This is a genomic window from Pseudovibrio exalbescens DSM 16456 (genome assembly GCF_000422785.1).
Taxonomy (GTDB): Bacteria; Pseudomonadota; Alphaproteobacteria; order Rhizobiales; family Stappiaceae; genus Pseudovibrio; species Pseudovibrio exalbescens.
On the sequence record NZ_AUGS01000001.1, the window covers coordinates 230,687 to 346,029 of the forward strand.

Sequence of the window (115,343 nt, forward strand, 5' to 3'; positions counted from 1 at the left end):
GAGGATGTCGATCCGTCAATCCGAGTGGAGTTGGTGAAATCGTTCAATAGCAACGCAATCGCCGTGTCTCTGGATACAGGCCATGCCTATTACGCTCATGGCTCCACCGGTGCCCCGCCTGTCGATTACTATGTGAAGGCCGCCGGGCCATTGTTGCAGCATGTGCATTTGCAAGATGCAGATGGCTATGCGGATCGCCACTGGGCTATTGGAGACGGGACCTTACAGTGGCCCGCGTTGTTCAACGCGTTGCAAAAGTACACGAACCATCCGCGCCTCATTCTTGAGCTTGCCAACAATGCCAATCTGCCGAAATCGATGCGTTACCTGTCGGAACAGGGTCTGGCCCAGTAGGCCAGATCCATTGGGTTGAAGGCCAGCTCAATCCGTCCGTGCCATGCTGCTCTGGATGCCGCATCAAGTGCGGCATGACATTCGGTGGTTGGGCAAGGTGCGGAAGGTTTCTCTGCCATGTTTCAATCAAAGTGCGTGAAACTAAAGACCCTCACAGCACACTCCACCGTCACCCCGGCCTCCGAGCCGGGGTCCAGTCGGACCGTTGTTGCATCTGGCGGGCTATGTGGTTTTGGCTGCCGCATCAAGTGCGACATGACGCCGGTGTGGTGGGGAGCGCGCAGGTCGTGCTGGATCCCGGATCTGCGCTGCGCTAGTCCGGGATGACGACAGTAGGGGTGAGAGGGTTGAGCCGCTCGTACAGTTCAGGAGCCTACAGGCCTTGAGGTATTTGCGTTCACTCGCTGTCGAAAGTGCATGAGACTGCGCCATTCCTATCAGCCATTTTATGCCTCTAGCAGTCGTGATGCCCGGTAACACGGCCTACCGTGCCTCCGTCACCCCGGCCTCCGAGCCGGGGTCCAGTCGGACCGTTGTTGCACCTGGCGGGCTATGTGGGTTTGGATACCGCATCAAGTGCGGTATGACATCCGGTGTGGGGGGAGCGCCCTGGTTCGCCGGGCCTACGACTAGTATTCCGACAGCATCTCAACTTAAGCGAGAATTCATCCGAGTGTGAGCGAGTCGAGTGAGGTCAATTCAATAAGCACAGGCCGTCGTTCTCCACGATGGCCTTTTTTGTTGGGGAGACACGGGAAAACATCCCACCCTTCGAAACGGTCGTGGACGGACCTGCCTGCAACACCGCGCTTCGTGTTCTGTTTTAATGATTTTTAAGGTTATTTCGCATTAACCATAGTGGTTGATAACCGGCTGTTTTGTGGGGTTTCGGGGCGGGTGTCAGCCCATGTGGTGCGTTGACGTCCCGTGCTGTCCCATGCTATCCCAGATTATCCCGGAAATGACCAGATTGAGGCGTCTGGTCCCAGATGGGAGCGCGCTCGGGCGATAGATGAGCAAACTTCGGTACTTCACGAGTTGAGTAGCACCTGGTCGGCGCCCATTGGGCCGGTCATGAGGCAAGGGGAAAAATGTCAGGCTTCGTTTCGCACTTCACCAATCGGGTGGATGCCAAGGGTCGTGTCTCGATCCCGGCACCCTTCCGTGCGGCTTTGGCGAAAGACGGCTTTGAGGGCCTGTATTGCTTCCCGTCTCCGTTTCAGAACGCGGTTGATGCGGGCGGAAATGGGCTTGTGGCCGAAATCCAGAAGAAGCTGGAAGGCTTTTCTACCTTGTCACTGGAGTATGATGCGTTGTCCACGGCTCTTTATGGTGCCAGTGAAACGCTCAAGGTGGATCGGGACGGGCGCGTGATGTTGTCGGACATGGTGCGCCACCACACTGGCATTAGCGACGAAGTGACCTTTGTCGGGCAGGGGTTCAAGTTCCAGATTTGGGAACCAACGAAATTCCGCGAGCATCGCGAAGAGGCAATGAAGCGGGCGCTGGCGGTATTGGCGGGCGGCGGAAATTCCGCTGCTCCATTGGAAGGGGCGGTATGATGACGGGTCGCGACGTAAAAAAAGAGGTCGCTGGCGGACTGACCCGTCACATACCCGTTCTTCTGGAGCGGGTCATGCAGGCCATGAATCCCCAGGAAGGCGAGGTCATCATTGACGGCACATTTGGTGCAGGCGGGTACTCTCGTGCCTTTCTTGAAGCCGGTGCTACCGTCATTGGGGTAGATCGAGATCCGGACGCCATAGCAGGTGCGGCGGATTTGGTGGCGGCTTATCCCGACCGGCTGCTCATGGTTCATGGCCAGTTTGTCGATATTGATAGTCACGCGCGCGAGTTGGGCTTCGATGCGGTGGACGGTGTCGTCATGGACCTTGGCGTTTCCTCCATGCAGCTGGATCAGGCCGAGCGGGGTTTTTCCTTTCGTAACGACGGACCGCTGGACATGCGCATGGAACAGGATGGCCCCAGCGCGGCGGATGTGGTCAACACACTCCAGCAAAAGGACCTGACCCGGATCATCGGATTGCTTGGTGAAGAAAAAAAGGCGTCTTCGGTCGCTCATGCCATTTGCCGAGCCCGGGATGAAAAGCCGTTCGAGCGCACGTCGGAACTGGCTCATGTGGTTGAGAAAGTCGTTGGCCGGAACCCCAAGAAGCCGGGTATTCATCCGGCAACCCGTACGTTTCAGGCCCTGCGCATTTATGTGAATGGCGAACTGCATCAGGCGGCCGGCGCGTTGGCTGCGGCGGAGCGTATTCTCAAGCCGGGTGGTCGGCTGGTAGTGGTGACGTTCCATAGCCTTGAGGATCGGATTGTTAAGCGGTTCCTTGCGGATCGCTGCAAGACACGGGCGGGCGGATCCCGGCACTTGCCGGAGCAGGATGTGCCACCAGCTACATTCGAATTTGTTGTGAAGGGTAATCAGGACGCGAGCGAGGCCGAGGTGGCGGCAAACCCTCGTGCGCGCTCAGCGCGCTTGCGGGCCGGCCGCCGGTTGGCCGCGCCGGCTCGCGAGCTTGATATCCATGAGGCCGGTGTACCCCGGCTGTTTGAATTCAGAGGACTTGGGGGCTGATACGATGTTGAAGATCGTAAACTTGTTGTTTCTGATCCTCGTGGTGGTTGGGGCCGCTGCAGTCTATGACATGAAGATGTCAACTGAGCACCTGACCGAGCGTGTGGCCGAACTGCAGCGCCAGATCGAGAAGGAAAAGGAAGATATTCGTTGGTATAAGGCCAAGTGGAGTGCCTTGAACCAGCCGTCGCGTTTGCAAGGTGTCGTGGACCGCTACAATGCCTATCTTCAGCTTGAGCCTCTGGGCGCAGACCAGATCACGACGGTGGATGCGCTTCCGGTCAAGCCTGTGAACCTTCAGCCTGTTTCCGGTGACCCCATGGGCGGTTATGCCAGCCGTCTTCCTGCTGTTCAGTAGGAGGCGAGGCGTGTCAGGGCAGAAAAGTTCCTTTCTCAAAACACCAGTTCCACCACGGCGCAGCGCCATTGCGACCACTGTGCGTGAACCTGCGCGCTCGCGTGTCTATATTGCCATGCTGGCGTTTTTTCTGGTTTTCGGCGCGATTGGTGGGCGCCTGGTTGCGCTTGGCCTGCATCAGGAAGAGGATGGATCCTCCTACGTTGCTGCCAATAAAAAGATTATGGCGCGGCCTGACATTCTGGACCGCAACGGCGAAATTCTGGCCACAGACATCAAAAGCTGGTCGCTCTATGCCGAACCGCGAAAGATCCCTGATCCGGATGAGGTGTTCGAAGGGTTGATTTCCGTTCTGCCGGAACTGAACAAGCCGCTGATCGAGAAACGGCTGCGTAGCGATGCGGGCTTTATCTGGTTGAAGCGCGAGATCTCGAGCGTTCAAAAAGAACAGATCCACAGCCTCGGCCTACCCGGCGTCGACTTCATGGATGAAACGCAGCGTTTTTACCCGGGCGGCAATACGGTGAGCCACGTGCTGGGCACCGTCAACGTGGACGGTCGCGGCATTTCCGGGATTGAAAAATACATTGATGAAGCATGGCTTAATGATCTGCGTGATCTCGGCTTTTCAAGCAAGGAAGGCCTTGAGCCGGTCAAGCTGTCCATTGACCTGCGCGCCCAATACGCTGTTCGCGATGAATTGAAGCGGGCGATGGAGCATTACAAGGCTCAGGCTGCTGTCGGCATTGTTCTCAAGGTGGATACGGGCGAAGTGGTGGCCATGACATCACTGCCGGACTTTGATCCAAATGACCGCAGTGAGGCGTTGAAGCCGGATCGCCTCAACCGCGCTACCGCCGGCGTTTTCGAAATGGGGTCGGTTTTCAAGGGCATTACCGTGGCTATGGCGCTGGACAGTGGCAAGGTCTCCATTGATGACAGCTTTGATGCGCGTAACCCCATCAGGGCCTCCGGCAAGACCATCAGCGATTTTCATGGCAAACGGCGGATCTTGTCGGTGCCGGAGATTTTCATCTACTCATCCAATATCGGTACGGCCAAGATGATGTTGGCTGCAGGAATCGAGCAGCAGAAAAGCTTCCTGAAGCATTTGGGGCTTACCGAACGCTTGGGGGGCGAATTGCCCGAGCGGGCGATGCCCTTGTTGCCGCCACGGTGGAACGAACTGGCCGCGATGACCATTTCCTTCGGTCACGGGTTGTCTGTAACTCCGCTGCATACTGCCGTGGCTGCTGCTACGCTGGTCAATGGCGGCAAGCTGATCGAGCCCACCTTCCTGCCGCGTAGCAAGGAAGAGGCCGATAAGATAGCGAAGCAGGTTATCTCCAAGGAAACCAGTGACGCGGTGCGCTATCTGAACCGTCTGAACGTGCTTGAGGGATCGGGACGTCGGGCGGCTGTGCCTGGCTACGATGTTGGTGGCAAGACCGGTACGGCGCAGAAGATCAAGAACGGCCAGTATCTGGAAGGCGTTTATCTGAACTCATTCCTTGCCTCGTTCCCCATGTATGACCCGCAGTATGTGGTGTTGCTCATGCTGGACGAGCCGCAAAAGCTGGAAGGCCAATATTATGCGACGGCGGGCTGGAATGTTGTGCCAACAACTGCTGCCGTTATCCGCCGTATTGCACCCATGCTGGGGGTGAAGCCGAATTTTACCGGGGATGATGAAACCATTCCCGTTCGATACTAGGATATTTTGGAAAATCGTGTGGCTGGAGGCCCTTCAAATCCAGCTACGCCACAATGACGACTCATAGTCCGGTGATATCAACGTCATGTTGCTTGAAAACCTTGTATATATCGCTGAATTGCCCGAAGGGGCAGCTTCTCTTGATGTGACCGGACTGACGGCGGACAGCCGTGCGGTCAAGCCTGGATATCTGTTTGCGGCGCTCCCCGGCGCGAAGGCCGACGGGCTGACATTTGCTGCGCAAGCTGCTGAAAAGGGCGCTGTTGCCATTCTCGTGAATGGCGAGCGGCTGGCCGAGGCGCGCGCATTGGTGCCGGAAGGAACGCTGGTGATAGGGGCGCCGGACGCCCGCCGCGAACTGGCGCTGATGGCGGCTGCCTTTTTTGCGTCCCAGCCTGACACCATGGTTGCCGTTACCGGGACCAGCGGCAAGACATCCGTGTCCGAGTTTGTGCGCCAGATTTATGCTCATTGCGGGATGAAAGCGGCGAGCCTTGGCACTTTGGGTGTAGTGACGTCAGACGGTCAGAATTATGGTGGTCTGACCACGCCTGATCCGATCAAGCTCCATGAAACACTGGCTCAGTTGGCCAAGGATGGTGTAACACACGCTGCCATGGAAGCGTCGAGCCACGGTTTGGATCAGCACCGGCTGGACGGTGTATGGCTGATGGCCGCTGGTTTTACCAATCTTGGCCGAGACCACATGGACTACCACGAGAGCGTGGAAGACTACCTGCAGGCCAAGTTGCGCCTGTTCCGCGACGTTCTGCCTGATGGTGGTGTCGTGGTGGTGGACCCGAACGCGCCATTTGCAGATCGTGTTGTGGCTGAGGCGCAGGCGCGTGACCTTCCGTTGTTTACCGTTGGCGAACGAGGAGAGGACCTGAAGCTGGTCTCAGCGACGCCGGATGGCTTCAAGCAGCAGCTTGAGCTGGTGTGGGAAGGCCAGACGCATTCCGTAAGTTTGCCTTTGACCGGAGAGTTTCAGGTGTCCAATGCGCTGGTTGCTGCTGGGTTGGCCATCGCCTCTGGCATGGACGGCGCCGATGTGATCGAGGCGCTTGGTGGGCTCAAGGGAGCCCCGGGTCGCTTGGAGCATGTGGGGACCAAGGACAATGGCGGTCTGGTGTTCGTGGATTATGCTCACAAACCGGATGCGCTTGAGAATGTGTTGACTGCCTTGCGTCCATTTACAAAAGGGCGTTTGATTTGCGTTTTTGGGTGCGGTGGTGATCGTGACAAGGGCAAGCGCCCATTGATGGGCGAAATCTCCGGCCGTCTGGCGGACTTGACCATTGTCACGGACGACAACCCGCGGACCGAGCAGCCCGCCTTAATCCGTCAGGAAATTCTGGATGCGTGCCCGGCAGCCATGGAAATTGGCGACCGTGCTGCGGCAATCCAAAAGGGGATCGAGCTCCTCGGCGAGGGCGACATTCTGTGCGTCGCGGGCAAAGGGCACGAAACGGGGCAGATCGTTGGGGCTGAGGTTCTGCCGTTTTCAGATCACGAAACCATTCAGACTGCACTTGTGGCTGTGCAGCCCGCCCCAACTGCCGAAGGTGAGCCGGAAGAGGCAGAAGACCTGTTCGACGATGCTCCGCTCTGGGCGCGTGATGCCTTTGTTGCGGCTTTGAGTGGGCAAGTGCGAGGGAAAGCGCCGGCTGACATTACCGGAATTTCCATTGATACCCGCAGTTTGCAGGAAGGGGATGCCTTCTTTGCTCTGCAAGGTCCGAAGTTCGATGGTCATACATTTGTTGAAGCGGCGCTCGAAGCCGGCGCATCCGTTGCTGTTGTCGAGCGTGCGAAGGTGCCGGATCTGCCGCCAGAAGGCCGCTATGTTGTGGTTGAGGATACGCTGAAAGCCCTTCAGGATTTGGGGATCGCGGCGCGTGCTCGAACCAAGGCCCGCATTATCGCCGTTACAGGATCTGTCGGAAAAACTAGTACCAAGGAAGCGTTGAAGCTGGCCTTGGCTCGGTCGGGGCGGACCCACGCCTCGGCAGCGTCCCACAATAACCATTGGGGTGTGCCGCTGACTCTGGCGCGCATGCCGGCCAATACCGAATTCGGTGTATTTGAGATTGGCATGAACCACGCGGGTGAGATTACCCCACTTGTCAAAATGGTGCGCCCTCATGTGGCCATGATCACGACCGTAGAGGCGGTGCATCTTGAGTTTTTCGAAAGCGTGGAAGGCATTGCCCGCGCCAAGGCAGAGATCTTTCAGGGTCTTGAGCCTGGCGGAACGGCCATTTTGAACCGTGATAACCGGCAATATGATCTGCTGCGCTATTTGGCCAGCATAGCCGGTGTGAAAAACATCGTGACATTCGGCCAACGCAAAGGCGCGCAGGCCGTGTCGGAGAAAATCGTGCCGCGTGCGGATTGCACGACCATGACGGCGAATATTCTCGGCAACTCGATCACCTACAAGATCGGCTCGCCCGGTGCGCATCACATCAACAACTCACTGGCAGTTCTGGCCGGCGTATCCGAGTTGGGTGCTGATATCGCCTTGGCCGGGCTTGCTCTGGGCGAAATGAAGCCTCCCAAGGGGCGGGGTGAACAAACCCTTCTGACAATCAACGGCAGGACCGCCCATCTTATCGACGAAAGCTACAACGCCAACCCGGCAAGCATGAAGGCGGCGCTGGAGTTGTTGGGAACGCTGCCCATTGAGGGGCGCGGTCGGCGCATTGCGGTCGTTGGCGACATGCTCGAACTTGGTCCGGATTCCGAGCAGTTTCACGCTCGGATTGCAGGTATCGTAGAGAGTGCAGGCATTGATCTGGTTTATTGTGTGGGAACCGAGATGAAGGCCCTTTGGGACGCCTTGCCCGGTGACCGGCGTGTTGCTTATTCAAAAGATTCGAAAGGTATGGTGGAGCGTGTTGTGAACGATCTCTCGCCAGCCGACATCATCATGATCAAAGGTTCTCTGGGGACGCGCATGGGGTTGATCGTTGATGCCGTGAAGTCGCGATATGCGGAGCCAGTGGAAGGCTGAGGACAATTAATGCTGTATTTTCTAGGAGAGCTTGCTGACCAGTTTTCGGCTCTCAACGTATTCCGATATATTACCTTCAGAACGGGCGGTGCCATCATGACCGCCCTCTTGTTTGTCTTCCTGTTTGGTCCGAAAATCATCTCCGCTCTTCGGTTGCGTCAGGGCAAAGGGCAGCCCATCCGTGAGGATGGGCCTGAAAGTCATCTGCTGACGAAAAAAGGCACGCCCACAATGGGCGGCTTGATGATCATGTCCGGCATGATCGTGGCGACGTTGCTCTGGGCCAATCTTGCAAACCCTTACACCTGGATTGTGCTCGGCGTTACGGTCGGTTTTGGCCTTATCGGGTTTTATGATGACTATCAGAAGGTCTCTCAAGCGTCTCACAAGGGGTTCAGCGGAAAAATACGTTTGGCGCTGGAATTCCTGATTGCAGGGCTGGCAGCCTTTGCCGTAACAATGCTGGATACCGCGCCGTTTTCCACCTCCATCGGCTTTCCGTTTTTCAAGGAACTGACCATCAATCTGGGTGTGTTCTTTATCCCGTTTGCCGCGTTTGTGATGGTTGGCGCGGGCAATGCCGTAAACCTGACCGATGGTCTTGATGGCTTGGCCATTGTGCCGGTCATGATTGCGGCTGCCTCTTTCGCCTTGATTGCCTATCTGACAGGTAATGCCGTGTTCTCCGAATACCTCCAGATCCACCACGTACCCGGCACGGGAGAACTGGCGGTGTTATGCGGTGCTGTGATTGGAGCTGGCTTGGGGTTCTTGTGGTTCAATGCACCACCAGCGGCCATTTTCATGGGCGATACCGGGTCTCTGGCGCTCGGTGGCATGCTTGGCGCCATTGCCGTGGCTGCAAAGCATGAAATCGTTCTGGCGATCATTGGTGGGCTTTTTGTGCTGGAAGCCGTGTCAGTGATCGTTCAGGTTGCCTCGTTTCGCCTTACGGGCAAGCGCGTCTTCAAGATGGCACCGATCCACCACCATTTTGAACATCTGGGCTGGACTGAGTCACAGGTCGTGATCCGGTTCTGGATTATCGCTGTTGTGCTGGCCTTGGTCGGACTGGCCACCTTGAAGCTGCGCTAACAGGAGCGATGCCATGATTCCGGTTACAACATTCAAGGACAGACATGTCGCGCTATTCGGGTTGGGCGGGTCCGGCCTGTTGACCGCCAAGGCCCTTATGGCTGGCGGGGCGCGCGTTGATGCCTGGGATGATAACGAAAGCCGGGTTGAAATGGCGTTGGATGAGGGCATTGATGCACTGGATCTGCGCGACGCCGACTTCGAACGCTACGCTGCTTTGATCTTGGCGCCTGGTGTACCGCTGACGCATCCTGAACCGCATTGGACGGTCCAGATGGCTCAGGCGGCTGGCATTGAGATCATTGGCGATGTGGAGTTGTTTGTTCGCCAACGGGAGGCCTCGTGCCCCGAAGCCCCGTTCGTTGCGATTACGGGTACGAACGGAAAGTCCACGACAACCGCATTGACGGCGCACGTTTTGCGCCAAGCGGGTTTTGACGTGCAAATGGGCGGCAACATCGGTCGCCCGGTTCTAGATTTGGACGAATTTGATCCGGATCGCGTCTATGTAGTCGAGTGTTCCAGCTACCAGATTGATCTGGCACCCAGCCTCGCGCCCGATGTCGGGCTTATGTTGAACCTGTCGCCGGATCATCTCGACCGTCATGGAACCATGGACAACTACAGCGCGATCAAGGAACGTCTTGTGCGCGCCAGTCGCCTTGCGATCATAGGTGTTGATGATGAGCCAAGCCGTGCCATGGCAAAGCGACTTGAGGCTGCGGGCGTACCGGTGGAACGCATTTCCAGCAAGGGGCCACTGGTCGATGGCCCCGGAATATTTGCTGAGGGCGGTCGTCTCATTGAACTGTTTGATGATGAGCGTGCTGACCTGGTTGATCTTTTGGGGCACATGAGCTTGCGCGGCGCGCACAACGCCCAGAACGCGGCGGCTGCTTGTGCGGCGGCACTGGCTCTTGGGTTGTCAATCGAAGAGCTTCAGGAAGGCATGGATACGTTCCCCGGTCTGGAACACCGTCTTCAGCCAGTTGCCCGGGCTGGTGAGGTGGTTTTCATCAATGACAGCAAGGGAACGAATGCAGAGGCAACCGGCAACGCGCTAGCCAGTTTTGAGCGCATATTCTGGATCGCCGGTGGACGAGAGAAAGCGGGCGGCATCACATCGCTCAAAAGTTACTTCCCACGGATTGCAAAAGCATATCTGATCGGCGAAGCTTCTTCGAGCTTTGCATCGACACTGCAAGAAAATCAGGTTGCCTTTGAAGAGTGCGGTAATCTGGAAACCGCCGTGCAGGCAGCCGCTCGAGATGCAATAGCGGCCTCGGCCGGAGAGCGGGTTGTGCTGTTGTCTCCGGCATGCGCGTCTTTTGATCAGTTTCCGAGTTTTGAAGTACGTGGGCAGCGTTTCACTGAACTAGCTGCTGTTGCGGCGAACAACCTGTCTGAGCAGGGGGGAAGCTGATGGTTTCAAGAACCGATAGAAGCCCGTTTGCAGAGTGGCTTTGGACAATCGACCGCTACATTCTGGCGGGGATCGTCATTCTCATGGTGTCTGGCGTGGTGCTGTCATTTGCAGCCAGCCCGCCTGTTGCAGAGCGTATTGGACTGGAGCCCTATCACTTCATCAAGCGGCAAGCTGTCTTTCTGCTGCCGAGCATCGTGTTGTTGCTTGGTGTTTCGGCACTGAGCCCCCGTATGGTGCGGCGCGTGGCGCTGTTCGTGTTGCTGGGGTCTGTGCTCCTGATGATTGCCACGTTATTCACTGGAGCGGAGATCAAGGGCGCTCGGCGATGGGTGCACTTGTTCGGGTTCACCATTCAGCCGTCGGAGTTTGTGAAACCGGCGCTGGTGATTGTCATGGCGTTTCTCATGTCGGAAGCGCGGAAACGCCCAGAGATACCGGGCGGACTTTTTTCCATCATGCTCTACGTCATCGTGGTGGCGCTGTTGGTTGCTCAACCGGACTTCGGTCAGGCGATGTTGTTGACCATGGTGCTGGCCGCCTTGTTCTTTCTGAACGGGTTGTCTTGGTTTGCTATTGTGCCGCTTGGCGTAGCGGGCATTGGCGGCATGATAGCGGGCTATGTGTATCTGCCGCACGTGCGTGGGCGCGTGGAGCGCTTTCTCAATCCTGAGTCCGGGGATACCTATCAAATCGACCGCGCCATTGACTCGTTCCTTGCTGGTGGCTGGTTCGGCCGCGGGGTTGGGGAAGGTACCGTGAAACGAATTCTCCCCGATAGCCATACGGACTTCATCTTTGCCGTGGTGGCTGAAGAATACGGCATCTTGCTGTGCCTTTTTCTTGTCAGTGTATTTGCCTTCGTTGTTTTGAGAGGACTGTCTGCGGCCTCCAAAGATCAGGATCCCTTCGGACGGCTGGCCACATCCGGCCTTATTGTTCTGTTCGGTCTGCAGAGCTGCATCAACATGGCCGTGAACCTGAACCTGATGCCCGCAAAGGGCATGACTCTTCCCTTTATTTCCTATGGCGGGTCGTCATTGGTGGCATTGGCGTTGTCCATGGGATTTGTGCTGGCCCTGACGCGGCGCCGGCCACGACCTACGCGGATTTCCGGAGTTACTGTTACCCGTGTGTCCGCTTCGTCCGTTGTTTGAACGCCTTTGGCTACTGCTGTTGGAGAATAAAGAAGAATGAAACCGACAATCATGCTCACAGCCGGCGGAACAGGGGGGCATCTCTTCCCCGCTGAAGCGCTGGCTGGAGAGCTGAGCCGACGCGGTTATCGAGTGGAGTTGATGACGGATGAGCGCGCCGACAAGTACGGCAGTGCTTTTCCGGCAGATGAGGTGCATCTCATCCAAAGCGATACGTTGCGGGGGCGCAATCCGTTCCGACTGATGAAAACCGTGCTGAAACTTGGATTGGGCACCTTGCAGGCGCGCAAGATCCTGAAACAAAAGCAGCCATTGGCCATGGTTGGTTTCGGCGGATACCCAACCTTCCCGCCCATGTTTGCGGCAGCGCTTGCCGGGGTGCCGACCATTTTGCATGAAGCAAACGCGGTGATGGGCCGGGCAAACAGATTGCTGGCTGCACGTGCAACCAAGGTTGCGGTCAGCCTGCCGGTTCGAAACTTGCCCTCAACTCTGGCGGACAAGGTGGTGATGACAGGTAACCCGCTCCGCGACAATGTTTTGGCAGTGAGCGAAACACCTTTCCACGCGCCAGAGGTTGGTGAACCATTCCACTTGTTGGTGTTCGGGGGGAGTCAGGGCGCCCGGTTTTTCTCCTCTATCCTGCCAGAGGCGCTTGCCCTGCTGACGACGGAAGAACGGGCGCGGCTGGCCATTGTCCAACAGTGTCGGAGTGAGGATCTTGCCACGGTAGAGCAGGCCTATCAGAAACTGGGGATCGCAGCGCAGTTGGAGACGTTCTTCAAGGATCTGCCGCAGCGCATGGCCTCGGCACACCTGGTCATTTCCCGTGCGGGCGCAGGTACTTTGTGCGAGCTGGCAGCTATCGGGCGACCGGCCATTCTTGTGCCGTATCCCGGTGCTGTGGAGGATGATCAGGGCAATAATGCCAAGTTCCTCGAGGATGCAGGGGCTGCGTGGCCTGTGCGCCAAAAAGAGCTGAGTGCCGACCGCTTGGCCGATATGCTGCGCGATCTCATGACAACACCGGCCAAGTTGCGGGATGCCGCTACGGCTGCCAAGCGGGAGGGGCGCCCGGATGCAGTGCAGCGCCTTGCCGATCTTGTGGAACAAACAACAGGCCGGGCGGCACACGTTCGGGAATATGAAGAGGTGACATCATGAAAATGCCCGGTGACATCGGCCCGGTTCACTTTGTCGGGATTGGCGGCATTGGCATGAGCGGTATCGCAGAGGTGCTGTTGAAGCTGGGCTATACGGTACAGGGCTCCGATATGTCGGAGAATGCCAATGTGCAGCGCTTGCGCGCCATGGGCATCACCGTTCATGTAGGACATAGCGCCGACAACCTCGATGGCGCCGAAGTGCTTGTTATTTCATCGGCTATCAAGAACGACAATGTGGAACTGATCGCAGCACGGGAACGGTCCTTGCCCGTTGTACGCCGGGCGGAAATGCTTGCGGAACTGATGCGGTTCAAACAGGCGATCGCCATTGGGGGTACGCACGGAAAGACGACCACCACGTCAATGGTCGCGGCGCTTTTGGACGCGGGCGGGATGGATCCGACCGTGATCAACGGCGGCATCATCAATGCGTACGGGACAAACGCACGCATGGGCGAAGGCAACTGGATGGTTGTCGAAGCTGATGAATCCGATGGGACATTCATCAAGCTGCCCGCCGACATTGCGGTTGTGACCAATATCGATCCGGAACACCTTGATCATTATGGCGACTTCGACGGTGTACGGGCGGCGTTTCGACAATTCGTTGAAAATGTACCGTTCTATGGGTTTGCCGTCATGTGTCTGGACCATCCCGAAGTACAGACCTTGGTTGGGCAAATCGAAGATCGCAAGATCATCACTTACGGGTCCACCCTTCAGGCCGATGTGCGGTTCACCGACGTTGAGATGGGTGGCGGCAAGTCGACCTTCTCGGTTGTAATCCACGACCGGCGCGGCGGTGAGCCGGTTGAACTGAAAGATCTCGTTCTGCCGATGCCGGGCTTGCACAACGTTTCCAATGCCACGGCGGCGATTGCTCTGGCAACTCAACTGGGTCTGTCTGGCGATGATATCCGCACCGGGCTTGCCTCCTTTGGTGGCGTGAAGCGACGTTTCACCCATACCGGCTCTTGGCAAGGCGTAGAGATTTACGACGACTACGGCCACCATCCGGTAGAAATAAAGGCTGTGCTGCATGCGGCGCGGGAATCCACCAAGGGCAAGGTTGTCGCGGTGGTTCAGCCCCACAGATACAGCCGGTTGCAGAGCCTTTTTGAAGATTTTTGCTCTTGTTTCAACGATGCCGATACCGTGATTGTGGCCCCTGTTTATGCGGCGGGCGAGCAACCGATTGAAGGATTTGATCAGGCCGACCTGGTCGCAGGACTGAAGGCGGGTGGTCACCGGTCCGTCCATCTTCTCGATGGGCCGGAAAATCTGGCGGAACTGGTCAGTCAGGTTGCCGAAGAGGGGGACTATGTTCTTTGTCTGGGCGCGGGCACGATTACCCAGTGGGCCCACAAGTTGCCAGGTGATCTGGCCGCCTTGCATCCGAACGAGGGAGAAGGCTGATGGCAGAAGACATCGTTTCGCGTCTTGGCTCGGTTGCCGAGGAAATTCGCGGCCGACTGGTGCCCAATCAGCTGCTGTCAGCTGTAACGTGGCTGCGGGTTGGCGGACCGGCAGAGCTACTGTTTCAGCCAGCCGATGAACTCGATCTGTCCACGTTCCTCAAGGCGTTGCCAGAGGATGTACCGGTAACGGTGATTGGCCTTGGGTCCAACCTTCTTGTGCGCGATGGCGGTCTGAAGGGAGTGGTCATTCGCTTGCCCATGAAGGGATTTGGACAGGTGAACTATCTGGGTGATCACAAGCTGCGGGCAGGAGCCTGCGTTCCGGATAAGAAACTGGCTGAAGAAGCAGCCAAGACCGGGACCGGAGGGTTTGCTTTTTATGCTGGTATTCCGGGAGCCGTTGGTGGTGCGCTGCGAATGAACGCCGGCGCGCACGGAACGGAGACAAATGAACGGGTCGTTAACGTTAATGCCGTAAAAAGAAATGGGGAAATCATAACGTTGAGCAACGAGGAGATGGGCTACGCCTATCGCCATTCCTCTGCTCCTGAGGATCTGATTTTCACCAGTGCGGTGTTTCAGGGCATTGCGCAGCCGGAAGAGGCGATCCGTGCGGAAATGGCGGCTGTGATTGAGCACCGTGAGAAAGCGCAGCCAATCCGTGAGAAGACCGGGGGCTCGACTTTCAAAAACCCACCGGGATCCAGCGCATGGCGTGTTGTGGATCAGGCAGGGTGTCGCGGTCTGCAGGTTGGCGGCGCGCAGATGTCGGAGATGCATTGCAACTTCATGCTGAATACGGGTGACGCCAGCGCTTACGATTTGGAACTTCTGGGTGAAACGGTTCGGGCCAGAGCGTTGGAAAAGACCGGTATTCACCTTGACTGGGAGATCAAACGACTGGGGAGCTTTGAAGAGGGGCAGGAAATAGCGCCGTTTCTGGGCAACGTTTAATTGACGCGCGCACGACCAAAGCAAGGACGCAAGAAATAAATGACGAAGCATGTTGCCGTATTGATGGGCGGTTGGGCCGCCGAACGCCCCGTATCCCTGAGCTCGGGGAACGCCTGCGCAGATGCGTTGGAGGAAGCGGGTTACACGGTTTCGCGCGTCGATGTGGATCGCAATGTTGTTGAAATTCTCAAGGAGTTGAAGCCGGACGTGGCCTTCAATGCGCTGCATGGACCATTTGGTGAAGACGGTTGCATTCAAGGCGTTCTGGAGCTCCTGGAAATTCCCTACACTCATTCCGGAGTGATGTCTTCGGCTTTGGCCATGCATAAGGTGAAAGCCAAGGCCGTGATGAAGGTGGCGGGTGTGCCCGTGGCCGAAGAGCGGGTAGTCCATCGTCTGGAAGCGGCAAAACAGCATGTCATGGCGCCGCCCTATGTGATCAAGCCGATCAATGAGGGGTCAAGTTTTGGTGTCGTGATCGTGAAAGAGGATCAGGAACATCCTCCACAGGAGTTAACACGTGACGACTGGCCCTATCCGGATGTGGTGATGGCTGAAAAGTTCGTCGCAGGGCGTGAATTGACCTGCGCGGTCATGGGTGATGTGGCGCTGGGTGTACTGGAAATTGTGCCAATGGGGCACAACTTCTATGATTATGACGCAAAATACGTTCCTGGTGGTTCACAACATATACTTCCGGCAAAAATTTTACCTCCTGTTTACCAAGAAATACAAAAACTGAGTTTGAAAGCGCATCAGGCCCTCGGCTGTCGTGGTGTCTCCAGAGCGGACTTCCGACTGGATGACAGTTCGACTGGAACTGGCGAGTTGGTGTGCTTGGAAGTGAACACTCAACCCGGCATGACGCCAACCTCTCTGGTTCCCGAAATCGCCGCCGAAGCTGGCCATGATTTCAAAGAGTTGGTGAGTTGGATCGTGGAGGACGCAAGTTGCGGCAGATAACTGCAAAATTGATGGCATGGCGCAGAGCGTTGACGAACGGGGGCTACGGCTCTTCCCGTCGCGGCGTCTCGCGTCTGCACCAACGACCCGCTTGGAGCGTCGTTGGCTTTTTTGCTGTACTGCCTCGTTGGGCGCCAACCGCATGCGCGCTGGGTTTTCTGGCTACCTCCGCAACCTACGGTATCGTTTTGGGGGGGCATGGGCGCACGGTCGTGGAAAACGTGACATCTGCAACCGGTTTCGCCATCGACCAGATCGAGATGGATGGCCTCCAGAGGGTTGCCGAATTTCAGATTTTGGAAGCGCTTGAGCTTCACGATCATCCATCACTGGTGATGTTTGATGCAGAAGCCGCGCGGGAACGGATTGATGAAATCGCCTGGGTGGATACGGCTTCAATTCAGAAACTGTATCCCGGCACGTTGAAGATCAAAATCGCTGAACAGGTGCCTTATGCCTTGTGGCAGCGTGGTGATGTGATCTCCGTGATTACCGAGGACGGCGAGGTGATAACGGATGAGGTGGATGGGCGTTATGCCAATCTGCTGCGAGTGGTCAACCATGGCGCGCAGCGGCGTGCCGGTGAGATCATGAAAGAATTGAACAAGATCCCTGCACTGCGCGCGCGGGTACGGGCTGCGAGCCTGATTTCCGAGCGGCGCTGGGATTTGAATCTTGAAAATGGAGTGGTTGTTCGGTTGCCGGAAGTGGGCATCTCCAAAGCCCTTGCCGACCTCGTTCGCATGGACGCGGAGAGCGGACTTCTGAGCAGAGATATCGTAGCCGTGGATATGCGGCTGGAGGATAGGGTGGTAGTGCGCTTGTCCGAAGAAGCAGCGTTGCGGCGCAAGGCCGCTATCAAGGCGCGTCCGCGCCGCGGTGTAGGGGGAGCTGACACATGAGTACCAGCAAGAAGGTCATCTATCTCCCTCGGAAACGGCCGTTGCCTTCCAGGCGGGCCGCAGTTGTTTCGGTTCTGGATGTCGGATCCTCCAAGATCTGTTGTCTGATCGCCAAGTTGACCCCGAATGAAGACGGCGAGTTGTTGCCGGGCCGCACCCATAGTGTGGAGCTTCTCGGGTATGGCCATCAGCGCTCGCGTGGCATCAAGTCAGGCGTTGTGGTGGATCTGGACCAGGCTGAGCAGGCTATTCGCAGGGCGGTGGATTCCGCTGAACGAATGTCGGGCGTGATGGTTGAATCGCTGTTGGCGACCGTTACCTGCGGGCGTCTGCAAAGCGAAATTTTTTCGGCCAGTGTGCCGCTGAGCTCGGAGAGTGTGACCGAAGCCGATATTCAGCGTGTTCTGACGGCCGGGTCTACGCACACGGCAACCGATGGCCGTGCCGTCATGCATGCATTGCCGATTTCTTACGGCCTTGATGGCAATCGTGGCATTCGGGATCCGCGCGGCATGATGGGCCGCAAGTTGGGTGTGGACATGCAGGTGGTGACGGCGGAAGTGCCGCCAGTTCGAAACCTCGAGCTGTGCATCAACCGTGGTCACCTGAATGTCGAAAACCTTGTTGCTACGCCGTATGCCTCGGGCTTGTCCACGCTGGTGGGCGACGAAACCGAGCTGGGTGTGGCGTGCATCGACATGGGCGGTGGCACCACCACGATCTCCATCTTCGTTGACGGACAGATGGTGCATCTCGATGCCATCGCTGTGGGCGGCAACCATGTCACCATGGATATCGCCCGTGCATTGTCCACCCGCATGCAGGATGCGGAACGGATCAAGACACTTCACGGCTCGGCTTTGCCGAGCGCTGTAGACGACCGGGATTTCATCAGTGTGCCCCCTGTTGACCAGGAGGGCGATCTGCCGACGCAGATCCCGCGGGCGATGCTGACACGGGTCATCCGCCCGCGTGTTGAAGAGATTCTGGAGCTTATTCAGGACCGTCTGGTCGCTTCCGGCTTTGCCGGACGCGTGGGCAAGCGGGTGGTTCTGACGGGTGGGGCGAGCCAGCTGACCGGGTTGAGTGAAACGGCTCGGCGCATTCTTGGACGCAATGTGCGTCTCGGGCGGCCGCTCGGTATTGCCAATATGCCGGACGTGGCCAAAGGGCCCGCCTTCAGTGCTGCTTGTGGTCTGCTGATCTATCCGCAGGTGGCGCAAATTGAACAGTTCGAGCCGCGAGCGCAACGCGGTAAGTGGCTTGGCACGGGGAACTATTTTGCTCGTGTCGGGCAGTGGTTGAGAGAGAGTTTTTGATCCCGAGGGATCAGTGAACAGTTTCGCCATTTTGGTGAACGCATGAGAGGAAGAGTGATCTGCCCGCTGGGCGGCGGACAGATCTAGGGTCGCGAGGAACTTATGACTATCAACTTGCAAATGCCTGATATTCAGGAATTGAAGCCACGGATCACAGTTTTTGGCGTTGGCGGTGGCGGCGGCAACGCCGTGAACAACATGGTCACCAGCGGTCTTCAAGGCTGCGATTTTGTTGTTGCCAACACCGACGCACAGGCTTTGGCCCTTTGTAAGGCCGAGCGCGTCATCCAGATGGGTGTTGCTGTTACCGAAGGACTGGGCGCCGGTTCTCAGCCCGAAGTTGGCTGCGCAGCTGCCGAGGAAGTGATCGACGAAATAAATGATCACCTGTCCGGTTCTCACATGGTGTTCATCACGGCCGGTATGGGCGGTGGAACGGGCACTGGCGCGGCTCCTGTGATTGCACGGGCGGCTCGTGAACAGGGAATACTTACGGTAGGTGTGGTTACCAAACCGTTCCAGTTCGAAGGCTCACGCCGGATGCGTGTTGCCGAAGCGGGCATCGAAGAGCTGCAGCGCAACGTTGACACGCTCATTGTTATTCCGAACCAAAATCTCTTCCGCATTGCAAATGCACAGACCACCTTTGCTGATGCGTTTGCCATGGCTGACCAGGTTCTTTACTCGGGCGTGGCTAATGTCACCGACCTGATGGTGAAGGAAGGCCTGATCAACCTCGACTTTGCTGACGTGCGTTCGATCATGCGCGGCATGGGCAAGGCGATGATGGGTACCGGTGAATCCTCAGGTGAGAACCGCGCTATCCAAGCTGCTGAAGCAGCCATTGCGAACCCACTTCTGGACGAGACTTCCATGAAGGGCGCGCGTGGCCTGTTGATCTCCATCAACGGTGGCAACGATCTTACGTTGTTTGAAGTTGATGAAGCGGCAACCCGTATTCGTGAAGAAGTCGATCCGGATGCCAACATTATTCTTGGCGCAACGTTTGATGAAGAACTGGAAGGGCGCATTCGCGTTTCCGTCGTTGCCACCGGAATTGATCAGGATGGCCGCGACGACGTCTCTCCTGCTGAAGTGCGCATGGCCGAGTTGACCGAGCGCCTGCAATCTGCCGGAGTATCGGAGGGAAACGCACCCAAGGCTGAGGCCCCGGTATCTGTTGCGACGCAGCAGCCTGCCGCACCACGGCCCCAGCCTGTGAAGCCAGCTGCCGTCGCTTCTTCTTCTGATCCTGAAGTGGAAATCGCGCCTTATCAACCGAGTGCGTATGACCAGACTCCGTCCTATGAGGATATGGAGGATGAAACGCCAGCTGCTGTAGATAATACGCCACCGGCACCACAGCCTTACATTCCGCCGCAGGCCGAGCAGGTTCAGCCAACCGCGCGCATGCCGCGCGTGGAAGACTTCCCGCCGATTGCACAGCGTGAATACCGGGCTCGCGCGCCGCAGCCTCAGCAGCAGCAACAGGCAGCTCCAGCTCCGGCGCCTCAGCAGGCCGCTCCCCAGCCTCAGGCTCCGGAACATCACGAGATGCACCACGGTCATCACGATGATGAAGAGCGTCGTCCGATGGGATTGTTGCGTCGTCTGGCTGGTGGTCTTGGTCGCCGTGAGGATGAAGAGCATCACGAGCCTGCCATGGACGAAGGTTTCGTGCCGGCTGCGCCGCAGGAAGCTCCCATGGCTCCGGCACCACGTGCACAAAGCGACCACGGCGCAGCTGGTCATCTTGACCAGACCGGTCGTGCCGCTCCACAGAATCGCCCATCTGTGGATGACGACCAGCTGGAAATTCCAGCATTCCTGCGTCGTCAGGCCAACTAAAAGACCAACACTCGCGCCTCTCGGCAGCAATCCAGATTTTTCTGGATTGCTGCAGCGCGTTGATGCTCGTTTATACGTGAAAACTCTCAGGTTTTCAGATCGTTACAAAGCGTAACAAAGCTTTATTTTATTCCTCCCTGAAAAATAGATAATGTCCAGCTTGACCGGTGGGGCGGTTCACGAACTTTCGGCTTGAGTGAAACAAAAACGACCCAAGCCCAATCAGATAAGGCTGGAATGACGATGACAACGCGTGTCGAAAAACAGACAACGCTCGCTGATAGCGTGACGCTCAATGGAATCGGCGTTCACTCAGGCGGACCTGCCTCCGTCACTTTGCATCCAGCAGACGCGAATACCGGAATTCTCTTTCAGCGTTCGACGCCGGATGGCGATGTCGAGATTGTCGGAACATGGCAATCTGTTTCCGCCACGGCCTTGTGCACTGTTCTTGGTGATCCTTCTCATGGTGGCGTCTCCACCGTTGAGCATTTGATGGCTGCATTCCGTGGTCTGGGTGTTGATAACGCGATTGTCGAAATCGACGGCCCGGAAATGCCGATCATGGATGGCAGTGCTTCCGCGTTTGTTGAAGCAATCGATGCAACCGGTCTTGTGTCTTTGAATGCTGGCCGCCGCTATATCCGGATCAAAAAGCCGGTACGGGTTGTCCAAGGTGACCAGTGGAGTGAATTGCGTCCCTACGATGGTCAGCGATTCAACATTACGATCGATTTTGACATTGCATTGATCGGCGTGCAGAAACTCGACATTGAGCTTACCCCGGATGCGTTCCGCAACGAGATTGCTCGGGCGCGTACGTTTGGCTCGGTTCAGGATGTTGAGAAACTCTGGAAGCTTGGTTTTCAGATGGGGTCTTCTCTGGAAAACTCCGTGGCTCTGGATGGTGATCGTGTATTGAATCCTGAAGGCACGCGTTGGCCGGATGAGTTCGTACGCCACAAGGCGCTGGATGCCGTTGGTGATCTGGCCTTGGCCGGACTGCCGATCATGGGTGAATACCGTTCTTACAAAGGCGGTCACCGCATGAACCACAACGTCTTGGTAGAGCTGTTCAAGAACCCGGATGCCTTTGAAATCGTGGAGGCAAGCGAAGTGGCAAAGCGCTCTCGCGTTTCGGAAAAAGGCCACGCTGAATTGATCGGTGGTCTGCAGGCTGCTGCGTTCGGACCGGAAGTTTCTTAGTCCCCGGCGCTTTATTCAAGACTTTCGCCCCAACTCCGACATAAATTCGCGGCAAATGGCTTGCGCACGGGTGACGAAGTCGGTTCATTCGGTTAGAAGCGTCTGACGGGGTGGGGTGTGCCCCGAATCCTGATGAGACTATAAGGAGTCGGAAACATTGCTGCATAGGGGTGGTGCTCAAGGACTGGCAGGCCGTCGAGGCTTGGGCAAGACAGTTCGTTTTCTCTCATTTGCCGTGGCGCTGGCTGTGGCTGGATGTGCCTCTCAGGAAGCAGCGGACGAGTTCGCGCTGGATGATACGCCAGCTGAGCTGATGTTCAATCAGGGCCTTGCGTTGCGTGCGGAAGGCAAGCTCAAGGATGCCGAAGCCAAGTTCAGTGAACTTGACCGGGTCTATCCGTACTCCGAGTTCGCGCGCAAATCGCTGATCAATATCGCCTATCTTAATTTCACCATGGGCAATTATGCCGAGGCAGTAGCGGCGGCCGACCGGTTCGTGACGTTGTATCCAGGTAATGATGATGCGGCCTATGCTCTCTTCCTCATCGGCGAATCCTACTATCGGCAGATCCCGGATGTGGGGCGTGACCAGGCTGCAACGCAGCGGGCACTGAAAGCCTTTGATGAAGTCGTGCAGCGCTTCCCGGACTCCGAATACGCCGAACAGGCACGGCAGCGCGTGCGCGTTGCACACGATCAGTTGGCCGGTAAGGAAATGGAAGTTGGCCGCTATTATTTGCAGCGCCGCCAGTATCTAGCTGCGATCAACCGCTTCAAGGTGGTTGTGACCAATTATCAAACCACCCGTCACATCGAGGAAGCTCTGTTCCGGTTAACAGAAAGCTACTATGCCCTTGGTGTGGTCAATGAAGCGCAGACTGCTGCCGCTGTGCTAGGTCACAATTTCCCGGAGAGCCAGTGGTATCGTGACGCCCATTCTCTGCTGCAAAAGGGTGGCTATGAACCGAGTGAGACGGAAAGCAGCTGGATTTCACGGGCGTTTAAAGATATCAAGTTGCTCTGATCTCTTCGTCATTCGCTTGCTGATTGGGCCTTATGCTTTCAACGCTATCAATTCGGGATATCGTTCTCATTGATAAGCTCGACCTGCAGTTTACTGCGGGTATGAGCGTGCTGACCGGGGAAACCGGTGCCGGTAAATCCATCCTGCTGGATTCGCTTTCGCTCGCACTGGGCGGGCGCGGTGACGCCGGACTGGTTCGCCATGGGCAGAAGCAAGGTCAGGTAACGGCGGCGTTTGATGTTCCCATGAGCCACCCGGTTCGTGCTCTTCTCAAGGAAAATGATCTGGAACACGATGCGGATATCATCCTGCGCCGTGTTCAATCGCAGGATGGGCGAACCCGAGCGTTCGTCAATGATGCGCCGGTGAGCGCAGGGTTGATGCGTCAAGTCGGGACCCTGCTCGTGGAAGTTCATGGCCAGCATGATGACCGTGCCTTGGTGGATCCGGAAAGCCACCGTCAGATTCTGGACAGTTTTGGGGGGCTCGAAGAGCTCGCGAGCGAGGTGCGGAGCGCGTCTCGGGCTGTGCGAAACGCCGAAAAGGCCTTGAAGGATCATGTGGCGCGCATTGAAGAGGCTCGGAAAGAAGCTGATTATCTGCGCGACAGTGTAGATGAACTGAACACGCTGGATCCGCAGCCGGGGGAAGAGGAAACTCTTGCGCTGCGCCGTCAGGACATGATGCAGGTGGAGAAGATCGCGGGAGATCTTCAGGAAGCCTATGATACCCTTGATGGCACGGCATCGCCCATTCCCGAGCTTGCCAGTCTGTTGCGCCGTCTGGAGCGCAAAGTTGATCAAGCTCCGGCCTATCTGACCAGCGTTGTGGAGTCGCTTGGGTCTGCTTTGGATCATCTGGAAGATGGCCGCAGCGGGCTTGAGACGGCGCTCAGAGATACCAATTTCGATCGCGGTGAGTTGGAGCAGACCGAAGAGCGGCTGTTTGCGCTTCGGGCGGCAGCGCGAAAATACTCTCGCCCGGTGGACGATTTGGGAGCCCTGCGTGACCAAATGGCGTCTGATCTTGCGGATCTGGATGCAGGAGAGGACAAGCTTCAGGCGTTGGAGCAGGCTGTAAAGGATGCGCGCGCGGCCTATGATAGTCTCGCCAAGGACTTGTCGGATCAGCGCGCAGCTACTGCGAGGGCTTTGGAGGACGCTGTGCACGCAGAACTTCCGGCGCTGAAACTCGAACGCGCCCGTTTCATCATCCAACAGGATGTTGATCCGGAGCGCCGCGGCAGCGATGGTATCGACGCCATAGAGTTCTGGGCCCAGACGAACCCAGGAACCCGTCCCGGACCCATGTTCAAGGTTGCATCTGGCGGCGAGCTGTCGCGCTTCCTGTTGGCCTTGAAGGTGTCGTTGGCTGACAAGGGCTCGGCTCCGACGCTCGTGTTTGATGAAATCGATACTGGGGTGGGCGGCGCTGTTGCTGAAGCCATTGGGGTGCGCTTGGCGCGTCTTGCGGAGCAGGTTCAGGTGCTCACGGTCACCCACGCGCCACAGGTGGCTGCCCGCGCAGAGGGGCATTTCCTGATTGAAAAAGGTGATGTTGATGGCGAACGTGTGGCTACACGCGTGACCCATATTGCCGACGAAGACCGCCGCGAAGAAGTAGCTCGCATGCTGGCGGGCTCAACCATCACCGAAGAAGCGCGAATGGCGGCCGACAGACTTCTGCATGGCACACTGGTGTAGGGCTTGAAGCTTCCCGGATTTAAGAAGTACCTCAGTGGGTTGATGTAGGTCCGAGCGCTCGGTATCCCCTAAAACCCATTGGGTGAACCCGACAAGGTTTAGACTTTTCAATAATTTAACCGCGTTTTGGCATTCTGACGGTACCCCGTGCGTAACCGGAGTTTGCCTCATGAATGCGTTTCCTCGTCTGAAGGCCTATTTTCACATTGCCATTGCGCTGATCGTTATCGGCTATCCCATGTATCTGTGGGCGCTTTGGGATCCAATGGATTATGGCTTCACCGCGCTCAGGTTTGGCGGGGACTTTTTCGCCTACTATGAGGCTGCCGTTCTGGCGCTTCGGGGCTATGTAACTCTGGTGATGGATTTCGCCGAGTTTCGATTGACCGCGCTGGAGTATGCGCCGGGGGCCCATCCGTTTTACGAGTGGGTGATGTCGCCGGGCCTGCTGTTGTTTCTTCTTCCGCTGGCGAGCTTGCCTTTCATGTTGGCCTATGGATTGGTGGCTGGTGTTGGTGTGGCTGCACTGGTTTGGTGTTGTCGTGGAGAGTACCGCTCCTTCGATACACTCGACTTTGTGTGTTTGGCACCGGCAACCCTGTTGTGTGTGCTTTATGGTCAGCCAGTCTTGTTTGTTGCCGCTTTGCTGTGTCTGACGCTGCGCCGTCTTGAGGTGAAACCGGTTCTTGCCGGGTTGATGTTGGGGCTCAGCGTGGTGGAGCCCGTGGTATTTGTATTCGGTGTGTTGGCACTGTTGGCCTCGCGGAACATGATCGCGCTCAGTGCAGCGGTTTGCAGTAGCGCCGGTGTGGTTTTTCTTTCAACCGTCCTGTTTGGTGCAGAGAGCTGGTATCTTTATTGGGACAATGCGGTTCGGATCCAGTTCGCAGCACTGCTTTCTGCACCCTCTGACGTTCTTGCGATGAGCCTGTCGGTAAGTGGAGCCCTTGTTGCTGCCAATCTCAATGCGGAAAGCGTTATGCTGGTTCAGGCGCTTGTCACTTTGCTGTGTGCTTTTGCAACGCTGTGGCTTTTCTGGAAGCCAAGGGATCCGGAAGCAAGGAACCTGTGTTTTGCCGTGTTGGCTGTGCTCGCCAGTCCGTTTGCGCAGGTCTGGGACCTCGTGGTGGTGGTTCCCTTGCTGTATTACTACGCGATCAAGCATGAGGTGTTCGCGCCTTCGGACTTCGATAGTTCGATCCTCGAACCCATTTGTTTTACAATGCTGTATCTCTTGCCATTCGCAGCGATTGCCTTGACCTCTCATTTCATACCGGTGGCCCCTTTGGTGTTGTTGGTTGCGCTTCTGGCGGTCCTGCCGCGTCTGTTGCAACCCGTTTCGGACCAGCGTGACACCAGCAATCGCGATGCTGGGCTTGCCGCCTGATATTCAGACTTGCAGATGTGGGGAGCGGGTGCGCGCAATGCTTGCCGTGGTCCCCATGCTGTGCCAAATGATAGGCGACAACTCAGTTCATTTCAGGAAGCCTATCCGTGTCTGCCTCACAACAATCGCAAACACTCTCCGAAAAACCTGTTCATGATTTGACGCGCGACGAAGCCGCGCAGGAACTGGAACGGCTCGCCGAGCTTTTGCAAAAACACGATGAGGCCTATCACACAAAAGACGCACCCATCATAACCGATGCGGAATATGACAGCCTCAAATATCGCAATAGTGAACTGGAACAGCTGTTCCCCGACCTGATCCGTCCGGATAGTCCTTCCAATCGAGTTGGGGGCGAGCTGGCAGAAGGGTTCGGAAAGATTACTCACACCGTGCCCATGCTGTCGCTGGATAACGCGTTTAGTGACGAGGATGTGCAAGAGTTTCTGGGCCGCGTACGTCGGTTCTTGAGGTATGATCCCCTCATGGGGGAACTGGCGGTAACGGCTGAACCCAAGATTGATGGCTTGTCACTGGCCCTGCGCTACGAAAAGGGGCGGTTGGTCCATGCTGTAACCCGAGGGGATGGTACAACCGGCGAAAACGTCACTGCAAATGCCCTTACGATAGAAGACATCCCCAAAACCCTGCCTTCAGAGGCACCTGAGGTAGTGGAAGTGCGCGGTGAAGTGTATATGGCGCATGCGGACTTTGAGGCTTTGAACGCACGAATGGAGGCCAATGGGGGCAAGGTATTCGCCAATCCGCGCAACGCTGCTGCCGGGTCCTTGCGTCAGTTGAACTCGGAAGTCACCAAATCACGCCCGCTGAAGTATTTCGCTTATGCGTGGGGTGATATGAGCGCCATGCCCGCAGATACACAAATGGAGATGGTGAAGACCTTCGAGACTTGGGGGTTTCGGGTTAATCCCCTCATGACACGCTGTTGTAGTGCTGAAGAGCTGTTGAAAGTCTACCACCGGATTGAAGAGGATCGGGCTACGCTTGGCTATGATATCGATGGTGTGGTCTACAAGGTTGATAGTCTCGAACTGCAACGTCGCCTTGGCTATATTTCCCGCTCACCCAGATGGGCGATTGCCCATAAGTTCCCTGCGGAAAAAGCCTTTACCATTCTACGCGAAATCGAGATCCAGGTCGGCCGCACCGGGGCACTGACCCCCGTTGCCAAACTAGAGCCGGTAACGGTTGGTGGTGTGGTGGTCTCCAATGCGACTTTGCACAATGAGGACTACATCAAGGGAATTGGTCCGAAGGGCGAACCGATCCGCAGTGGTAAGGATATTCGCGTCGGCGATACGGTTGTGATTCAGCGTGCGGGCGATGTTATCCCTCAGGTATTGGACGTCGATCTGGACCGCCGACCGTCAGACAGTGTGCCCTTCGAGTTTCCCGAGTATTGCCCGGCATGTGGTTCTCAGGCTGATCGTGAACTGAATCCGAAGACTGGCCGCCCGGACGCGGTCCGCCGGTGCTCCGGCGGATTGATTTGCCCTGCGCAGGCGGTGGAAAAGCTGAAACATTTCGTGTCACGAAACGCTTTCGATATCGAGGGGCTTGGGTCCAAGCAGGTGGAAAGTTTCTATCAGTTTGATATGGACAAAGGCGGCATTCGCACCCCCTCAGATATTTTTACTCTGCGCGAACGTGATCAACAGTCCCTAACAAAACTCCGTAGCCGGGATGGATGGGGCGCCGTATCAGCCCGGAAACTCTTCGATGCAATTGATGAGCGGCGGCAGATTGATCTGAATCGCTTCATCTTTGCGCTCGGTATTCGTCATGTGGGCGAAGGAAATGCCAAACTGTTAGCACGCGCTTATGGGTCGTGGTCAACGTTTTATACTGCTATGAAAGAAGCGGCAGACCAGACTTCCGAGGCCTATCGAGACTTGACCAACATTGATGGCATCGGTGAGACGGTGGCTGTAGCGTTGGCCCAGTTTTTTGGTGAAGAGCACAACCGTGATGAACTGGAACGCTTGCTAGAGCAGGTTACACCCAAGGACATGCCGGTAGAAGATACATCCGGCTCGCCTGTTGCTGGAAAAACTCTTGTTTTTACAGGGAGCTTGCAGCGGTTGAGCCGGGATGAAGCAAAGTCTCAGGCCGAGGCGTTGGGTGCCAAGGTTTCAGGCTCCGTTTCGAAGAAAACGGACATGGTCATTGCCGGTCCGGGCGCAGGCTCCAAGCTCAAGAAGGCTGAGGAACTTGGTGTTGAAGTGATCTCCGAAGATGATTGGTTCGAACTGATCGGTGCTTCGTAACGCTTTTGCGTTTCATGCCCTCTCATGCGGAGAGTCCACAGGTGATGGGCTCGAAACATGGATTATGTTGCTATAATGTTCTAGGTATCTGCGTTAGGAATCTTTTAACCACGCGCGTCAGGCGCTTTAACCGAGAAGCGATTGAGCCCAATGTCGAACTCCTCCAACTGGCCGGTGCCCGGTACCTCTGCTGATGTGACCCCGGCCTCGGGATCTCATCAACCCAGAGCAGGTGGCATCGCCGCTCGCGCGATGGCGGCGCGCCAGCCGGCCCAACCGGACTACATGGAGGGGATGAACGACGAGCAACGGCGGGCCGTGGAAACTATAGACGGGCCGGTTCTGGTGCTTGCCGGAGCTGGTACCGGAAAGACACGTGTGTTGACCACGCGTATTGCGCATATTTTGGCAACTGGCCACGCAACACCCGGACAAATTTTGGCCGTCACGTTCACGAACAAAGCTGCGCGTGAGATGAAAGAGCGTATCGGTGCTTTTATCGGTGGCAATGTGGAGGGTATGGCGTGGCTGGGTACGTTTCATGCCATCTGTGTCAAGATCCTCCGCCGACATGCAGAGTTGGTCGGACTTAAGTCCTCGTTCTCCATTCTGGATACCGATGACCAGCTGCGCCTGATCAAGCAGATCATCGAGGCCGAGGGGTTGGATGCCAAGCGCTGGACAGCCAAGACGTTCGCCGGGATGCTGGACAGCTGGAAAAACCGAGGACTGACGCCGGAACAAATTCCGGCCGGCGAAGCGCAAAGTTTCGGCAACGGCAAGGGCAGGCAGTTGTACGAGCTGTATCAGGAACGCCTGTCGATCTTGAATGCTTGCGATTTCGGGGACCTTCTGCTGCATTGCATTACGATCTTCCGCAATCACTCAGATGTTTTGAAAAGCTTTCAGAACCGCTTCCGCTACATGCTTGTGGACGAGTATCAAGACACGAACATCGCACAGTATCTTTGGCTTCGCCTGCTGGCACAAGGCAACCACAATGTTTGTTGCGTGGGGGATGATGACCAGTCCATTTATGGGTGGCGCGGAGCGGAAGTAGATAACATTCTGCGTTTCGAGCATGACTTTCCCGGTGCCGCCGTTATCCGGCTTGAGCGCAATTATCGATCAACCAGTCACATTCTGTCAGCGGCCTCCCATTTGATTGCCCATAACAAGGGGCGTCTGGGTAAGACCCTGTTTACAGATGCGGTGGATCCGGAAGCAGAGCTGGTGACGGTCGCTTCTGCATGGGATTCTCAGGAGGAAGCCCGTGCCATCGGCGATGAGATCGAGGCACTTCAGACCAAGGGTCATGCCTTGAACGAAATGGCAATCTTGGTTCGTGCCTCGTTTCAGATGCGTGAGTTTGAAGATCGGTTCATAACGCTGGGTCTGAACTACCGGGTGATCGGTGGCCCTCGCTTTTACGAGCGTATGGAAATTCGTGATGCACTGGCCTATTTCCGCTGTGTCATGCAGCCAACGGATGATCTTGCTTTTGAGCGGATCGTCAACACGCCAAAGCGCGGCCTTGGTGAAGCGTCTCTCAAGATCGTGCATGAATATGCGCGCAGTGAACGCATTCCATTGATGCAAGCGGCAGCGGAGTTGGTGCATACGGAAGAACTGCGCCCCAAGGCGCGCAAGGCGCTGGGGGACCTGCTGGCTCAGTTCGAAGGATGGCGCCTGCAACTGGACAGCATGAGCCACACAGAGTTGGCTGAAGTCATTCTGGATGAAAGCGGCTATACCGCGATGTGGCGGCAGGATCGCTCGGCAGAAGCCCCAGGACGTCTGGACAACCTTAAAGAACTCATCCGATCCATGGAAGAATTTGAAAGCCTTGCAGGCTTCCTTGAACACATCTCGCTGGTGATGGATCGCGATGGGGGCAGTGACGAAGATGCGGTGTCGATCATGACACTGCACTCGGCCAAGGGGCTTGAATTCGACACGGTCTTTCTGCCCGGATGGGAAGAAGGGGTATTTCCGAACCAACGTGCGCTGGATGAGACAGGACAGGCCGGACTGGAAGAAGAGCGTCGGCTGGCCTATGTCGGCCTTACGCGCGGGCGTCAACGGGTGAAGATCTGGTTTGCCTCGAACCGGCGGATTCATGGGTCGTGGCAGTCGTCCATTCCATCGCGGTTTCTGGATGAGCTTCCTGCCGAGAATGTTGAGGTGCTGGAGCAAGGTACCTCCTACGGTGGTTATGGAGCCATGGGTGCCGGCGGTGGCTATGGTGCCAGTCGGTTCGACGCACAGGATCCATTTCAAAGCACGTACTCAACGCCGGGCTGGCAACGGGCCAAACAGGCCAAGGCCGCTGGTTACGGGCAAGGCCGAATGCACGGTGGAACGCAAACCAGACGCCAACAACGAGCGGGTCCCAAGACCATTGAGGGTGAGTTGGTTGCCAAGTCTGTTGATGAGGGCGGTTCCGGCTTCATGGTTGGCGAGCGCATATTCCACCTGAAATTCGGATATGGGCGGATTGCGTCTGTCGAGGGCAACAAGTTGACCGTCGACTTTGAGAAGGCGGGTCGCAAGAAGGTGCTTGATGGCTTTGTAGAGCGCCCTTGAGAGGCATCAAGGGAATTTGGACGTGTTACACGGGACTGGTATTTGCGTGCCGGGCCGAGTATAGCCAAGAACACCAAAACAACTCATAGGAATGATAAATGGCGACGATCCGTGTGCGCATTCCGCGTCCTGAAGCGGAAGCCAAGGCCCTGTCTGAAGCCATGGAGGCTGTTTTCGAGGAAGAAGGCTTTCCGGTTGCGGTTTTTGAAAGCTCGGCCGATGGAAAAACCTGGACCGCTGAAGTGCTCATTCTGGACAGCTCAGTGAATGACGCGCGGTTGATGGCAGAGGAGCGGTTGGCGCCGTATTTGGATGGGGGCGTTCTGCCACAAAATGTGGAGCTGGACGAGCTGCCGGAAATCAATTGGGTTGCCAAATCTTTGGAGGGCTTGAAGCCGGTTCGGGCTGGGCGCTTCATCGTCCACGGTGCGCACGATCGAGACGTGGTTTCCAAGCATGACATTGGTCTGGAAATCGAGGCTGCTCTTGCGTTTGGAACGGGTCACCATGGCACAACCGCCGGCTGCCTGTTGGAATTGCAGCGTTTGCTGCAACGTCGGCGATATCATCGCATGCTGGATCTTGGAACAGGAACCGGTGTGTTGGCGATCGCATTGGCCAAGCTGACCCATCAACGCGTTTGGGCAACTGATATCGACCCGATTGCGACGGAAACCGCGCTGGGCAATGCCGAGTTGAACGGTGTTGGTCCTTTGGTCAAAGGGTTTACGGCAGCGGGTGTGGATGATCGCCGGTTTGCAGAAATCGGCCCTTTTGATTTGGCGGTAGCCAACATTCTGGCCAAGCCCCTTGTGAAGATGTCTGCGCACTTTGCAGCGGTGATGGCCCGTAAGTCTGTCTTGGTTTTGTCTGGACTGCGCATTGAAGATGGACCGCGGATCCTGTCGGCCTACGCACAGCAGGGCTATCGCCTTGAACGGCGTCGTGAAATTGATGGGTGGTTGACCCTTACCCTGGTGCGAGGAAACTGGCAGCCCTGACGAGGTGTCAAATAGGCACGACAAAGGCGGCTTCGGTCGCCTTTTTTATTGGCTTCGGAGGCGTGAGAAAAACGAGCACGTTGGGTTCAGATAATAAAAAACCCCCGCTTCCGGTAGCCGATTGGGAGGAGATCGGCCTGTGGGAAGCAGGGGTTTAATAATCACCGGATGCGTGGGAGGAACGACACCCGGTTAAGATATATCGGAGGATTGGGAGGGATCATCCGATATAGCGCCAAACTTGGGGGAGGAAGCCAAGTCCAGCTTGGGTGCCAAGCGTATGGGAGGAGCTACGCTCGGCTGGGAGATCTTTTGCCTTTCGGCGAAACCTTAGTACGCGGAAGCGCCTTTCAGCAGCACGTCGCGGTCATATCCGGCAGCTGCGAGCGTTTCGTCGTCCAGCTTGTCCAAATACTGCTCAACCAGGCGATCAACTTCAGCCTGACGAGCGTTGAAAATGCGGTCCATAAAACGGGCGAACCAAGACTTCTTTTCGCCGTCAAAGGTACCCAAATCAAACTGTGATGTTGTCACGAAAACCATTTTTGGGTTCCTTCTATCTCTCTCGTACATACATGCTGCGGTGCAGCGTTCGTTACAGCCTCTATATGCCTGACAGACCCTACGAAATGAAGAGACAAGTTCGCATGTCCGTTATGCGTTGCGGGCATGACCTACCGATAATTGGCAATAAGATATCACGTTTTTGCATGAAATGGTGCAATGCACTATAAGCATGGGAGATATGCGTAATACTAATGGCTTGCGTGTTTCTTTCTAAAAAACAAGGCGGAAACAGAAATAAGTTGCCGCCCAGAATGGCTGGATATAGCTTCTCGGCATGTTTCAGAGTTTCGATACAGTCAATGACAAAACCCGCGGGCCAGCGCGTCTTGCTGCTCTACGGGGTGAGCTGGCCTCAAGAGGCCTTGATGGATTTCTGGTGCCGCGCGAAGATGCGCATCAGGGCGAATATGTGCCCGCTTCCGAGTGTCGGCTGGAATGGCTGACAGGATTCAGCGGCTCGGCCGGTGTAGCCGCCGTTGTTGGTGAGGCGGCTGCAATTTTCGTGGACGGCCGATATACCATTCAGGTTCGCGAGCAGGTAGACCTGAGCGTATTCAAATATCGCCATCTGCATGAACAGCCCCTCACGTCCTGGTTGGCGGAGGTTCTCAAACCCGGCATGAAAGTTGGCTATGATGCCATGCTTCATCCGGTGTCGCAGGTTCGAAAGCTGAAATCAGTTTGTGATGAAGCCGGAGCGGAGTTGGTTGCGGTTGAAAGCAACCTGGTTGACAGTGTGTGGGACGATCGTCCGGAACCTCCACTGGGTGCAGTTCACCTGCATCCACTTGAGTTTGCGGGTGAAGAGGCAATCACGAAGATCGCTCGTATTGGGAAGATCATTGGGGAGAAAAAGGCAGAAGCGGCTGTTTTGACCCAGCCGGATTCGATTGCTTGGCTCTTCAACATCCGTGGTTCAGACGTAATGCATACGCCACTGCCTCTGGCCTTTGCGATTGTCCCTGCAGAGGGCAAACCCACCTTGTTTATTGATGGGCGCAAGTTGGCCAGCGAAGTTCGCGAAGCACTATCGGTTCTTGCCTACATAAAAGAGCCGTCGGACCTGATGGCGACGTTGACCATTCTTGGCAAAGACAAGAAGTCGGTGCTGCTGGATTGTTCGCTTGCAGGACAGGCGCTTCATGATGCGATCGTTGGGGCTGGCGGTACTGTTGTGGAAGGTGCGGAACCGGTTCTGCTTCCAAAAGCCATCAAGAATGCGGCCGAGATCGAAGGTGCGCGCAACGCGCATATTCGCGACGGAGCCGCCTATGCACGCTTTCTTGCGTGGTTTGATAATGCGGCCCCAAGCGGCGACCTTACGGAAGTTTCTGTTGTCGAGAAGTTGGAAGAGTTCCGGCGCGATACCGGAATGCTCAAGGATATTTCCTTCGACAGCATTTCTGGTGTTGGTCCCCATGGGGCGATCTGTCATTACCGTGTCAGCTATGAAAGCGATCTGCCGATCAAGCCAAATACATTGTACCTGATTGATTCAGGTGCTCAGTATGAGGATGGCACGACCGACATAACCCGCACATTGGCGGTCGGCGAGCCGACACAGGAGCAACGTCGCAACTTCACTCTGGTTCTGAAGTCTCACATTGCACTCGCGACCGCGCGCTTCCCGGTAGGTACCTGCGGTGCGCAGTTGGACACTCTAGCCCGAATCGAGTTGTGGAAAGCAGGTTTGGACTTCGACCATGGCACCGGACACGGTGTGGGATCCTATCTCGGTGTTCATGAGGGGCCTGCGCGCATAGCCAAGAACAATAATCAGGTGAAGCTGGAACCGGGTATGATCCTGTCCAATGAACCGGGCTACTACAAGGACGGGGAGTATGGGATACGCATCGAAAATCTGGAACTGGTGACACCGGCGACAGAGATTGACGGCGGCGAACGCCCGATGTTGGGTTTCCAGTCGCTCACGCTCGCTCCAATCGACCTGCGTCTGGTCGATACGTCTTTGCTGACGGGCGTAGAACTTGAGTGGTTGAACACCTACCACAAGCGGGTTTTCGATAGTTTGGCACCACTTGTTGATGACGACACGAAGAGTTGGTTGAAACAGGCCACACGCACAGTCTGATTGCGGGGTGCACCCTGAATTCAGGTAGTTTTTGCGGGCACGCTTTTGACCTAGCCTAAGACGGTAAGGTGGGAGGTGTGCTCGTGAATGCTTTGGATGTTCTGCGCTATCCCCTTTGGTTTGTTGAGTTGCTCGCCGGGGGAAAGTCCTTCAAAAACAATGGAATAATCGGCAGCCGTGCATTGAATGCGCGTGGGTTGCACGTTCGGCGTATGGAACTGGCCGAGCGCATGGCTGATTTTCGTCGTTCACGACTCGCCCATTTGCTGGATGCGGAAGATAGAGCGTTCTTTTCACGCAACGGATATGTATTGAAAAACAACGTCTTGCCAGATCAGGTTTTCGAGCGTGTTCAGGAGGAAATTGAAACGACCCGTTTTCGATCGCGGGAGATGAAGCAGGGAGGAACCGTTACCCGTTTTATTCCTCTGCCACCGTCTGTGTTGAAGGAAGTCCCCGGATTGAGGCAGGCGGTGAATTTGCCGGCGTTTCAAGGGGGACTGCGCTATGTTGCCGGGGTTAATGCAGATCCGATTGTTTTTCTCCACTGCGTTTTGACCAATCCGGCGGATGACAAACGTGACCCTCAAACATTTTTCCATTCTGATACTTTTCAGCCAACCGCGAAGGCGTGGCTATTCTTGAAGGACGTGTCCCTAGAAGATGGGCCGTTCAACTACGTGCCGGGCTCGCATCGCCTGACCCGCGCGCGGCGAGAATGGGAATATAAGCAAAGCCTGGTCGCTGCCAGTCATCCAAACAAACTGCATGCGGCGGGGTCATTTCGGGCCACTATTGAGGACCTCGACAAGATGGGGCTGCCTGAGCCCGTGGCATTGGCCGTGCCAGCCAATACGCTGGTGGTTGCGGATACGCATGGGTTTCATGCGCGGGGGCGAAGTCAAAGACCGAGCAGCCGTTTGGGCCTTTACGGTTCCTTGCGGAAATCCGCCTACATGCCATTCAGCGTGCCGGATCCGTTAATGTTGCCGGGCCTCAAAGGGCGTCAAGCTGAATTATATGTGGCACTAGAAGATCTCAAGGCAAGACGCCAGGGCAAGCCGCCGGCGCTGATGGATATTGGTGAGGTGAAAGCTCTTGATCCGGCGGTGCGCTAGCTTACAGCACCATGCGCAGCATCGCGCAACTGAAGACGCCTACACATATGGAAGGCAACATGGAAAAACGCATGGCGACAACCGCGGTAATGGCAGCAGCCAGTGTTTCAGCTACTCCCGACATAAAGGCGACTGGCGCGATAATGGACATGAAAATGGCCGGGGGGACAGCTTTCAGTGTTTCCTCCATCAAGCCGCCGAGGCTGAGATAGCGCAAAACCAGTAGCCCCGCCACACGTGTGACATAGGTGCTGAGCCCCATCAGAAAAATGGTCCAGAAGGACGTGATTTCGATGGCGTACCATTCAGTCATCGGGCGGCCTCCTGTGTGATGCGGTCCGATTCCAGTCCAAAGACTTTCGCGCAGATGGCTGCTGTGATCATGCCCGCCGCAGTACCTGCTACAATGTACCAAGGACCGGAAACACTGGCGTAAACAATGGTGGCCGCCAGACCACTCGCCGCCAATACAGCCCCTGTGCGTTTTCCTCTCCAGAAACTCATCACGAGAAAGACGAAGAGAGCGGTGAAGGCGAAATCCAGCCCGATGGCCTCAGGGTTGGTGAAGGCCGCGCCAACAAAGGCGCCGACAAAGGAGCTGAGAACCCACATCAAATAAAACGGGACAACCAAACCCATGTAATAGGCGAAGCTCAGTTGAACTCGTGCCGCTTTTTGTTCCGAAAGTGCCCAGACTTCATCAGCTAGAAAGAGAAATCCGACCAGCTTCTGTGTGCGGGTGAACGTGGTGGTGCTGGGCCCCAATGACATACTCATCAGGACATGGCGCATGTTGACCAAAAATGTTGACAGGGCGATGGTTAGCCATGGCAGTGGGGTGGTCCACATATCGAGAGCAACGAACTGAGACCCGCCTGCAAAGACGAATGCGCTCATGAGTAGAATTTCGAGAGCGCTCAACCCCTTTTGTGCCGCCAGGGCGCCGAACAGCAAACCAACGGGCCCCGCAGCCACGAGCAAAGGCGCAATGGTGCGCATACCAAGCAGGTAGTCATCAGTGGCGCTGGAAATGGCAGGGCGCGCATCAGTCGGGGCGTGTGTCATGTCGGAAGTCTCGGCTCATGTGCTGATTGTTGATATCTAACCGATGTGGATCGGCATTCAAAGAGGCGCTTCCATGACGTTTTTTGAAGCTCTCATCTCCAAATTCGATGAGCCATGATGGGCTAGTTCCGCGACGTTTTGATTACCCGAAGGTCAGTTTGTAGTTGATATATCGTGCTTACCTACATGCAGGTCGCCGGCGCTGGCAGAGCGCGTAAGTTGGGGAGTGTCTGCTCAACTGAATGACTGAGAAAATGGCAAGCATTTTGCGGGTTCAAAGAAAGGTCGGCGTGGGTGCGCGGAAGTAGGTTGGTCTTGTAAGTACTAAACGCAAGTGTCCATGTGCTAGTAAATTAATCGATTTTAGCCCTTGATTTTCGAAGTTGATAGGTTCAGGACAGGGGAACCCAGCCGAGATTGGACCAACTTTACTTGCCAGCCGCATCCCATGGCGCTGCCTGGCCCGACTCGACTGCTGTGCTTCAACTCCTGACCGAAAAACGGAAACAGGCACTCATGTCTACAACCGAGAATATAGAACCCTCATCACCACAGGCGAAGTCGGAGGAGGGGACCAACGAATCCCGACTCGTTTCGCTACCCGTTTTATGTCTGTTCGCGCTTGCAATTGGTGTTGTAGCCGCTGCGGGGGCTGTGATCTTTCGCTATTTGATCGCGATAGTTCACAACCTCTTTTTCTATGGCACATTCTCTTTGCATTTTGACGCCAACCAATTTGGTGACCCAAGCCCGTTCGGGGCCTGGATTATCCTGGCACCGGTCATTGGCGGTTTGATCGTCGTGTTTCTGGTCCGGACCTTCGCACCAGAGGCCAAAGGCCACGGTGTGCCCGAGGTCATGTATGCCATCTATCACAAGAAGGGTGATGTGCGTGGCATTGTTGCCCTCATCAAATCGCTTGCTTCCGCGATCTCTATCGGCAGTGGTGCATCGGTGGGCCGTGAAGGGCCGATCATTCAAATCGGTGCATCCTTCGGCTCCAGTATCGCGCGTTCATTCGACCTGGTGCGTTGGCAAAAGATCACCCTTCTGGCCGCCGGCGCTGGCGCCGGCATTGCAGCAACCTTCAACACGCCGTTTGGCGGTGTTCTTTTTGCTGTCGAGATTTTGCTCCCCGAGTTCAGTAGCCGCACCTTCTTGCCGGTGGTGGTTGCCACTGTAACCGCAACCTATGTAGCTCATATCGCCATCGGTCTGGAGCCTGCGTTTCTGGTGCCCATCGCAAGTGTGTCACAGAGCGGGATCATAGATCCCTTGCAACTGCTGGCCTACGCTGTGCTTGGTGTGCTGGCTGGTGTCGTTGGATGGGCGTTTATCCGTTGCCTTGAAAAATGCGAGGACTGGTTTCCCATGCTGCCAGTCAACGAGTATGTCCAGAACATGATCGGCATGCTCATCGTTGGTGGCATGACCTACGCGTTCTTTGTCGCTACCGGCAATTATCACACAGCTGGTGTCGGCTATGCGACCATTCAGGACATCCTGAACAGCAACCCCCAGACCTTAGTTCTTTTGGCGTGTTTGTTGATTGCCAAGATACTTGCGACTTCCATCAGCCTTGGCTCAGGCGCATCCGGAGGTGTCTTCGCACCGTCCCTGTTCATGGGTGCCTGCATCGGCGGTTTGGTCGGCTTGGCTGGCGATTACCTATTCCCGGGGTCCGGCTTTGTGGTTGCCGAATTCGCGCTTGTCGGCATGGGAGCCGTGGTTGGCGGTGCAACCGGTGCCTCAATGACAGCAATCATGATGATCTTCGAGATGACGAGAGATTACAACGTGATGGTGCCGCTTGTTCTGGCGGTCGCGATTGCTGTCGGTATTCGCCGCTCCCTGGTGACCGCGAATATCTACACCATCAAGCTGCGCAACCGCGGACGGCCAATTCCAGTCAACCGCTTCACCAACATGTATCTGGTGCAACAGTCCCACGACTTGATGGCGAAGAATTTCCTTATTCTGTCCAGTTCCATGAGCGTTACGGATGCCATTTCCAAGATGACCCAATCTGACGCCTCTCATGTGATTGTTGCGGATGGAGACCATATTCTGGGGTATGTACGTTTCGGCACTGTCTTGTACCGAGCGGATACACTGGAAGCGCAAACCCTTCACGATGTAGTGCAGCACGACTTCCTGGTGGCTCCGGAGACGACACTTCTCAATACCGTGATTTCACGTATGAACAAGCGTAGTCGTGGCTACTGCATTGTTGTTCAAAATGCCAAGGGCATTCCGCGCGTTGAAGATGTTGTGGGCGTTATTGACCGTACCGAAATTGCGGATGCGGTCATTGCGAACCATTACGCCTAAAAGGCGCTGCGTTAACACGATCAAAGTGAAAGCCGTGCGATTGATGCGCACGGCTTTTTCATGCCTTCTTTGCATATCGTAGGGCTTGCCAAGACAAATCCGTTAAGACTGACTGCGCTTCATAAGCACAAATGCGTGTGGGTGAGTCGCCGCAGGACGTCGAGCCCATGCGCTTTAATGGGAGGAATACATGTCGCTGGCAGCCCTTCAGGTCCCGGTTCAAAGAAACGACGCGGGCCTTGCAGCCGTGATGCCGAAGCTCAGTGAGCTTTTCGGTGATCGGTTTCAAACCTCGCAGGCCATTCGTGAACAACATGGACACACCACCAGTTGGTTGCCCAACCAGTTGCCCGATGGCGTTGTTTTCGCGCTCTCGACAGATGATGTGGCGTCAGCCGTACGTCTTTGCCATGAACACCGCGTGCCAATTATTCCCTTCGGAACAGGATCTTCCCTGGAAGGGCATGTGAATGCGCCGGGGGGAGGCATCAGCGTTGATCTTTCCCAGATGAACCAGATAGTGGCTGTGCATCCGGAAGACTTGGATTGTGTCGTTCAGGCTGGCGTCACACGCAAGCAACTGAATGATTATATCCGTGACACCGGACTCTTTTTCCCTATCGATCCCGGGGCGGATGCAAGCCTTGGCGGTATGGCTGCAACGCGGGCTTCTGGTACGAATGCGGTACGTTATGGCACTATGAAGGACGCCGTTCTCGCGCTTACGGTGGTCATGCCAGATGGGTCTGTTATCAAGACCGGCGGCCGAGCAAAGAAATCCTCAGCGGGATACGATCTAACCCGGTTGATGGTTGGATCGGAAGGTACTCTGGGAATCATTACAGAGCTGACTTTAAAGCTTTTTGGTGTACCGGAAGCCGTTTCGGCAGCGATTTGCCACTATCCGGATGTTGCCAGCGCGTGCAATACGGTGATCAATGCCATTCAGTGTGGCATCCCGGTTGCCCGTATCGAGCTATTGGACGAACTGCAAGTAAAGGCCGTCAACAGCTACTCGAAGCTGAGCTTGAAGGAGGCTCCAACCTTGCTGGTGGAGTTCCATGGCTCTGAAAGCTCGGTGAAGGAGCAAGTGGAACTGTTTGCCTCTATCTCCGAGGAGTTTGGCGGTAGTGATTTTGAGTGGGCAACGCGGCCTGAAGACCGCACTCGGTTGTGGGCGGCGCGTCATGATGCTTATTGGGCGGGTCAAAGTTTGCAGCCGGGCAAACGCAGCTTGTCGACGGATGTTTGTGTGCCCATTTCACGCCTCGCTGATTGTGTGGTCGCGACGCAGGAAGATATTAAAACAACAGGCCTGACCGCCCCGATCGTGGGCCACGTGGGTGATGGCAACTTTCACGTGCTGGTGCTTGCAGACGATACCGATGCCGACGAGCTTGAACGTGTTGAGGCGTTCATAGAACGACTGAACTATCGTGCGATCGAAATGGGCGGCACGTGTACAGGCGAACATGGTGTTGGACAGGGCAAGATGAAGTACATGGCTCGTGAGCATGGGCCCGCATTAGCGGTAATGGCCAGTATCAAGCGCAGCCTTGATCCTTTGAATATCATGAACCCCGGCAAAATCGTTCGCATTGACGAATAAGTGAGGTGGATACGGGCAGGTGAATGGGAAAACCGCGCTCTTCCCATTGCCAAGGCCCGTTGCCGGATGCACCATACTGCTGTAATCCATTCGTAATACTTAAATATTTGGGCGGTTGACCTGTCGAACCGCGCAGGTGTTGCGAAGTGAAGGAGCTGTACGTTGAATTCGGCCTATATCACGATCGGCACAGCCTTGATTGTGGCGCTGGTGGCGGCGCTTGTCGCCCCCATGTTCATCGATTGGTCCGCTTACCGCGCGACCTTCGAGCGCTACGGCGAGACGATATTGGGTCATAACGTTGCCGTGCTCGGGGACGCGGATGTCAGTTTGCTGCCCACGCCTTCGATTAGTTTTACCGATGTTCGGGTGGGTGAAGTCGAAGACCCTCTGCTTGTTGTTTCCCGGTTTTCCGGCCGTATCGAGTTGCCGGCGCTTCTGCGTGGCGAGATTCGTGTTCTGGATATGCGGCTGGAGCAGCCGGATTTGCGCATGTCACTGGATGAGCAAGGCAATCTCGACCTGTTGCGCGGGACACCTCACGATTCAGTGATGGAGTTTCTGGAACCGAGTTCCGTTGTATTTGACAGTATTGAAATCGTGGATGGGTCGTTTTCGCTGATTGATGCCCGGACCGGCGACAGTTTGCGCGGCGTGAATGGCAATTTCATTGCCAGCGCTCGCAGTCTGGAAGGCCCGTTCAAGCTCGATGGGGCCATTTCCATGGAAGGCGTGCCGTACACCCTCCGGATCGGAACAGGCCGCCGGACCGCCGACAAGCGCTTGCGCGTAAAAGCGCAGGTTTCTCCAGCTTCCATGCCCGCGCAGCTTACGCTGGACGGCGAACTTTGGGAAGAAAACGGACACCCTTTTTATGAGGGCACAGCCAGCGCCCACTCGGTTCTGCATGAGGAAAGTGAGCGGAGCGAATGGGATTTTGAAGGCGCCTATCGTCTGGATCCGTCCGGGCTGGACATATCCGAATACACGATGCGTTTCGGATCAGAAGACCGCCCTATCACTGCCGAGGGTGCTGCTCATCTGACCTATGCCGTTGAACCTGCTCTTGATATTTCGGCGCGTTTCAAGCAGGTGGATCTGGATCGCTTGTTGGGCGGGGGGCCTCAGGAGCCTGTGGCGGTGGCAGCTTTTCCGGCTGAGATCGCTGCAATCCTGAACGACCTGCCATTGGCCAGCATGGACACAACGCTTGCTGCAGAAATGCCTAGTGTGGTGCTCGGGGGCAGTGTGTTGTCCGAAGTCAGTCTGAAGGTGGCATCCGGGCCGACCGGGTGGGCCGTAAAACGGTTTTCCGCAAAGCTGCCTGGACGCAGTGTGGTGCAATCTGACGGTTATCTGGAACTGCGCACAGCGCGCGAATATCGAGGCACAATTGAACTGGAATCGGTGCAGCCTCAAAAACTGGCTAGTTGGTGGCATGGCACGCCCGATGTGGCAACGGCTCGTGTTGAACCCTTTTCACTGAAAAGCTCCCTCGCTGTCGGCCCCGGGTTGTTTTCACTCGCGGATTTGAGGGTGGACATTGATGGTGCCCGAACGGTGGGAGCGATTTCCTACAAGTGGCCCATGGACCAGCCATCCCAGCTATTCGTTGATATCGACAGTGATCGGCTGGAGTTGGGGCAACTTGAGACCGTTGCAACGGCGCTGAGTGGCGGAGCGGTGAGCAGCCGCGGCTTGAACATGGCCCTGCGTCTTTATGCGGATGAGTTCGTGGCTCGTGGGGTGGACGCCAAAAGCCTGATTTTGCAGGCATCTTTGGAAGACGATACCCTGTCCATTGACCAACTCAAGGTGCGCGACTTCGCGGGGGCGTATGTGGATGCCAGTGGTCGTGTGGAGCGGGTCTCTACCACGCCTTCGGGCACCATGAATGGCACATTGCGCGCAACATCGCTCGTTGGTGCTATTTCTGCTTTGGAGCAGTATTTGCCTGATAGCCCCGTGGTAAGACGTCTTAAACGGGCGGCGCCGGCGCTTGCGCCCGTGTCCATGACAAGCAAGCTGGAGGCATCCGCTGTTGATGGTCAGACGCAAATGTCCTTGAGCCTGCTCGGTGATGTTGGTGTGAGCGAGTTGGACTTTCATGGCACGTTTGAAGGCCGAATGGATGATGTCCAAAGTGGCGACATCCGGGCTGAACTGTTTCTTGGCGGTTCGGATGGTGTGACGTTATTGAAGCAGTTGGGTATTGAAGCTCTGCCGCTGGATAACGTTCAAAGCGCGAATGTTCAGTTGACGGTGGATGGCGTACCCCGCAGCAAGATGGATTTCGTTTTTGCTGGTGAGCTTGGTGACGTTGCACTCAATTCCCAAGGCACGGTTCGCATGGTGGACGGCGGGGCGGCTGAGTGGGAAGCCGATGCGTCCTTGCGCACGGCGGATATTGGTCCGGCAGCTCTTGTGTTGGGTACAATGCTGCCAAATCCACAGGCGGCGCTGCCGCTTGACGTTTCCCTTAGTGTCTCTGGTGAGGGCCGTGCCTTCTCGGTGCCTTCGATTGCGGGCGTAGTGGTGGACTCCAATTTTCAAGGGTCGCTTGACGGTGAGTTTACCAAAACTGCCGGCGTGAAGGCACAAGGAGCATTGGCAGTTTCCTCGCTGGATTTGCGTACCCTTTCTGAATTGGTGCTTGGTGGTGGTGCTTGGACGGCCGATCTGGACAGCCGGGAAAGCGTCTGGCCCTCCACGGCTCTAGGCCCTTCCATTTTGCAGGGCCTGGACCTGTCTCTTGATGTACGTACTGATGCCGTTACCTTTAGCGATGCCATGACGGCAAACGCGGCTACGGCCCGTCTGCGGCTCAGAGATGGAGTGATGGCAATTGATGAGGGGGCTGCCCAGTTTGCAGGCGGTGAGTTGAGTGGGGCGCTGCAACTGACACGTACTGGTGATCAGGCTTCTCTGGAAGGTCGTTTCCGTCTGGATGATGCTATTCTTGAGGAAATCATCTGGAGCCGGAGCGGGCGTGCTGTCGCAACAGGAAAACTCAGGGCAATTGCAGAGTTTGAAGGCATTGGGCGCACGGTTTCCGGCTTGGTGTCTGGTTTGTCCGGCGGCGGAACCTTTACGGTCGAAAACGGTGAAATCAGGGGTCTCAATCCTGATGCGTTTGACCTTGTCATTGAGGCGGCAGACAAGGGATTGGAGCTGAACGAGGACAAGGTGAGGGACGTTTTCTCCAGTCATCTTGATCTTGGCAGCATTACATTTGACCAGATCAATGGGACACTTGCTCTGTCCTCTGGGCGGATGCGTGCACGCAATGTTAGTGTCGATACTCCGGAGGCAACCATGTTCGGGTCGGGCCAGATCGACCTGCAACGATGGCGCGCAGAAGGTGATGTGTCCATCAAGGTTGCGGGAGGAGACTATGAGGTCAGTGGTGCCGATCCGCAGGTGGCATTGGTGTTCAATGGTCCTGTAGGAACCCCCGCTCGGCGCATCGATGTGACCCCATTCCTGTCCTATCTCAACATACGGGCGATAGAGCAAAACGTTCAACGTATTGAGAAAGAGCAAGCGGCCATTGCTGAACAGGAACGGTTGCTGCGTGAACTGCAACGCCAGCAAGAGGAAGAAGAGGCGCGCCAACAGGCCGAACAGGAAGCCGAGATCCAACGGCAGGCCGATGAACAGGCGCGGCGCGAAGCCGAGGAGCAAGCAGCACGGGAGCGTGCTTATCGCGAAAGACAGGCACGGGAGCGTGCGGCTGAGGAGCGGCAACGGCAGCTTGAACAACAGCGGCAACAACAGCTACAGAACAACACATCTGCCAGTGGTGTCACAGAACCTCGTGATAGCTCTCAGGGAGCAACCGACTTCTTGCGGAAAGTGCAATCTGCCCTGACACGCAGCCGGGAGAACGGCGAGAACACAAGCGGGCAAGGTACATCCGGGCTTCCAGCACTGGATCCGCCGCGCGTGATCGGCGGGATTGATGAAGCTGCAGTGCCTTCCGGTCAGGGTGTGCCGGGTACCGGCCTTTCAGCGTCAGATCCGTCGGGCATCCTTGTGGCCCCGGGACAAGATGATGCGGCTGGATTGACAATGCCGCCACCATTGCCAGAACCAAAGGCAGATGGGCCGCGGTTTCGGCGACTACCTGGCGGCCGTCTTTTAGAAATCAGGTAGGGATTTGAGCCTTGTAATGCTCCAGTACAGCAAGGCGCACGCAACTGGAGAGCCCTGCATCCGGGTCGCGTGAATCGTCGATTTGCGCAACAATGGCAGCTAGGCTGCTGTTTTTACTGCGCGCCAAGGCTTCCAGCCCCTCCCAAAAAGCGGGCTCAAGAGCGATGCTGGTTCGATGACCGTGGAGTGTAATGGATCGCTTGACGAGGCTCACGTGTCCTCCTGATCCTTCGTCTTCTTCAAGTTTCCAAGTTTTTCGGAGTTGATTTGAGCGCCATCCAGTTGCCGGTTGAAACGCTCGCGCTCCAGCGAAGAGAGCTGTCTCTGGGCTTTGCTGCGGCCAAAGCTGCGGCGGTTTTCTTCTGCCTGCTTTTCTTTGGCCGCGCGTTTTTTGTGCTTACGCGCCTGTCTCAAGTTCACGATATCTGCGGACATGGTCTTAACATCCTCATGGGACTGGAAAAGACTCAGAACGGGTCAGGTCTTTTTTCTGAACGCGTCCAAGGAAACAACTGTACTGTCGTCTCCATCCTGCTTGTCGTCGCTCTCGTCTTCGGCATCCTCAGAGTTGGCATTTTCCGGTACTGAGGCCAGATCCTGCTTGTCCGCAGTGTTCTGATTCTTGGCCATTGCGCCGGTGAGTTCAGAGCGTTCCAGTTCGTTATGTAGCTCTTCGACCGCTGCCAAATCCGCTTCAGAAATGCGGAACTCTTCCGGCAGGTCCTCCGCAGTTTTACCCGGTTCGAACTCAAGGGCAAACTGGACTGAAGGATCAAAGAAACCTTTGATCGCCGAGAAAGGAACATACAGCCGCTCTGGGACACCGCCGAAAGACAAACCGACCTCGAACGCATGTTCCGTGATTTGAAGATCCCAAAACTGGTGCTGAAGAACGATGGTCATCTCTTTGGGATAACGCTCTTTCAGGCGCGTGGATATCTTCACGCCGGGCGCGGTCGTTTCAAAGGCAATGTAGAAATGGTGCTCGCCGGGCAGGCCTGCGCGATTCACCTCAGTCAGGATCTTGCGCACTGCGCCCCGCAATGCGTCCTGGATAATAATATCGTAGCGGATCAAGTCTTCGGCCATCTGTGGCACCGCTCACCCTTTGCGTTCTTATTCGGCCCAACTATAACGTAGAGGCAAAGAAAAGGCCTGTGGTTTTTTCGCCTCCTGCACACTTGCGCGGGCTATAACACACAGGCTCCATAAATCCTAGTGGAGGCTTCTGTTGCCAGGTGCCTCCGAACCCCGCCTAAAGAGCTAAACCTCTAGGACTTTGCGGACTACCGGTGCTGCATTACGCAGCAACAGCGTTGTCCATAGCATAGTTGTCATTTGCAACTATTAAGATGGCCCGATGTCGGTGGTACCATGCCGAGCAAAAGTCCAGCCTTTACGCCCTCGTCGATCCTATTTCGCCCCCGCCGAAACCCGCAGAGATCCTGCGGGCTTGGGTGGAGGCGCCGGGTACCGCCCCCGGGTCCGATAGGTTTATTGCGCTGACCATTTATTGCCATAGCCGGATAACCGGCAGCCGGAATATAGGAGTTCAACTGCTGAAATGGAAGAGGAAGCGCGCACAGAACCGTCAAACTGTTGACAATCGATGGGAATCGCAGCGGCTTAAGCTATAGTCTGGCAAACAAGACCGCAGACGGTCATGCGCTTGCTTTGGCGCCAGACATAAAACAACAAGCCAATAACAATGGCGAAGACGAAAGGACGACTCCGTGCAGCAATATCTGGACCTGATGCAGCGTATACTGGAGGAAGGTGTAGACAAGGCCGACCGAACCGGTACAGGTACACGCTCCATATTTGGCCATCAGATGCGCTTTGATCTGTCCAAAGGTTTTCCGGTTGTGACGACCAAGAAGCTGCATTTGAAGTCCATAATTCATGAACTTCTGTGGTTTTTGAGCGGCGACACCAACATTCGGTATCTCAAGGAAAACGGCGTCCGAATCTGGGATGAATGGGCCGATGACAACGGTAACCTTGGGCCGGTCTACGGCTACCAGTGGCGCTCCTGGCCTGCGCCAGATGGCCGCTCCATTGACCAGATCAGTCAGCTGGTTGAGCAGATCCAGACCAATCCCGACAGTCGGCGGCACATTGTTTCGGCTTGGAACCCGGCTCTGGTAGACGATATGGCTCTGCCGCCGTGTCACACGCTTTTTCAGTTTTATGTTGCCAATGGAAAGCTGTCTTGCCAGCTCTATCAGCGGTCGGCAGATGTTTTCCTTGGCGTGCCCTTCAACATTGCGTCCTATGCTCTTTTGACGATGATGATGGCTCAGGTTTGTGATCTGGAGCCAGGAGATTTTGTTCATTCCTTTGGGGACGCACATTTGTATTCCAACCATTTTGATCAGGCGCAACTGCAGCTCACACGCGACCCCCGCCCGTTGCCAACAATGGTCATCAACCCGGATGTAAAGGACCTGTTTGCATTCAAGTTCGAGGACTTTCGATTGGAAGGATACGATCCGCATCCGCGCATCAAGGCGGAAGTGTCTGTTTGATATGCTGCGATTGAGGATGATTTGATGAAGGCTCTGATTACAGTTCCGGCGCGTATTGGCTCGACACGATTTCCCAAAAAGCCGCTGCATCTCATTAATGGCCGCAGTTTGCTGGCTCGTGTCGTACAGGTTGCCACGGTTGCCGCCAAGCAAACCGGGGCTGAGTGTGTGGTTGCAGTGGACCATTCAGAAGTAGCTGAGCACTGTGAGCAGATTGGGGTGCGTTGGGTCATGACGGACCCGGATTTGCCTTCTGGTACGGATCGGGCCTTGGCTGCGGCACGGGCCTTTGGTGGTGAATGGGATTTTGTGCTTAACCTTCAAGGAGACGCTCCATTCACTCCGGCCGAGCACGTCTCCGTACTGATCGAGGCAGCCAAGGCCGCTCCTCAGGCCGATGTGTTCACTCCGGTGATCCGGCTGGATTGGGACGCGCTGGATCAGTTGAGGGCCCACAAGGTTGATCACCCATTCTCCGGCACGACTTGTGTGCGAGCCGATGATGGGCGAGCCTTCTGGTTCTCCAAAAACATACTTCCGGCAATCCGTGGTGAGGAGAGACTACGCGGTGAGGGGGCACTCTCGCCTGTTTTCCGGCACATCGGACTTTACGGCTATCGCATGCGTGCCTTGGAGGCTTTTTGCAGTGCGCCGGTTGGTACCTATGAAAAGCTCGAAGGGCTTGAACAACTGCGTTTTCTTGAAAACGGGATGCACGTGCATGCGGCCGAAGTGGCTGTGCCGAAGCTTTCAATGTCCGGTGTTGATACGCCAGCCGATGCAGCCTTGGCTGAAGAATTGATTGCCCGTCACGGGGACCCTTATCTTGATTTGGAGAAGCTGTTATGACCCGAATTTATATCACTCGCCATGGCAACACCTTCGACAAGGGCGATGTGGTCACACGGGTTGGCGGACGAACCGATCTGCCGCTCAGCTCCTCGGGCCTTGCGCAGGCTGAAGCGCTACGAGATCATTTCGAGCAAAACGGGATTGCGTTTGATCGGGCGTTTTGTTCGCCGCTTCAACGCACCAAGAAAACTGCCGAAGTTGTCCTTGCAAGTCAGGTTGGCGATATCGAACTCAAGGTGCTGCCTTTTCTGGTTGAGATTGATTATGGCCCGGATGAAAACAAGCCGGAGGCAGACGTTGTAAACCGCATAGGCGAGGCGGCGCTCAAGGCATGGGAAGAAGAAGCTGTTCCCCCTGCGGGTTGGCGAGTTGAGCCTGCTGCCGTGATCGGTCGTTGGGAAGAGTTTTTCGCCAATGCCCGAAAGAAACACGGAAATGAAACGATTTTGCTGGTGACCAGCAATGGGATTGCCCGCTTCGCGTTGAACGCCCTGACAAGTGGTAGAGGTGACCACACTCTCAAGCTGAAGACAGGGGCCTACGGCGTTGTGGATGTGGACGATGAGGGCGGTGTGCATCTGGTTTCGTGGAATGTGCGCCCCTGACAACATAAGAATGCAAGCGGACGGTTACTTAGGAGGGCTTGGATCATGACGGCAATTTCCATGATTGCTGCGGTTGCGGAGAATGGGGTTATTGGCGCGAATAACAGCATGCCGTGGTCCATCTCCACCGACCTCAAGTTTTTCCGTCGCACCACAATGGGCAAGCCCATGATAATGGGGCGCCGCACCTTGCTTTCTATCGGGCGTCCTTTGCCCGGGCGAACAAGCATTGTAGTAACGCGGGATCCGGGCTTTGCTTTTGAGGGGGTGGTGGTTGCTCATTCGGTGGACGCGGCTATCGAGGCCGCTTTGAGCGAAGCTGCAGCGAAAAACCTTGATGAAATCATGATTATTGGCGGCGGCGAGGTCTACCGGGAGGCAATGCCCCGAGCGACACGATTGTACATAACCCGCGTTCATGATCGGCCGGAGGGCGATACCTTTTTTCCTTCCCTAAATGAGGGCGATTGGGAGTTGGTTGAACGCCAACCTTTTGAACGGGGCGAAAAGGACAGTGCAGCCACCTCGCTGGAAGTGTTCGAGCGCAAAATCCGATAAATGGATTTTCCTTAGCCATGGTCGTTTCTGTTTCTCAGTTTGATTAGAGAGTGTTGATGTCAATCGCGAAGCCCTGTTCCGGAGAAGTCGTGGCGTTTGAAGAGCTCGGGATTCGAGATCTGCATGATCTGCTGCGCCTGAGGTGTGAAGTTTTTGTTGTGGAACAAGCTTGTGCCTATCCGGATGTTGATGGGGAAGATCCGGTTGCATTGCATCTGCTGCACAGAGATGGGTCGGGTAAACTGGCTGGATACCTGAGGATATTTACTCCCAAAGGAGGGGGCAGCCATTGGAAAATTGGTCGGGTCGTCGTCGATCCTGCATTTCGTAAGGCTGGTGTTGCGCGTGGCCTCATGTCTCAAGCCATCGAGTATTGTCGCGCGCAAGACCCCGGCTGCCGGATTGATCTGCAGGCGCAAGTCTATCTCAGATCATTTTATGAGAGCCTCGGTTTTACAGCTGTGTCGAATGAGTATCTCGAGGACGGCATTCCGCATATCGATATGGTAAACGATAACCTACTCTAGGCAGAGTGGTTAGTTTTGGTCCGGCCAATTATTCAATGCGGGGCGTGGCAGTGTGCCTGGAAATCATTCACATTCATATTGGGGTGAAACTCTTGAGAATGAAGCCCACAAAACCTATCTCTCTTGCAAGTCACCATTGAAATACTGAGCGATTCTGGTTGGGTGGAAGACGGTGTTCGTACTCGCACCTGACAAGCAATAAATGGTCTGGTGGATCAAACTGTCGCGAGATCCGGGTTGCAAAGGTCGCCAAACCCGAAAAACACAACTGGAGAGTAGGGTTTTACTATCAAAAAGACTAGGAGCTGAGCCCTAAAGGGTGTGGTTTCATTGAAAGGAGACCTTAGGTTTCCTATAACCCGTAATAAGTAAAGTTTGCGAAGCACATTTGAATGAGTGGCCGCCAGAGGCGGCTAAGTGTCTACAAAAGGAACTCTAAATGCCTTGGAGCAATCAAACTGGCGGAGGCTGGAAGGGCGGCGGCAATAATGGCGGCCCCTGGGGTAATTCCGGCGGCGGCGGGGGCGGTGGTGGCCCCTGGGGTGGCGGACCACAGCGCGGCGGCAGCGGCGGTGGCGGCGGCGGTACCCCACCAGACTTCGAAGAAATTCTGAAACGTGGTCAGGATCATCTCAAGAACGTTCTGCCAGGCAATGGCGGCGGCATGGGTTTCAAGGGAATTCTGCTTGCAATTATTGCCGCGCTGGTGATTTGGCTGGCAACTGGTATCTACCGCGTCAACACCGGCGAAGTTGGTGTCGAACTCGTATTTGGTGAAGTGGTGGGACGCACCGCTCCCGGTCTGAACTACAACTGGCCTTATCCGGTCGGTGAAGTTTACAAGCCGGATGTGTTGCGCGTTCGGGAAACCACTATCGGCTTGGAAGAGATTGTTCGCGGCACATCGATCACCAATCGTGACGTGACCGAAGAAAGCTTGATGCTTACGGGTGACGAGAACATTGTTGACGTTGACTTCAAGGTACAGTGGTTGATCCAGAATACCCCGACAGGTGTTTCTGACTTCTTGTTCAACATTCAGGATCCGGCAGGCACGGTGAAGGATGTTGCGGAAAGCGCCATGCGCGAGATAGTCGGCGGATCGCGGATTGATGCGATCCTGACTGAAAACCGCGCGCCCATTCAGCAAGCCGTGCAGGAGTTGATGCAAGAGACGCTCGACACGTATGGAGCTGGCATTCAAGTTACCGAAGTTCAGATGCAAAAGGTTGACCCGCCTGCGCAGGTGATCGAGTCATTCCGTGACGTACAGGCTGCTCGTGCAGACCAGGAGCGTATCCAGAACGAAGCACAAGCCTATGCGAACCGGGTTGTTCCAGAAGCTCGTGGTGAAGCCGCTCGTATCACAGAAGCTGCACAAGCCTATCGTGATCAAACTGTTGCTGAAGCAGAAGGTCAGGCTGAGCGTTTCCTCAAGATCTACGAGCAGTATTCTCGGGCGCCTGATGTGACCCGTCAGCGGCTCTATCTGGAAACCATGGAAGAAGTGCTGGGCAAGAACCCGAAGATCATTCTTGATAGCCAAGCTTCGGGTGATGGCGGCGTATTGCCTTATCTACCGCTTGACCAGTTGAACCGTCGTTCTGCGGCAGCGACCGGAGGTGCGAACTAATGAAAAGCGGTATTTTGGGAATTGTCATCGCTGTTATCGCGCTGGTGGTCTATTGGTCGGTTTACATCGTGAACCCCGCCCAACAAGCACTGGTGCTGCAGTTTGGTGAAGTGCGTGGTCAGGCAACGGAGCCCGGTCTTTATTTCAAGTGGCCATGGGAAAACGTTGAGTACATCGACAAGCGTGTTCTGGAATTGAATATGCCTGTGCTTGAGGCGATCGCGTCTGACAAGAAGCGCCTTCTCGTTGACGCCTTCGCACGCTACCGGATTGATGATCCCATCAAGTTCTATCAGTCGGTGAACAATGTTGACGAAGGTGCTCGTCGTCTCTCCACTTTCCTGCAGTCTTCTCTGCGTCAGGAGTTGGCGAAGGCAACGTTGAACCAGATCGTCCGTGATGAGCGTGCAGAGCTGATGGAAAAGATTCGTCAGGATGTCGACTTGCGTGCGAATGCAGTCGGTATTGACGTGGTCGATGTGAAGATCCGTCGTGCCGATTTGCCGGAAGCTAACTCGCAGGCGATTTTCCGTCGGATGCAAACCGAACGTGAGCGTGAAGCCACGGAGATTCGTGCACAAGGTGAAGAACAGGCACGCCGTATTCGGTCCCGTGCGGACCGCGATGCGACGGTGATTGTGGCGAACGCCCAGCGTGACGCAGATATCGTTCGTGGTGATGGTGATGCTCGCCGGAACGAAATCTTTGCTGACGCCTATGGCAAGGATCGGGATTTCTTTGAATTCTATCGTTCCATGCAGGCGTATCGCGACTCCATGAACGGCGGTGACACGTCGTTGGTTCTGTCACCTGACTCCGAGTTCTTCCGGTTCTTCCAGAACTCGGCTGGCGTTGGCCCGACACGTGGAACGGCCTCCGCGCAATGACGGATCTGATCGTGGCGTTGGGACTGGTGCTTGTGATCGAAGGGATCGTGTATGCATTGGCCCCAACCCACATGAAGGAAATCTTCCGACGCATGGAGGAGATTCCTGATCAGACCCTCAGGGTTGGGGGGCTGCTCGCCATAACCATCGGGTTTGTGATTGTCTGGCTGATTAGAGCTTGAGGTGTCATGACCATCCTGAAAGTCGTGTGTCAGACCTTGAAAAACCCTTGAATCCATTGATTTGCCCGCGCTTTGTTAACCTTGGCGCGGGCAAATTGCTTTTCAGTGCAGGTAAACTAAAATGCTCTGGTGCAGTTTGAGGAGATGGCCTATGGCCCCAACGTTTCGCAGGTACGGTCCGGGAAGATTCTTGAAAGCTCTTGCCGTTGCTGCCGCCCTATCCATCGCGAGTATGAGTACGCCGTCGTTTGCGCAAGGCCCCGCTTCAGTTGCTGATCTGGCTGAAGGGCTGGCGGATGCTGTGGTGAATATTTCGACAGCGCAAAACGTTACCGGGCAGCGCGCCATGCCTTTGCCTCAGGTTCCGGAAGGCTCTCCGTTTCAGGAATTCTTCGAGGAGTTTTTCAACGAACAGACGCCCGATGCTGACCGTCCACGGCGTGTACAGTCCTTGGGCTCAGGTTTCGTGATTGACGGAACAGAGGGCATCATTGTCACCAATAATCATGTTATCGAAGGTGCTGACGAGATTAACGTCAACTTCAATGATGGTACCAAGCTGAATGCTGAGTTGATCGGGACTGACGAGAAAACCGATCTGGCCGTGTTGAAGGTCGATCCTCACAAGCAATTGACCGAAGTGAATTTTGGTCGCTCGGATGTTTTGCGGGTTGGTGATTGGGTCATGGCCATCGGAAATCCATTTGGCCTTGGCGGCACGGTAACCGTAGGTATCGTGTCAGCGCGCAATCGCGATATCAACGCCGGACCCTACGACAACTTCATCCAGACAGATGCCAGCATCAATCGTGGAAACTCCGGCGGCCCTCTGTTCAACATGGAGGGCGAAGTTGTGGGCATTAACACAGCAATCTTCTCGCCCTCTGGTGGATCTATCGGAATCGGTTTTGCGATTCCGGCGGACACAGCAACAAGGGTTATCGGGCAGTTGCGGGAGTTTGGTGAAACACGACGTGGCTGGCTGGGTGTACGGATCCAGCAGGTGACGGACGAGATTGCCGAGGGGCTTGGTATGGATCGCGCGCGAGGCGCCTTGGTTGCTGGCGTAACCGAAGATGGCCCGGCCAACTTGTCAGGCATTGAGCCTGGTGATGTCATCTTGTCATTTAACGGGCGTGCTGTTCCCGAAATGCGTGACCTGCCGCGTATGGTGGCCAACACCACCATTGGAACAACGGTGCCTGTGGTCATCCTGCGTCGGGGTGAAGAGGTTCAACTGGATGTTACCCTCGGAAAGCTTGAGGAAGAGACCGCTGTTGCACAGGCCGAAGAGGAAGACACTCCGGAACCTTCTGATCGTTCCGAGACCGTGGTTCTTGGTCTTACGCTTGCCACGATCGGGCCGGAACTGCGTGAAGAGTTCTCCCTGAGCGAGGAAGTTGAAGGTGTTGTGGTTGTTGCTGTCGAGCCGGGTTCTCCTGCTGAAGACAAGCGAATTCGCCCAGGTGACGTCTTGGTAGAAGTGGCGCAGGAACCCGTCTCCAGCCCTGCAGACGTGGAAATCGAAGTGCAGCGCTTGCGTGAACAAGATCGCAGATCAGCCCTGTTGCTTTTGTCCAATGGTGCGGGTGAGTTGCGGTTTGTTGCTGTGCGTATTCAAAACAACTAGGCGACGTGCCAGATCGCATCCTGAATGCTGTCAACGTGTTTGAAATGGAAAAGCCGCCTCCAAAGGGCGGCTTTTTTGGTATCATTGGTTTGAAAACGGGGTCTTAGTTCTTGACGAAGTCTTCTACGCTGTAGCCCTGGATGTAGAGCAGGGCGGTTAGATCTGCGTGCTCAATACGCATGTCGGCCTCTGCAGCGACGGCGGGTTTGGCACGATACGCGGCACCAATTCCGGCCCGGTTCAGCATGGCAAGATCGTTTGCGCCGTCGCCTACGGCAATCACGTCATCGGGTTGCAGGCCTTTTTCCGCCAACAACTCGTTGAGCCTGTCAAGCTTGGCTTGTTTGCCCAGAATTGGCATTTGTACGGCACCGGACAGCTTGCCGTTTTCCTCAATCAAAACGTTGGCACGGTTTTCGTGAAAACCGATTGTCGCGGCGATCTTTTGAGTGAAGGCGGTAAACCCGCCGGATACCAGCGCTGTGTAAGCGCCGTTTTCTCGCATGGTCTTGATGAGTGTGGAGCCGCCGGGTGTCAGCTTTATCCGCTCAGTGATGACTTTATCCACCACGGATGCATCCAATCCCTTGAGAAGTGAAACTCGCTCTTCCAATGCAGGTTCAAATGCGATTTCTCCACGCATTGCACGCTCTGTAATGGCGGCAATGCGATCCTTCAGGCCTAGTTCGGCTGCCAACTCGTCAATGCACTCCTGTTGAATCATGGTGGAGTCCATGTCAGCGATCAGCATCTTCTTGCGTCGGGTGGAGTGGCGCTGCACAAACAGATCAACTGGTCTGTCACCGAGCCCGTCACGAATGCTACGGATGGTCTCAGTTGGGTTCAGGTCTTGCGTCGTGTAAACATCCGCTGCAACACCCGGGCACAGCCAGCGGTGATGGCGTTCACCGGGTAGGGTTGCGGCCACCTTTTGAATGAGTGTGCCATCAACCGCAGGATTGGCTGGATTGGATATGAGCGTTACGACAAAGGACATGGACAGCTCTCAGGTTAATAATGATGATGTGGAACGTAGACCCGCAGCCGTTTTGATAGCGGGCCCTACGGCAAGCGGCAAGACCTCTTTGGCTATTGACGTCGCAAGAGATCTGAACACCTGCATCATCAATGCGGATTCCATGCAGATCTACAAGGAGCTGCATATCCTTAGTGCCCGCCCATCCAAAGAAGAAGAGCGCCGAGCTCCTCACAAACTGTTTGGATACGTTTCCTTGGTGGAACCTTACAGCGTGATGCGTTGGTTGTCCGACTTCGAAAAGTGTTTCAGACAAGTACAGACCGAGGGCAAGCCAGTCGTTGTGGTTGGGGGGACTGGGCTGTATTTCAAGGCGTTGACCGAGGGCTTTTCGCACCTGCCTGACATCCCGGAGGATGTTCGCTGCAGGTGGCGAGAGGCGGGATTGCAGCAACCCTCTGAAATTTTGCATGAGCGGCTGGCTGAAGTGGATCCTGTTGTAGCAGCTCGGCTGGAGCCGGGCGATACACAACGCATTGTGCGGGCGCTTGAAGTGATTGAGGGGACAGGCCAATCATTGGCTTATTGGCAGCAGAAACGAACACCGGCGCTGGTTCCCTTCGAGCAGACCATTGGTGTGGTGCTGGATCCACCACGTGCCGCCTTACACGAGCGCATTCATCAACGGTTTGACGCCATGATGGACAGCGGTGCGATGGAGGAGGCGATTGCGGTCCATGAACGCCAGTTTGATCCTTCGTTGACGGGGATGAAGGCTATCGGGCTGCGACAACTGATCAGTGCTCACTTGGGGGAGGAAAGTGTTGAAGGCGCAATTGAGAAGGCCAAGACAGAAACCCGCCGTTACGCCAAACGCCAGACAACCTTTTTCCGTGGCCAACTGACAAAGTGGCAGCGCATCAATCCGCTGAATGAGGCGGAGGTGACAACCTTCCGCCAGCAGGTGAGGCAGCGCTTCTTGTAGAGCAATTCGGCGGCAATGAGGCATGGTTTAGAGTGTCAAGAAAAAAACTTTAGATTTGGCCGCGAAATCGATGAATATTTGAGGTGACAGACGCGGTTAAGTTGAGTAAAAGAACCCCACTCTCCAAAGGTTATGTGGCCTAACCTTTTGAAAATGCTAAAGAAAGCATAATTCCGACAGTTTATGTTTCGATGCGGCGGAGCTGACGCTCCCGATTTTGGGCTGGCGCGTGTGTTCACTGCGCTGGCCCAAATCGTTTTTGGGGCTTAATGCCCTTACCTTAAAGTAATCAAAGTGTCGGCCTTTTTTCATCTCATTCCAGCGGTACCTCTATCGCCGTCGCCGAGACATACCCCCAAACCCCCATCGTCTCGGAGGCAGGAAAAAGAAGTCGTGCAAGAAACGACTCTCTGAAGCCAAAGGAGGCATCCCTATGGTGAGTACCTACCTACTCGAAACTGAAAGGTTACGAGCTCGGAGCTTCGCCAAGCAGGATTTGCAAGAACTTCAGGAACTTCACAAGGATCCAGAGGTAAACCGGTATCTAACCCCCAAGGGCGCGTGGGATTTGACCGCCTGTCGTGCCAGACTTTCCGAATTCATTAATCAACACAAGAAATACGGATTTGGGATTTGGCGCCTGGAAAACCACAGTGGCCAGTTTGTCGGCTGGGCCGGATTTGCGCTCTTTGAAGAAACAGCCGAGGTGGAATTGCAGTATGCATTTCGTCAACCCCTCTGGGGAATTGGCCTTGGCACGGAAATCACACGTCACCTGACCGAGTGGTTTTTTGAGAATACCTACTACACCCATCTGATTGCACGGGTTCACCCGGATAATCTTCCGGTGAAGCTTGTTTTGATGCGGGAAGGCTTGCATTACCGCGAGACCCGGAGTGTGGAGGGCGAGGCTCAGGAGATTTATCAGGTTCTGAGCCCATCTTGCCGACGGCTTGCGCTATCGGCATGATCCATTCCTGCATGCCTTGAACAATGAAAGGGCCCCGTTCTGACGAGCGGGGCCCTTTGCTTTTATTACAGGAATTTGCCCTGGTGGAAGCAGGCTAGCTGGCGATTGCGTCTTCCACGTTGACGACACGCTGAGAACGCAGCGCCAATTTGTTGAGTGCTGCCACATAGGCGCGGGCAGATGCGACCAACGTATCGGTATCAGCGCCCTTGCCGGTGGCGATTTTGCCGCCATCCTCGAGGCGCACAGAGACCTCCGCTTGAGCGTCGGTACCTTCCGTCACTGCATTCACCTGATACAATTGCAGGGTGGCTTCATGGGGCCAAATGCTCTTGATCGCGTTGAATGTAGCATCGACCGGACCGTCGCCTGTGGCCTCGCGCGTTTCATGAGTGCCGTTGATGTCCATGGTCAGGATGGCTTTCTGTGGCCCGCCTGTTCCTGCGATGACCGTCAGCGCGATTACCTTGACGTTTTCACCCTGGATGGCAATTTCGTCCTCAACCAGAGCTTCAATGTCTTCGTCATAGACGTTCTTCTTGCGATCAGCCAGTTCCTTGAAACGACGGAAGGCTTCCTGCAACGCATTGTCACCCAGTTGGTAGCCCAACTCGGCCAGCTTGTCTTTGAAGGCGTGACGTCCGGAGTGCTTGCCCATAACCAATGAGGTGGCACGAACGCCCACATCCTCTGGCCGCATGATTTCATAGGTTTCGGCGTTCTTCAGCATGCCATCCTGATGGATGCCGCTTTCATGCGCGAACGCGTTTTTGCCCACGATGGCCTTGTTGTATTGCACCGGAAACGAGGAAACTGCAGAAACCAGCTTGGACGCGCGGGTCAGATACACCGGATCAACCTTGCTGTCATAAGGCATCACGTCGTTACGTGTGCGCAGCGCCATAACCACTTCTTCGAGTGCTGCATTGCCGGCACGCTCTCCCAGCCCATTGATCGTGCATTCGATCTGACGCGCTCCACCGGCGACGCCTGCCAGTGAGTTGGCGACTGCCAGACCCAGATCGTCGTGACAATGGACAGAGAATACGGCCTTGTCCGCATTTGGAACCGTGCCACGGATCTGCTCAAACATTTCACGGTATTCATGTGGCACAGCGTAGCCCACTGTGTCCGGCAGGTTGATGGTTGTTGCTCCGGCCTCAATGGCGGCTTCCACGCACCGACACAGATAGTCTATAGGGGTGCGCGTTGCATCCATGGCCGACCATTCAACGTCATCAATGAGGTTTCGTGCCTGTGTCACCGTCGCCTTGATGATGTCCAGCACCTCTTCCTCGCTCTTGTTCATTTGATGACGCAGATGAATGGGAGAGGTGGAGACAAAAGTGTGAATGCGTCCACGGTTGGCGTGCTTGACTGCTTCGCCTGCGCGGTCGATATCTGCCGGAATGGCGCGGGCCAATCCGGCAATGACGGCGTTTTTGGAGCGTTTCGCAATTTCGCAAACCGCTTCAAAGTCGCCGTTGGAGGCAATTGGAAAACCGGCCTCGATGATGTCGACACCCATGGTGTCCAGAATTTCAGCGACCTGCAGCTTTTCTTCCAGTGTCATTGAGGCGCCGGGAGATTGCTCGCCGTCGCGCAATGTGGTGTCAAAGATTACTACCTGGTCGTGTGATGCAGCTGACATGATGTGTCCTTCCCTCGTCCCCGTGTCGGGGCTGCCCTCTGAAGGTCCACCTGGTTGTTTTTGGATTGTGCGTCAGGGGACCGAATTACAAGATCTTCGTATGGTGACAAATCCCCTAAGAGCCCGCTCTGATACGGAGCCGCCGACGCTCAGGGGCATCTAAGTAGTAGAAGATCCATAGATAGAAGGCCGCCGCGAAGGCTCGCGTCGTTTGCTGCAATCAGATTGTCGCTTACGGCGATCATCTGTTTTCTCTGCCTTCTATAAGTATGTCCGCAATGACTGCGGAGTGGTCAAGACTGCGGGTTGTTTGGAATGTATACCAAAAAATCCAGATATAGTGGTAGCTGATCCGGTTGCGTCTGGCAAGTTCCTTACCAGACCGAAACACTCTGAAATTCTCTCAATAAATCGTCTAGTATGTCTCACGAACTCAACAAAAAAGCTCTCCGCGAGCAATCAGGACGGCTTGTCCTCCGATCCGTTGTGCTCTGATTTGTTTGCCCTCAATGTCCAGTTCCAGATCGATTACTGAAGGCCGCCCCATCTGAAAGCCTTGCTCGATAGTAAAGTGGTGTGTGCCGTCAAGGGGTTCATCGAACGCATGTACGACGCCGCCGAATGCGGCAGCAGCCGAGCCGGTTGCTGCATCCTCCCAGATTTGCTCATCATTGGAGAACATTCTGGCCTGAAAAGATGCCGTCGCCGTTTCAGTTTCGCGGCAGTATATGTAAACAGCGTTGTGGTCTAGGTTTCCGAAGGCTGCTTCCCAGTGAGACGGATCAGGGCTTACCATCTTGAGCACAGAAAGGTCTCGAACGGGCACGAAAGCAAAGTGATTACCTGCTGTCATCGTGGTCGGATGGTGGTTTTCAAAACCAATTTCGGTTGGTTCGATGCCCAGACACAGAGCAATACTCTCAGTGGTTCCCATCGGGGCTGATGGTCGGGGTAGGGACGGCACATCAAACTCAGCAAAGCCGGCTGCACCTTGTTTCAGGACAACGCCGCACCGTACCGTGCCCAAGGTTTCTTCCAGTACAACAACCGAGTCCTGTTCAGGGGCGTCATTGCCAAACCGTTCAAGACTCAGGAAAACCGCGGCTCCGACGGTCGGGTGTCCGGCAAATGGAAGTTCTTGAAAGGGCGTGAAGATTCGCAGTTTTGCTGAGTGAGCGGGGTTCTCAGGTGGCAGCAAAAAAACCGTTTCTGACAGATTGAACTCCCGTGCAAGTGCCTGCATTTCCTCATCGGAAAGCCCGTTACAGTCCTGAACAATGGCGAGTTGGTTGCCTTCAAGTGGCTTGTTTGTAAAAACATCCAACAGGGCGTAGCGGCGGCTCATGCAGTTTTTCTCCCTCGCGTTTTTGCATTAAATGGTCAGCCTATCGTGCAGTCCCGTGAGATGGCCAGTCCCGATTTAGTCGATGATCGATTGAGCAGGGTTTTAACAATACTTGCCGCGTAGGGGGGAACAACATGATTGCGCAGAGCTTCTGGTATGCGGGCTAGGATGACATCATCGAGTTCCGGGAACTCGAGGGTTTTGTTGTGGTTCAAAATGGCAGTGCGTATGTCCTCGCTGGCCATCGGCACAACGTATTCCTGCGCCACACATACGCGTGGGCCGTCTGATATCAAAAACAGGCGGCCGGGTTCCACAGTGTTCGGGGAAATGCCCGTTTCCTCTTGCAGTTCGCGGCGAATTGAGCCCAAGACATCTATGGTGCCGTCTGTCTGCAGATCCTGTTCATCCAGATTGCCACCAGGAAAGTAAACCTGTCCGCCTGTTGAAGTGTGAGAGGCCATTTGACCCAAAATGACAGTCCCGTCTTGTGAGCGAAGCGCGGCACATCCGAAAACATTTTTCACCGTGATGTCAGGGTAGCCCCAATCCCGCCATGCCAAGAAACTGGCGTATTGACAGCGTGAAAACTCAGCGGTCAGGAGGCCGTTATCGGTCGTCAGTCTCAAAGCTTTAAATACGGTGCCATTCCATGACTTGGGTTTTTCGGCCAGAACCTTTTGCCAATGGGTTGCGATTGCCGATTTGTGGTCGTTTTCGAATGCCCACTCTGCCTCTAACAGTTTAAGGTTGAGGCCGTTGAGTACCTGAACCTCAGGCATAACTGGCTTTTCCATGATGTGCAGATTGCCAGTGTTCTGAAACGCACTTGGTCTTTGCTGCGTCGTGGCGAACCCGTGTGCCTGATAAAACCCGACGGCATGGGGATCGGACTCCAGTCGTAGACGACTAGCACGGGCAGTCTTGGCGTCTTCCAGTACAACTTCAAGCAACCAGGAGCCGATGCCGGTTCGCATCTGCATGGGTTCTACGAACAGATGGTCCAGTACATAGGCACCGCAGTCCTCCAGATGCCCCGTTGCAAATCCTGCAATCTGGTCAGCCCGCATGGCTATGAAAGCTCTACCCTGCATGATTTCACGGGAAGAAATCGCCCAGTCCGCGCGAAACTGGGCCATGTCGCTTTCCTGATAACCCCACGAGGCTTTTGAGCGATGCATCAACTCTGTCAGAAAAGGAGCATCAGTTACGTCGGCGCGTCTGATGAAAGGGTGCATGAGGCCTCAATTGTTTTGGCAACGGACTGTTTATCCTGCACCTTAAAAGGCAAAGCGTGCACTGCGAAACCTCACGTTTGGGCTATCCCCTTATTAAGCGGGTCTCGCCTACAAGTCCGAAATAGATTTGGTAATAACATGCGGGACACCTAAAACGGTCACATTTGCAGCCGACAGCGGGCGGCGGTGTGGCAGGGTCCTGAAGGTTTCATTGATTGCCCGTAAACTTGGCCACATGATACGCTCGGTGTGAATTTGAAACGGCTTCGGCCGCGAAGGCAATACAGCATATGCGACTGGCCCCGATTTTCGTGTTCTGCACGGCTCTTGTCCCAATAACCGATGCGGCCCTCGCTTCATCGGACGATGGTGTTGTGCCGCTGCCTATGCCCAAAGTGGAGCCGTCTATCGCGCCCATAGGACTGGATCTGAAGATGCTCGGTCAGCCGCCTGCTGGGGAGTTACAGCAAGCGCTGGGCGACAATGCCAGAATTTTTCGATTGAGAAGTGAAGCAGCAACAAACGATGCCCAAGCAATTTTTCAGCTTGGGTTGGCCTATGAAACCGGACGCGGTGTCGAGCAGAACTATGTGAAAGCCTATGGTTATTACAAGCAAGCTCGGGACATGGGGATTACAGCCGCATTGACCAATATCGCCGGGCTCTTGAAGTCCGGGCCGTCTTCCATGCGGGACTTGCCGAAGGCTTTCGAGTTGTTCAGTGAGGCGGCACACCTTGGAGACTACTGGGCTCAGAATAACCTTGGTCTTATGTATCTCAACGGAGAGGGAACGGAAAAGGATCCACAAAAAGCATTTGAATGGATCAAGGAAGCCCACAATGCGGGGCTTGCGCAGGCGACCGCCAATCTTGCCAGCTTCTATCGCCAAGGTGTTGGCACAACAAAGGATTTAAGCAAAGCACGCAGCTTGTACGAGGAGGCAGCTAGGCGTGGTGCTGGAGAGGCGCATCTCCCGTTGGGTGAGATGTTCGAATTTGGCGAAGGAGGTCCTGCGGATCTTCAGATCGCTATAGAACACTACAAGGAAGCTGCGGAAGCTGGTGATCCGCTGGGGCTTCATTATGTAGGTACCCTTTATGAGGAAGGTGCCGGTGTTCCAAAAGACGTTTCGCTTGCGGCGAGATACTATCGCCGCGCTGCCGATCGTGGTCTGCCGCAGTCACAGTACATGTTAGGGCGTTTGTATTTGAATGGGGTGGGTGTTGAGCTGGATCCGCAGGAGGCTGTGCGGCTCTATCAAGCAGCCGCAGACCAAGGATTCGGGCAGGCGTTGAATGACCTCGGTGTCCTTTATGAGACGGGACAGATTGTTGAGAAGGACATCAAAAAGGCACTGACCTACTATGAGCTTGCTGCTGAAACCTTTCCTTTTGCGCTCACCAATCTGGGCCTTGCCTATATCAGCGGAATGGGTGTGGAGCAGGATGTAGCAAAAGCACTTGATTACTTCGAAAAGGCTGCTGCACGCGGTGAACCACAAGGTGAGGTTTTTCTTGGCAAGATCTATCTGGAAGGCTTTGCGGTTCAACAAGACGGGGAAAAGGCAATCGCCTATCTCAAATCTGCTGCGTTGAAGGGCGACCCGGAGGCATTCCACCTTCTTGCATGGTGTTATGAAACAGGGACGTTTTTGGTCCAGGATGAGACCAAGGCCCTGGAGCTTTATCAGCTTGCCGCCGACTCGGGATTCCCGCCGGCAATAGAGGCAGTTCAGCGCTTGCGGCGTTAGCTCGGCACAGTGTGCCTTGGGTTCGGCCGCCAATAAAACGGCAACCGAACCCTTGATGCTATTTGTTGGCTGCTTCCATGGAAACGGGTGTCACAATCGGGAACCAGAACTCAAACGTATCCAGCATGTCCAGAAACGCTGATAGTGTGTCGGGATCGCCATCAACTTCGATTTTGCCGTCCTGAATGCCTTTTTCAAAGGTCAATTGTCCCAGTAGGATGTCATCCAGGTCCGTTCGATTAAGTGTGATGGTTGCGGCGGCATCTGGTACCTGATGACCTGCCATATGGCTCAAGGCGGCATCTTGGAGTTCAAGCACATATTCTTGCTTGGTATCTGGAAAAACCCAATTGAGCTTGAATTCGGTCTGTCCCGCCTTTTCGTAGTTGACGCGCATGGCCGCATAATCGAACAGAAGATCAAGGTCCATTGCCCGTATCGTGTCGGGGCTGGCCGTATCCGGAGCCGGAAGGTCCTTGATACCCTCTCTAAGTTCTTGCGCGCCGGAAAGATAGAAGTTCCGCCATGGTCCGGACTCGGCTTGGTACCCCATTTGCTCCAGGGCGTTGGCTTGCAGGTCTTTCGCTGCCTGATTGTCAGGTTCAGCAAAAACCAAATGGTTCACTACTTCGGCTACCCAGCGATAGTCACCCTGATCATAGGAGGTCTTTGCTTTTTCCAGAAGCGCGTCAGCCCCTCCCATGAACTCTACATAGCGTTTTGCAGCATCCCGTTCCGGATACTTGTGAAGGGTGGCCGGGTTGCCATTGAACCACCCCAGATAACGCACGTAAGTGGACTTGATGTTGTGATTATTGGATCCATAGTAACCCCGCGCGGACCAGTTTTGCGCCAGTGCCTCGGGCATTTCGATCATCTCTGCGATTTCGGTCATACGGAAACCGTGGTTAAGAAGACGCAGGGGTTGGTCATTTATGAAGCGATAAAGGTTTCGCTGACTACGCAAGTGCTCAAGCACCCGGGAATTGCCGGTGAGCGACCAGTGATGGGGCGCAAAGAGGACTTCGACTGTATCGCCGTATTCATAGATGGTTTCGTTGAGGTACTTTGACCAGGCCAACGGATTTCGGATCTTGGCACCCCGCAAAGAGTAGGTGTTGTGCAGAGTGTGTACCGCATCCTCTGCTGTGCAAAGAGCATTCAGTTCCGAAATATAGAAGAACATCTCCGAAGGGGCTTCGGAATCCGGTGCCATCAGGAACCGCAGAGTGAGGCCGTCAACCTGATGTGTTTCTCCGGTTTCTTTTATGACATCCGTTGGCGGGATCAACGTGATCGTGCCGGTAGATGTTGTTGGTCCAAGCCCGGCGCCGACTTGTCCCTGTGGGGTCCGTGGCAGCAGGTTGCCGTACATGTAGCTGGCGCGGCGGCTCATGGCGTTTCCGGCCATAACGTTTTCTGCCACCGCATGTTCCAAAAAACCGTCCGGTGCAAAGATCTTCACCTTACCGCTTTTGACATCAGCTTCGTCTACGATACCCCGTACACCGCCATAATGGTCTACGTGGCTATGGGTGTAGATGACGGCCACAATCGGCTTTTGGGGGCGGTGCTCGAAATAGAAGTCGAGAGCATACTTGGCAGTTTCTGCAGAGATAAGCGGATCTACTACGATAATGCCCGTATCGCCCTCAATGAAGGTGACGTTGGACAGATCTGCTGCTCGAACCTGATAGATGCGGTCCGCGACCTCATAGAGCCCGCCCTGCATGATCAACTGGGCCTGCCGCCACAGGCTGGGGTTCACAGTCTCGGGAGCAGTGGACCCTTGCATGATGAATTCAAATTGCTTGAGATCGTAGACCACGTCGCCGTTTTCGTTTTTAACGACGCCGTCATTGGGCAGTGGCGCAATAAAGCCCGCTTTTGCCTCGTCGAAACTGCGTTGATCATCAAAGGGAAGGGTCTGGATCAGGTTTTCATAGTTTTCCAGGGTCGCACGACTTGCAGGCTGCGGTTGGGCATTCGCCGCCGGCGTAATCGCGCTTGCGAGCGCCAGCGTCAGGCTCAAACTCATGATCGAGAGTGCTTTGGTCACGGCGGTATACCTCCACCTTGTTGTTGTTGAAACCGCAAGGTAAACACCATCGCTTAATAGCGAGTGAGGTATGGAGGGTTCTTCTGAAACCGGTTAAGATCACGTAACCGGTTAGCAGGGGTAGGGCGCTTTGCCGTACGTGCCCGCGCGCTTAAGGTCCATGCGCCGGGGCGCGTCTGCTATTTCATCAAATCCGAACTGGCGATAGAGCTCATGGGCGTGGTCGGTGATCAGCGATAGACGCCGTACTTCCTTCAACTCCGGGTCCTCAGTAATGGCCGCAACCAGTTGCTTGGATACACCGCGACCTCGGTGATCTGGCAAGACAAACACATCCGCGATGTAGCCAAACGTTGCGTAGTCGGTAATGACGCGAGCAAAGGCCGCCTGCGTCCCATCGGCAGTATAGGCGCCGTAGCATCGCGAGTTCTCTACAGACGTCAGGAACAGTTCTCTGGGAATGCCATGAGACCAGTAAGCAATTTCGGAAAGGAAGCGGTATATTGCGTCCAGATCCAGACGCGTCTTGTCCGTGGAGATGTGATAGGTCATGGAAGTCCCGTCTGCACCATGAAAAAGGCCCGGTGTCTTGCCGGGCCTTGATCCTGTCATGAATTATTGACGGCTTGAAGCCGTAATGTCCCGCAATCGAATTTAGTTCTTGGCCTTGTCAACCAATGCGTTGGACTTGATCCACGGCATCATTTCACGCAGTTTTTCACCAACTGCCTCGATCTGATGCTCGTCGTTGAGGCGGCGGGTTGCCTTGAAGCGCGCCTGGCCGGCCTTGCATTCCTGCATCCACTGAGAGGTGAACGTGCCATTCTGGATTTCTTCCAGAACGCGTTTCATTTCAGCCTTGGTTTCGGACGTGATGATGCGTGGGCCTGTCATGTACTCACCCCATTCCGCGGTATTGGAGATGGAGTAGTTCATGTTGGCGATGCCGCCTTCGTAGATCAGGTCGACGATCAGCTTTACTTCGTGCAGACACTCGAAATAGGCCATCTCCGGTGCGTAGCCAGCTTCCACGAGGGTTTCGAAACCGGCCCGGATCAGTTCAACAAGGCCGCCGCACAAAACCGCCTGCTCACCGAACAGGTCAGTTTCACATTCCTCACGGAATGTCGTTTCGATGATGCCGGAGCGACCACCGCCAACGCCCGAAGCATAGGACAGGGCAAGATCAAGCGCATTGCCAGTCGCATCATGGTGAATTGCGACCAGGCAAGGAACGCCGCCGCCCTTTTCGAACTCACCACGTACCGTGTGACCTGGACCTTTCGGCGCAACCATCAACACATCAACGGTGTCCTTGGGCTCGATCAGGCCAAAGTGAACGTTCAGGCCGTGGGCAAAGGCAATGGCTGCGCCATCACGAATGTTGCCGGCAATGCTTTGCTTGTAGATATCGGCCTGCAATTCATCAGGCGTCGCCATCATCATCAGATCGGCCCATGCGGCGGCTTCCGCCACATTCTTGCAGGCAAATCCGTCAGCTTCTGCCTTCAAGCGTGTTGTGGAGCCCTCACGCAGTGCAATGACGATGTCCTTGACGCCGCTGTCCTTCAGGTTCATGGCATGGGCCCGACCTTGGGAGCCGTAACCGATGATGGCTACCTTTTTGCCCTTGATGAGATTGATGTCAGCATCACGATCATAATAGACGCGCATTGTTTTCCCCTTCTGAGTGGCGCACCTGAAACCAGTGTGGCCTTAATCTTCCGTTGTTGCTCCGTAGAGCTTCATGAAATCGCTAACAGCCTTGCGGGCGACTGTTGCGGTATCCTGTTCAGCCGCCGTGAGCTCATCACCGAGCAGCAGGCGGACGTGGGTGTCCTTCAAGACCAATCCGTACAGCACATGGTAAGCTTCCTTGGCTGGCGCTGTTTCCAAGTGACCTTGCTGCATGGCGGCGCTTAGCAGGCGCGTGGTTTGGGCGCCAATTCGGCCCCGGCCCTTATGCAAAAGGGTGCGGCCCAGAGCGACATCACCTCGGCTTGCCTGTCCAATGGCGAGGCGGTTCAGCGCCAGTGAAATGTCGCTTGAAATCACCTCGATCAGGTTTTCTGCAAAGTGCTGCAGTTCTTGAATTAACGTCTGTTTGGAAAACGGGCCGTCGAGCGCATCTGGTGCGCGCACCTTGCTGGCCTGATGCTCTACAATGGCGGCCAGCAAACCATCGCGATCACCGAACCATTTGTAGAGGCTTTCTTTCGAACATCCAGCTTCGCGGGCAATGGCCGCTGTCGTCAGCGCCTTTTCTCCCCCGGCCACAAGCAGATTCAGCGCGCAATCCAGAACAGCCTGCTGGCGCTGGGTGAAGGGCTCGTCGCGCTTTATGGTCTCTTGAGATGCCACGGGCTTATTGTCCGTCCTTTAATGTTTCTTGGTCTGTTTGAGCTGTGCACACATTACTGCGATGGATCAGACTCAATCAGTACCGTACGGTACGGTTCTGTATACGCCCCGTTTGAGATTTGGTCAAGCGCAGACTTCGAGATTTGACTATGGCGGGAGATTATTTCGTGTCGTCAGTGGACTGCTTTTGGGAACTGACGAAACCTAGAGAGAGATTTGGACGCGGCGAGTGCCTCGCCGCGTCCAATAATTTTGCCAGAGGCTAGCGTGGTTCGTTGGCAAGGCCCTTGTAGAGGGCAACGCACGCAAGCAGCAGCAAGATGGCGAATGGGAAGCCGGTCGAAACTGCCATGGCTTGCAACGCACCAAGACCGCCGCCAACAAGCAGCGTAATGGCAACCAAGCCCTCGAACACGCACCAGAACACGCGCTGAGAGACTGGGGCGTTGACCTTGCCGCCGGCGGTAATCGTGTCGATCACAAGTGAGCCGGAATCGGAGGACGTCACGAAGAACACGATAACCAATACGATGCCGATGAAAGAGGTAATCTGGGCCAAAGGTAATGCGGCAAGCATTTCAAACAACTTCAGTTCCAGTGGGGCTTCCTTAACAGTGGTCAAGCCGTCCTGCAGGATCTGTGAAAGTGCTGTGCCACCAAAGGCTGTCATCCAGAGTACTGATACCACTGAGGGTATGAGAAGTACGCAAATGACGAACTCTCGAACTGACCGACCGCGGCTGACCCGCGCAATGAACATGCCGACGAAAGGTGACCAACTGATCCACCAAGCCCAATAGAATGCGGTCCAACCCTGCCGGAAGTTGTCATCCTCGCGCCCAAATGGATTCGAAAGCGCTGGAAGGTATTCCGCGTAGGCTGCCAGATTCTTGAAGAAGCCGGTCAGGATCGCAATGGTTGGTCCAACAAGAATGATGAATAACAGCAGCGCTGCAGCCAACAACATGTTGATTTCGGACAGTCGCTTAACGCCTGCATCCAATCCGGCCAAAACGGATAGGAGCGCGACCGCTGTAATTGCCAGGATGAGGATGATTTTGGAGGTTTCGGTATCTCCAATGCCAAACAGGAAGTCCAATCCGGCATTGGCTTGGGCTGCCCCGAAGCCCAGCGATGTCGCCAAGCCGAACAACGTTGCAAATACGGCCAGAGTGTCAATAACGTGACCTGGCCAGCCCCAAACACGCTCTCCGAGAAGCGGATAGAAGATGGAGCGCATCGTGAGCGGCAGGCCCTTGTTGAAGCTGAATATTGCAAGCGAGAGAGCGACAACCGCGTAAATGGCCCAAGGGTGGAGACCCCAGTGGAAAATTGTTGCTGCCATGCCAAGACGAATGGCTTCGTTTTCTACTGTTGCAGCGCCAAGGGGGGCCCAGTCGGTACGTGCACCACCTTCTTGGGTCATGCCAGCTATCGACGATGCATAGTGTGAAATGGGTTCGGATACGCCAAAGAACATGAGCCCAATGCCCATCCCAGCTGCGAACAGCATGGCAAACCAGCCAGCGTAGCTGTAATCCGGCGTGGCCTCTTTGCCTCCGATGCGTACTTTGCCAAGGGGGGTAACAATGAGCACAAGACAAAGAATGACGAAAACATTGGCTGCGCCAAGGAAGAACCAGTCAAAAGACGAGGTGAGCCAGGAACGCAAACCATTGAACATGGGTTCGACGCTGTTTTGAAACATGAGCGTCAGCACCACAAATCCAACAATGGTCAAGCCGGAAATCACGAAAACCGGGTTATGAATGTCTAGTCCGAACGGACCGACTTGGGCGGTGATATTATCCTGACCAATTTCGTAGTCAGTATCGATAATGTCAGCCGCGCCCTCTGGCATCGGGATAGCCGAGGGATCAGATTGGTCTGTCATTTTTGCCTCGTTTGATTAGCGCAGTACCATGACTGATTTCTTGGAGCGGGAGGCGACGCCCCCGCCATGCGAAGACCAGAGGCGGTCCGCAAACGTGGGTACATGCGACGCAATGACGATGAGGTCCGCGTCAATGTCTTCAGAGGCTTTCAGAAGCGTCTCGTTCATGTCCGTTGCCGGATCGCCGCATGTGTAGCCAATGCCTTCCGCTGCGATGCCGTATTTCTCGGATTGCTGCTGAGCAAACGCCGCCATTTTCCGCTGAAATTCAGAGGGATTGTGTGCGACTGATGTCGGCGCTTCCTCAGTAACACCAACATATACGATTGGTGCGTTGTAGGTTTTAGAAAGATTAGCAGATACATCCAGCGCCTTGGACAAGATATCCGGATGCATCAAGTCCACTGGCACCATTAGCTTCTTAAACATTGTTCTCCCTTTATTATGTTGCCTAAAAGGAGTAGGGGCTCCTGATAGGCAATCATTGCTTCCCAATGCGTTAGGTTAACAGCACAAGTGCTATAAAGTCCAATTGGGGCACGTATTTTTTCGTAATGAAGAACTTTGGAATTGCCTCAGAGTAGGGCGTGTCAGCTAATAAGTGTCTGATTGCTGGTGAGGTTTCGCTTCAGTGTTGCCCCACAAAAAAGCCGGAGGCGTGCCTCCGGCTGACAGGGTTCTTTGCTGAAAGGTAGCAGCGCGACTCACTAATGGTTTTTACTTGATCTCACCCAGAGCGCGGCGGAACCGGCGAACGCTCTCTTCAAAGCCATAGATTAACGCGTCTGCGACAAACCCATGGCCAATCGACATCTCCGAGATGTAGGGGGCACGTTCGATCAGCGCAGGGATGTTGGCCACAGTCAGATCGTGCCCGGCGTTGACTGCCAGTCCTTCTGCTCGCCCTGCTTCCGCAGTAGCGATAACCTTGTCCAATTCTGCTTCAGCAGCTGCCGGATCATCATAACAGGCGCCATATGGTCCGGTGTAGATTTCCATGCGCTCCGCGCCAACAGCTTTGGCTTTGGCGGGTTCTTCCGGGTTGGGATCAACAAACAAGGACGTGCGAACACCCCAGCTTTTTGCTGAGGCAATGATTGTACGTAAAAGCGTGTCGTTCGCTTCAAAATCCCAACCGTGGTCAGAGGTGGTCTGGGTTGGGTCATCCGGTACAAACAAGACCTGCGCTGGGCGATGTTTTTCGACCAGGGCCATGAAGCTGTCAGAGGGGTACCCCTCCAGACACAGCTCTGCCGAGGGAAATTCATCATTGATGAGCGCAGTAAGATCTGCAACGTCGGTTTTACGGATGTGGCGTTCATCGGGGCGTGGATGGACAGTGATGCCTTTTGCGCCAGCGGTGAGGGCAATGCGAGCCATGCCCGTCACGCTTGGCCAAGGAAGATCACGACGGTTGCGCAGGACGGCAACCGCGTTCACGTTCACAGACAGACGGCTTTGAGTGCTCATAGGTTTTCCTTAGTTTTGCAGACAAAGACGGTGGTCGCACAGCAAGACCACCGCGTCGAGTTTCGTCTGCAACAGTAATCCTATTGAGCGTTACTTGAAAGGCCCTCTGGTCCTCTATTTAAAGCTGCAACCCCGGTTCGTGAGACTTCAACAAGCCCCAGGGGACGCATGATATCGATGAATTGCTCGATCTTGTTGCTGCGACCAGTGATCTCGAAAACGAAGTGCTCTGTTGTGGCATCAATGACAGTTGCCTTGAAGGCCTCGCTCAAACGCAAGGCTTCGAGCCGTTTTTCACCAGCGCCTGCGACCTTCACCAGTGCCAGCTCACGTTCCAGTGGCTTGTCCTGTTTGAACCGAAGTGCCGCTACGGTCAGATCGCGCACCCGGTGGACCGGCACAAGACGATCCAACTGGTGCCGGATCTGTTCAATAATCTGTGGTGTACCGGTCGTTACAATCGTGATGCGCGAGAGATGGCGTTCGTGTTCGGTTTCCGACACGCTGAGAGAATCGATGTTGTATCCTCGTCCAGAGAACAGGCCGATTACGCGCGCCAGAACCCCCGGCTCGTTATCTACGATTACCGATAGGGTATGGGTTTCCTGAACATCACTTACTTCTGCAATGAAGTAAGCTGATAGTGCATCTAGGTTTTGTGCGTTCATCTTGTACCCCCATCCCTCACACGAGGGCCTTCCCTTCTTTACTGATTGCTGATGCCACGGCTTCATCACTCGCCTCGTCCGGTAACAGCATTTCATTGTGCGGTTTGCCGGAAGGGATCATCGGGAAGCAGTTTGCCAGCTGTGCCACGCAACAATCAAACAGTACGGGCCCCGGTGTCTCAATCATTTCCTGAATGGCATCATCCAGTTCATGTGGTTTCGTGACGCGAATGCCCTTGGCGCCGTAAGCCTCTGCAAGTTTCACAAAATCTGGCAAGCTGTCGGTATAGGAGTGGGAAAGACGATTGCCGTGCAGCAGTTGCTGCCATTGGCGCACCATGCCCATGTAGCTGTTGTTCAGGATGAACGTTTTGGGTGACAAGCCATGCTGTACCGCTGTCGACATTTCCTGAATGTTCATCAAAATGGAAGCGTCTCCGGCGATGTTGATGCACAACGAATCCGGGTGCGCAACCTGTGCTCCAATGGCTGCTGGCATTCCGTATCCCATCGTGCCAAAACCACCAGAGGTCAGCCATCGGTTCGGAGCTTCAAAGCCGAGGAACTGGGCGGCCCACATTTGGTGCTGACCAACTTCCGTGGAGATGTAGACGTCCTTGCCCTTGATCGCTTCTCCCAGACGTTGGAGCGCATATTGAGGCATGATGATGTCGTCGCTGTTGCGATAGGCTAGACAATTGCGCGCCCGCCATTGATCAATCTGCTTTTTCCAGTTTTTGACTTCGGCTCTTGGCTTGAAGCTGGAGGCGCGCCAGATGCGCACCATGTCTTCCAAGACGTGAGCAACATCGCCAACGACTGGAATATCTACATGGACTATCTTGTTAATGGAGGAGGGGTCGACATCGATGTGGATTTTCTTGGAGTTGGGGGAGAAGGCGTCCAGTTTGCCTGTGATCCGATCATCGAAACGAGCACCGATGCAGACCATGACGTCGCAGTCGTGCATGGCCATGTTGGCTTCATACGTGCCGTGCATCCCCAACATGCCCAGCCATTCGGGGCCGGAAGCTGGATAAGCGCCCAGACCCATGAGGGTCGAGGTGACCGGAAAACCGGTCATTTCAACCAGTTCGCGCAGTAATTGGCTGGCCAGTGGACCCGAGTTGATGACGCCGCCGCCAGTATACAGGACTGGCCGCTGGGCAGTTGCCATCAATTGAACCGCAGCACGGATGGCTGTCATGTCGCCTTTGGTTGGCGGATTATAGCTCTTGTGCTGTACATGGCTCGTTGAAGGACCTGCATAGGTGCCGGTAGCGAACTGAACGTCCTTGGGAATATCTACAACCACCGGGCCGGGGCGGCCGGATTTGGCCACGTAAAACGCTTCATGGAGGATGCGCGGCAGATCCTCAATGCGTTTGACAAGCCAGTTGTGTTTCGTACAGGGGCGGGTGATGCCCACCGTATCGCACTCCTGAAATGCGTCGGAGCCAACCAGATTGGTCGGTACCTGACCGGTTATGCAGACCAGGGGGATGGAGTCCAGCATGGCATCGGTCAGAGCCGTGACCATGTTGGTGGCTCCGGGACCGGATGTAACGAGAACCACCCCCGGTTTGCCGGTACTGCGCGCATACCCTTCTGCCGCATGGCCTGCGCCCTGTTCATGGCGCACAAGAATGTGGGCAATATCGTCTTGCTGGATGAGCTCGTCGTAGATCGGAAGCACGGCACCGCCTGGATACCCAAAAACGTGTTTTACTTCCTGATCCCTGAAGGCTTGGAGAACCATCTCCGCACCTGTCATCTCCCGTTCCATTGCGTCTGCCCTCTTGTATGCCGCTGGGGTGTCATGACCCAAGTTTGATTTCAAAAAAAAAGGAGCCCTCAAGGCTCCTGCGCGCGTCCAACCGTTCCGAGTGGCCTTATCCCACTCCGGCGACGCGCGTTCCCACCACGATAAGAAGAATGCTTGCTAGCTTCATGATTTTATATGAAGGCCGAAGCCTGTCTCCCTGCTCAAAATCTGATGGTCGGGCGTCACCCGTTTCTTTGCGTAGGTGAAGACTACTGTGGGTTTTGGAAAATCGTCAAGCGTTTTTATCGAAAATTGCGCTGTTACCGCAGAATGTTTTCTGAGATTTCGTCATGGTTGTTTGAGAGAAGCTAAATATGCCTGTATGCGGTGCCATGCATCCGGGCTTCAGAAAGGGCGTGAGTGAAGCGGTCGTTGATGATGCGTTCGAATGCGTTGGATCGATGCGTAAATGTGCATATTTTTGAATAAATTAAGGTGGTTTGCCCACAGTGGTTTGAAAGTTTTGTGAAACAGGGCTTGCGCTCGCCAAAGCATGCCGATATATACCCGCCATCGCTTCGACGCGAATGGGTGTATAGCTCAGTTGGTAGAGCAGCTGACTCTTAATCAGCCGGTCCTGGGTTCGAATCCCCGTGCACCCACCATTTCTTTCCTGCAACAGGAAAAGGCGTCGTCAGCGTAGCTCGGAAGTCTTTCCGAACATGTTGGGTGTATAGCTCAGTTGGTAGAGCAGCTGACTCTTAATCAGCCGGTCCTGGGTTCGAATCCCCGTGCACCCACCATATTTCTTCCTCACTGAAAAACCATGATGCCACCCGATTTGGGCGGAGGGCGTTGGCGTTCTATGCTCTCTTGTCTCGCGCCGCCAAAGCTGAATCGGACGATCGTGCGCCGATGACGATAGCTTGCCTCCCCCCCCCAATAATCAGAGTGCACCTAAAGGTTGTATAAACTGCTTTTTATATAATCTAAGGTTGTTAACACCTATTCAGAGGGCATGGTAGTCTAGCTGAACGCCCCGCCTAGCTTTAAGGTGTTTCATAACTTTCTGTTTTCAATGGGTATTTTCGCACCTCACACCGTTTAATCTATCATGGGTTGCATATTGTCTTTTTATGCAACTTTGAGATTTAGGTGTTTACGCTTGCTCATCTCTCGTTAATTCTTGGTTTTTCGAGATTTGAACGGCGAGAATAAAGTAAAAAACAAGTATTCACAAAACAAAAACCGCCTCGTCATCAATTATAAAATCTGTGGTGGGGTAATTATGACTTTGCTTCCAGTCGTTAATGGGTCTGTTCGTCAAGATGATGGAATGGACTACTTGTGGTCTTGTTGGGTGCAATGCAAGCCAATGCTAAAGGGGAGGGCGCTTCGGTTAACCAACGGTGACCCGGATGCAGCGGAGGAGTTGTTGTCGGCCACGATTTTGAAAGCCGCAAATCACTTCAACGGGCGACCCGTGCACCTGAAGGACCCGAAAGCGTTTTTCATGTTTGCCCTGAAAAACGAGTTCATCAGCCAATACCGGAAAAAGCGGCACGAGTTCAAACACAGAGATGCGGATACGGATGTCCATGAAGATCGGATCGCACAATCAGATTGGGAGGCTAAGGGCCAGGAAAGGGAACTGGTCACGCGGCAGGAATTGCAGCGTCTGCAGGGTGCATTGCTCGACCTGCCGGCCATCTACCAGCAGATCTTCTCGATGAAGTTCGTCGAAGATCGGTCATATCCGGAGATTTCGGAGGAACTGGAGATCTCTCAGGCGCTGGCGCGCAAGCGTGTCCAGTTCCTGCGTCAGAAGTTGAAGGTAATGATTGCAGACTGAACTGCGGCTGGCGCAAAGGCTTCACATCGGTGAGGCGAGGGCGTCCAACTGAATGGTTAACAACACAATGGCAAGGACAACACCATGGCTGATGAGACTGTAAATCCTCAAATTACCGATGCTGTCACCCAGACGAACGTCAAAGTTGTTGCGGAGTCTCCGTCTCAAGCGATGGCGAGTTTGTATCAGGTTGTCAGTCATGCCTCCGGCCTTTCCGTTCAGAACGCCACACACAGCCAACAGGCCATGAACCAGGTAACAGCGGCTGTCATTTCCAAGGGCGTTCAATTGATCATGGACATAAAGGGCTAGCGTATCGGGCCTATCCACGGGGCTAAGCCATGCAAGATGATGATGAGCCAAAAGGGCAGACCCCTTTTGAGCAAGCTGCTGCACGTCGAAAAACCGCATTATCGCAACTGTTCGGCGGGCGCGATACCGGAGCCGGTTCTGCGCTGAACGAGCCGGGAAGTGCCGGGTCGGGGGATCCGTTTGACGATCTCATCTCGGAAATTGAGCAGGAACGGTTCTCGCAGACCGAAACTCTTTCAGATGCGAGCCTGGCCGACACGGATACAGATCGGGATGCGCCCCGATCCTCAGTCAGGTCAGATGCGTCTGCACCGGGCACTCACAACACCATGGCGCAGGCGTCTTCAACTCAGGCTGCGCTTCGAACCGGCCTTGATGCCAACGCTGACCCAAAGACTGTTTCGGCTTCGGCTGTACCCGATGAAACGCAGAATGAGGGTGCGAGTGATCCCGCAAGTGGCAGCGGCGGTACCGGCGGAGGAAATGGCAATGGTTCATCCAACACTGCGGAGGGAGAAGGACAGCCCATGCCCGGACAGGCGCTTACGACGACCACACCAGATACCTCGGAGTTGAACCAACAAATTGTGCAGGCGGTTCAATTCACGAACTACGAGAACGCGAATTACGTGGCCGAAATGGTGTCAGTGCCAGCTGATGTGATGGCGACCCAAACAGCAGGCCACGCCACGCAGAATGCTGAAACCTACATGAACGGAATCATGCAAATTGCCGTTGCGGCACAGGCGGTTGTCGCGGCCAAAATCGCAGAAAACCCTGCCACGGCGGAAGCAGATGCACCCGCGCTTGAACAGCTTCAGAAAATGGTCACCGAGGCCATCACTGCTTTCGGAAAGGCCAGTGAAACGGCGGGGACATCTGCCGCAAAAATCATATCTGGCACGAAACTGAGTGGTTAGGAGGCAAATCGATGACTGACGCCTCACGAACAAACACCCCCACTTCCGGTGCGCCATCTGACGAAGGCAAGAATGACGGCAAAAAGCCTTTGGTGTCGAAAGCATTCATTCGCGCCTTGCAGGAGGTGCAGAAGCTGTCCAACAGCGAGCAAATGCTTCTGATCGTGCTGTTGTACTACCTGCGCAAGCGCGGTTCCTGAGCGTCTGTTGCCAAGGCTTTCATGGCCGGCGCATTAAATGGAGAGATCATATGGAACGTGATGTGAGCTATATCCGCGAGGAGCTGGACGAGGTCACGATGACCCATCTGCGGCGTTGGATCGTCGTGCTTGAAGAAACGCAGGAGACCAAGGAACCCCGCGAGATCAGGCACGAACAAATCCCTGGTTTTCTGGCGTATCTCAATGCGGCGCGTAATGCGTTGTGCCGTGCGGAGAAAATGGCAAAAAAGGCATTTTCTGAAACAGCATTCGCACAGGCGAGCGCGGAGGAGCAGCTTCAAGATCAGGAGTTGATGGGTGAGGATGTAAACGTGGACGTGACCCTTTCCGAGACCATCAATGTAGAGCAGGTCATCGTGGAAGAGGAGGTGGAGAATGGGCGAGCGAGGCAAGGGCGGTGCTGCGGAAGACCCCGCGGTGAACGAGGCCGCTGAGGCTCTGGAGCAGGCTGTCGACAAAGCCAAGGCTGAAGAACAAGCCGCAACCAAAACGGTTGAGAGTGAGGTGGCTGCCGCCCGAGAACAGGTGGAAGCGGCTCTGAAGAACTTCGAGAGCTTGAAGCAATCCATTCCGAACCTGCAAAAAGTGATTTCCGACATGCAGCAGCAACAAGCCGACGTGACCCAGGCCAGCAGTCAGATCAACCAGAGTGCTCAATCCGTGCTCCGGGATGTGGATGAGGCGGTTCAACGCGTGAATGCAAGTGTACAGGGCGAAATACAGTCCATGCTCAAGGACTTGCCTAATCTGCAAGGAGAAGCCGTGGAGCAAGGACCAGCGCGGATGCGTGGTCAAGCGGCCGCTCCTTCGGGAGGGGAACCTGCCGGCGGCGGGCAACAGTTCAATGCCTCTGGAGCTCAGCCGCAGCTCTCGGTTGCAGAACAAGTCGCGGATGCCTTGCGCCGCATTATCCGCAATGAAGTACATCAGGCCGTTTCAGAACAGATCGCGCCTTTGGTTGCCGAAGTTAATAAATTCATTTCGAGTAAAAGTAACCTCTAGAAATCAAATAGTTAATCCGCAGAAAAATGCGGTTCACATAAAGAATAGGCTGGCGTCTTAGTTCATGTAAGCAGATTGGAATTTCCCTTACAGGAGAAACAAATGGCAGATCCAACTACCGTAAGCCCGATGGTGACAGACGCAGTTACGCAATCCAACGTCAAGGTTGTGGCGGAAGGCCCGGCCATGGCGATGGGCTCCATCTACCAGAGCATGGCGCACTCAACCGGCATCTTGTTTGAAAATGCCGTTTCTGCGGCGCAGCAACAGACCACGTTGTCTCAGGCTGCATCCAACCAAGGCGTCATGCAGATTTATTCCATGGATACGATGGCTGGTGCGGGTGCAACTGAAAAAGTGGGCCAGGCTGGTGAGGCCGACAACCTGAGCACACTGCTGACTGTCCTGCAGTCTTTCACCTGATCAGCTTTTAGCCTTCGGGCAGCGCTCTCTTATGCTCGGCGCTTGTTTGTTAGTTGTGTTCTCTTGCCGTTATAGCCGAGCCCGAAAATAAAACTGCCTTACTGAGGAGAAAAACACATGCCAGATCCAACTACCGTAAACCCCATGATCACCGATGCGGTAACCCAGTCCAACGTGAAAGTGGTAGGTGAAGCACCTGCCATGGCGATGGGCTCCATCTACCAGAGCATGGCTCATTCGACTGGTATTCTGTTTGAAAATGCTGTTTCGGCAGCTCAGCAGCAGAATACCCTGTCTCAGGCTGCAACTAACCAAGGTGTGATGCAGATCTACTCCATGGACACCATGGCGGGGGCTGGTGCCACCGAAAAAGTGGCTCAAAGCGGCACTGCGGACAACCTGACCACCCTGATGACGGTGCTTCAGGCGTTCAATAACACCGGTCGTTAATCCTCCCAATAAAATGCGGCTCGGAAGTGCTGTCCTCGCGGGCAGCACTTTTCGTTTGATAAGCATCTTCACATAGCAGTGGTTTTCGGTATATAGCGCCGTAAACCCATCACGAACTGACTGTGAAGAGACGTATGGCCGATATTCTTGTTGCCGCCCTTTATCAATTCACCCCATTTGAGGACTTTGAGCGCTTTCGCATGCCACTGTTGGAGTTCTGCAAGGAGCGGGGTATTCGCGGCAGCCTTTTGCTTGCGCGGGAGGGTATCAACGGTACCGTTGCTGGCGAGGAAGCATCGGTTCGTGCCCTTCTGGCACATCTCCGTCAGGACGAGCGTTTTTCAAACCTTACTCATAAGGAGTCCTGGGCGGAGCGCATTCCGTTTCGGCGCATGAAGGTGCGGTTGAAAAAAGAGATCGTCAACATGGGGGTGCCCGCCATTGATCCGCTTCAAAAGGTCGGAACCTATGTAAAACCTGAAAACTGGAACGACCTCATTCAGGACCCGGAGGTTGTGCTTATCGATACGCGCAATGACTACGAAGTGGCTATGGGCACGTTCAAAGGGGCAATTGACCCGGAAACCGAGAGTTTCAAGGAATTTCCCGATTGGGTCCGAAGCAATGAAGCGCTGAAGAAGGGCAAAAAGGTCGCCATGTTCTGCACCGGTGGCATCCGCTGTGAGAAAGCGACTGCGCTGATGTTGGAAGAGGGCTTTGACGAGGTCTATCACCTTGAAGGCGGCATTTTGAACTATCTGGAGAAAGTGCCGGAAGGCCAAAGCCTTTGGGAAGGCGAGTGCTTCGTTTTTGATGACCGCGTGTCTGTCGACCACAAGCTCAAGGCTCAATGGGGACGCAAGGTGCCTGACAAGACCCGCCGTATCCTCGCTGACTACATGATCAACGAGGATAAGGATTAGACCTTTTGGGCTGTGCCCCGAAAGGGGCTAGCCAAAGTGGAAGGTTGGTATGCCCTTGTCTCCCGGTGTCATGACAAACAGGCTGCCAGATTCCGGGTAAGCGGTCATCAAGTCGGTGTCGCTGAGCGGTTTGAGGGATGTAACCACCAGATGGTCCAGTCCAGGACCGGCAAAACACGGCATGGTGGGACGCGGTACGGGCATACCAATGGATTTGATAAGGTCTCCATCTGGTGAGAAGCAATTCACGTTGCCAGCGGAGACGCCCGCGCTCCAATAGTTGCCTTCTGCATCGATTGTGGCTCCATCCGGACGCCCGAGTGTGTTGTCCAACTCCAGATACACTTCAGGAGATGACAGGGCGCCTGTCGACTTGTCAAAGGCATAACGGGTTACGACACCGGTGCTGCTATCCGAGTGATACATGAAGCGCGCATCTGGTGACCAGGCGAGGCCGTTGGAGACGTGCAATCCACTGAGAACCTTGGAAATGCTGCCATCTGGGGCAACGCGATACAAGGAGCCAATGGGCTGGCGTGGCGATCGATCATCCATGGTACCGACCCAGAAGGCCCCATCCGGTCCGACTTTCCCATCGTTGAGGCGGGTGCGTGGGTCATCTGCTTCGACCTGACCCAGTAGTTCACGTTCCTGCGTGTCGGGGTCTACCAGCAAGATTTCATCGTGATGGGCTACGATGAAACGGCCATCGGCGCACAAGCCGAATGAGCCAACGGTTTTGTCAAAGTTCCAGCTTTGCAACTCACGGGTTTCCCAATCCATGGCCCAGATGGCGTGACCCAGAATATCGCAGAACAGGAGCGTATCTGTCTGATCGTCCCAGACGGCGCCTTCGGCGAGATCAAAGCGGGCAGGAGTGAGGCTGGTAATGGGTTGTGCCACTGTCTTGCTCCTTGGTGCGGTTCAATTGTTTGCCCCCCTTATAGGCGGTTTGCGTGGGGCGGTCGAGGTTCGGGCGTCTGCATCCCGCAAATTATAGAGGAGCGCAGAGGCTTGAGGTTACAAAGCAATCGGGAACGCTGTGCTTTGTTTGACGGAGCGAATGGCAAAGGAGGAACGCATGCGGGCTACGCCCGGCAGTCGTGTTAGGTGGTCACGGTGAATGCGTTCGAAGTCCGTCGGATCCTCTGCAGCGATACGCAGGAGATAGTCGGCATCGCCGCCCATCAGGTGGCACTCGATAATCTCAGGGGAGGCGGCCACGGCCTTTTCAAAGGCCTGAAGAGCTTCTTCGGATTGGGAGGCCAACGAGATTTCCACGAACACGCTCATGCTGCGTCCGATCTTAGTCGGGTTTAACAGCGCGACGTAGCGGTCTATGATGCCGGAGGTTTCCAGTGCGCGCACACGCCGCAGGCAAGCTGACGGTGAGAGGCCGACACGGTTGGCCAACTCCGAATTTGGGATGCGTCCGTCGAACTGGAGTTGCTTGAGAATTTGAAGATCGATTCTGTCGATTTTCACTTTTCGTCTTTCGTTCGCATATTGTTTTGCTCATTGCTGATTTGACGCAAGAATAGCGCGCAAGGTGCCCCAATAGAATACATGTTTGCAAAGAACTTCTTCTGCATCAAGTCTAGTTTTTTATACGTATAGAGCCGAGAAACCTGCGAGCGCAGAGGGAGAACAATATGCGTGTCGGTGTTCCGAAGGAGATCAAGAACCACGAGTATCGTGTGGGCCTCACACCCGACAATGTTCGGGAAGTTGTGGCCCACGGCCACACGGTAATCATAGAAACTCAGGCCGGGGCGGGTATCAGTGCACCGGATGAAGAATATGCTGCGGCAGGGGCGCAGATAGCGGCAACCGCCCAACAGGTCTTTGACGAGGCCGAACTGATTGTGAAGGTCAAGGAACCTCAGGCCAGCGAACGGGCCATGTTGCGACCGGAACATACCCTCTTCACCTACCTTCATCTGGCACCTGATGCAGAACAGACGGCGGATCTGGTCAGATCTGGTGCCGTGTGTATCGGTTATGAGACCGTGCGCGATACTCAAGGACGGTTGCCTCTGCTGGCGCCCATGTCCCAGGTGGCCGGTCGTCTGGCTGTTCAAGCGGGCGCGACGGCATTGCAAAAGGCAAATGGTGGCCTTGGTGTGCTGCTGGGCGGCGTGCCGGGAGTGCCGCCGGCCAAGGTGGTGGTGATCGGCGGAGGTGTCGTGGGCGCACACTCCATTGCCATGGCGCTGGGTCTGGGCGCGGATGTGACGGTGCTGGATCGGGACGTGAATGTTCTCAGTACACTGTCCGCTCAGTTCGGGCCGGCGCTCAAGACCGTGTTCTCAACGCGCGCCAGTCTGGACCAGAATGTCATCGATGCGGATGTTGTGATCGGTGCAGTGCTCGTTGCAGGGGCTGCTGCGCCCAAACTTGTGACGGCTGACCATGTGAAGGCAATGAAGGCGGGTTCTGTACTTGTCGATGTGGCGATCGATCAGGGTGGGTGTTTTGAAACCTCGCATCCAACAACCCACGATGAGCCGACTTATATTGTTGATGATGTGGTGCATTATTGCGTAGCCAACATGCCGGGCGCAGTTCCACGGACGTCAACGGCCGCGCTCAACAACGCGACCTTGCCTTATGTGTTGGCGCTCGCGGATATGGGGTACAAGAAGGCGCTTGAAACGATACCGGGGTTCTTGCCCGGATTGAACGTTTACAAGGGCACCGTGACCGTTGAGGAGGTTGCCGGGTCTTTGGGGTATGCCTACACCGCGCCGAAAATTGCGCTGAATTCCTGAAGTGATTTTACTGCCATGCGGTGGCCGCCGGGTGGCGCGCCGCATGGCTCTGTTCATTCAAAAGATCAGGTTTCGGCTGATTTTTGGCCGGCCTAACAATTGTAGTAGTAGGCATTGCCGTAGCGATCATAGCCCACACAGCGACGGCTGGGGGTTGTGGCTGCACCCAGGATACCGCCCGCCAAACCACCTATGAGCGCACCGCCCACAGCGGCTCCCGCATCACCGGTTGCTGCGCCGATGGCTGCCCCCGTTGCGGCTCCCAGTCCGCCGCCGACGAGGGCGCGATCCGACCTATTGTATTCACTGCATGCTGCTAGCCCAAAAAACAGGGCGAGGACGAGAGCGATTTTTTTCATTCTTGTTCTCCTACGCTCCCCACTCGGGGTTATGTTACCCTAGCGTCACTTTTGGGTTTCGTAAATTGAAAATGGTATCCTGAAGTTGAAGATGGTTAAGCGATGGCGACAGATTGCCTTGGGTGCGGCAACAAAAAACCCCGCCACCGGAGTGACGGGGTCTTGTAAAATTTCTGTCCTGCCTGCTTATGGGCAAGGCACTGCGTACGGACGACCGTTCTGGTCGTAAGCGGTGCAGTTTTTCGGCGCGGTCTGGTTGCCGATGATGCCGCCTGCGACGCCGCCAATAGCTGCGCCGGCCAGCGTGGATCCGGTGTTGCCGCCGGTGGCCGCACCAACGGCTGCACCGGTTGCGGCACCGATGCCTGCGCCCGCCAGTGTGCGGTCACCCTGACTGGAGGTGTTGCAACCTGCCAACGCCAGCAGGGCTACGCTTACAAGAGCAATTTTCTTCATGTCTCTATCTCCTCACGCTGCTGGCACCCGTCTAAAAATGACCGAAGATATGTCCGCAGCAAAAACTATCCCATCCGTCATATAAGGAGGATCTTGTTGAAAGTATGATCACTTTCGTGCTTTGCCGAGGCTATGAACATATGCCAGCAGGCCGCGGGTCGATCCGTCCTTATCTGTCGCCTCTACGGGTTTTTCTATCATTGGTAGCAGCTGTGTGGCAAGTTCCTTGCCTAATTCTACGCCCCATTGATCGAAAGAATTGATATTCCAGATGACCCCTTCAACGAACACGCGGTGTTCATAAAGGGCAATCAGGCGTCCAAAGGCGAATGGGGTGAGCTTTTCATAGAGTATTGTTGTCGAAGGACGGTTGCCGGGGAAGACCTTTTGCGGAGCCAACTGTTCAATCTGAGTGGCATCCGCGCCTGCTGCTTTCATCTTTTCCTGCACCTGCGCAAGAGAACGTCCGCGCAGCAAGGCCTCACTTTGTGCAAGGCAGTTGGCAAGCAGGAGATTGTGATGCGTTGTCAGCTCCGGTTCATGACTGTTCACTGCGGCGATGAACTCGCATGGGATGACGGTCGTTCCTTGGTGGATCAGCTGATAAAACGCGTGCTGTCCGTTCGTGCCCGGCTCCCCCCAGACAATCGGTCCGGTCTGGTTGGTCACCGCGGTACCGTCCTTCGTCACCTGTTTGCCGTTGGATTCCATGTCCAATTGCTGAAGATAGGCGGGAAAGCGTGACAGGCGTTGGTCATAGGGCAAAATTGCGCGGGTGTGATACCCAAGGGCATTGCGATGCCAAATGCCCAGCAGCCCCAGAAGAACCGGCAGGTTGTTTTCCAGCGGTGCGGTGCGGAAGTGCTCGTCCATGGCATGAGCGCCAGCCAGAAACTCACCGAAAGCATCCGGCCCGATGGCGATCATGAGCGGCAGGCCGATGGCTGACCAAATGGAGTAACGACCACCAACCCAGTCCCAGAAGCCGAACACACGGTCAGCGTCAATACCGAACGCAGACACCTTGTCCAGCGCTGTCGATACGGCCGCAAACTGATGGGCAACGGCCTGCTCGCCGCAGGCCTCTACCAGCCATTTGCGGGCGGTGGCGGCATTGGTCATGGTTTCAATGGTGGTGAAGGTTTTGCTGGCCACAATCACAAGGGTGGTGGCTGGGTCCAGCTCCTTCAGCGTGTCGTGAATGTGCGCTCCATCCACGTTGGAAACAAAATGGGTGCGCGGGCCGTCATGATATGGCGCAAGGGCCAGTGTGGCCATGACCGGACCGAGATCTGAGCCGCCAATGCCGATATTGACCACATCCGTGAACGGCATGCCGTTGGCCGCGGTGATCTCGCCTGAGCGAATTCCTTCTGAAAACTCGCCCATTCGCACCAGAACATCGGCCACGTCGGGCATGACGTCCTTACCGTCTACCATGATCTGGCGATCGGATTGGTTGCGCAAGGCTGTATGCAAGACGGCCCGGTTCTCCGTCGTGTTGATCTTTTCGCCGCTGAACATGGCGTCGCGGGTTTGTTCAAGCTTCGCAGCAGCTGCGAGGTCCAAAAGGAGTTCGAGGGTCTCCTCTGTAACCTGACACTTGGAAAAATCGATCAGCAGGTCGTCGAAGGTTCTGGAGAATTTTTGAAACCGGTTGGGATCTGCATCGAACAGTTCAGTGAGTGCGGTTGATTGCAATGCCTTCGCATGTTCAGTGAGCTTGGACCAGGATTGTTCAAGTGCGGACATTTTGCGTCTCCAGTGGTACCAGAAGTGGTTCTGTCAGGTCTTTGAATTTTTCAAGGCTGCAGGGCAGCCATCTTATTGGGCGCAAGCAGATGAGAAGAGTAGTCTTCCTAACAGCTTTTTGCCAAACGCGGTTGGTGCCGGCGGCGCGGCGTCTGAGTTGTGCCGGATGATGCCACAAATGAAAAAGCGCAGGGAAGACCCTGCGCTTCAAAGCTTAAACGGAAAGAGCGGCCGCTTCACGCGCCCGTGTTTCGATGCCTTCCCAGTCCTCTGCGTCAATTGACTTTGCATCGGCAATCCAGGAACCGCCTACACACAGAATGTTTGGCAGTTTCAGGAAGTCCGGTGCACTTTGCAGGCTGATGCCGCCTGTTGGGCAGAACTTGACCTGAGGCAGTGGGGAGGACATGCTTTTCAGGAAAGGTGCCCCACCGGCTGGCACAGCCGGGAAAAACTTCAAGCGCTCATATCCGGCTTCAAACAGTGTCATCACTTCGGACACGGTAGAGACGCCCGGCAACAGCGGCACATCAAAGTCGTTTGCGGCATCAATCAGATTGCGGGTGAAGCCCGGTGACACGACGAAGGTTGATCCGGCTTTGACCGCCGCTTCGTACTGTGCGTGTTCCAGAACAGTGCCCGCGCCCACCATCGCGCCTTCCACTTCCTCTGCTACTGCCTTGATACAGTCCAGAGCATTTGGAGTACGCAAGGTGATCTCGATGCTGGGCAAGCCGCCCTTCACCAGGGCACGAGCCATCGGAACAGCCTTCTTGGGATCATCGACGACAAGTACCGGGATGACGGGGGCTGCTGTCATTACGGCTTCAACGCGCTCGATATTCTGCGCCATTTTGTTTTCTCCGTTCGGCCGGGTGGTCCAGCCTCGTTTGACTACGATTTGCGTTTCAAGAGGACTGTCTGTCTGGCCGCAAGAATGACGCAAACACCATGGCAGAGCAAAGGGAAGTGGGAGGGCTTTCCTTGGAAACTGCACACATGATGCGTGCAGGCTCTGCGGTTTGCGATGATCGTGACCAAACACCGCCTCTGTGGCCGGGCTTGATAAAAACGAGCTGAACGCTCTTTAATCGATTTAAAGCATTTGGAAAGGCTCGTACAGTTCCGACAGATACCTATTCATTGGTGTTGTTCCAAGCGGGCTCATCCGAGGGATGAGGGCCGCATGCGTGGGAATGGGAGCGTCTTGCTCCCTATTCCTCATGCCATGTGCGACCATCGCGCTCGATCAACGCGATAGATGCGGAAGGCCCCCACGTGCCGGAGGTGTACCCTTTGGGCGGCTCCTTGTCGTTAGCCCAATGCTCCAGAATCGGGTCTACCCATTTCCAGGCTGCCTCTACTTCATCGCGGCGCATGAACAGCGTCTGATTGCCCCGGATCATGTCAATGATCAGACGTTCGTAGGCATCCACGTTGCGCACTTTGAACGCTTCGGCAAAAGACATGTCCAGAGGAACCTTGCGAAGGCGCATGCCGCCAGGCCCGGGGTCCTTGATCATGAGCTGCATTTTTACGCCTTCGTCGGGTTGCAGGCGAATGATGAGCTGGTTGGCGGCAATCTGTCCGGCTTCTTCCAAAAAGATCGAGTGAGGCAGATCCTTGAACTGGATGACAATTTCGGAAAGGCGAGAGGCCAGTCGCTTGCCGGTGCGCATGTAAAACGGGACACCTGCCCAGCGCCAGTTGGCGATTTCCACCTTTGCTGCCACGAAGGTTTCCGTCATGGAATGCGGGTTGCCGACTTCTTCCAGATAGCCGCCGACGGCGCCGCCAGCGGAAGCACCTGCGCGATACTGACCGCGGACCGTATTGCGGTTGACGCGATCCTCATCCATGGGCACCAGTGCTTTGAGCACCTTCAATTTTTCATCGCGTACGCTGTCGGCCTCCATGGATTCGGGAGGCTCCATCGCCACGAGGCAGAGCAATTGCAGAAGGTGGTTTTGCACCATGTCGCGAAGTGCACCGGCCGTGTCGTAGTAGCCTGCGCGGCTTTCAACGCCCAAGGTTTCGGCAACCGTGATCTGGACGTGATCGATGTGCGCCGAGTTCCATAGTGGCTCGAACAAGACATTGGCGAACCGCAGAGCCATGAGGTTCTGCACCGTCTCCTTGCCGAGATAGTGATCGATACGGAAAATCTGATGCTCCTTGAACACCGAACCGATCGTCTCGTTTACCGCGTGGGCGGATTCTCCATCGTGCCCGATCGGCTTTTCAATCGTGACGCGGGTTTCTTCGGTGACCAGCCCATGTTCGCCGATGGCCGAACAAATGGGGCCGAAAAACTTTGGAGAGACTGACAGGTAGAAAGCCCGTGTAATGTCTTCACGACCCGCAAGGACCTGTTCCAGGTTTTCCCAGCCCGTGTTTTCATCCACGTTGAGGCTGACATACGTGATGCGCTCCATAAAGCGCTGCATCGCCAGGTCACACAGGCCATTGACCTGTGAGGCGACGGACTTTCGTGCCCATTCACGATATTCGTCGTCGGACAAATCCCGACGCGAGACGGCAATGATACGCGCATTGTCGTGCAATTGTCCGTCAAGCTCGCGGTAGTAAAGGGCTGGCAGCAGTTTGCGGTGCGCCAGATCGCCTGTCCCACCAAATACAATGAGATCAAAGGGCTCCAGCTGCTTCATGCGAACCGGCATCGGCAAACCTCTTTCATTTGTTTCTTCTGATCGCGGGGAGGGCGCGACCTTGTTTTCATGATTATGGCCAGACGTTCTGTCTTCCGTAGCCGTTGTGCCCGTTCTAACCCGTTCTGTTAGACGCTTCGAGCTCTTGTTAGGCGAGACACCATAAAATGCAAGCCCAAATGAACAGGCTGCCGTGACAGCCATTTGAAATATTTTCGGGTTTTGCACACGCTGGTACGCATTTGAGTGGGGGCTCCAGCGAAACGAATGGTTTAAGTACTCGTGCTTATACCGCTATACTGGTCTGAGTGGTGCCGGACCACCGGCGCAGCGTGCTGCAAATCATTACAGCAGAGCGCAGTATTTGAAACAGACCATGAGGCGGCCATGACCGGAATTCCATCATCCAAAGCCAACCTTGAGACACGGATCGCCGCGGGAGCAGGGGAGATCCCAGCGGATCTGGTTCTCAAGAATGTGGGACTGTTCAGTGTGATGGATGGCTCTGTAACCGTTACAGACATTGCGATTGCTGATGGCATCATTGTGGGTACGCACGACAGTTATAGCGGGCGAGAGGAAATGGACTGTTCCGGGCTTGTGGCCGTGCCCGGGTTCATTGACACGCATCTGCATGTTGAATCATCGCTGGTTACGCCCTTGGAGTTTGACCGGTGTGTGCTGCCCCATGGGGTGACGACGGCCATTTGTGATCCGCACGAAATCGCCAATGTCAAAGGTGCGGCTGGTATTCGGTATTTTCTGGATGCGGCCCAGCAAACACTCATGGATCTGCGGGTCAACTTGTCTTCCTGCGTGCCGGCAACTGCATTCGAGACGGCGGGTGCCTGTCTGGAGATCGAGGATCTGGCGCCTTTCATGGGAGAGGGCAAGGTTATTGGATTGGCGGAGTTCATGAACTTTCCCGGCGTTTTGGCGCGAGACCCCAAGGCGCTTGCAAAGCTGGAAGCATTTCAGGGCCAGCACATTGATGGGCACGCACCGCTTTTGGGTGGCAAGGGGCTGAATGGATATTTGTCCGCGGGTATTCGCACAGACCATGAAGCAACCTCTGCTGCTGAAGCCCGGGAGAAACTGTCCAAAGGCATGAGCATCTTGATCCGTGAAGGATCTGTATCCAAGGATCTGGATGCATTGGCGCAGGTGCTCGGTCCTGACACTGCAAGCTTCATGTGCCTTTGCACCGACGATCGGAATCCGCTTGATATTGCGGAGGAGGGGCATTTGGACTGCATGATCCGCCGCTTGATCGCCCATGGCTGTGCTCCGCGAGATGTTTACAGGGCCGCCAGTTGGTCGGCGGCCATGACGTTCGGCTTGCGGGACCGTGGACTGTTGGCACCGGGTTGGCGGGCGGACATCGTGTTGCTGAACGAACTGGAACAGTGTGATGTCAACGCCGTGATCTGTGGCGGAACGCGCGTTACACAAGCGCAGTTTGCCGCCCGCTCGGATGTGCCCCATACTCATCTTACCGACAGTGTGCACGCACCAGAGGTTTCCTCCTCCGACTTTACGGTGACCTGGCAAGAGGACATGCCTGTAATCGGGGTTGATGCCGGTTTGATCCTGACACGTCATGCGCATGCACGCTTGCCTGAGCGAGACGGCAAGGCGTTGTGTGACGTTAGACAGGATGTGGCGAAGGTCGCGGTCGTTGAACGTCATGGAAAGAACGGCAATGTCGGTTGTGGGTTTGTCTCGGGCTTTGGTTTGCAGAAGGGGGCCATAGCATCCTCCGTTGGACATGACAGCCACAACATCTGTGTGGTCGGCGTGGATGAGGCAGATATGGCCATGGCCGTCAATCATCTGCGAGGGCTGCAAGGCGGATTTGTCGTGGTGCAAGGGGGGCAGGTGAAAGCTGATCTTGCGCTGCCAATCGCAGGGCTGATGAGTGATCGCAGTTTTGAAGAGGTGAAAGAGGCGTTGGAAGAGTTGCGCCATGCCGCATTTGCGCTGGGCTGCACCTTGCCAGAGCCTTTTTTGCAGGTTGCGTTTTTGCCACTGCCGGTCATTCCGCATCTGAAGATCACAGATCTTGGCATGTTTGATGTGGACCAATTCGCGCTGATTGGGAGCGAAAACTAGGCCCTTCGGCGCAGGTGCGCAAATGCCTCTTGAAACGGTCGAGTTGAATAGAGAAATAGTAAAACTACGACCAACGCGCAGTTGACGCTATCGTCAGGCTGGCTCAATCTTTTGGAATAGATACATGACCAACGGTCGTGCCCGGCACTGCATGTGGAGGCTGCCTTTAATGGCAGAATGCAGTTGCCATTCATGCGGAGGAGTTTACCCGCTCATCGCAGGGCATACAGGGCCGTATAACGAAAGGGGGGATACCTGAATGTCCAATGCCGCAGAGTGGGTTGCTAACTTTACACCTCGTCCGTTGGGAGAGTACTTCGATGACGCGCTGCGGCTCTATGGCGACAAGCCCGCGACGGATTTCATGGGCAAGGGACTGACCTACCGCCAGTTGGGTCATGAAGTGGACAAGGCGGCTGCCGGCCTGCAGCGCATGGGCATGAAAAAGGGCGACAAGATCGGTATTTGCCTGCCCAATACGCCTTACTACACGATCTTCTATTATGCCATTTTGAAGATTGGCGCCACGGTGGTGAACTTCAATCCGCTTTACGTGGAGCGCGAGATCGCGTTTCAGGCTCGGGATGCGGGCATCGACACCATGATCACGCTGGATCTGAAGGTGGTGTACAATACGGTTGAAGACGTCCGCAAGGAAGGCGCCATCTCCCGCATCATCGTGTGTCCGATGGCCGATTTGTTGCCACAGCCCAAGAAGCTGTTGTTCTCGCTTTTCAAGAAAAGTGATCGGGCGGACATTCCCAAGGATGATGCACACATCTTCTACAAGTCGCTTACCGCCAATGATGGCAAGTTCACCCCGGCCACGATCGACCCCAAGGAAGACATTGCCATTTTGCAGTACACCGGTGGAACAACCGGGGTGCCGAAAGGTGCCATGCTGACCCATTCCAACCTTTCGGCCAACATGGAGCAGATGAAGTGTCACTTCGTCGGTGCGCGTCCGGGAGAGGAAAGCAGCCTGTGCGTGATACCGTTCTTCCATGTGTTTGCCATGACCGTCTCGCAGAACCTCTCCGTATTGATTGGGGCGGAAATGGTCATGATGCCGCGCTTTGAGATGAAGATGCTGTTGGACACCATCAAGCGCAAGAAGCCGACCTTGTTCGCTGGTGTGCCGACAATCTATACGGCAATCAACAACTCGGAGCTGACGCCCAAATACGATCTGTCATCCATTCGGATCTGTATGTCCGGGGGCGCACCGCTGCCGGTTGAGGTGAAGCAGAAGTTTGAAAGTCTGACGGGCTGTGTGCTCGTGGAAGGATATGGTCTGACGGAGTCCTCTCCGGTTGCTTGTGGCAATCCGATTGACCGTCCCGGCAAGGCAGGGTCCATCGGAATCCCGGTCAGCGGGACCGAGGTGCTGTTCCGCAGTCTTGATGATCCAAAACAGGATGTGCCCAAGGGGGAGCGCGGCGAGCTTTGCCTCATTGGGCCTCAGATTATGAAGGGCTATTGGAACCGCCCGGAAGAGACCGAAAAGACGCTGGAAGATGGTTGCATCCTGCATACCGGGGACGTTGGCTATGAGGACGATGACGGGTTTGTGTTCCTTGTCGATCGCATCAAGGACCTGATCCTGTGCTCGGGCTATAACGTTTATCCGCGTGTGATCGAGGAAGCACTCTACTTGCATCCAGCTGTTGCGGAAGTGATCGTGATCGCCATTCCCGATGATTATCGCGGACAGGCACCGAAGGCCTTCGTCAAGCTGAAAGAGGATCAGAATGCGACCGAGGAGGAACTGAAAACGTTCCTCAAGGACCACATCTCCAAGATCGAAATGCCAGCCATGATCGAGTTCAGGGACGAATTGCCCAAAACCCTCGTCGGCAAGCTCTCAAAGAAAGAGCTGGTCGAAGAGGAGGCCCAGAAGCGCGCGATGGCGGACGCCTGATTGGCTTGTAACGGTTCGTGCCAAAACGAACGCTAGCGAAGAAAAGGAGGCGGTTCGCCTCCTTTTTTACTCCTATTCGCGGCTGCTCCCGGTAACCTGAAGCCAAGCGCGTTATTTCAAGGTGCCTTGTCCTCTGGCACAACGGCTTGCCGTTTTCCGCGGACACTCTCGCGATGCATGGTATAGAGCGATGCCGCGATAATGATCGATGCGCCAATATAGGTTGTCAGTGACGGCCAGACCCCGAAGAACAAGATGCTGATGAAGGACGCATAGACAATGCGGGTGTAGTCAAACGGGGCTATGACCGCCGCTTCTCCTTCCCTCAGAGCGCGGATGTTGCACATTTGGGCGCTCCAGCTAACACATCCAAGGGCGCCGAGCAGAATGACATCCATCATGGTCAAAGGCTGCCAGTAGTAAATGCAGAATGGCAGCATGATGAATCCGATAGAAACCGCCTGATAGGTGAGAATGGTGATCGGCTGATCGACCTGTGTTACCCGGCGCAGAATGATCGCAACCAGTGCTGCGCAGGCGGATGCCGTGACTGCCATAAGGCTGTATATGTTGAAACCGGCTTCTCCAGTGGGCTGCATGATGATGACCACACCAATGAAGCCGATGATTGTGGCAGCCCAGCGATGGATCCCCACAACCTCTTTAAGCAATACAATGGCAAACAGAGTCATGAAGAACGTGCGGGCAAAACCGAGCACCGTGCTGTCGGCCAGCGGGAGTTCGATCACGGCGCTGAAACCCATGAACATGGCACCGGAAGCCAACCCGGTGCGTGCCAGATGCAACAAGGGAGCGCGGGTTTTCAATGACCCGGGCAATCCACGAGTTATGGCGGGCGCCGAGATGGCGGCCATCAGGAATTGCCGAATGGTAAGCACCTGGGTCACATGCAAGCGTTCGCCGAGGGCCTTCACCAGCGCTGCCATCACCGTGAATAGAAGGGTTGCAACGAGCGCCCACATGATGCCGTGAACATTAGCGGGAAGCTGCGCCCATTTGTGTTTGAGGCGGCGCAGGAGCGGTGTCGCTGGGGGCGTCGGGAGGCCTTTGTCGGCATCGCGTGGGTTCATGAAAAAGGCCTGTTCAGTCCGGCTTGAGGCCGTTGCGTATTTTCTGGCCGGTCCGAGATGCTGGATGGACTGGCGTTGTTGATGGGCCTGCTTCCTAGCCCTACCAAATGAAGCGGTCAAGTTCTGGGCTGGTCTGCACCTTTGGGCTGGCTTGATGTGTACATCATCTTCCCTCTACCCTACGTAACGATAGGTAATGTGCCGTAGTCAGTCACTCGTGACGAGAATGGGTGGCCAAAGAGCGCGGGAGAGATGGCTTGATGAACAAGGTGATGACGCCAAAGTTTGGGATTGGAGCGCCGGTCCGTCGGCAGGAGGATCATGCTTTCCTGACCGGACATGGATGTTATACCAGCGATGTTCGCAGGGCTGGTGCGCTCGCCGCCCATGTGCTTCGTTCTCCCGTAGCGCATGCGCGTTTTACGATCACCGATATTTCAAGAGCGCGTGCTTTAGATGGTGTGCATCTAGTCCTTACCGCAGCAGACATTTCAGAGTTGAACACCATGCCGTGCAAAACGGTGATGCGGCAGGTCGATGGCAGTCGGCATCCTGTACCACCACGTGAGGTGCTTTGTTCCGAACAGGTGCGCCATGTTGGAGATGCCATAGCTTTTATCGTTGCGGACACGCCGGATCTTGCCAAGACCGCGGCCGAGATGATCGAGATCGACTTTGAGGAGCTTGAGGCTGTAGTCGGCAGTGTGCGAGCGTTGGAACAGGAAGCGCCGCAAGTTTGGCCGGAGCTGGGCAGCAATCGAGCCTTTGAGATTGCACTGGGGGATGAAGGCGAAGCTGATGAGGCGTTTGCCAAGGCGTCTCACGTGACGTCGATCGAGGTGGTCAACAATCGATTGGTTGCCAACTACATGGAGCCGCGAGCCTGCATTGGTGAATATGATCCTGATACCGATCGTTATACGTTGACCACGGGTACCCAGGGTGGTCACGGTATGCGCGCCGTCATTGCGGAAGACATCATGGGAATTGAGCAGGCGCGGTTGCGTGTCGTGACACCGGATGTCGGTGGTGGCTTTGGAACCAAGATGTTTTGTTATCGCGAGTATCCACTTTGTCTGGTTGCGGCTCACAGACTGGGACGGCCCGTGAAATGGGTGGGTGAACGCACCGAGCATTTCATGGTGGATTCCCACGGTCGAGACAATGTGACGACGGCAGAGCTGGCGCTGGATGAAACAGGGCGCATGCTGGGCTTGAGGGTTCATGTAATTGCTGACATGGGGGCCTATCTGCATCAGTTCGGCCCTTCGATCCCGCGCGTGGGGACGTCCATGGCGACCGGTGTCTATGATATTCCCGCGTTATGGGCGCGCACGACGGGTGTGTATACCAACACGGTACCCACGGATGCTTATCGCGGCGCTGGCCGGCCCGAGGCAGCATATGTGCTGGAGCGTCTGGTCGACAAGGCAGCGGAAGAAATCGGGATGGATCCGGTTGCATTTCGGCGTTTTAACTTCATCAAGCCGATGCAGTTTCCCTATGTAACTGCCACCAAGCGGCGATACGACACCGGTGACTTTGATCAGCATTTGACGCAGGCGCTTGCAGCGGCGGATTGGGACGGCTTTGCAGCTCGCGATGCGCAGAGCCTGCGAAATGGGCGCTGGCGTGGCATCGGCGTGTGCACTTACATTGAAGCCTGCGCGTTTGCGGGAGGGGAGGAAGCCACATTATCCCTCAATGACGATGGCACTGTAACGCTGCTGGTGGGCACGCAATCAAATGGCCAAGGGCATGCGACCGCCTATGGCCAAGTTGTTGCGGATGTGCTGGGTCTGGTGCTTGAAGACGTGAAGCTGGTGCAAGGAGACACGGATCGGGTGCGCAAGGGAGGTGGCACAGGTGGCTCACGCTCCATACCCATCGCGTTGCCGTCAGTACTCAATGCATCAAACGCGTTGGCCGAGTTGATCAAAGCAGAAGCTGCAGACCATCTGGAGGTAGGGTCTGCCGATCTGGAACTGGCCGAAGGGGTCGTGCGGGTGGTTGGCACAGACCAGTCTGTCTCAATTGCTCAAATCGCCGCGCAAACACAGACTACGCTCCAAGCCTGTGAAGAGGTGACACAGGATGAGTGTACGTATCCGAACGGGACACACATTTGCGAATTGGAGGTGGATCCGGAAACCGGCCAGGTGGCCATTCTCCGATATGTGATTACCGATGATTTCGGTGTCACCGTAAATCCATTGCTTTTGCAGGGACAGGTACATGGCGGTGTCGTGCAAGCCATTTCTCAGGCTTTGTGTGAGCACACGGTTTATGATGAGGAGGGCCAACTTCTCACGGCATCCTTCATGGACTATCAACTGCCGCGTGCTGCAGACATGCCAAGTTTCGAGTTTTCTACCGCCAATGTTCCTTCCACGACCAATGCGCTGGGCATCAAGGGGGCGGGGGAAGCCGGGACGATTGGAGGGTGTGCCGCTGTCATGAATGCTTTGGGATCGGCATTGAAGCGTCATGGTGGTGTGACGCATCTGGATATGCCAGCTACGCCGGAACGAATATGGCAGGCGATACAAGCTGCCCGGTCCATGGCATGATAGCGAAAGCCGAACTGCCAGCTATGAATCTGTGGCAGGGCCCGCATCGCTGATATGCGGTAATAACACTTGCGCTTTCATGTCAACCGGCCGACTGACTAAGGGTGGTTTGATTGGTTCGTGGAGAATCAAGTCAATACCCTTGCCGAGGCAGCATGTCCTGCATTTTTCCCCCTTCCTGCCAAAGCCAGGGCGACCAGCTGGCATTTGGATAAAACATACTGGCCAACGGCTCCCATGCGATTTTTCAAGACAGATCCGACCTACCGGGCCCCTGCGCCCAAAATGCCTCCGAATGCCCAACCGACCCCTCAAGGCGCCGATGCCCAGCCCCTGAAGGGCATCGCATTCAAGATTGCCGCGACCTTCAGCTTCTTTCTGATGGTAAGTTGCATCAAGCTGGTTTCGGATGCGGTTCCCATCACGCAAGTCGTTTTTGCCCGCAATCTGTTCGGTATGATCCCGATTTTATTGATGATGGGGTACAACGGCCAGCTTTTGACGGCGCCGCTTACCAAACGGCCTGGCACACATATCTCGCGCGCCGTGATCGGTGTGAGCGCCATGATGTGTAACTTTATCGCGCTTACCTTGATCCCGCTTCCAGACGCGACAGCCATCGGTTTTGCCATCCCGCTTATCGTTGTTGTTTTGGCCGCGTTGGTTTTGAAGGAGACTGTGCGGATTTATCGTTGGAGCGCGGTGGCGGTCGGGTTCGTTGGCGTGATTATTACCGTGCTGCCACATATCGGGCAGGGCTCGGGTGATACATTCAGCCAGAACCTCGGCGTAACCATGGCGTTTGCCGCCGCGTTCTTGAGTGCGTTTGCCATGATTACGGTTCGCAAGCTTTGTGAAACCGAGCGCACGTCTACCATTGTGTTCTGGTTCACGATGGCCTCAACCGTCATGTCGTTTCTCACGCTGCCAGTGGGGTGGATCTACCCGGAGATCGCCTGGAGCCAACCAAACTGGCTCGATATGCTTTACCTGATCGGGGTGGGCGTCTTTGGCGGAATTGGCCAGTTGTTGCTTACACAAAGCTATCGGTTCGCTGATGCCTCAACGATTGCGCCGTTTGATTACGTCAACATGGTTTGGGCAATTCTGTTTGGGTATTTGATCTTTTCCGAAGTGCCAACACCGGAGGTGCTGATCGGATCGGCCATCGTGATTGCTGCGGGCATTTTCGTCATCTATCGCGAGCGACAACTGGGGTATGATCGAACCCGTCCGGCGCGGGCTTATACTCCTTCAAAGTCTTGAGGCCTTGAAACTCTGAAAAGATGAAGACCGGCGGCGTGGTGCCTGCCGGTCTTTGCCCGTCTGGTTCAAAATGCCTTGAAGGTGATGATGGTTTTGGTGTCCTGAATGCCCGGAAAGGTGTGAACCTTTTCGCTCACGAAGTGGCCGATGTCCTGACCGTCTTCGATATAGAACTTTACCAACAAGTCGAAATCACCCGAGGTGGAATAGACTTCCGAGGCAATTTCGGCGTCGGCGATCTGATTTGCCACCGTGTACGTCTGGCCGAGTTTGCATTTGATCATTACGAAAAACGGTGTCATGGCGCTGTCCTCTTGCTCCCCATGCGAGTCACTTCAATTTGGCGCCCATCTGATCCATTTCGGTTGCTGATGGCAAGGGCAAAGCTGGTTGCCGGGCTGTTCGGGATTACTCCGCCGTTTTTGCGGTCGGCCATTGTGTTCTCTCTGTGTTTTTGCTAGGACCCTGACCTAATCTCATGGGGGTGCCACGTCGGCTGAGAGGTCTGAGCGACCAACCCCTTGAACCTGATCCGGCTTGCACCGGCGGAGGGAATTGGGATGATGCTGAAACTCTGCCGCCTCAAGTCGTCTCTTTATCGGAGGCGTTCTTCTTGACACAATTTACTACCGCACAGTTGTGGCAGGTGATCCAGCGGGTGCGCTCGGATGGGCCACGTGTGCATTGCCTGACAAACACGGTTGCTCAGGAGCTGACAGCCAACGTTTTGCTTGCCGCTGGAGCCGTGCCGTCCATGACCATCGCTCCAAGCGAAATAGCAGGGTTTACCGCGAGTGCCAATGCGGTGCTGGTCAATCTTGGCACCCTTGATGAAACGCGCCGGGAAAGCATGGTTCTTGCAGCAGAACAGGCGAAAACCGCCGGTAAACCCTGGGTGCTTGACCCGGTGTTCATCCACCGTTCGCCGCCGCGGGCTAATTTTGCTCGTGAGCTTTTGGCGTATGGTCCTCATGTCGTTCGGGCGAACCGAGATGAGTTTCAAGCACTCGGCAAAGCACCAGCAGCATCGCCTCGGTCGGTTTACTTCGAAAGTGGGGCTGTTGACGAGATCTGGCAGGGAGATTGGCACGGCAGGGTGGCCAACGGCAGTCCGCTGATGACGCGGATGACCGCCGCCGGATGTGCCATGACCGCATTGGTAGCGGCCTGTTGTGCGGTTGAGGAAGATGCTCGCTGCGCTGTGACAGCCGCTGCCGGATGGTTTGCCGTTGCAGGCGAGCTTGCTGGAGAAGGCGCAGGCGGTCCCGGATCCTTCAAAGCTGCGCTGTTGGATCGACTTTATGACCTGAAGGCTGATCACTTTGCGGCCAAATTGCGATATACAGATACCATGACGGGAGAGGGAACATAGCCATGACTGCGATTGCCATGACCATTGCAGGATCTGATTCTGGTGGCGGTGCCGGTATTCAGGCGGACCTGAAAACGTTCTCTGCGCTGGGGGTCTATGGCGCGAGTGTCATTACGGCGCTTACCGCGCAGAACACACAAGGGGTTTCCGGTATCCACGATGTGCCAGCTGCCTTCGTGGGGGCTCAACTGGACGCCGTCCTATCAGATTTGAAGGTCGATGCGCTCAAGATCGGTATGCTATCCCAACCGGATGTCATTGAGGAAATCGCGCGCAAGCTGGACGAGTATGCCTGCGCCAAGGTGGTGCTGGACCCGGTTATGGTTGCCACATCCGGCGACGTGCTCCTTCAGCCCAGTGCGCGCAAGAACCTGACCGAACTCCTGTTTCCGCGCGCGGCCCTGATCACGCCCAACCTCTTGGAAGCGGCCTTCCTGTTGGGCGAAGACCCGGCCAGGACACGGCAGGACATGGAGCGGCAGGCGGCCTCTCTTCTGGAGCTTGGTGCCGGTAGTGTTTTGCTCAAGGGTGGCCATGGCGACGGTGAGGAAGCTGCGGATTTGTTTTTTGCGGCGCACGAGGCCAAATGGCTGACAAGCCCGAGACATGCTACCGCCAATACGCATGGGACCGGGTGCACGCTTTCTGCGGCTATTGCGGCGGAACTGGCCAAGGGAGCAACCCTGCAAGCTGCAGTGGATGCAGCGAAAGCCTATATAAGCGGCGCTATTGAAGCGGCGGATACATTGTCAATTGGCCACGGGCATGGGCCCGTCCATCATTTCTATCGGTACTGGTAAAGGCCCGGCTATGAAGACCACAGACCCAAAAAAGAACATCACCCGGCGTCAGGCCCTTTCCATGGTTGCGGCTAGTGGCGCTGCTGCCGGCGGCGCACTGGCCAGCCCGGCTGTTGCACAGGAAAAGGCTGTCATAGAATGGAAGATGGTCACGTCATGGCCGAAGGGGCTACCTGGGCCCGGCCTTTCCGCCCAACGGATTTGTGATCGCATCAGCACCATGAGCGATGGAAGAATTCGCGTTCGCCTTCACGCGGCGGGAGAACTGGTTCCTGCGTTTGAAGTGTTCGATGCCGTTTCCGGTGGTGTCGCGCAAATGGGCCATACGGCATCCTTTTATTGGCAGGGGAAAATGCCGGCGTCGGTATTCTTTACCACGGTGCCATTCGGCTTGACGCCGGAAGAGCACTGCACGTGGATTGAATACGGCGGGGGGCAGGAGCTGTGGGACGCACTTTATGCGCCGTTTGGCGTAAGGGCATTCATGGCAGGCAATACGGCTGGAACGATGGCCGGCTGGTACAAGAAGCCACTTACCTCACTGGAAGATGTCAAAGGCTTGAAAATTCGCATTCAGGGGCTCGGCGGTGAGATCTTGCGCCGCATGGGTGCCACACCGGTGTCGCTTGCTTCCTCGGAGATCTATGCCGGCTTTGAATCCGGTGTGGTCGATGCTGTGGAATTTCTTGGTCCCTGGAGCGATGCGGCCATGGGGTTTCAGCAGATTACCAAGCACTACTATGGCCCGGGCTTCAACAAGCCAAACGGTACGGGTGAAGCGCTGATCTCTTCCGTGGCCTACGAAGGCTTGTCCGAGGATCTGAGGCTCATTGTCAAGGAAGCTTGCAGAAGTGAAAATGCACAGGCTTTGGCGGAAGCCAACTGGATGAATGCGCAGGCCTTGCAAACCCTGAAGGCCGAGCATGGTGTTCAAACGGACAGCTACCCGCAGGAGGTCGTTCAAACCATGCGCTCCCTTGCCCAGGAAGTGCTTTCGGAATATGCCGCCAAGGACGAGCTTACGCAAAAAATACTGGAGAGCTATCGGGCTGCCATGGCTCTCGTTTCGCCATGGAGCCAGCTGTCCTCCGCTGATTTCCTGAGCGCTCGCGGTGGATAGGTTTTCCAAAGGATCCCTCGTTTTTTCCTAGGTATAACCGCAGAAAACTGTTGCGCGTTTGCACAGTTGAAGGCCGGGCGACACGCGGCTGATGTGTGGACGTATGCTTTTGTTGTCATCGCCGATGAACACCCCAAACTGTCACGACTAACCTTGGGTCATGGAGGAATGGGGTGCTCAATCAACGATATGGAATAGCCAGTCTCTCTTTGGCTGTGCTGATGCTTTCAACCAGTCAGGTTTTCGCGGGAGCTTTCGCCCTGCGTGAACAGTCCGCTGCTTTTCAGGGTCTTTCATTTGCGGGCTATGGTACAGCTGCCTCCTCCATCTCAACCATGTTTTGGAACCCGGCGACCATCACGGCTCACGATGGGCTGAACGTGGAGTCCGTGAACTCCTTCATCATTCCTCGCGGAGATGTGAATACAGATAGTGTTACCCTGCAACAGCCCATTCCAGGCATGGGCGTGGTGGATATTCCACTGGATATCATACCCAATGCCGCGACCGGGTCCGTGGGGGATGTCGGCGTGGCCGCGTGGCTACCTGGAACCTATGGGACCTATCAGTATTCGCCTGAGCTCTATGTTGGGTTTTCGGTCAACGCACCCTTCGGGCTGTCCACGAAGCCGAACATCATTTCGGCAGGGCAGATTTACGCCCGATCTTCCAAGGTGTTGTCGGTCAATGCGACACCCATGGTGGGTTACAAGATCAATGAAATGGTCTCCGTGGCTGTCGGGCTTCAGGCTCAGTACTTCCAGGTTCGTTTGAAGTCCGCAACTGGCGTGATGACGACTAGTCCAACCGTTGAACTGCGGGGGGAAGACCACCTCGGGTTCGGGGGGACTGCGGGTTTGTTGCTGACGCCGTTCGAAGGTACGCAGATTGGGGTCGGCTATCGGTCGCCCATTCGTCATGATCTTGATGGCCAGTTGAAAGTCGGCTCAAGCTCGCAGAATATCAACGCGGATCTGGTTCTCCCAGAGCAGGTGAATGTCTCGATACAGCAGGAAGTAACGCCTGAGTTGAGAGTGATGGGGACCTTCGAATGGACGAACTGGAGCCGTTTCGGCAGCTTCAATGTCTACAATCAATCAGGTATTCCCATTCCCCAAGCGGCGCTTGGGTTTCAGTACAGCGACGGGTACTTCCTTTCTTTCGGGGCCGAGTATGATTTTCACCAGCATGTGGAAGGACTGACGGTTCGTGCCGGTCTGGGCTACGAATGGTCACCGATCTCGGAAAAGGATCGCAACATCCGGTTGCCGGATACGGATCGGCTTTGGGTCAGCGGCGGTTTCAGCTATCAACATAACGAGAACCTGGCCCTGGACTTGGGCTACAGCCATCTGTTTGCCGAGAGTGACGATATTAATATTGGCCCTGGTCATCCGGCCTACAACGGCGTGGTTACCTATAAGGGCGATGTGGATGCGGCGGTCGATATCATCTCGCTCGGGTTACGATACAAGTTCTAGTAGCGTTGATTGGTGAAGGGTTTGATGTGAGAGGCGAGTGCCCGTAGTCTGATGGGCACTCGCCTTGTATACCTTTGAACATCAGGCAAGCTGCCGAGTTTCGTTCGGATTTGACACCCTTACCCATCGGTGGCTTTCTTGTGATGGTGCTTAGAACGCGCTCTGATAGAGGCCTCCATCCAACAGGATGTTTTGGCCGGTAATGTAACCGGCATGTTGAGAGCATAGAAAAGCGCAGGTTTGGCCAAACTCATCAGGGTTGCCAAAACGCCCGGCAGGTATTTCGCGGGCCTGCTCTTTTTTAACCTCCTCCAGTGGCATGCCGGATTGCCGCGACTGGCGCTCGAAGCCACCCTTGAGACGATCTGTGTCGAACTTTCCGGGTAGTACGTTGTTGATGGTCACATTGTGAGCGGCAACCTGACGACACACGCCCGCAAGAAATGCTGTTAGGCCCGCTCTGGCGCCAGAAGAGAGATCAAGCCCATCAATCGGCCGCTTTACGGACATTGAGGTGATGTTCACGATGCGCCCGAAGTTTCGGTCAATCATACCGTCAATGACGGCCTTTATCAGTTCAATAGGGGTGACCATGTTCTGGACCACCCCATCGATCATGTCGGGTCGTGTGAGTTCACGGAAATCACGTCGCGGTGGGCCGCCGTTGTTGTTGATGAGGATGTCGGGCGCGGGGCAAGCTTTGAGAAGCGCCGCCTGTCCCTCCTGCGTGGAAACATCTGCTGCTACGGCAGTAACGGAAACGCCGAACTCTTCGCGCAACTGGGTTGCGACTGCATCTAAACGCTTTGGATCGCGTCCATTGATGGTAAGCGTACAGCCGGCCGCTGCAAGTGCTTTGGCTGTGCCCAGCCCCAGTCCTTTGCTGGAGGCACAAACTAGGGCTGCGCGCCCGGTCAGTCCAAGATCCATAAGTCCATTCCCTGATTTCTGGTTGCACGAGTTTGTTGGTTTCGTGTTACCGTATGCGGTAGGTAGGTCGCAAATAGTTCTCTCAGGCAAACTGCTGCTTGTCGTTAAACAGTGGTTCTATTTAGCTGGCATGAAACGGTATTCACAAATTAACTATTTATGAATCGGTGGTTTTCTAGCGAAATCTGCCAAGGAATCTTAAATGGCAAAATGGCTTGCCTCGTATTGTCATAATTGGTTCTTATGAATCGTCTTAAAGTCCCGAAGGTTTCGTTTGCGGAGGCAGAGTGGTGAGCACAGAACCTCAGAGCAAGAAGTTCAGATCATTGTTTCTATCTGACGTTCATCTTGGAACCCGAGGGTGTCAAGCTGATCTGCTTCTTGATTTTCTTAAATATCATGAGGCCGACAACATTTATCTGGTCGGCGATATCGTGGACGGGTGGCGATTGCGGCGCTCGTGGTACTGGCCACAATTCCACAATGACGTGGTTCAGAAGCTGCTGAGAAAGGGCCGTAAGGGCGCTCGGATTGTCTACATTCCGGGCAATCATGACGAGTTCCTTCGCGATTTCTTCGGAACCCACTTCGGTGGTGTGGAAGTGGTGGATGAGATTATCCACGAAGCAGCCAACGGCAAGAAGTATCTGGTCATCCATGGAGACCAATTTGATGTGGTTGTGCGCCATGCCAAGTGGCTCGCCTTCTTTGGTGACTGGGCATACGTGACTGCACTGAACCTGAATACTGCACTGAACTATGCACGTCGCAAGCTGGGGCTGACCTACTGGTCGCTGTCGGCCTGGGCCAAACTCAAGGTCAAGAACGCGGTCAATTTCATTGGTTCGTTTGAAGAGGCACTGGTATCCGAAGCAGAGCGTCAGGGCGTGGATGGTGTCATCTGTGGTCACATTCACCATGCAGCTGAGCATTCCAAATTCGGTCTGCACTACATCAATACCGGAGATTGGGTGGAAAGCTGCACGGCGGTGGCCGAGAACCACGACGGAACATTTGAGGTGATCCGATGGGCCGAGCAGGTGAGCAAGGAAGAAGCACAAGCGGAAACCGTGGCTGGCGAGCAAGTGGCAGCATGAGTTCAATTCTGATTGTCACGGATGCTTGGCGTCCGCAAATCAATGGGGTTGTTCGGTCGCTGGAACGTCTGGCAGAGCAACTTGTTGCGATGGGGCTTCGGGTGGAGTTTCTAACGCCCGAAAAGTTCCGTTCCGTGCCGATGCCAACGTATTCGGAAATTCGCCTCAGTTTGACAATTCCTTCCGAGGTCAAGCGTCATATCGAAGAAGCTGGTTGTGACCACCTTCATATTGCGACGGAAGGCCCGCTTGGATTGATGGCCGGATCGGTAGCCAAACGCGAGGGCATTGTATTTACAACCAGTTATCACACGCGTTTTCCCGAGTACCTCAACGCGCGTGTGCCCGTGCCAGTGGATTGGACCTACGCTTGGTTGCGGCGCTTTCACAATTCCGGTGCGGGGTGCATGGTGGCGACACCAACGCTTGAGAACGACTTGAGGGCCAAGGGTTTTACCAATCTGATGCGATGGTCGCGGGGAGTGGATCACGAATTGTTCCGGCCCATGGAGACACGCACCCTTGACCACCTGCCACGCCCGATCTTCATGAATGTGGGGCGTGTTGCGTTGGAAAAGAACATCGAGGCGTTTTTGAAGCTTGATCTTCCCGGCTCCAAGGTCGTGGTGGGCGGCGGTCCGCAACTGGAAGAGCTGCGTTCGGCATACCCGGAGGCCGTATTTACCGGACCCAAGCAGGGAGAAGATCTCGTTGCTCACTATGCGGCTGCGGATGTGTTCGTCTTCCCGAGCCTGACGGACACGTTTGGCAATGTGATGCTGGAGGCTTTGGCCTGCGGAACACCCGTGGCGGCCTATCCCGTAATGGGTCCAGTTGATGTGCTTGGGGGCTCGTCGGTTGGTGTTTTAAGTCAGGATCTGCAGCAGGCTGCTCTGCAAGCTCTTGATATCCCAAGAGACCAGTGTCGTGAATTTGCCCTCAGGTTTACTTGGCGCGCAAGTGCCGAGCAGTTTTTGCGTAACGCAGAGCAAGCGCACGAATTGGCGCGGTCAATGCAAAGAATGCCGAGCCCTGCGGATCAGCATATATCTGCCGCTTGACTTCTGGTAGTGTCCCGGCAGTTGAAGCGGGGCACTCCTTATGACCAGTATAAACTCCGAAATCTCTTTGCCTGATATTCATGAGGTTGAGGCTGCCCGGCAGCGCTTGCGGCCGTATGGTATTGTTACGCCGCTGCTGCGTAGCCCCGTCCTTGATGAACTGACGGGTGCTACGGTTCTTGTGAAAGCCGAAAACCTTCAACGGACTGGATCCTTCAAGTTTCGCGGGGCGTTCAATCGTCTGAGCCTTATCCCGGAGGCGGATCGACCGGGTGGTGTTGTTGCGTGTTCCTCCGGCAATCACGCGCAGGGCGTTGCTGCGGCCGCCCGTTTGCTTGGGATGAGGGCGACGATTGTCATGCCATCCGATGCGCCCGAGCTGAAACGGGCAAGGACTGTGGCCTTGGGCGCGCGAGTTGTGCTTTATGACCGCCAGACTGAAAACCGGGAACAGATTGCACAGGGCCTGGCCAAAGAGACGGGGGCTACCTTCATTCATCCGTACAACGATCCGCAGGTCATCGCCGGACAGGGGACCGTTGGGCTTGAGATCGCAGATCAGGCCAAGAACCAGGGACTGAAACTGGAAACCATGGTGGTGTGTACGGGTGGCGGAGGATTGGCCAGCGGTGTTGCTCTGGCATTGTCCGACCGTGCGAGCGACTGCCGGTTTCATACGGCTGAACCAGCCGGATTTGATGACTATGCTCGCTCGCTTCGTGCGGGACACATTCTCAAAAACGATAAAATGGGTGGGTCGGTCTGTGATGCGGTGCTGACACCAATGCCGGGGGAAGTCGGTTTTGAAATCCTGAAGAACAGGGCCTGTGAGGGGGCCGTCGTGAGCGATGAGGAGGCCCTGAAGGCTGTGGCCTTCGCCTTTCACGAGTTGAAGCTTGTTATCGAGCCGGGTGGCGCTGTTGCCCTGGCAGCCGTGCTGTTTGACAGGGTGCCGGTATCAGGCCGAGTGGTGGCGTTGACGCTCTCAGGCGGCAATATTGATCCAGCCATGATGGCGCTCGCCATTGGCAGTTAAGTTTCCTTTCGAAACTGCCCGTTAAGAGAACAGAGCCAGGCGTTCTCCGGTGGACAGGCGTTCCAGTGGATCGGCGTTACTGCGCGGCTTGCTGGTTCCTTCGGTTTGGCCGGGAGCCGGTGCATCGGTGATGGCGTCTTCAACGGCATCGGCTTCGAAAAGATCCAGATCGTCTTCCATGTCCGTTTCGGCTTGTGCCAGTGGAATGATATCCGCCGAAGCAGACTGCGGGTCTGTTGACGGCGTGGCAGTGGTCTCAGATGCTGTGTCTTGCTGTGTTTCGGGTGTCGTATCGGCAGGAGCGGCCTTCGGCTCGTCGGTACGGGCGGCGTGGTCGTCTGCGCTTTCCAGATCAAACTTGGGATCGTTTAACAGCGCATCGATATCCGACTGGTTTACACCCTCTCCGTCAAGCTGGGGACCGTTCAACAGGTGAGCATCCGGTCGCTTGTCCATGCTCTTGACACCCTCAGACCCGTCATCATCGTCAAGCTCATAGCCTTCGACGCCCCAAATGCGGATCATCCGATCGAGGCGCTCTTCAAGGTAATGCAAGACCTGCACCACTTTTTGGGTACGCTGTCCGGTCAGATCCTGGAACGAGCAGGACATGAAAATTTCCGTGGCCTTCTCGTCAATGGCATCGCACTGGCTGACATCCTGGGGGTTTTCACGCAAGGTCCAGGCGGATTCCTGAATGGCCTCGGCAGCTTCCAAAATGGCTTGAGTTGCGTTTTCCGTGGAGGAGACGATTGCGTCGAGTTCGTTGGAGGCGGCCGCGAAATGATCGCCGGTGGCGTTGTCGGTTTTCAGGCGGGCAATTTCCTTTTTTGTCCGGGCAATCGCCTCATTCATCTCGTAGAGGTTCAGACGCACGCTATCGAACTCGGAAGGAAACTGACGCGAGCGCATGTATTCTTCAAGTTGCTGAACAGATTTCAATAACTGCTTCGTCTCATGGGCCTGATTGCGACGCAGGTGTTCCTTCAAGAAACTGCGCCCAATGGCGGTTTCACTCAGCGCCTTTTGGAGCGCGGTGAACTGTTCCTCCGAAATCTGGGTGTGGTTCGAGAGCGACATGGATATTTATCTCCCCAGCATCCTAGATTGCCTTGACCTTTAAATGGTGAATTTACCTATCGCTAACAGTTGGTTTACAAATCCTAAAATCTCATTAAGGAACCTTTGTTAGACGAAGATAACGCGAATCTGCTTGGGGATGACCTTCCGTTCAGTTCAATTAAGATCTTAAACGCTCTTTGCTTTGGAGCCATTGATGACTGTGCATAACAAAGGAGGCTCAACGATGGGCCTCACTATTGGCATTAGTTGCTTATTTGCAGCCTATTTCTTCAGTTTCGGGCTGTTTCTGCCGTATTTCCCGGTCTATCTGAAAGAACTTGCCTATACCCCCGTGCAAATAGCCGTGATCGTTGCCATTCCCAATATTGTGCGCATTGTTGCGACGCCGGTGATGACCGGCATATCAGATCGGGCCGGGCGGCGGCGGTTGTCGATGTCCATTTTTGCAGTTGTTTGTGCTCTGGCATTTCTCGTGATTACGCAGGTTCAAACCTATGGGGTCATGATTGTGGTCGCGGTTTTGATGTCCATAGTGTTGGCGCCGTTGCAACCTCTGTCGGATGCCTATGCCTATGAAGCCGTCAAGAACCGCGGTCTGGACTATGGCCGCATGCGCTCTTGGGGTAGTGCCGCATTCATTGCGGCAACCATGTTTGGGGGCTGGTATCTCGGTGTTTTCAGTGCCGTTCAATTGCTGTTTTTTATCGCCGGTGGGCTGGTGCTCATGGCCGTTCTGGCTCAATCGCTGCCGGGCATGCCTTCGGAACACAGAGGACAGGGGCAAGCGAGAGACGATGGAAATTCCTCCTTTGCCGAGTTGAAGCGGTGGGAATTGCACCTTGTGTTGTTTTCCTGTGGCCTCATTCTGGGCAGCATGGCGGGGCTGTTCGGCTTCGGGTCGATATTCTGGCTCAGTCATCAAATCAGTGACACCAATGTGGGTGTCTTGTGGTCGGTTGGCGTCCTTGCAGAAATCACCGTGTTTCTTTTCGGTGGGCGCTTCCTGGCCAAAACAGGTCCGATCGGTTTCATGCTCATTGGCGCGATTGGCGGTACCGTGAGGTGGATCATTTTTCCGCATGCAGAGACGTTCTGGATGGCGTTCGTGGTTCAGCTCATGCATGGCGTGAACTTTGGCATGACCCATCTGGGCATGATGGCGTTTCTGGCTGATGTTGTCTCTGGCCAGCGTCTTGGTACGGCGCAGGGCCTGTCGCAGACGTATATTGGCCTGTTCACAGGCTTGGCAGGCATGTTGACGGGATTACTTTATGAAACCAGCCCGGCCCTGGCGTTTTATGCCATGTCCGCGGTCGCTGCGGTGGGGCTTTTGGTTTTATTGTCGTTCCGGAACCGTTTGATGGCTTACCGAGGCGTTGTGCCGACGGGCGGCTGAGGCGCTGACCTCAGCCGGCAATTGTCATCCCCACAGTGTTGTTTGGGGTGGGTGCATGGCGCTGCCATCGAAGCGGATCGGCGGGGTTCGGTCTTCTGCCAAGAGAAGGGGTCCGTCCAGATCAACATAGTCTGCACCTTGGGCCAGATAAAACGCGGGAGCCATGGCCAACGAGGTGCCAAGCATGCAGCCGACCATCACCTTGTAATCCAGCTCTCGGGCCTTGTGAAGCACGTGTTGCGCTTCTGTCAAACCGCCGGTCTTGTCGAGTTTGATGTTTACGGCCGTGTACCGATCACGCAGGCTTTCCAGTTCCTTGCTGGTATGCAAGCTTTCATCGGCGCAGATCAGAACAGACGTCGCGATGGTTTCAAGAGCGGCATCATTTCCTGCGGGTAGGGGCTGCTCTATCAGGGCTACGCCGGCAGCTTCACATGCTTGAAGGTTTTCGTGAAGATTGTCTGCAGACCAGCCCTCGTTGGCATCCACAATCAAATCGCTTTTCGGTGCGGCCTGACGAACAGCCTTGATCCGAGCAGCATCTCCATCGCCTGCAAGTTTGACCTTCAACAACGGACGATTCCGGGCCGCCGCTGCATCAGCGGCCATTTTTTCCGGTGTGCCGACAGAAATGGTGAACGCACTTTGCAATACCCGCGGAGCGCCTTGGCCCAGAAGTGAATACACCGGACGACCTGAAGTCTTTGCCTCAAGGTCCCAGAGGGCGCAGTCCAACGCATTCCGAGCCGCGCCGGGTGCCATGGTTTGACGGAGTTGGTCGCGCGTCAGACCGGCGTCCAAGTCAGATGCCATGGCGCGAATATCGGCCATTACCCCCTCAACCGTCTCGCCATAACGTGCATAGGGAACACATTCTCCGATGCCTTTATGCGTACCCCTGGACAGGGTGACTGTGACCACTGTGGCGTGCGTGCGGCTGCCACGGGCGATGGTAAAGCCACCATCGATCTTGAAACTGGAGCTTTCTACAGACAGTGATGTCATCTCGGAGTACCGAATTCTTCCTGAAGCCTGGTGACAAGTGGGGCAACGCCAAAGCGAACCGAATCCGTTGCAGGCAGGTGGATTTCGGCGCTGAGCCGAGCAAGGTAGTTCTTGGCGTCAGCTTCGTCCATGGCGGATGTGTTGATCGACAGACCAATGCATCGGATGTCGGGATTGGTCAGCCGGCCCATTGATAGGGTGCCTTCTATAACCTCCCTGATGCTGGGAACAGGCGTTTGAACGCCGCGCATTAGTTCTCTTCCCTGTTCATGGCAGACCACAAAGGCATCAGGTTGTGATCCATGAAGCAGCCCGAGGGAAACACCCGCGAAGGATGGATGAAACAACGAGCCTTGCCCTTCGACAACATGCCAATGATCATCATCTGCAGGTGGGGAGAGCCATTCTGCGGCTCCTGATATGAAGTCGGCCACGACGGCATCCAGTGCGATGCCTCGACCGGAAATGAACACGCCGGTTTGACCGGTCGCGCAGAAGCTGGCGTCAAAACCAGCTTCATTCATGCCACGTTCCATGGCCAGAGCAGTGTATTTCTTGCCCACCGAGCAGTCCGTTCCCACTGTAAGCAGGCGCTTGCCTGTGCGTTTGGCACCACTGCCAGTTTTGAACGTTTCGTTGTTCTGGCGTACGTTGAACAACCTGCGACCGGTCCGCTGAGCGGCATCGCGAATGGCGGGTACTTCTTCGAGGCGCATGTGCAGGCCGCTTGCTACATCCAATCCGCTTTCCAAAGCTTCCACGATGGAATTGACCCAGTGTTCTGGTAAGATCCCACCGGGGTTCACGCAGCCAATTACAAAGGTTTTTGTTCCTTGGTCCGCCGCTTGCGCCGGGGTTAGGTCGGGCAGGCCACAGTCGGCCTCGCAGCCGGGAAGGCGTATCTGACCGAGGCACCAATCGCGGCGCCAGTCCACAATGCCAAGGGCGGTCTTCGCGGCAAGATTGTCGTGAACATCCCCAAGGAACAGCAGATAAGGGTGTGCTATTTCCATCCTAAGGTCTCTCAATGTCTCTGAAAGGTTCGTCTGATTGCTAGACGTGGTTGTTATTGTCCTTGTATAGGAGAGGAACACGACACTGAGCAAGGGGACCAGATTCGGATAATGGAACCGAAAGTGCAGACAGCCGAGCCAGGCATGGCCGTGTCCGAGACAGAGAACGGCCGGTTGCTCACCGTTTCCGGTGTCTGGACGATCCTGACTGCTAATACCGCTGAGAAGCTGATTGACACTACGGTTTCCAAGGACGCCGCCCGTCGCCTTGTGGTTGACATGAAGCAGATTGTGCAACTGGATACCGCAGGGGCATGGTTACTGCACCGTTTGCGGGCTGATGTTGAGTTTGCCGGCGGTTTTGTTGAGTTAAAAAACGTAGATCCCCGCTACGATGTTCTGTTCAAAGAGATCGAACGCCACAACCCACGTGTGGTGCCACGCAAACCTTCAAAGCCGTCACTGGTCGCCCTGTTCGAGCGTACTGGAGAACTCACTGTTGAGATCTACCGTGATGCGCTGGCGATTTGCCACATTCTTGGTTCTCTGGCGCTGGTACTTTCCTGGGCGATTACCAGTCCGCGCCGCATGCGGGCCACATCCATAGCGGTTCAATTCGATAAATCGTGTATTGGGGCTGTGCCGATCGTCATGCTCATGAGTTTCCTGATTGGCGCGATTATCGCTCAGCAGGGTGGCTTTTACCTCAGGCAGTTCGGGGCCGACATCTTCGTCGTGGATCTGGCGGGTATACTGGTTTTACGCGAAATTGGCGTCATTTTGACAGCTATCATGGTTGCTGGCCGGTCAGGATCAGCGTTTACGGCCGAACTGGGCTCCATGAAGATGCGCGAGGAGATTGATGCGCTTAACGTTATCGGGTTGCGGGTCACGGAAGTACTCATCCTGCCACGGCTGTTGGCGTTGATGATGTCCTTGCCGGTGCTGGTGTTTCTGGCAAATATCGCCGCTCTTTTCGGTGCGGGGCTAGTGTGCTGGTGGTACCTGGCAATCCCACCTCACGCCTTCATGACCCAGCTACAGATCGCCATTGATGTCGAAACGCTGTTGGTCGGTGTTGTTAAGGCGCCGTTCATGGCCCTGATCATTGGGTTGATCGCATGCGTGGAGGGAATGAAGGTCACCGGCTCGGCAGAATCATTGGGTCAACACACCACCATGTCCGTGGTTAAAGCAATTTTCCTGGTGATTGTTGTGGATGGTGTTTTTGCCATGTTCTTTGCGTCCATCGGGGTTTGAGGAGAGGTAAGCCTTGCCAATGAAACAGTCGGGGGCAAAACCAATTGCTTTTCCAAGAGCACCGCAAAACGTGGCAGCCGGAGACGTGATCCTTGAGGCGCGGGGCGTATGTGTGGGCTTTGGGACCAAGATGGTTCTAGAGAATCTGGATCTTGATGTCTATCGCGGTGAAGTTCTTGGCTTCGTTGGAGGATCGGGAACGGGTAAGTCCGTGCTCATGCGCACGATCTTGGGCCTTACGCCGATGAAAGCAGGCCGCATTTCCGTATTTGGGCAGGACCTGAAGGAAGCGACGATTGCAGAGCGTACCGCCATTGAGCGGCGCTGGGGGGTTCTGTTCCAGCAGGGAGCATTGTTTTCTTCGCTCACGGTGCGCCAGAATATCCAGTTTCCTATGCGGGAGCATTTGAAACTGTCACAAAGGCTTCAGGATGAGCTGGCTTTGCTAAAGATAGAAATGGTTGGCTTGCCACGGGATGCAGCAGACAAGTTTCCATCGGAGTTGTCCGGCGGTATGATCAAGCGAGCGGCTTTGGCTCGCTCACTTGCGCTGGATCCGGATCTGCTGTTTCTTGACGAACCGACGTCGGGCTTGGATCCCATTGGTGCGGCCGAGTTTGATCAGCTGATCTACAAGCTGAAAGAAACGCTGGGATTGACTGTTTACATGGTGACCCACGATCTCGACAGCTTGCACACAGTGTGTGATCGGATTGCAGTTCTTGGGGAACGCCGCGTGCTGGTGACAGGGTCCATTGATGACATGATGGCCTGCGAGCAACCCTGGGTGAAATCGTACTTTCGGGGTGCTCGCGCCCTGCGAAGGGCGTAAGGAGGATCAATGGAGACCCGTGCCAACAATATTGCGATCGGGGCTTTCGTGCTCGCGGTAATTGCCGCTGTTTTCGTGTTTATCTTCTGGCTTATGAGCGCCAGCGATGGAAGCAATCGGCGCAATGTCAAAATCATTTTTCCGGGTGCGGTAACGGGTTTACCAACGGGTGGTCAGGTGCTTTTCAATGGCATCAAGGTTGGCGATGTAGCCAATCTGACTTTTGATCCGAAAAACCCAAAGCTCGTTGTAGCAACAGTGAGCGTTGATGCTAAAGCGCCGCTGCGCAAAGATACTCAAGCCTCCCTGGGATTCACCGGCCTGACCGGTGTTGCTTATGTCGATCTGCATGGGGGATCCGAGAACGCGCCACCTCTCATTGATCCGGATAGTGATGAGGTGCCAGTAATCTATGCAAACCGCAGTCAGTTTGAGGATCTGCTGGAGGGCGCCAAGGACATTCTTGCCAAGGCCGATACGACGCTGGCCTCCATTGAGGAGGTTGTGACGAAAAGCGCACCGGCGATTCAGGATACGATTGCTAATGTGGAGCAGTTTTCCAAGGCGCTTGCCAACAATTCCGATGGCGTTGATCAATTCATGGCGGGAATTTCTGAAACAGCCAAAGCAATAACAGGTCTGTCCGGTCGAATTGGCAATCTTGTAGACCGGGGGGAGCAACTGCTGGCTCAGGTTCCGCCTGATAAAATTGGCGAAATCGTCGGGGATGTCGAACAGATTACAACGGAATTGAGCAATTCGGCACAAGAGGTTTCGGGCGTTGTTCAATCAGCCAAAGCCACGGCTGATGAGTTGCAGACCTTTGCCCAAGGGCTGAATGAAAGCCTGACGCAAGTGGATGGCATTTTGGCTGCTGTGGAGCCTGATAAAGTGCAACAGGTTGTTGAAGGGGCGGCCGACCTCGCAGAAGTTGTCAGTCAACGCCAGCAGGATATCGATCAGATGCTGGCTTCTGCAAGCCAGATCACCAAGGATGCGGAGAGCCTGTCCAGCGAACTTGCTGCGCGCAAAGGCGAAATTGGCAAGATCGTTGATGATGCCAGTGTTGCCATGGCTGACGTGAGCGCGGCTGCCGGCGAAGCCAACCGCGTGTTGGCAGCGGTTGATAGTGATCGTGTTGCCAATATCGTTTCTTCAACGGACAAGGTCATCTCAAACATTGCAGGCCAGGAGCAACAGATCAATCGTGCGATTGGCAGCTTTACCAATGCGGCTGATAATGTGAATCAAATGACGCAGGACCTGCAAAAGCGAGTTCCAGACGTAGACAAGATCATTCAGCAGGGAACGCAGATTGCGGACAACCTCAATGGGGCTTCTGTGCGTGTGAACGGGATATTGGACAAGGTTGATGGCATGGTATCCGCTGATGGACAGGGATTCATTCAAGAGGCGACCGCCGCGGCCAAGTCCATTCGAGTTGTGGCAGATGCGTTTGCCAAACGGGCGGATCCGATTTCACAGAACTTGCTGAAGTTGACGCAACAGGGGTCGACGGATCTGACGGCACTTATGCGTCAGTTGAACGCGACCCTGACCCAGATCCAACGGGCGGTTGAAAACTTTGATCGCAATCCGAACCGCGTCATCTTCGGAGGCTCGGACACACCGGTTTATAACGGGGCACGTCGGCGGTAAGTGTTTTGAAAACTCAACAGGACTCTCAAATTCGGGCGAAGTGTGCTTTACTGCCATCTCGCAACGGGGACAGAATCGGCGTGACTACCTTGAAACCAATCAAGAGCATTCTTGCTGCGCTTTTGATCGGCGCGACTGCGGGCTGTGGCAGCACAGGACCAAGCGCGTTGTACGATCTGACCGCACCGCGCAATGTTGGCGCAGGTGAGCGCAGTTCCAGTGCACAGATTCTCGTGCCAGCGCCTGTAGCCCTTCAAGCCCTTGATACCAACTCTATCGCTGTTGCCGAAGCCGGACGGGTGTATTCGTACTACCCACGGGTAGCCTGGGCGGATACGCTGCCGAATGTGTTTCAGGCCAAGCTGATTGAGACCTTGGAGAACACCAGCAAGTTCCGTGGTGTAGCTCAGCCGGGGCAGGGGCTGTTAATTGACTATCAGCTCCAGACCACCCTGCGCGCTTTTGAAGTGAATGTGGGCGGTGGATCGCGGGCATATGTGGAGGTGGCTGCTCGTCTGGTGAACGATCGCGACGGTCGGTCGGTTCAGGCTCGTGTGTTTTCGGCGGAAGTACCAACGGCATCGACGAATACGGATGAGGCAATTGAAGCGTTGAACGCGGCCTCGGATGTTGTGCTGCGCGATATTGCGGATTGGGTTCTGAAGGCCGTTTAGTACAGACAGATCAAGAAGAGGTTGATGGGCGCTGCGAAACCGTGGCGCCTTTTTTTGTGAGCGCCCAAAACAGGTCGGGGAGCTGGCTGGCATTTTACGAAAGCCTATGAGTTTTCGCGGTGCCGATTGATTGGCCGGTATTGATTACTTCATGAAAAAGGCCTCTGGAGTTTCCTCCAGAGGCCTTTTTATTGCCACCCGTCTATAGGGTTTGTGCGCTTATTCGAAACGCCCGCTGGCATGGGCCAGCATGGTGTACACCTTGCCGGTGTCAGACGTCAGATAGGTTTGGCCCATGCTGTTGTCTGGATCGTTTCGGGAGACCTGAGACAGCAGTTGTTCGAAATCCTGAATGTAGCGCTCTACCGCGGCGCGGAACTCAGGGTCTCGTCCATACTTTTGACGGATTTCGTCAAAGGTCTGCTGGCCTTGCAGGGTGTAGAGACGGCGGGTGAAGACATCACGCTCGCCCCGTTTGTAGCGCTCCCACAGATCCACAAAGGTCTCGTGGTCCACGGCACGGGCGATATCCATGCTAAGTGAGTTCAAGGACTCGACCATGTGCTGTGGCGTCCGGCTTGGCGTGCCTGAGCCTGAGCGTGGTGCATCCGGGTTGATGCTATCGCTACTGGAAGCGCGGCGCAGCAAATCGCTTACCCAGCCCTTTTGCGGGCCGTTCTGGCCCGCAGGTGCGGGCGCACGATGCTGTTGCTGCTGTGCAGGAGCAGCTGGTGCAACACGCTGAGGTGCTGGAGCCGTTGTTGTGCCGACGTCTTGCAGGGTTGGGCGGTGCGGTGCCGGTTCGGCGGGCTGAGATGCATAAGCTGCTGGTGCAGCCGGTGCAGATGCTGCCGGTGCCGATACATCGAACTGGGACGAGTGCTTGGAAACAATCTGCGAGAGTTCTCCAAGTGCCTTGACCTGTTCGTTGACGACCTTGCGCAACGCTGCTGTGGAAGCTTCAGCTTCGTCCGGCAGCGCCATGACGCCAGCGTTCAACTCGTTACGGGTTGCTTCCAGCTCACGATGGACGTCCCGGGCAACTTCCCGCATGCGGTTGGTTGCTTCGGAGAAGCGTTCGGATGCCTCGGTCACAGTCCGCTGCATTTCGGACATGATCTCGTCCTGCGCCATGCGTACCGCGTCGCGCGCCTTCTGGCCTTCCATACCTGCCGTCATGCGCATGTTTTCGAACTGCTCGGTAACCGACTTGGTTGCGGCCTCCGCAGCTGCCTTCAACATCGCAGCTACCTCACGGGCCTTGTCGTCAGCTACTTCCAGCGTGTCGCCAAGGGTTGCCGTGTAACCATTCATCAAAGCCTCAATGGAGTCGGTCTTCTTGATGATGGTGTCTGCAAGAGCCTCGATCGCGAACCGCCGTTCGTTGATGCGATGATCGGTGGTCGTGTTGGTTTCTTCCAGGCTCTGCACCGTGGTGGCGAGGGCATGGGTCTGGCTTTCCATCCGATTGGCGATATTGGCAGCATCGCCAAGAACCGTCGCC

At 55.4% G+C, this 115,343-nt stretch carries 99 protein-coding genes, 2 tRNA genes, 1 other RNA gene and 1 riboswitch (2 of these 103 running past the window's edge); of the genes, 68 read left to right on the plus strand and 34 right to left on the minus strand.

What is annotated here, in order from left to right:
- The 23 genes from G512_RS0101075 to G512_RS0101190 form a co-directional block, all read left to right on the plus strand.
- A protein-coding gene (locus tag G512_RS0101075) for a sugar phosphate isomerase/epimerase family protein (protein WP_028480094.1) crosses the window boundary here: on the plus strand, positions 1-354 show its end. It extends 468 nt beyond the left edge of the window; the window shows 354 of its 822 coding nt (coding positions 469-822); its start codon lies off the left edge, out of view; its stop codon occupies positions 352-354.
- A gap of 1,091 nt (positions 355-1,445) precedes the next feature.
- Positions 1,446-1,916, plus strand: a complete 471-nt coding sequence (mraZ, locus tag G512_RS0101085) for a division/cell wall cluster transcriptional repressor MraZ (RefSeq protein WP_028480095.1) — start codon at positions 1,446-1,448, stop codon at positions 1,914-1,916.
- Positions 1,913-2,950: a 16S rRNA (cytosine(1402)-N(4))-methyltransferase RsmH gene (gene rsmH, locus G512_RS0101090; RefSeq protein WP_028480096.1), complete on the plus strand. Its 1,038-nt coding sequence runs from the start codon at positions 1,913-1,915 to the stop codon at positions 2,948-2,950. Before mraZ ends, rsmH begins: the two co-directional genes overlap by 4 nt.
- A 4-nt stretch (positions 2,951-2,954) precedes the next feature.
- Positions 2,955-3,308 carry a cell division protein FtsL gene (gene ftsL / locus G512_RS0101095; protein WP_028480097.1) on the plus strand — a complete coding sequence of 118 codons (354 nt, stop codon included), beginning with the start codon at positions 2,955-2,957 and terminating at the stop codon, positions 3,306-3,308.
- Complete coding sequence (locus tag G512_RS0101100) at positions 3,280-5,022, plus strand: peptidoglycan D,D-transpeptidase FtsI family protein (RefSeq protein ID WP_051268709.1); 1,743 nt, start codon at positions 3,280-3,282, stop codon at positions 5,020-5,022. Before ftsL ends, G512_RS0101100 begins: the two co-directional genes overlap by 29 nt.
- Positions 5,023-5,107: 85 nt before the next feature.
- Positions 5,108-8,038: a UDP-N-acetylmuramoyl-L-alanyl-D-glutamate--2,6-diaminopimelate ligase gene (locus tag G512_RS0101105; RefSeq protein ID WP_028480099.1), complete on the plus strand. Its 2,931-nt coding sequence runs from the start codon at positions 5,108-5,110 to the stop codon at positions 8,036-8,038.
- Positions 8,039-8,047: 9 nt separating this feature from the next.
- Positions 8,048-9,133: a phospho-N-acetylmuramoyl-pentapeptide-transferase gene (mraY, locus tag G512_RS0101110; protein ID WP_028480100.1), complete on the plus strand. Its 1,086-nt coding sequence runs from the start codon at positions 8,048-8,050 to the stop codon at positions 9,131-9,133.
- Positions 9,134-9,146: 13 nt separating this feature from the next.
- Positions 9,147-10,556, plus strand: coding sequence for a UDP-N-acetylmuramoyl-L-alanine--D-glutamate ligase (gene murD / locus G512_RS0101115; RefSeq protein ID WP_028480101.1), 1,410 nt, complete (start codon positions 9,147-9,149; stop codon positions 10,554-10,556).
- Positions 10,556-11,713: an FtsW/RodA/SpoVE family cell cycle protein gene (locus tag G512_RS0101120; RefSeq protein WP_028480102.1), complete on the plus strand. Its 1,158-nt coding sequence runs from the start codon at positions 10,556-10,558 to the stop codon at positions 11,711-11,713. Before murD ends, G512_RS0101120 begins: the two co-directional genes overlap by 1 nt.
- 36 nt (positions 11,714-11,749) lie before the next feature.
- A complete protein-coding gene (gene murG, locus G512_RS0101125; protein WP_028480103.1) occupies positions 11,750-12,877 on the plus strand; it encodes an undecaprenyldiphospho-muramoylpentapeptide beta-N-acetylglucosaminyltransferase in 1,128 nt (375 codons plus the stop codon).
- Positions 12,874-14,295 carry a UDP-N-acetylmuramate--L-alanine ligase gene (murC, locus tag G512_RS0101130; RefSeq protein ID WP_028480104.1) on the plus strand — a complete coding sequence of 474 codons (1,422 nt, stop codon included), beginning with the start codon at positions 12,874-12,876 and terminating at the stop codon, positions 14,293-14,295. The genes murG and murC overlap by 4 nt, the downstream gene beginning before the upstream one ends.
- Positions 14,295-15,251 carry a UDP-N-acetylmuramate dehydrogenase gene (gene murB, locus G512_RS0101135; protein ID WP_028480105.1) on the plus strand — a complete coding sequence of 319 codons (957 nt, stop codon included), beginning with the start codon at positions 14,295-14,297 and terminating at the stop codon, positions 15,249-15,251. The genes murC and murB overlap by 1 nt, the downstream gene beginning before the upstream one ends.
- Positions 15,252-15,290: 39 nt before the next feature.
- Positions 15,291-16,214 carry a D-alanine--D-alanine ligase gene (locus G512_RS0101140; protein WP_028480106.1) on the plus strand — a complete coding sequence of 308 codons (924 nt, stop codon included), beginning with the start codon at positions 15,291-15,293 and terminating at the stop codon, positions 16,212-16,214.
- Positions 16,202-17,116 (plus strand): cell division protein FtsQ/DivIB, encoded by a 915-nt coding sequence (locus G512_RS0101145; RefSeq protein WP_208974903.1) that lies wholly within the window; start codon positions 16,202-16,204, stop codon positions 17,114-17,116. The genes G512_RS0101140 and G512_RS0101145 overlap by 13 nt, the downstream gene beginning before the upstream one ends.
- Complete coding sequence (ftsA, locus tag G512_RS0101150) at positions 17,113-18,435, plus strand: cell division protein FtsA (RefSeq protein WP_036487963.1); 1,323 nt, start codon at positions 17,113-17,115, stop codon at positions 18,433-18,435. Before G512_RS0101145 ends, ftsA begins: the two co-directional genes overlap by 4 nt.
- 102 nt (positions 18,436-18,537) lie before the next feature.
- A complete protein-coding gene (ftsZ, locus tag G512_RS0101155; protein WP_028480109.1) occupies positions 18,538-20,283 on the plus strand; it encodes a cell division protein FtsZ in 1,746 nt (581 codons plus the stop codon).
- Positions 20,284-20,526: 243 nt separating this feature from the next.
- Positions 20,527-21,489: a UDP-3-O-acyl-N-acetylglucosamine deacetylase gene (lpxC, locus tag G512_RS0101160; protein WP_028480110.1), complete on the plus strand. Its 963-nt coding sequence runs from the start codon at positions 20,527-20,529 to the stop codon at positions 21,487-21,489.
- Positions 21,490-21,673: 184 nt separating this feature from the next.
- Entirely contained in the window at positions 21,674-22,513 is an 840-nt protein-coding gene (locus tag G512_RS0101165; RefSeq protein ID WP_028480111.1) for an outer membrane protein assembly factor BamD, read from the plus strand.
- 32 nt (positions 22,514-22,545) lie between these two features.
- Complete coding sequence (gene recN, locus G512_RS0101170) at positions 22,546-24,216, plus strand: DNA repair protein RecN (protein WP_028480112.1); 1,671 nt, start codon at positions 22,546-22,548, stop codon at positions 24,214-24,216.
- Between the two features lie 169 nt (positions 24,217-24,385).
- Positions 24,386-25,603 carry a glycosyltransferase family 87 protein gene (locus G512_RS0101175; RefSeq protein ID WP_028480113.1) on the plus strand — a complete coding sequence of 406 codons (1,218 nt, stop codon included), beginning with the start codon at positions 24,386-24,388 and terminating at the stop codon, positions 25,601-25,603.
- A 107-nt stretch (positions 25,604-25,710) separates the two neighbouring features.
- The gene (ligA, locus tag G512_RS0101180; protein ID WP_028480114.1) at positions 25,711-27,891 is read left to right on the plus strand and encodes an NAD-dependent DNA ligase LigA; all 2,181 of its coding nucleotides are present in this window, start codon (positions 25,711-25,713) and stop codon (positions 27,889-27,891) included.
- A gap of 150 nt (positions 27,892-28,041) precedes the next feature.
- The gene (locus tag G512_RS0101185; protein ID WP_028480115.1) at positions 28,042-30,477 is read left to right on the plus strand and encodes an ATP-dependent helicase; all 2,436 of its coding nucleotides are present in this window, start codon (positions 28,042-28,044) and stop codon (positions 30,475-30,477) included.
- A gap of 98 nt (positions 30,478-30,575) precedes the next feature.
- Positions 30,576-31,478, plus strand: a complete 903-nt coding sequence (locus tag G512_RS0101190; RefSeq protein ID WP_028480116.1) for a 50S ribosomal protein L11 methyltransferase — start codon at positions 30,576-30,578, stop codon at positions 31,476-31,478.
- A 330-nt stretch (positions 31,479-31,808) separates the two neighbouring features.
- Here the strand turns inward: G512_RS0101190 and G512_RS19610 are convergent, their stop codons facing one another.
- Positions 31,809-32,021, minus strand: coding sequence for a hypothetical protein (locus G512_RS19610; protein WP_036487967.1), 213 nt, complete (start codon positions 32,019-32,021; stop codon positions 31,809-31,811).
- A 298-nt stretch (positions 32,022-32,319) separates the two neighbouring features.
- Between G512_RS19610 and G512_RS0101200 the strand changes: the two genes are divergently transcribed.
- Together G512_RS0101200 and G512_RS0101205 are read left to right on the plus strand one after the other, a co-directional pair.
- Positions 32,320-34,137, plus strand: coding sequence for an aminopeptidase P family protein (locus G512_RS0101200; protein ID WP_028480117.1), 1,818 nt, complete (start codon positions 32,320-32,322; stop codon positions 34,135-34,137).
- Between the two features lie 83 nt (positions 34,138-34,220).
- The gene (locus tag G512_RS0101205) at positions 34,221-35,255 is read left to right on the plus strand and encodes a phytanoyl-CoA dioxygenase family protein (protein WP_028480118.1); all 1,035 of its coding nucleotides are present in this window, start codon (positions 34,221-34,223) and stop codon (positions 35,253-35,255) included.
- A gap of 1 nt (position 35,256) precedes the next feature.
- Here the strand turns inward: G512_RS0101205 and G512_RS0101210 are convergent, their stop codons facing one another.
- Both G512_RS0101210 and G512_RS19615 read right to left on the minus strand, forming a co-directional pair.
- Entirely contained in the window at positions 35,257-35,568 is a 312-nt protein-coding gene (locus tag G512_RS0101210; protein ID WP_028480119.1) for an AzlD family protein, read from the minus strand.
- Positions 35,565-36,320 carry an AzlC family ABC transporter permease gene (locus G512_RS19615; protein ID WP_051268712.1) on the minus strand — a complete coding sequence of 252 codons (756 nt, stop codon included), beginning with the start codon at positions 36,318-36,320 and terminating at the stop codon, positions 35,565-35,567. The genes G512_RS0101210 and G512_RS19615 overlap by 4 nt, the downstream gene beginning before the upstream one ends.
- Before the next feature lie 417 nt (positions 36,321-36,737).
- Here G512_RS19615 and G512_RS19620 point away from each other — a divergent pair, with 417 nt between their 5' ends.
- The 3 genes from G512_RS19620 to G512_RS0101230 all read left to right on the plus strand — a co-directional run bounded on the left by G512_RS19620 (position 36,738) and on the right by G512_RS0101230 (position 44,415).
- Entirely contained in the window at positions 36,738-38,651 is a 1,914-nt protein-coding gene (locus tag G512_RS19620; RefSeq protein WP_228130458.1) for a chloride channel protein, read from the plus strand.
- A gap of 190 nt (positions 38,652-38,841) precedes the next feature.
- A complete protein-coding gene (locus tag G512_RS0101225) occupies positions 38,842-40,260 on the plus strand; it encodes an FAD-binding oxidoreductase (protein ID WP_028480120.1) in 1,419 nt (472 codons plus the stop codon).
- A 162-nt stretch (positions 40,261-40,422) separates the two neighbouring features.
- Positions 40,423-44,415, plus strand: coding sequence for an AsmA family protein (locus tag G512_RS0101230; protein ID WP_028480121.1), 3,993 nt, complete (start codon positions 40,423-40,425; stop codon positions 44,413-44,415).
- Here G512_RS0101230 and G512_RS0101235 read toward each other — a convergent pair.
- From G512_RS0101235 to ssrA, 4 genes are all read right to left on the minus strand, one after another.
- Positions 44,408-44,629 (minus strand): ribbon-helix-helix domain-containing protein, encoded by a 222-nt coding sequence (locus tag G512_RS0101235; protein WP_028480122.1) that lies wholly within the window; start codon positions 44,627-44,629, stop codon positions 44,408-44,410. The two genes, G512_RS0101230 and G512_RS0101235, sit on opposite strands and share 8 nt — an antisense overlap.
- A complete protein-coding gene (locus G512_RS19625; protein ID WP_036487971.1) occupies positions 44,626-44,850 on the minus strand; it encodes a DUF4169 family protein in 225 nt (74 codons plus the stop codon). Before G512_RS19625 ends, G512_RS0101235 begins: the two co-directional genes overlap by 4 nt.
- Positions 44,851-44,892: 42 nt before the next feature.
- Positions 44,893-45,504: an SspB family protein gene (locus tag G512_RS0101245; RefSeq protein WP_028480123.1), complete on the minus strand. Its 612-nt coding sequence runs from the start codon at positions 45,502-45,504 to the stop codon at positions 44,893-44,895.
- 128 nt (positions 45,505-45,632) lie between these two features.
- Positions 45,633-45,989: a transfer-messenger RNA gene (ssrA, locus tag G512_RS22330) on the minus strand.
- Positions 45,990-46,148: 159 nt separating this feature from the next.
- On the opposite strand from ssrA, the gene G512_RS0101250 reads away from it, so the two are divergent.
- The 9 genes from G512_RS0101250 (at position 46,149) to G512_RS0101290 (ending at position 53,817) form a co-directional block, all read left to right on the plus strand.
- Positions 46,149-46,943, plus strand: coding sequence for a thymidylate synthase (locus G512_RS0101250; RefSeq protein ID WP_028480124.1), 795 nt, complete (start codon positions 46,149-46,151; stop codon positions 46,941-46,943).
- 24 nt (positions 46,944-46,967) lie between these two features.
- A complete protein-coding gene (locus G512_RS0101255) occupies positions 46,968-47,792 on the plus strand; it encodes a 3-deoxy-manno-octulosonate cytidylyltransferase (protein ID WP_028480125.1) in 825 nt (274 codons plus the stop codon).
- Positions 47,789-48,400: a histidine phosphatase family protein gene (locus G512_RS0101260; RefSeq protein ID WP_028480126.1), complete on the plus strand. Its 612-nt coding sequence runs from the start codon at positions 47,789-47,791 to the stop codon at positions 48,398-48,400. The genes G512_RS0101255 and G512_RS0101260 overlap by 4 nt, the downstream gene beginning before the upstream one ends.
- Positions 48,401-48,445: 45 nt before the next feature.
- Positions 48,446-48,958 (plus strand): dihydrofolate reductase, encoded by a 513-nt coding sequence (locus tag G512_RS0101265; protein ID WP_028480127.1) that lies wholly within the window; start codon positions 48,446-48,448, stop codon positions 48,956-48,958.
- Positions 48,959-49,014: 56 nt separating this feature from the next.
- Complete coding sequence (locus tag G512_RS0101270; protein ID WP_028480128.1) at positions 49,015-49,485, plus strand: GNAT family N-acetyltransferase; 471 nt, start codon at positions 49,015-49,017, stop codon at positions 49,483-49,485.
- Between the two features lie 439 nt (positions 49,486-49,924).
- Complete coding sequence (gene hflK, locus G512_RS0101275; RefSeq protein WP_028480129.1) at positions 49,925-51,118, plus strand: FtsH protease activity modulator HflK; 1,194 nt, start codon at positions 49,925-49,927, stop codon at positions 51,116-51,118.
- Entirely contained in the window at positions 51,118-52,005 is an 888-nt protein-coding gene (gene hflC / locus G512_RS0101280) for a protease modulator HflC (RefSeq protein WP_028480130.1), read from the plus strand. The genes hflK and hflC overlap by 1 nt, the downstream gene beginning before the upstream one ends.
- Entirely contained in the window at positions 52,002-52,187 is a 186-nt protein-coding gene (locus tag G512_RS0101285; protein ID WP_028480131.1) for a DUF2065 domain-containing protein, read from the plus strand. Before hflC ends, G512_RS0101285 begins: the two co-directional genes overlap by 4 nt.
- A gap of 151 nt (positions 52,188-52,338) precedes the next feature.
- A complete protein-coding gene (locus G512_RS0101290; protein ID WP_028480132.1) occupies positions 52,339-53,817 on the plus strand; it encodes a Do family serine endopeptidase in 1,479 nt (492 codons plus the stop codon).
- Positions 53,818-53,920: 103 nt separating this feature from the next.
- Here the strand turns inward: G512_RS0101290 and serB are convergent, their stop codons facing one another.
- Positions 53,921-54,814, minus strand: coding sequence for a phosphoserine phosphatase SerB (gene serB / locus G512_RS0101300; protein WP_028480133.1), 894 nt, complete (start codon positions 54,812-54,814; stop codon positions 53,921-53,923).
- Between serB and miaA the strand changes: the two genes are divergently transcribed.
- A complete protein-coding gene (gene miaA / locus G512_RS19630; RefSeq protein WP_228130459.1) occupies positions 54,792-55,778 on the plus strand; it encodes a tRNA (adenosine(37)-N6)-dimethylallyltransferase MiaA in 987 nt (328 codons plus the stop codon). The genes serB and miaA overlap by 23 nt on opposite strands.
- Positions 55,779-56,211: 433 nt before the next feature.
- Positions 56,212-56,748: a GNAT family N-acetyltransferase gene (locus G512_RS0101310; RefSeq protein ID WP_036487976.1), complete on the plus strand. Its 537-nt coding sequence runs from the start codon at positions 56,212-56,214 to the stop codon at positions 56,746-56,748.
- Between the two features lie 94 nt (positions 56,749-56,842).
- On the opposite strand, the gene G512_RS0101315 is transcribed toward G512_RS0101310, so the two are convergent.
- The 3 genes from G512_RS0101315 to G512_RS19635 all read right to left on the minus strand — a co-directional run bounded on the left by G512_RS0101315 (position 56,843) and on the right by G512_RS19635 (position 60,982).
- Positions 56,843-58,399: a 2-isopropylmalate synthase gene (locus tag G512_RS0101315; RefSeq protein WP_028480135.1), complete on the minus strand. Its 1,557-nt coding sequence runs from the start codon at positions 58,397-58,399 to the stop codon at positions 56,843-56,845.
- 433 nt (positions 58,400-58,832) lie between these two features.
- Positions 58,833-59,744, minus strand: a complete 912-nt coding sequence (locus G512_RS0101320) for a PhzF family phenazine biosynthesis protein (protein ID WP_028480136.1) — start codon at positions 59,742-59,744, stop codon at positions 58,833-58,835.
- 35 nt (positions 59,745-59,779) lie between these two features.
- Positions 59,780-60,982: a GNAT family N-acetyltransferase gene (locus tag G512_RS19635; protein WP_051268718.1), complete on the minus strand. Its 1,203-nt coding sequence runs from the start codon at positions 60,980-60,982 to the stop codon at positions 59,780-59,782.
- Between the two features lie 290 nt (positions 60,983-61,272).
- On the opposite strand from G512_RS19635, the gene G512_RS19640 reads away from it, so the two are divergent.
- Positions 61,273-62,733, plus strand: a complete 1,461-nt coding sequence (locus tag G512_RS19640) for an SEL1-like repeat protein (protein ID WP_051268720.1) — start codon at positions 61,273-61,275, stop codon at positions 62,731-62,733.
- A 58-nt stretch (positions 62,734-62,791) separates the two neighbouring features.
- On the opposite strand, the gene G512_RS19645 is transcribed toward G512_RS19640, so the two are convergent.
- From G512_RS19645 to G512_RS0101375, 9 genes are all read right to left on the minus strand, one after another.
- Positions 62,792-64,792: an alkyl/aryl-sulfatase gene (locus tag G512_RS19645; RefSeq protein ID WP_051268722.1), complete on the minus strand. Its 2,001-nt coding sequence runs from the start codon at positions 64,790-64,792 to the stop codon at positions 62,792-62,794.
- A gap of 111 nt (positions 64,793-64,903) precedes the next feature.
- Positions 64,904-65,404, minus strand: coding sequence for a GNAT family N-acetyltransferase (locus tag G512_RS0101340; protein WP_208974904.1), 501 nt, complete (start codon positions 65,402-65,404; stop codon positions 64,904-64,906).
- A gap of 42 nt (positions 65,405-65,446) precedes the next feature.
- Positions 65,447-66,466 (minus strand): ketol-acid reductoisomerase, encoded by a 1,020-nt coding sequence (gene ilvC / locus G512_RS0101345; RefSeq protein ID WP_028480138.1) that lies wholly within the window; start codon positions 66,464-66,466, stop codon positions 65,447-65,449.
- 42 nt (positions 66,467-66,508) lie between these two features.
- Positions 66,509-67,153, minus strand: coding sequence for a TetR/AcrR family transcriptional regulator (locus G512_RS0101350; RefSeq protein WP_178378235.1), 645 nt, complete (start codon positions 67,151-67,153; stop codon positions 66,509-66,511).
- A gap of 262 nt (positions 67,154-67,415) precedes the next feature.
- On the minus strand, positions 67,416-69,047 hold the full coding sequence (locus G512_RS0101355) for a BCCT family transporter (protein WP_028480140.1): 1,632 nt from the start codon (positions 69,045-69,047) through the stop codon (positions 67,416-67,418).
- 15 nt (positions 69,048-69,062) lie between these two features.
- Positions 69,063-69,476: a universal stress protein gene (locus G512_RS0101360; protein ID WP_028480141.1), complete on the minus strand. Its 414-nt coding sequence runs from the start codon at positions 69,474-69,476 to the stop codon at positions 69,063-69,065.
- A gap of 288 nt (positions 69,477-69,764) precedes the next feature.
- A complete protein-coding gene (locus G512_RS0101365; protein ID WP_028480142.1) occupies positions 69,765-70,517 on the minus strand; it encodes a pyridoxine 5'-phosphate synthase in 753 nt (250 codons plus the stop codon).
- An 80-nt stretch (positions 70,518-70,597) separates the two neighbouring features.
- The gene (gene ilvN, locus G512_RS0101370) at positions 70,598-71,185 is read right to left on the minus strand and encodes an acetolactate synthase small subunit (protein ID WP_028480143.1); all 588 of its coding nucleotides are present in this window, start codon (positions 71,183-71,185) and stop codon (positions 70,598-70,600) included.
- A 16-nt stretch (positions 71,186-71,201) separates the two neighbouring features.
- Positions 71,202-72,971, minus strand: coding sequence for an acetolactate synthase 3 large subunit (locus G512_RS0101375; RefSeq protein WP_028480144.1), 1,770 nt, complete (start codon positions 72,969-72,971; stop codon positions 71,202-71,204).
- Positions 72,972-73,539: 568 nt separating this feature from the next.
- Here G512_RS0101375 and G512_RS0101380 point away from each other — a divergent pair.
- From G512_RS0101380 to trhO, 11 genes are all read left to right on the plus strand, one after another.
- Positions 73,540-73,615, plus strand: a tRNA-Lys gene (locus G512_RS0101380).
- A gap of 62 nt (positions 73,616-73,677) precedes the next feature.
- Positions 73,678-73,753 (plus strand) — tRNA-Lys (locus G512_RS0101385).
- Positions 73,754-74,238: 485 nt separating this feature from the next.
- Positions 74,239-74,802 (plus strand): RNA polymerase sigma factor, encoded by a 564-nt coding sequence (locus G512_RS0101390; RefSeq protein ID WP_036488209.1) that lies wholly within the window; start codon positions 74,239-74,241, stop codon positions 74,800-74,802.
- Positions 74,803-74,886: 84 nt separating this feature from the next.
- Entirely contained in the window at positions 74,887-75,114 is a 228-nt protein-coding gene (locus tag G512_RS0101395) for a RebB family R body protein (protein WP_028480146.1), read from the plus strand.
- 29 nt (positions 75,115-75,143) lie between these two features.
- The gene (locus tag G512_RS21965; protein ID WP_051268724.1) at positions 75,144-76,034 is read left to right on the plus strand and encodes a hypothetical protein; all 891 of its coding nucleotides are present in this window, start codon (positions 75,144-75,146) and stop codon (positions 76,032-76,034) included.
- 11 nt (positions 76,035-76,045) lie between these two features.
- Entirely contained in the window at positions 76,046-76,234 is a 189-nt protein-coding gene (locus G512_RS0101405) for a hypothetical protein (RefSeq protein WP_028480147.1), read from the plus strand.
- A 50-nt stretch (positions 76,235-76,284) separates the two neighbouring features.
- A complete protein-coding gene (locus G512_RS0101410) occupies positions 76,285-76,689 on the plus strand; it encodes a hypothetical protein (RefSeq protein WP_028480148.1) in 405 nt (134 codons plus the stop codon).
- On the plus strand, positions 76,631-77,257 hold the full coding sequence (locus tag G512_RS0101415; RefSeq protein ID WP_028480149.1) for a CDK5RAP3 family protein: 627 nt from the start codon (positions 76,631-76,633) through the stop codon (positions 77,255-77,257). Before G512_RS0101410 ends, G512_RS0101415 begins: the two co-directional genes overlap by 59 nt.
- 102 nt (positions 77,258-77,359) lie before the next feature.
- Positions 77,360-77,680, plus strand: coding sequence for a RebB family R body protein (locus tag G512_RS0101420; RefSeq protein WP_028480150.1), 321 nt, complete (start codon positions 77,360-77,362; stop codon positions 77,678-77,680).
- A 117-nt stretch (positions 77,681-77,797) separates the two neighbouring features.
- Complete coding sequence (locus G512_RS0101425) at positions 77,798-78,130, plus strand: RebB family R body protein (RefSeq protein WP_028480151.1); 333 nt, start codon at positions 77,798-77,800, stop codon at positions 78,128-78,130.
- Positions 78,131-78,264: 134 nt separating this feature from the next.
- A complete protein-coding gene (gene trhO, locus G512_RS19655) occupies positions 78,265-79,053 on the plus strand; it encodes an oxygen-dependent tRNA uridine(34) hydroxylase TrhO (RefSeq protein ID WP_051268727.1) in 789 nt (262 codons plus the stop codon).
- A gap of 27 nt (positions 79,054-79,080) precedes the next feature.
- Here trhO and G512_RS0101435 read toward each other — a convergent pair whose 3' ends face one another.
- Positions 79,081-79,956 (minus strand): SMP-30/gluconolactonase/LRE family protein, encoded by an 876-nt coding sequence (locus G512_RS0101435; protein ID WP_051268729.1) that lies wholly within the window; start codon positions 79,954-79,956, stop codon positions 79,081-79,083.
- A gap of 117 nt (positions 79,957-80,073) precedes the next feature.
- Complete coding sequence (locus G512_RS0101440) at positions 80,074-80,538, minus strand: Lrp/AsnC family transcriptional regulator (protein WP_028480153.1); 465 nt, start codon at positions 80,536-80,538, stop codon at positions 80,074-80,076.
- Between the two features lie 167 nt (positions 80,539-80,705).
- Here G512_RS0101440 and ald point away from each other — a divergent pair, with 167 nt between their 5' ends.
- The gene (ald, locus tag G512_RS0101450) at positions 80,706-81,824 is read left to right on the plus strand and encodes an alanine dehydrogenase (protein ID WP_028480154.1); all 1,119 of its coding nucleotides are present in this window, start codon (positions 80,706-80,708) and stop codon (positions 81,822-81,824) included.
- A gap of 92 nt (positions 81,825-81,916) precedes the next feature.
- On the opposite strand, the gene G512_RS0101455 is transcribed toward ald, so the two are convergent.
- From G512_RS0101455 to zwf, 5 genes are all read right to left on the minus strand, one after another.
- On the minus strand, positions 81,917-82,183 hold the full coding sequence (locus tag G512_RS0101455; protein WP_028480155.1) for a glycine zipper domain-containing protein: 267 nt from the start codon (positions 82,181-82,183) through the stop codon (positions 81,917-81,919).
- 186 nt (positions 82,184-82,369) lie between these two features.
- On the minus strand, positions 82,370-82,639 hold the full coding sequence (locus G512_RS0101460) for a YMGG-like glycine zipper-containing protein (protein WP_028480156.1): 270 nt from the start codon (positions 82,637-82,639) through the stop codon (positions 82,370-82,372).
- 108 nt (positions 82,640-82,747) lie between these two features.
- Positions 82,748-84,391 (minus strand): glucose-6-phosphate isomerase, encoded by a 1,644-nt coding sequence (gene pgi, locus G512_RS0101465; RefSeq protein WP_028480157.1) that lies wholly within the window; start codon positions 84,389-84,391, stop codon positions 82,748-82,750.
- A gap of 214 nt (positions 84,392-84,605) precedes the next feature.
- On the minus strand, positions 84,606-85,244 hold the full coding sequence (gene eda / locus G512_RS0101470; protein WP_028480158.1) for a bifunctional 4-hydroxy-2-oxoglutarate aldolase/2-dehydro-3-deoxy-phosphogluconate aldolase: 639 nt from the start codon (positions 85,242-85,244) through the stop codon (positions 84,606-84,608).
- A 361-nt stretch (positions 85,245-85,605) separates the two neighbouring features.
- A complete protein-coding gene (zwf, locus tag G512_RS0101475; protein ID WP_028480159.1) occupies positions 85,606-87,072 on the minus strand; it encodes a glucose-6-phosphate dehydrogenase in 1,467 nt (488 codons plus the stop codon).
- Positions 87,073-87,447: 375 nt separating this feature from the next.
- Between zwf and ade the strand changes: the two genes are divergently transcribed.
- Entirely contained in the window at positions 87,448-89,172 is a 1,725-nt protein-coding gene (gene ade / locus G512_RS0101480) for an adenine deaminase (protein ID WP_036487982.1), read from the plus strand.
- Positions 89,173-89,431: 259 nt separating this feature from the next.
- A complete protein-coding gene (locus G512_RS0101485) occupies positions 89,432-91,093 on the plus strand; it encodes a long-chain-fatty-acid--CoA ligase (RefSeq protein ID WP_028480161.1) in 1,662 nt (553 codons plus the stop codon).
- A 116-nt stretch (positions 91,094-91,209) separates the two neighbouring features.
- On the opposite strand, the gene G512_RS19660 is transcribed toward G512_RS0101485, so the two are convergent.
- On the minus strand, positions 91,210-92,184 hold the full coding sequence (locus tag G512_RS19660) for a DMT family transporter (protein ID WP_051268731.1): 975 nt from the start codon (positions 92,182-92,184) through the stop codon (positions 91,210-91,212).
- A gap of 260 nt (positions 92,185-92,444) precedes the next feature.
- Between G512_RS19660 and G512_RS0101495 the strand changes: the two genes are divergently transcribed.
- Together G512_RS0101495 and G512_RS0101500 are read left to right on the plus strand one after the other, a co-directional pair.
- Positions 92,445-94,754, plus strand: coding sequence for a xanthine dehydrogenase family protein molybdopterin-binding subunit (locus tag G512_RS0101495; protein WP_028480162.1), 2,310 nt, complete (start codon positions 92,445-92,447; stop codon positions 94,752-94,754).
- Between the two features lie 237 nt (positions 94,755-94,991).
- Positions 94,992-96,020 (plus strand): DMT family transporter, encoded by a 1,029-nt coding sequence (locus G512_RS0101500; protein ID WP_208974905.1) that lies wholly within the window; start codon positions 94,992-94,994, stop codon positions 96,018-96,020.
- Between the two features lie 65 nt (positions 96,021-96,085).
- Here G512_RS0101500 and G512_RS0101505 read toward each other — a convergent pair whose 3' ends face one another.
- A complete protein-coding gene (locus G512_RS0101505; protein ID WP_028480164.1) occupies positions 96,086-96,322 on the minus strand; it encodes an Lrp/AsnC ligand binding domain-containing protein in 237 nt (78 codons plus the stop codon).
- A 168-nt stretch (positions 96,323-96,490) separates the two neighbouring features.
- A riboswitch (TPP riboswitch) is annotated at positions 96,491-96,592 on the plus strand.
- A 41-nt stretch (positions 96,593-96,633) separates the two neighbouring features.
- Between G512_RS0101505 and G512_RS0101515 the strand changes: the two genes are divergently transcribed.
- From G512_RS0101515 to G512_RS0101530, 4 genes are all read left to right on the plus strand, one after another.
- Positions 96,634-97,392 carry a hydroxyethylthiazole kinase gene (locus G512_RS0101515; RefSeq protein ID WP_028480165.1) on the plus strand — a complete coding sequence of 253 codons (759 nt, stop codon included), beginning with the start codon at positions 96,634-96,636 and terminating at the stop codon, positions 97,390-97,392.
- Positions 97,393-97,394: 2 nt separating this feature from the next.
- On the plus strand, positions 97,395-98,192 hold the full coding sequence (gene thiD, locus G512_RS0101520) for a bifunctional hydroxymethylpyrimidine kinase/phosphomethylpyrimidine kinase (RefSeq protein WP_028480166.1): 798 nt from the start codon (positions 97,395-97,397) through the stop codon (positions 98,190-98,192).
- Positions 98,193-98,202: 10 nt separating this feature from the next.
- Positions 98,203-99,312 carry a TRAP transporter substrate-binding protein gene (locus tag G512_RS0101525; RefSeq protein ID WP_036487986.1) on the plus strand — a complete coding sequence of 370 codons (1,110 nt, stop codon included), beginning with the start codon at positions 98,203-98,205 and terminating at the stop codon, positions 99,310-99,312.
- Between the two features lie 173 nt (positions 99,313-99,485).
- The gene (locus G512_RS0101530; protein ID WP_028480168.1) at positions 99,486-100,793 is read left to right on the plus strand and encodes an OmpP1/FadL family transporter; all 1,308 of its coding nucleotides are present in this window, start codon (positions 99,486-99,488) and stop codon (positions 100,791-100,793) included.
- Positions 100,794-100,943: 150 nt separating this feature from the next.
- Here the strand turns inward: G512_RS0101530 and G512_RS0101535 are convergent, their stop codons facing one another.
- Positions 100,944-101,723, minus strand: a complete 780-nt coding sequence (locus G512_RS0101535; protein ID WP_028480169.1) for an SDR family oxidoreductase — start codon at positions 101,721-101,723, stop codon at positions 100,944-100,946.
- A gap of 290 nt (positions 101,724-102,013) precedes the next feature.
- Between G512_RS0101535 and G512_RS19665 the strand changes: the two genes are divergently transcribed.
- Genes G512_RS19665 through G512_RS0101550 form a run of 3 tightly spaced genes read left to right on the plus strand, consistent with a single transcriptional unit; the run spans position 102,014 to position 104,917 of the window.
- Positions 102,014-102,820 (plus strand): UDP-2,3-diacylglucosamine diphosphatase, encoded by an 807-nt coding sequence (locus G512_RS19665; protein ID WP_036488223.1) that lies wholly within the window; start codon positions 102,014-102,016, stop codon positions 102,818-102,820.
- The gene (locus G512_RS0101545; protein WP_028480170.1) at positions 102,817-103,881 is read left to right on the plus strand and encodes a glycosyltransferase family 4 protein; all 1,065 of its coding nucleotides are present in this window, start codon (positions 102,817-102,819) and stop codon (positions 103,879-103,881) included. Before G512_RS19665 ends, G512_RS0101545 begins: the two co-directional genes overlap by 4 nt.
- A gap of 40 nt (positions 103,882-103,921) precedes the next feature.
- Positions 103,922-104,917, plus strand: coding sequence for a threonine ammonia-lyase (locus G512_RS0101550; protein WP_036487989.1), 996 nt, complete (start codon positions 103,922-103,924; stop codon positions 104,915-104,917).
- Between the two features lie 21 nt (positions 104,918-104,938).
- On the opposite strand, the gene G512_RS0101555 is transcribed toward G512_RS0101550, so the two are convergent.
- Positions 104,939-105,997, minus strand: coding sequence for a protein phosphatase CheZ (locus tag G512_RS0101555; protein ID WP_028480172.1), 1,059 nt, complete (start codon positions 105,995-105,997; stop codon positions 104,939-104,941).
- A gap of 226 nt (positions 105,998-106,223) precedes the next feature.
- Here G512_RS0101555 and G512_RS19670 point away from each other — a divergent pair, with 226 nt between their 5' ends.
- Positions 106,224-107,396: an MFS transporter gene (locus G512_RS19670; RefSeq protein ID WP_051268733.1), complete on the plus strand. Its 1,173-nt coding sequence runs from the start codon at positions 106,224-106,226 to the stop codon at positions 107,394-107,396.
- Positions 107,397-107,420: 24 nt separating this feature from the next.
- Here G512_RS19670 and dgcA read toward each other — a convergent pair whose 3' ends face one another.
- Entirely contained in the window at positions 107,421-108,401 is a 981-nt protein-coding gene (gene dgcA, locus G512_RS0101565; RefSeq protein WP_028480173.1) for an N-acetyl-D-Glu racemase DgcA, read from the minus strand.
- Positions 108,398-109,414, minus strand: a complete 1,017-nt coding sequence (dgcN, locus tag G512_RS0101570; RefSeq protein ID WP_028480174.1) for an N-acetyltransferase DgcN — start codon at positions 109,412-109,414, stop codon at positions 108,398-108,400. The genes dgcA and dgcN overlap by 4 nt, the downstream gene beginning before the upstream one ends.
- A 111-nt stretch (positions 109,415-109,525) precedes the next feature.
- On the opposite strand from dgcN, the gene G512_RS0101575 reads away from it, so the two are divergent.
- The 4 genes from G512_RS0101575 to G512_RS0101590 all read left to right on the plus strand — a co-directional run bounded on the left by G512_RS0101575 (position 109,526) and on the right by G512_RS0101590 (position 113,839).
- Entirely contained in the window at positions 109,526-110,674 is a 1,149-nt protein-coding gene (locus tag G512_RS0101575; RefSeq protein ID WP_028480175.1) for an ABC transporter permease, read from the plus strand.
- Between the two features lie 19 nt (positions 110,675-110,693).
- On the plus strand, positions 110,694-111,506 hold the full coding sequence (locus G512_RS0101580) for an ABC transporter ATP-binding protein (protein WP_081657327.1): 813 nt from the start codon (positions 110,694-110,696) through the stop codon (positions 111,504-111,506).
- Between the two features lie 9 nt (positions 111,507-111,515).
- Complete coding sequence (locus tag G512_RS0101585) at positions 111,516-113,165, plus strand: MlaD family protein (protein WP_028480177.1); 1,650 nt, start codon at positions 111,516-111,518, stop codon at positions 113,163-113,165.
- Between the two features lie 80 nt (positions 113,166-113,245).
- Positions 113,246-113,839, plus strand: coding sequence for an ABC-type transport auxiliary lipoprotein family protein (locus G512_RS0101590; RefSeq protein ID WP_208974906.1), 594 nt, complete (start codon positions 113,246-113,248; stop codon positions 113,837-113,839).
- Positions 113,840-114,058: 219 nt separating this feature from the next.
- Here G512_RS0101590 and G512_RS0101595 read toward each other — a convergent pair whose 3' ends face one another.
- A protein-coding gene (locus G512_RS0101595) for an apolipoprotein A-IV repeat region-like domain-containing protein (RefSeq protein WP_028480179.1) crosses the window boundary here: on the minus strand, positions 114,059-115,343 show its end. 5,423 nt of this gene lie beyond the right edge of the window; 1,285 of the gene's 6,708 nt are visible here — the last part of the coding sequence; the start codon falls outside the window, past its right edge — the gene reads right to left on this strand; the stop codon is at positions 114,059-114,061.

What these genes read in the sequence shown, in the direction of transcription:
- mraZ (WP_028480095.1), top strand. Translation starts at nt 1,446, where the DNA reads ATGTCAGGCTTCGTTTCGCACTTCACCAATCGGGTGGATGCCAAGGGT.
- rsmH (WP_028480096.1), top strand. Translation starts at nt 1,913, where the DNA reads ATGATGACGGGTCGCGACGTAAAAAAAGAGGTCGCTGGCGGACTGACC.
- ftsL (WP_028480097.1), top strand. Translation starts at nt 2,955, where the DNA reads ATGTTGAAGATCGTAAACTTGTTGTTTCTGATCCTCGTGGTGGTTGGG.
- G512_RS0101100 (WP_051268709.1), top strand. Translation starts at nt 3,280, where the DNA reads ATGCCAGCCGTCTTCCTGCTGTTCAGTAGGAGGCGAGGCGTGTCAGGG.
- G512_RS0101105 (WP_028480099.1), top strand. Translation starts at nt 5,108, where the DNA reads ATGTTGCTTGAAAACCTTGTATATATCGCTGAATTGCCCGAAGGGGCA.
- mraY (WP_028480100.1), top strand. Translation starts at nt 8,048, where the DNA reads ATGCTGTATTTTCTAGGAGAGCTTGCTGACCAGTTTTCGGCTCTCAAC.
- murD (WP_028480101.1), top strand. Translation starts at nt 9,147, where the DNA reads ATGATTCCGGTTACAACATTCAAGGACAGACATGTCGCGCTATTCGGG.
- G512_RS0101120 (WP_028480102.1), top strand. Translation starts at nt 10,556, where the DNA reads ATGGTTTCAAGAACCGATAGAAGCCCGTTTGCAGAGTGGCTTTGGACA.
- murG (WP_028480103.1), top strand. Translation starts at nt 11,750, where the DNA reads ATGAAACCGACAATCATGCTCACAGCCGGCGGAACAGGGGGGCATCTC.
- murC (WP_028480104.1), top strand. Translation starts at nt 12,874, where the DNA reads ATGAAAATGCCCGGTGACATCGGCCCGGTTCACTTTGTCGGGATTGGC.
- murB (WP_028480105.1), top strand. Translation starts at nt 14,295, where the DNA reads ATGGCAGAAGACATCGTTTCGCGTCTTGGCTCGGTTGCCGAGGAAATT.
- G512_RS0101140 (WP_028480106.1), top strand. Translation starts at nt 15,291, where the DNA reads ATGACGAAGCATGTTGCCGTATTGATGGGCGGTTGGGCCGCCGAACGC.
- ftsA (WP_036487963.1), top strand. Translation starts at nt 17,113, where the DNA reads ATGAGTACCAGCAAGAAGGTCATCTATCTCCCTCGGAAACGGCCGTTG.
- ftsZ (WP_028480109.1), top strand. Translation starts at nt 18,538, where the DNA reads ATGACTATCAACTTGCAAATGCCTGATATTCAGGAATTGAAGCCACGG.
- lpxC (WP_028480110.1), top strand. Translation starts at nt 20,527, where the DNA reads ATGACAACGCGTGTCGAAAAACAGACAACGCTCGCTGATAGCGTGACG.
- recN (WP_028480112.1), top strand. Translation starts at nt 22,546, where the DNA reads ATGCTTTCAACGCTATCAATTCGGGATATCGTTCTCATTGATAAGCTC.
- G512_RS0101175 (WP_028480113.1), top strand. Translation starts at nt 24,386, where the DNA reads ATGAATGCGTTTCCTCGTCTGAAGGCCTATTTTCACATTGCCATTGCG.
- G512_RS0101185 (WP_028480115.1), top strand. Translation starts at nt 28,042, where the DNA reads ATGTCGAACTCCTCCAACTGGCCGGTGCCCGGTACCTCTGCTGATGTG.
- G512_RS0101190 (WP_028480116.1), top strand. Translation starts at nt 30,576, where the DNA reads ATGGCGACGATCCGTGTGCGCATTCCGCGTCCTGAAGCGGAAGCCAAG.
- G512_RS19610 (WP_036487967.1), bottom strand. Translation starts at nt 32,021, where the DNA reads ATGGTTTTCGTGACAACATCACAGTTTGATTTGGGTACCTTTGACGGC.
- G512_RS0101200 (WP_028480117.1), top strand. Translation starts at nt 32,320, where the DNA reads ATGTTTCAGAGTTTCGATACAGTCAATGACAAAACCCGCGGGCCAGCG.
- G512_RS0101210 (WP_028480119.1), bottom strand. Translation starts at nt 35,568, where the DNA reads ATGACTGAATGGTACGCCATCGAAATCACGTCCTTCTGGACCATTTTT.
- G512_RS19615 (WP_051268712.1), bottom strand. Translation starts at nt 36,320, where the DNA reads ATGACACACGCCCCGACTGATGCGCGCCCTGCCATTTCCAGCGCCACT.
- G512_RS0101225 (WP_028480120.1), top strand. Translation starts at nt 38,842, where the DNA reads ATGTCGCTGGCAGCCCTTCAGGTCCCGGTTCAAAGAAACGACGCGGGC.
- G512_RS19625 (WP_036487971.1), bottom strand. Translation starts at nt 44,850, where the DNA reads ATGTCCGCAGATATCGTGAACTTGAGACAGGCGCGTAAGCACAAAAAA.
- G512_RS0101245 (WP_028480123.1), bottom strand. Translation starts at nt 45,504, where the DNA reads ATGGCCGAAGACTTGATCCGCTACGATATTATTATCCAGGACGCATTG.
- G512_RS0101255 (WP_028480125.1), top strand. Translation starts at nt 46,968, where the DNA reads ATGAAGGCTCTGATTACAGTTCCGGCGCGTATTGGCTCGACACGATTT.
- G512_RS0101260 (WP_028480126.1), top strand. Translation starts at nt 47,789, where the DNA reads ATGACCCGAATTTATATCACTCGCCATGGCAACACCTTCGACAAGGGC.
- G512_RS0101265 (WP_028480127.1), top strand. Translation starts at nt 48,446, where the DNA reads ATGACGGCAATTTCCATGATTGCTGCGGTTGCGGAGAATGGGGTTATT.
- G512_RS0101270 (WP_028480128.1), top strand. Translation starts at nt 49,015, where the DNA reads ATGTCAATCGCGAAGCCCTGTTCCGGAGAAGTCGTGGCGTTTGAAGAG.
- hflK (WP_028480129.1), top strand. Translation starts at nt 49,925, where the DNA reads ATGCCTTGGAGCAATCAAACTGGCGGAGGCTGGAAGGGCGGCGGCAAT.
- hflC (WP_028480130.1), top strand. Translation starts at nt 51,118, where the DNA reads ATGAAAAGCGGTATTTTGGGAATTGTCATCGCTGTTATCGCGCTGGTG.
- G512_RS0101285 (WP_028480131.1), top strand. Translation starts at nt 52,002, where the DNA reads ATGACGGATCTGATCGTGGCGTTGGGACTGGTGCTTGTGATCGAAGGG.
- G512_RS0101290 (WP_028480132.1), top strand. Translation starts at nt 52,339, where the DNA reads ATGGCCCCAACGTTTCGCAGGTACGGTCCGGGAAGATTCTTGAAAGCT.
- miaA (WP_228130459.1), top strand. Translation starts at nt 54,792, where the DNA reads ATGAGCGTTACGACAAAGGACATGGACAGCTCTCAGGTTAATAATGAT.
- serB (WP_028480133.1), bottom strand. Translation starts at nt 54,814, where the DNA reads ATGTCCTTTGTCGTAACGCTCATATCCAATCCAGCCAATCCTGCGGTT.
- G512_RS0101310 (WP_036487976.1), top strand. Translation starts at nt 56,212, where the DNA reads ATGGTGAGTACCTACCTACTCGAAACTGAAAGGTTACGAGCTCGGAGC.
- G512_RS0101315 (WP_028480135.1), bottom strand. Translation starts at nt 58,399, where the DNA reads ATGTCAGCTGCATCACACGACCAGGTAGTAATCTTTGACACCACATTG.
- G512_RS0101320 (WP_028480136.1), bottom strand. Translation starts at nt 59,744, where the DNA reads ATGAGCCGCCGCTACGCCCTGTTGGATGTTTTTACAAACAAGCCACTT.
- G512_RS19635 (WP_051268718.1), bottom strand. Translation starts at nt 60,982, where the DNA reads ATGCACCCTTTCATCAGACGCGCCGACGTAACTGATGCTCCTTTTCTG.
- G512_RS19640 (WP_051268720.1), top strand. Translation starts at nt 61,273, where the DNA reads ATGCGACTGGCCCCGATTTTCGTGTTCTGCACGGCTCTTGTCCCAATA.
- G512_RS0101340 (WP_208974904.1), bottom strand. Translation starts at nt 65,404, where the DNA reads ATGACAGGATCAAGGCCCGGCAAGACACCGGGCCTTTTTCATGGTGCA.
- ilvC (WP_028480138.1), bottom strand. Translation starts at nt 66,466, where the DNA reads ATGCGCGTCTATTATGATCGTGATGCTGACATCAATCTCATCAAGGGC.
- G512_RS0101355 (WP_028480140.1), bottom strand. Translation starts at nt 69,047, where the DNA reads ATGACAGACCAATCTGATCCCTCGGCTATCCCGATGCCAGAGGGCGCG.
- G512_RS0101360 (WP_028480141.1), bottom strand. Translation starts at nt 69,476, where the DNA reads ATGTTTAAGAAGCTAATGGTGCCAGTGGACTTGATGCATCCGGATATC.
- G512_RS0101365 (WP_028480142.1), bottom strand. Translation starts at nt 70,517, where the DNA reads ATGAGCACTCAAAGCCGTCTGTCTGTGAACGTGAACGCGGTTGCCGTC.
- ilvN (WP_028480143.1), bottom strand. Translation starts at nt 71,185, where the DNA reads ATGAACGCACAAAACCTAGATGCACTATCAGCTTACTTCATTGCAGAA.
- G512_RS0101375 (WP_028480144.1), bottom strand. Translation starts at nt 72,971, where the DNA reads ATGGAACGGGAGATGACAGGTGCGGAGATGGTTCTCCAAGCCTTCAGG.
- G512_RS0101390 (WP_036488209.1), top strand. Translation starts at nt 74,239, where the DNA reads ATGACTTTGCTTCCAGTCGTTAATGGGTCTGTTCGTCAAGATGATGGA.
- G512_RS0101395 (WP_028480146.1), top strand. Translation starts at nt 74,887, where the DNA reads ATGGCTGATGAGACTGTAAATCCTCAAATTACCGATGCTGTCACCCAG.
- G512_RS21965 (WP_051268724.1), top strand. Translation starts at nt 75,144, where the DNA reads ATGCAAGATGATGATGAGCCAAAAGGGCAGACCCCTTTTGAGCAAGCT.
- G512_RS0101405 (WP_028480147.1), top strand. Translation starts at nt 76,046, where the DNA reads ATGACTGACGCCTCACGAACAAACACCCCCACTTCCGGTGCGCCATCT.
- G512_RS0101410 (WP_028480148.1), top strand. Translation starts at nt 76,285, where the DNA reads ATGGAACGTGATGTGAGCTATATCCGCGAGGAGCTGGACGAGGTCACG.
- G512_RS0101415 (WP_028480149.1), top strand. Translation starts at nt 76,631, where the DNA reads ATGGGCGAGCGAGGCAAGGGCGGTGCTGCGGAAGACCCCGCGGTGAAC.
- G512_RS0101420 (WP_028480150.1), top strand. Translation starts at nt 77,360, where the DNA reads ATGGCAGATCCAACTACCGTAAGCCCGATGGTGACAGACGCAGTTACG.
- G512_RS0101425 (WP_028480151.1), top strand. Translation starts at nt 77,798, where the DNA reads ATGCCAGATCCAACTACCGTAAACCCCATGATCACCGATGCGGTAACC.
- trhO (WP_051268727.1), top strand. Translation starts at nt 78,265, where the DNA reads ATGGCCGATATTCTTGTTGCCGCCCTTTATCAATTCACCCCATTTGAG.
- ald (WP_028480154.1), top strand. Translation starts at nt 80,706, where the DNA reads ATGCGTGTCGGTGTTCCGAAGGAGATCAAGAACCACGAGTATCGTGTG.
- G512_RS0101455 (WP_028480155.1), bottom strand. Translation starts at nt 82,183, where the DNA reads ATGAAAAAAATCGCTCTCGTCCTCGCCCTGTTTTTTGGGCTAGCAGCA.
- G512_RS0101460 (WP_028480156.1), bottom strand. Translation starts at nt 82,639, where the DNA reads ATGAAGAAAATTGCTCTTGTAAGCGTAGCCCTGCTGGCGTTGGCAGGT.
- pgi (WP_028480157.1), bottom strand. Translation starts at nt 84,391, where the DNA reads ATGTCCGCACTTGAACAATCCTGGTCCAAGCTCACTGAACATGCGAAG.
- eda (WP_028480158.1), bottom strand. Translation starts at nt 85,244, where the DNA reads ATGGCGCAGAATATCGAGCGCGTTGAAGCCGTAATGACAGCAGCCCCC.
- zwf (WP_028480159.1), bottom strand. Translation starts at nt 87,072, where the DNA reads ATGCCGGTTCGCATGAAGCAGCTGGAGCCCTTTGATCTCATTGTATTT.
- ade (WP_036487982.1), top strand. Translation starts at nt 87,448, where the DNA reads ATGACCGGAATTCCATCATCCAAAGCCAACCTTGAGACACGGATCGCC.
- G512_RS0101485 (WP_028480161.1), top strand. Translation starts at nt 89,432, where the DNA reads ATGTCCAATGCCGCAGAGTGGGTTGCTAACTTTACACCTCGTCCGTTG.
- G512_RS19660 (WP_051268731.1), bottom strand. Translation starts at nt 92,184, where the DNA reads ATGAACCCACGCGATGCCGACAAAGGCCTCCCGACGCCCCCAGCGACA.
- G512_RS0101495 (WP_028480162.1), top strand. Translation starts at nt 92,445, where the DNA reads ATGAACAAGGTGATGACGCCAAAGTTTGGGATTGGAGCGCCGGTCCGT.
- G512_RS0101500 (WP_208974905.1), top strand. Translation starts at nt 94,992, where the DNA reads ATGCGATTTTTCAAGACAGATCCGACCTACCGGGCCCCTGCGCCCAAA.
- G512_RS0101505 (WP_028480164.1), bottom strand. Translation starts at nt 96,322, where the DNA reads ATGACACCGTTTTTCGTAATGATCAAATGCAAACTCGGCCAGACGTAC.
- thiD (WP_028480166.1), top strand. Translation starts at nt 97,395, where the DNA reads ATGACTGCGATTGCCATGACCATTGCAGGATCTGATTCTGGTGGCGGT.
- G512_RS0101525 (WP_036487986.1), top strand. Translation starts at nt 98,203, where the DNA reads ATGAAGACCACAGACCCAAAAAAGAACATCACCCGGCGTCAGGCCCTT.
- G512_RS0101535 (WP_028480169.1), bottom strand. Translation starts at nt 101,723, where the DNA reads ATGGATCTTGGACTGACCGGGCGCGCAGCCCTAGTTTGTGCCTCCAGC.
- G512_RS0101545 (WP_028480170.1), top strand. Translation starts at nt 102,817, where the DNA reads ATGAGTTCAATTCTGATTGTCACGGATGCTTGGCGTCCGCAAATCAAT.
- G512_RS0101550 (WP_036487989.1), top strand. Translation starts at nt 103,922, where the DNA reads ATGACCAGTATAAACTCCGAAATCTCTTTGCCTGATATTCATGAGGTT.
- G512_RS0101555 (WP_028480172.1), bottom strand. Translation starts at nt 105,997, where the DNA reads ATGTCGCTCTCGAACCACACCCAGATTTCGGAGGAACAGTTCACCGCG.
- G512_RS19670 (WP_051268733.1), top strand. Translation starts at nt 106,224, where the DNA reads ATGGGCCTCACTATTGGCATTAGTTGCTTATTTGCAGCCTATTTCTTC.
- dgcA (WP_028480173.1), bottom strand. Translation starts at nt 108,401, where the DNA reads ATGACATCACTGTCTGTAGAAAGCTCCAGTTTCAAGATCGATGGTGGC.
- dgcN (WP_028480174.1), bottom strand. Translation starts at nt 109,414, where the DNA reads ATGGAAATAGCACACCCTTATCTGCTGTTCCTTGGGGATGTTCACGAC.
- G512_RS0101575 (WP_028480175.1), top strand. Translation starts at nt 109,526, where the DNA reads ATGGAACCGAAAGTGCAGACAGCCGAGCCAGGCATGGCCGTGTCCGAG.
- G512_RS0101580 (WP_081657327.1), top strand. Translation starts at nt 110,694, where the DNA reads ATGAAACAGTCGGGGGCAAAACCAATTGCTTTTCCAAGAGCACCGCAA.
- G512_RS0101585 (WP_028480177.1), top strand. Translation starts at nt 111,516, where the DNA reads ATGGAGACCCGTGCCAACAATATTGCGATCGGGGCTTTCGTGCTCGCG.